General features: G+C 69.1%; 97 protein-coding genes and 15 pseudogenes (1 of these 112 running past the window's edge). 52 read left to right on the forward strand and 60 right to left on the reverse strand.

Annotated features, from left to right (window positions below; genetic code table 11):
- Positions 1-1,500: 1,500 nt before the first annotated feature.
- From LRS10_RS00005 to LRS10_RS00015, 3 genes are all read right to left on the reverse strand, one after another.
- On the reverse strand, positions 1,501-2,151 hold the full coding sequence (locus LRS10_RS00005; RefSeq protein ID WP_257835448.1) for a glutathione S-transferase family protein: 651 nt from the start codon (positions 2,149-2,151) through the stop codon (positions 1,501-1,503).
- Positions 2,152-2,200: 49 nt separating this feature from the next.
- Complete coding sequence (locus LRS10_RS00010; RefSeq protein WP_257835449.1) at positions 2,201-2,434, reverse strand: MarR family winged helix-turn-helix transcriptional regulator; 234 nt, start codon at positions 2,432-2,434, stop codon at positions 2,201-2,203.
- 216 nt (positions 2,435-2,650) lie between these two features.
- Entirely contained in the window at positions 2,651-4,762 is a 2,112-nt protein-coding gene (locus LRS10_RS00015; RefSeq protein ID WP_257835450.1) for a Gfo/Idh/MocA family oxidoreductase, read from the reverse strand.
- A 196-nt stretch (positions 4,763-4,958) separates the two neighbouring features.
- Between LRS10_RS00015 and LRS10_RS24710 the strand changes: the two are divergent.
- A pseudogene (locus LRS10_RS24710) lies at positions 4,959-5,093 on the forward strand (Rieske 2Fe-2S domain-containing protein); the annotation flags it as partial.
- An 82-nt stretch (positions 5,094-5,175) separates the two neighbouring features.
- On the forward strand, positions 5,176-6,252 hold the full coding sequence (locus LRS10_RS00025; protein ID WP_257835452.1) for a (2Fe-2S)-binding protein: 1,077 nt from the start codon (positions 5,176-5,178) through the stop codon (positions 6,250-6,252).
- On the opposite strand, the gene LRS10_RS00030 is transcribed toward LRS10_RS00025, so the two are convergent.
- Together LRS10_RS00030 and LRS10_RS00035 are read right to left on the reverse strand one after the other, a co-directional pair.
- On the reverse strand, positions 6,167-8,344 hold the full coding sequence (locus LRS10_RS00030; protein ID WP_257835453.1) for a TonB-dependent receptor: 2,178 nt from the start codon (positions 8,342-8,344) through the stop codon (positions 6,167-6,169). The two genes, LRS10_RS00025 and LRS10_RS00030, sit on opposite strands and share 86 nt — an antisense overlap.
- Before the next feature lie 100 nt (positions 8,345-8,444).
- Entirely contained in the window at positions 8,445-9,815 is a 1,371-nt protein-coding gene (locus LRS10_RS00035) for an MFS transporter (RefSeq protein WP_257835454.1), read from the reverse strand.
- A 140-nt stretch (positions 9,816-9,955) separates the two neighbouring features.
- Here LRS10_RS00035 and LRS10_RS00040 point away from each other — a divergent pair, with 140 nt between their 5' ends.
- Complete coding sequence (locus tag LRS10_RS00040; RefSeq protein WP_257835455.1) at positions 9,956-10,423, forward strand: MarR family winged helix-turn-helix transcriptional regulator; 468 nt, start codon at positions 9,956-9,958, stop codon at positions 10,421-10,423.
- Positions 10,424-10,552: 129 nt separating this feature from the next.
- Here the strand turns inward: LRS10_RS00040 and LRS10_RS00045 are convergent, their stop codons facing one another.
- Positions 10,553-11,254, reverse strand: a complete 702-nt coding sequence (locus tag LRS10_RS00045) for a class I SAM-dependent methyltransferase (protein ID WP_257835456.1) — start codon at positions 11,252-11,254, stop codon at positions 10,553-10,555.
- A 258-nt stretch (positions 11,255-11,512) separates the two neighbouring features.
- Here LRS10_RS00045 and LRS10_RS24715 point away from each other — a divergent pair, with 258 nt between their 5' ends.
- The 5 genes and pseudogenes from LRS10_RS24715 (at position 11,513) to LRS10_RS00060 (ending at position 15,171) form a co-directional block, all read left to right on the forward strand.
- Positions 11,513-11,728, forward strand: a complete 216-nt coding sequence (locus tag LRS10_RS24715; RefSeq protein ID WP_374570843.1) for a nuclear transport factor 2 family protein — start codon at positions 11,513-11,515, stop codon at positions 11,726-11,728.
- The gene (locus tag LRS10_RS00050) at positions 11,628-11,951 is read left to right on the forward strand and encodes a nuclear transport factor 2 family protein (RefSeq protein ID WP_257839043.1); all 324 of its coding nucleotides are present in this window, start codon (positions 11,628-11,630) and stop codon (positions 11,949-11,951) included. The genes LRS10_RS24715 and LRS10_RS00050 overlap by 101 nt, the downstream gene beginning before the upstream one ends.
- A 345-nt stretch (positions 11,952-12,296) precedes the next feature.
- Positions 12,297-12,506: pseudogene (locus tag LRS10_RS24720) on the forward strand (TonB-dependent receptor plug domain-containing protein); the annotation flags it as partial.
- 382 nt (positions 12,507-12,888) lie between these two features.
- Complete coding sequence (locus tag LRS10_RS00055) at positions 12,889-14,364, forward strand: TonB-dependent receptor (RefSeq protein WP_374570848.1); 1,476 nt, start codon at positions 12,889-12,891, stop codon at positions 14,362-14,364.
- Positions 14,365-14,442: 78 nt separating this feature from the next.
- Complete coding sequence (locus tag LRS10_RS00060) at positions 14,443-15,171, forward strand: glutathione S-transferase family protein (protein ID WP_257835458.1); 729 nt, start codon at positions 14,443-14,445, stop codon at positions 15,169-15,171.
- On the opposite strand, the gene LRS10_RS00065 is transcribed toward LRS10_RS00060, so the two are convergent.
- On the reverse strand, positions 15,168-15,923 hold the full coding sequence (locus LRS10_RS00065; RefSeq protein ID WP_257835459.1) for an SDR family oxidoreductase: 756 nt from the start codon (positions 15,921-15,923) through the stop codon (positions 15,168-15,170). The genes LRS10_RS00060 and LRS10_RS00065 overlap by 4 nt on opposite strands.
- 111 nt (positions 15,924-16,034) lie before the next feature.
- On the opposite strand from LRS10_RS00065, the pseudogene LRS10_RS00070 reads away from it, so the two are divergent.
- The 12 genes and pseudogenes from LRS10_RS00070 to LRS10_RS24725 all read left to right on the forward strand — a co-directional run.
- A pseudogene (locus LRS10_RS00070) lies at positions 16,035-16,427 on the forward strand (MFS transporter); the annotation flags it as partial.
- 74 nt (positions 16,428-16,501) lie between these two features.
- A complete protein-coding gene (locus LRS10_RS00075) occupies positions 16,502-17,341 on the forward strand; it encodes an MFS transporter (RefSeq protein WP_257839044.1) in 840 nt (279 codons plus the stop codon).
- A gap of 2 nt (positions 17,342-17,343) precedes the next feature.
- Positions 17,344-18,237: an SDR family oxidoreductase gene (locus LRS10_RS00080; protein WP_257835460.1), complete on the forward strand. Its 894-nt coding sequence runs from the start codon at positions 17,344-17,346 to the stop codon at positions 18,235-18,237.
- 282 nt (positions 18,238-18,519) lie between these two features.
- The gene (locus LRS10_RS00085; RefSeq protein ID WP_257835461.1) at positions 18,520-18,903 is read left to right on the forward strand and encodes a carboxymuconolactone decarboxylase family protein; all 384 of its coding nucleotides are present in this window, start codon (positions 18,520-18,522) and stop codon (positions 18,901-18,903) included.
- A gap of 165 nt (positions 18,904-19,068) precedes the next feature.
- On the forward strand, positions 19,069-19,677 hold the full coding sequence (locus LRS10_RS00090) for a VOC family protein (RefSeq protein WP_257835462.1): 609 nt from the start codon (positions 19,069-19,071) through the stop codon (positions 19,675-19,677).
- A 29-nt stretch (positions 19,678-19,706) separates the two neighbouring features.
- Positions 19,707-20,090: a nuclear transport factor 2 family protein gene (locus tag LRS10_RS00095; RefSeq protein ID WP_257835463.1), complete on the forward strand. Its 384-nt coding sequence runs from the start codon at positions 19,707-19,709 to the stop codon at positions 20,088-20,090.
- Positions 20,091-20,100: 10 nt separating this feature from the next.
- Positions 20,101-21,102, forward strand: coding sequence for a phosphotransferase family protein (locus tag LRS10_RS00100; protein ID WP_257835464.1), 1,002 nt, complete (start codon positions 20,101-20,103; stop codon positions 21,100-21,102).
- The gene (gene eno, locus LRS10_RS00105; protein WP_257835465.1) at positions 21,102-22,400 is read left to right on the forward strand and encodes a phosphopyruvate hydratase; all 1,299 of its coding nucleotides are present in this window, start codon (positions 21,102-21,104) and stop codon (positions 22,398-22,400) included. The genes LRS10_RS00100 and eno overlap by 1 nt, the downstream gene beginning before the upstream one ends.
- Complete coding sequence (locus tag LRS10_RS00110) at positions 22,397-23,332, forward strand: 2-hydroxyacid dehydrogenase (protein ID WP_257835466.1); 936 nt, start codon at positions 22,397-22,399, stop codon at positions 23,330-23,332. The genes eno and LRS10_RS00110 overlap by 4 nt, the downstream gene beginning before the upstream one ends.
- Before the next feature lie 12 nt (positions 23,333-23,344).
- Positions 23,345-24,037, forward strand: a complete 693-nt coding sequence (locus LRS10_RS00115) for an alpha/beta fold hydrolase (RefSeq protein WP_257835467.1) — start codon at positions 23,345-23,347, stop codon at positions 24,035-24,037.
- 48 nt (positions 24,038-24,085) lie between these two features.
- Positions 24,086-24,571, forward strand: a complete 486-nt coding sequence (locus LRS10_RS00120; protein ID WP_257835468.1) for a MarR family winged helix-turn-helix transcriptional regulator — start codon at positions 24,086-24,088, stop codon at positions 24,569-24,571.
- A 60-nt stretch (positions 24,572-24,631) separates the two neighbouring features.
- Positions 24,632-25,087 (forward strand): annotated as a pseudogene (locus LRS10_RS24725) (NADPH-dependent FMN reductase); the annotation flags it as partial.
- A gap of 114 nt (positions 25,088-25,201) precedes the next feature.
- Here the strand turns inward: LRS10_RS24725 and LRS10_RS00125 are convergent.
- On the reverse strand, positions 25,202-26,803 hold the full coding sequence (locus LRS10_RS00125) for a long-chain-fatty-acid--CoA ligase (protein WP_257835469.1): 1,602 nt from the start codon (positions 26,801-26,803) through the stop codon (positions 25,202-25,204).
- A 57-nt stretch (positions 26,804-26,860) separates the two neighbouring features.
- Here LRS10_RS00125 and LRS10_RS00130 point away from each other — a divergent pair, with 57 nt between their 5' ends.
- Complete coding sequence (locus LRS10_RS00130) at positions 26,861-27,994, forward strand: lysophospholipase (protein WP_257835470.1); 1,134 nt, start codon at positions 26,861-26,863, stop codon at positions 27,992-27,994.
- On the opposite strand, the gene LRS10_RS00135 is transcribed toward LRS10_RS00130, so the two are convergent.
- Genes LRS10_RS00135 through pcaH form a run of 6 tightly spaced genes read right to left on the reverse strand, consistent with a single transcriptional unit; the run spans position 27,991 to position 32,159 of the window.
- The gene (locus LRS10_RS00135; RefSeq protein WP_257835471.1) at positions 27,991-28,476 is read right to left on the reverse strand and encodes a DUF3237 domain-containing protein; all 486 of its coding nucleotides are present in this window, start codon (positions 28,474-28,476) and stop codon (positions 27,991-27,993) included. The two genes, LRS10_RS00130 and LRS10_RS00135, sit on opposite strands and share 4 nt — an antisense overlap.
- Before the next feature lie 10 nt (positions 28,477-28,486).
- Positions 28,487-28,864 (reverse strand): 4-carboxymuconolactone decarboxylase, encoded by a 378-nt coding sequence (gene pcaC / locus LRS10_RS00140; protein ID WP_257835472.1) that lies wholly within the window; start codon positions 28,862-28,864, stop codon positions 28,487-28,489.
- Positions 28,864-29,646 (reverse strand): alpha/beta fold hydrolase, encoded by a 783-nt coding sequence (locus LRS10_RS24730; RefSeq protein WP_374569263.1) that lies wholly within the window; start codon positions 29,644-29,646, stop codon positions 28,864-28,866. Before LRS10_RS24730 ends, pcaC begins: the two co-directional genes overlap by 1 nt.
- Complete coding sequence (locus LRS10_RS00150; RefSeq protein ID WP_257835474.1) at positions 29,597-30,775, reverse strand: lyase family protein; 1,179 nt, start codon at positions 30,773-30,775, stop codon at positions 29,597-29,599. Before LRS10_RS00150 ends, LRS10_RS24730 begins: the two co-directional genes overlap by 50 nt.
- Positions 30,776-30,777: 2 nt before the next feature.
- Positions 30,778-31,386: a protocatechuate 3,4-dioxygenase subunit alpha gene (pcaG, locus tag LRS10_RS00155; protein ID WP_257835475.1), complete on the reverse strand. Its 609-nt coding sequence runs from the start codon at positions 31,384-31,386 to the stop codon at positions 30,778-30,780.
- Positions 31,383-32,159, reverse strand: a complete 777-nt coding sequence (pcaH, locus tag LRS10_RS00160) for a protocatechuate 3,4-dioxygenase subunit beta (protein WP_257835476.1) — start codon at positions 32,157-32,159, stop codon at positions 31,383-31,385. The genes pcaG and pcaH overlap by 4 nt, the downstream gene beginning before the upstream one ends.
- Before the next feature lie 65 nt (positions 32,160-32,224).
- On the opposite strand from pcaH, the gene LRS10_RS00165 reads away from it, so the two are divergent.
- Positions 32,225-33,436: a CaiB/BaiF CoA-transferase family protein gene (locus LRS10_RS00165; protein ID WP_257835477.1), complete on the forward strand. Its 1,212-nt coding sequence runs from the start codon at positions 32,225-32,227 to the stop codon at positions 33,434-33,436.
- Here the strand turns inward: LRS10_RS00165 and LRS10_RS00170 are convergent.
- Complete coding sequence (locus LRS10_RS00170) at positions 33,433-33,795, reverse strand: cytochrome c (protein WP_257835478.1); 363 nt, start codon at positions 33,793-33,795, stop codon at positions 33,433-33,435. The two genes, LRS10_RS00165 and LRS10_RS00170, sit on opposite strands and share 4 nt — an antisense overlap.
- A 264-nt stretch (positions 33,796-34,059) precedes the next feature.
- On the opposite strand from LRS10_RS00170, the pseudogene LRS10_RS00175 reads away from it, so the two are divergent.
- The 6 genes and pseudogenes from LRS10_RS00175 to LRS10_RS00200 form a co-directional block, all read left to right on the forward strand.
- Positions 34,060-35,121, forward strand: a pseudogene (locus LRS10_RS00175) (acyltransferase family protein); the annotation flags it as partial.
- 124 nt (positions 35,122-35,245) lie between these two features.
- A complete protein-coding gene (locus LRS10_RS00180; RefSeq protein ID WP_257839045.1) occupies positions 35,246-35,893 on the forward strand; it encodes a DUF998 domain-containing protein in 648 nt (215 codons plus the stop codon).
- Positions 35,894-36,044: 151 nt separating this feature from the next.
- Positions 36,045-37,937: a glucans biosynthesis glucosyltransferase MdoH gene (gene mdoH / locus LRS10_RS00185; RefSeq protein ID WP_257835479.1), complete on the forward strand. Its 1,893-nt coding sequence runs from the start codon at positions 36,045-36,047 to the stop codon at positions 37,935-37,937.
- Between the two features lie 104 nt (positions 37,938-38,041).
- On the forward strand, positions 38,042-38,374 hold the full coding sequence (locus LRS10_RS00190; protein ID WP_257835480.1) for a response regulator: 333 nt from the start codon (positions 38,042-38,044) through the stop codon (positions 38,372-38,374).
- A gap of 83 nt (positions 38,375-38,457) precedes the next feature.
- Positions 38,458-38,850, forward strand: a complete 393-nt coding sequence (locus LRS10_RS00195) for a YbaN family protein (protein ID WP_257835481.1) — start codon at positions 38,458-38,460, stop codon at positions 38,848-38,850.
- 123 nt (positions 38,851-38,973) lie between these two features.
- Positions 38,974-40,338 (forward strand): dicarboxylate/amino acid:cation symporter, encoded by a 1,365-nt coding sequence (locus LRS10_RS00200; RefSeq protein WP_257835482.1) that lies wholly within the window; start codon positions 38,974-38,976, stop codon positions 40,336-40,338.
- A gap of 140 nt (positions 40,339-40,478) precedes the next feature.
- Here the strand turns inward: LRS10_RS00200 and LRS10_RS00205 are convergent, their stop codons facing one another.
- The 3 genes and pseudogenes from LRS10_RS00205 to LRS10_RS00215 all read right to left on the reverse strand — a co-directional run bounded on the left by LRS10_RS00205 (position 40,479) and on the right by LRS10_RS00215 (position 43,714).
- The gene (locus LRS10_RS00205) at positions 40,479-41,477 is read right to left on the reverse strand and encodes a LacI family DNA-binding transcriptional regulator (RefSeq protein WP_257835483.1); all 999 of its coding nucleotides are present in this window, start codon (positions 41,475-41,477) and stop codon (positions 40,479-40,481) included.
- 285 nt (positions 41,478-41,762) lie between these two features.
- Positions 41,763-42,846 (reverse strand): annotated as a pseudogene (locus LRS10_RS00210) (substrate-binding domain-containing protein).
- Positions 42,847-42,913: 67 nt separating this feature from the next.
- Positions 42,914-43,714, reverse strand: a complete 801-nt coding sequence (locus LRS10_RS00215; RefSeq protein WP_257835484.1) for a potassium channel family protein — start codon at positions 43,712-43,714, stop codon at positions 42,914-42,916.
- A gap of 96 nt (positions 43,715-43,810) precedes the next feature.
- Here LRS10_RS00215 and LRS10_RS00220 point away from each other — a divergent pair, with 96 nt between their 5' ends.
- The gene (locus tag LRS10_RS00220; protein WP_257835485.1) at positions 43,811-43,999 is read left to right on the forward strand and encodes a DUF3008 family protein; all 189 of its coding nucleotides are present in this window, start codon (positions 43,811-43,813) and stop codon (positions 43,997-43,999) included.
- 65 nt (positions 44,000-44,064) lie between these two features.
- Positions 44,065-45,549: an amidase gene (locus tag LRS10_RS00225; RefSeq protein ID WP_257835486.1), complete on the forward strand. Its 1,485-nt coding sequence runs from the start codon at positions 44,065-44,067 to the stop codon at positions 45,547-45,549.
- Here the strand turns inward: LRS10_RS00225 and LRS10_RS00230 are convergent.
- Together LRS10_RS00230 and LRS10_RS00235 are read right to left on the reverse strand one after the other, a co-directional pair.
- Positions 45,546-46,619, reverse strand: coding sequence for an acyl-CoA dehydrogenase family protein (locus tag LRS10_RS00230; RefSeq protein WP_257835487.1), 1,074 nt, complete (start codon positions 46,617-46,619; stop codon positions 45,546-45,548). The two genes, LRS10_RS00225 and LRS10_RS00230, sit on opposite strands and share 4 nt — an antisense overlap.
- Entirely contained in the window at positions 46,620-47,786 is a 1,167-nt protein-coding gene (locus tag LRS10_RS00235; RefSeq protein WP_257835488.1) for an acyl-CoA dehydrogenase family protein, read from the reverse strand. It lies immediately after the preceding gene.
- A gap of 92 nt (positions 47,787-47,878) precedes the next feature.
- On the opposite strand from LRS10_RS00235, the pseudogene LRS10_RS00240 reads away from it, so the two are divergent.
- Positions 47,879-49,232: pseudogene (locus LRS10_RS00240) on the forward strand (sorbosone dehydrogenase family protein).
- Between the two features lie 39 nt (positions 49,233-49,271).
- On the opposite strand, the gene LRS10_RS00245 reads toward LRS10_RS00240, so the two are convergent.
- The 5 genes and pseudogenes from LRS10_RS00245 to LRS10_RS00265 all read right to left on the reverse strand — a co-directional run bounded on the left by LRS10_RS00245 (position 49,272) and on the right by LRS10_RS00265 (position 54,372).
- Entirely contained in the window at positions 49,272-50,183 is a 912-nt protein-coding gene (locus LRS10_RS00245) for a TonB-dependent receptor (protein WP_257835489.1), read from the reverse strand.
- On the reverse strand, positions 50,086-51,825 hold the full coding sequence (locus tag LRS10_RS00250) for a TonB-dependent receptor (protein WP_257835490.1): 1,740 nt from the start codon (positions 51,823-51,825) through the stop codon (positions 50,086-50,088). The genes LRS10_RS00245 and LRS10_RS00250 overlap by 98 nt, the downstream gene beginning before the upstream one ends.
- Positions 51,826-51,910: 85 nt before the next feature.
- Complete coding sequence (locus LRS10_RS00255; protein ID WP_257835491.1) at positions 51,911-52,591, reverse strand: SDR family NAD(P)-dependent oxidoreductase; 681 nt, start codon at positions 52,589-52,591, stop codon at positions 51,911-51,913.
- Between the two features lie 22 nt (positions 52,592-52,613).
- Entirely contained in the window at positions 52,614-53,786 is a 1,173-nt protein-coding gene (locus LRS10_RS00260) for an acetyl-CoA C-acetyltransferase (RefSeq protein ID WP_257835492.1), read from the reverse strand.
- A gap of 84 nt (positions 53,787-53,870) precedes the next feature.
- A pseudogene (locus LRS10_RS00265) lies at positions 53,871-54,372 on the reverse strand (GAF domain-containing protein).
- 99 nt (positions 54,373-54,471) lie between these two features.
- Between LRS10_RS00265 and LRS10_RS00270 the strand changes: the two are divergent.
- From LRS10_RS00270 to LRS10_RS00280, 3 genes and pseudogenes are all read left to right on the forward strand, one after another.
- Positions 54,472-54,930, forward strand: a complete 459-nt coding sequence (locus LRS10_RS00270) for a hypothetical protein (RefSeq protein WP_257835493.1) — start codon at positions 54,472-54,474, stop codon at positions 54,928-54,930.
- Positions 54,923-56,509 carry a S9 family peptidase gene (locus LRS10_RS00275; RefSeq protein ID WP_257835494.1) on the forward strand — a complete coding sequence of 529 codons (1,587 nt, stop codon included), beginning with the start codon at positions 54,923-54,925 and terminating at the stop codon, positions 56,507-56,509. The genes LRS10_RS00270 and LRS10_RS00275 overlap by 8 nt, the downstream gene beginning before the upstream one ends.
- Positions 56,510-56,947: 438 nt before the next feature.
- Positions 56,948-57,273: pseudogene (locus tag LRS10_RS00280) on the forward strand (helix-turn-helix domain-containing protein).
- A 22-nt stretch (positions 57,274-57,295) separates the two neighbouring features.
- Here LRS10_RS00280 and LRS10_RS24735 read toward each other — a convergent pair.
- From LRS10_RS24735 to LRS10_RS00310, 6 genes and pseudogenes are all read right to left on the reverse strand, one after another.
- Positions 57,296-58,843 (reverse strand): annotated as a pseudogene (locus tag LRS10_RS24735) (class I adenylate-forming enzyme family protein).
- A gap of 10 nt (positions 58,844-58,853) precedes the next feature.
- Positions 58,854-60,314: an MFS transporter gene (locus LRS10_RS00290; protein WP_257835495.1), complete on the reverse strand. Its 1,461-nt coding sequence runs from the start codon at positions 60,312-60,314 to the stop codon at positions 58,854-58,856.
- Positions 60,315-60,384: 70 nt separating this feature from the next.
- Complete coding sequence (locus LRS10_RS00295; protein ID WP_257839046.1) at positions 60,385-60,912, reverse strand: TetR/AcrR family transcriptional regulator; 528 nt, start codon at positions 60,910-60,912, stop codon at positions 60,385-60,387.
- Positions 60,809-61,636: a TetR/AcrR family transcriptional regulator gene (locus LRS10_RS00300; RefSeq protein WP_257835496.1), complete on the reverse strand. Its 828-nt coding sequence runs from the start codon at positions 61,634-61,636 to the stop codon at positions 60,809-60,811. Before LRS10_RS00300 ends, LRS10_RS00295 begins: the two co-directional genes overlap by 104 nt.
- A gap of 33 nt (positions 61,637-61,669) precedes the next feature.
- Positions 61,670-63,505: a DUF885 family protein gene (locus tag LRS10_RS00305; protein WP_257835497.1), complete on the reverse strand. Its 1,836-nt coding sequence runs from the start codon at positions 63,503-63,505 to the stop codon at positions 61,670-61,672.
- A gap of 93 nt (positions 63,506-63,598) precedes the next feature.
- The gene (locus LRS10_RS00310) at positions 63,599-64,795 is read right to left on the reverse strand and encodes a Xaa-Pro peptidase family protein (RefSeq protein WP_257835498.1); all 1,197 of its coding nucleotides are present in this window, start codon (positions 64,793-64,795) and stop codon (positions 63,599-63,601) included.
- A 49-nt stretch (positions 64,796-64,844) separates the two neighbouring features.
- On the opposite strand from LRS10_RS00310, the gene LRS10_RS00315 reads away from it, so the two are divergent.
- Positions 64,845-65,756 carry an aminotransferase class IV gene (locus LRS10_RS00315; RefSeq protein WP_257835499.1) on the forward strand — a complete coding sequence of 304 codons (912 nt, stop codon included), beginning with the start codon at positions 64,845-64,847 and terminating at the stop codon, positions 65,754-65,756.
- A complete protein-coding gene (locus LRS10_RS00320) occupies positions 65,753-66,478 on the forward strand; it encodes a hypothetical protein (RefSeq protein WP_257835500.1) in 726 nt (241 codons plus the stop codon). Before LRS10_RS00315 ends, LRS10_RS00320 begins: the two co-directional genes overlap by 4 nt.
- Here LRS10_RS00320 and hutC read toward each other — a convergent pair.
- The 11 genes and pseudogenes from hutC to LRS10_RS00375 form a co-directional block, all read right to left on the reverse strand.
- The gene (gene hutC, locus LRS10_RS00325) at positions 66,475-67,242 is read right to left on the reverse strand and encodes a histidine utilization repressor (protein WP_257835501.1); all 768 of its coding nucleotides are present in this window, start codon (positions 67,240-67,242) and stop codon (positions 66,475-66,477) included. The two genes, LRS10_RS00320 and hutC, sit on opposite strands and share 4 nt — an antisense overlap.
- Positions 67,232-67,954 carry a PepSY domain-containing protein gene (locus LRS10_RS00330; protein ID WP_257835502.1) on the reverse strand — a complete coding sequence of 241 codons (723 nt, stop codon included), beginning with the start codon at positions 67,952-67,954 and terminating at the stop codon, positions 67,232-67,234. Before LRS10_RS00330 ends, hutC begins: the two co-directional genes overlap by 11 nt.
- A gap of 4 nt (positions 67,955-67,958) precedes the next feature.
- Entirely contained in the window at positions 67,959-68,690 is a 732-nt protein-coding gene (locus LRS10_RS00335; protein WP_257835503.1) for a PepSY domain-containing protein, read from the reverse strand.
- A 26-nt stretch (positions 68,691-68,716) separates the two neighbouring features.
- Entirely contained in the window at positions 68,717-69,727 is a 1,011-nt protein-coding gene (locus LRS10_RS00340) for an ImmA/IrrE family metallo-endopeptidase (protein ID WP_257835504.1), read from the reverse strand.
- A gap of 66 nt (positions 69,728-69,793) precedes the next feature.
- Positions 69,794-72,457, reverse strand: a complete 2,664-nt coding sequence (locus LRS10_RS00345) for a TonB-dependent siderophore receptor (protein ID WP_257835505.1) — start codon at positions 72,455-72,457, stop codon at positions 69,794-69,796.
- A gap of 596 nt (positions 72,458-73,053) precedes the next feature.
- On the reverse strand, positions 73,054-73,377 hold the full coding sequence (locus LRS10_RS00350) for a copper-binding protein (protein ID WP_257835506.1): 324 nt from the start codon (positions 73,375-73,377) through the stop codon (positions 73,054-73,056).
- 25 nt (positions 73,378-73,402) lie between these two features.
- A complete protein-coding gene (locus LRS10_RS00355; protein WP_257835507.1) occupies positions 73,403-74,557 on the reverse strand; it encodes a copper resistance protein B in 1,155 nt (384 codons plus the stop codon).
- A pseudogene (locus LRS10_RS00360) lies at positions 74,554-76,345 on the reverse strand (copper resistance system multicopper oxidase). Before LRS10_RS00360 ends, LRS10_RS00355 begins: the two are co-directional and overlap by 4 nt.
- 99 nt (positions 76,346-76,444) lie before the next feature.
- Entirely contained in the window at positions 76,445-77,017 is a 573-nt protein-coding gene (locus tag LRS10_RS00365; RefSeq protein WP_257835508.1) for an RNA polymerase sigma factor, read from the reverse strand.
- Entirely contained in the window at positions 77,014-77,454 is a 441-nt protein-coding gene (locus LRS10_RS00370; RefSeq protein WP_257835509.1) for a Spy/CpxP family protein refolding chaperone, read from the reverse strand. Before LRS10_RS00370 ends, LRS10_RS00365 begins: the two co-directional genes overlap by 4 nt.
- Positions 77,451-77,738, reverse strand: a complete 288-nt coding sequence (locus tag LRS10_RS00375) for a hypothetical protein (protein WP_257835510.1) — start codon at positions 77,736-77,738, stop codon at positions 77,451-77,453. Before LRS10_RS00375 ends, LRS10_RS00370 begins: the two co-directional genes overlap by 4 nt.
- A 118-nt stretch (positions 77,739-77,856) precedes the next feature.
- Here LRS10_RS00375 and LRS10_RS00380 point away from each other — a divergent pair, with 118 nt between their 5' ends.
- Together LRS10_RS00380 and LRS10_RS00385 are read left to right on the forward strand one after the other, a co-directional pair.
- Entirely contained in the window at positions 77,857-78,324 is a 468-nt protein-coding gene (locus LRS10_RS00380; protein WP_257835511.1) for a DUF411 domain-containing protein, read from the forward strand.
- A 19-nt stretch (positions 78,325-78,343) separates the two neighbouring features.
- On the forward strand, positions 78,344-78,955 hold the full coding sequence (locus tag LRS10_RS00385) for a molybdenum cofactor guanylyltransferase (RefSeq protein WP_257835512.1): 612 nt from the start codon (positions 78,344-78,346) through the stop codon (positions 78,953-78,955).
- Between the two features lie 10 nt (positions 78,956-78,965).
- On the opposite strand, the gene LRS10_RS00390 is transcribed toward LRS10_RS00385, so the two are convergent.
- Positions 78,966-79,904: an alpha/beta fold hydrolase gene (locus tag LRS10_RS00390; protein ID WP_257835513.1), complete on the reverse strand. Its 939-nt coding sequence runs from the start codon at positions 79,902-79,904 to the stop codon at positions 78,966-78,968.
- A 135-nt stretch (positions 79,905-80,039) separates the two neighbouring features.
- On the opposite strand from LRS10_RS00390, the gene LRS10_RS00395 reads away from it, so the two are divergent.
- Complete coding sequence (locus LRS10_RS00395; RefSeq protein WP_257835514.1) at positions 80,040-80,579, forward strand: HD domain-containing protein; 540 nt, start codon at positions 80,040-80,042, stop codon at positions 80,577-80,579.
- Positions 80,580-80,595: 16 nt separating this feature from the next.
- Here the strand turns inward: LRS10_RS00395 and LRS10_RS00400 are convergent, their stop codons facing one another.
- Positions 80,596-81,036 carry a GDSL-type esterase/lipase family protein gene (locus LRS10_RS00400; RefSeq protein ID WP_257835515.1) on the reverse strand — a complete coding sequence of 147 codons (441 nt, stop codon included), beginning with the start codon at positions 81,034-81,036 and terminating at the stop codon, positions 80,596-80,598.
- Positions 81,037-81,357: 321 nt separating this feature from the next.
- On the opposite strand from LRS10_RS00400, the gene LRS10_RS00405 reads away from it, so the two are divergent.
- The 3 genes from LRS10_RS00405 (at position 81,358) to LRS10_RS00415 (ending at position 84,557) form a co-directional block, all read left to right on the forward strand.
- Positions 81,358-82,044, forward strand: a complete 687-nt coding sequence (locus LRS10_RS00405) for an ABC transporter ATP-binding protein (RefSeq protein WP_257835516.1) — start codon at positions 81,358-81,360, stop codon at positions 82,042-82,044.
- Positions 82,044-84,065 (forward strand): ABC transporter permease, encoded by a 2,022-nt coding sequence (locus tag LRS10_RS00410; RefSeq protein WP_257835517.1) that lies wholly within the window; start codon positions 82,044-82,046, stop codon positions 84,063-84,065. The genes LRS10_RS00405 and LRS10_RS00410 overlap by 1 nt, the downstream gene beginning before the upstream one ends.
- 156 nt (positions 84,066-84,221) lie before the next feature.
- Positions 84,222-84,557: an FtsX-like permease family protein gene (locus LRS10_RS00415; protein ID WP_257835518.1), complete on the forward strand. Its 336-nt coding sequence runs from the start codon at positions 84,222-84,224 to the stop codon at positions 84,555-84,557.
- A 19-nt stretch (positions 84,558-84,576) separates the two neighbouring features.
- Here LRS10_RS00415 and LRS10_RS00420 read toward each other — a convergent pair whose 3' ends face one another.
- From LRS10_RS00420 to LRS10_RS00465, 9 genes and pseudogenes are all read right to left on the reverse strand, one after another.
- Positions 84,577-85,710, reverse strand: coding sequence for an aminotransferase class V-fold PLP-dependent enzyme (locus LRS10_RS00420; RefSeq protein ID WP_257835519.1), 1,134 nt, complete (start codon positions 85,708-85,710; stop codon positions 84,577-84,579).
- Positions 85,711-85,862: 152 nt separating this feature from the next.
- A complete protein-coding gene (locus LRS10_RS00425; RefSeq protein WP_257835520.1) occupies positions 85,863-86,705 on the reverse strand; it encodes a universal stress protein in 843 nt (280 codons plus the stop codon).
- A gap of 164 nt (positions 86,706-86,869) precedes the next feature.
- On the reverse strand, positions 86,870-87,262 hold the full coding sequence (locus LRS10_RS00430) for a Na+/H+ antiporter subunit G (RefSeq protein WP_257835521.1): 393 nt from the start codon (positions 87,260-87,262) through the stop codon (positions 86,870-86,872).
- Entirely contained in the window at positions 87,259-87,537 is a 279-nt protein-coding gene (locus LRS10_RS00435; protein ID WP_257835522.1) for a K+/H+ antiporter subunit F, read from the reverse strand. Before LRS10_RS00435 ends, LRS10_RS00430 begins: the two co-directional genes overlap by 4 nt.
- Positions 87,534-87,932, reverse strand: a complete 399-nt coding sequence (locus tag LRS10_RS00440; RefSeq protein ID WP_257835523.1) for a Na+/H+ antiporter subunit E — start codon at positions 87,930-87,932, stop codon at positions 87,534-87,536. The genes LRS10_RS00435 and LRS10_RS00440 overlap by 4 nt, the downstream gene beginning before the upstream one ends.
- A gap of 103 nt (positions 87,933-88,035) precedes the next feature.
- Complete coding sequence (locus tag LRS10_RS00445; protein ID WP_257835524.1) at positions 88,036-88,605, reverse strand: proton-conducting transporter membrane subunit; 570 nt, start codon at positions 88,603-88,605, stop codon at positions 88,036-88,038.
- Positions 88,569-89,555, reverse strand: a complete 987-nt coding sequence (locus tag LRS10_RS00450) for a proton-conducting transporter membrane subunit (protein WP_257835525.1) — start codon at positions 89,553-89,555, stop codon at positions 88,569-88,571. Before LRS10_RS00450 ends, LRS10_RS00445 begins: the two co-directional genes overlap by 37 nt.
- Positions 89,552-89,932 (reverse strand): Na+/H+ antiporter subunit C, encoded by a 381-nt coding sequence (locus tag LRS10_RS00455; protein WP_257835526.1) that lies wholly within the window; start codon positions 89,930-89,932, stop codon positions 89,552-89,554. Before LRS10_RS00455 ends, LRS10_RS00450 begins: the two co-directional genes overlap by 4 nt.
- Positions 89,929-92,906: pseudogene (locus LRS10_RS00465) on the reverse strand (monovalent cation/H+ antiporter subunit A). The gene LRS10_RS00455 and the pseudogene LRS10_RS00465 overlap by 4 nt, the downstream one beginning before the upstream one ends.
- A 171-nt stretch (positions 92,907-93,077) precedes the next feature.
- Between LRS10_RS00465 and LRS10_RS00470 the strand changes: the two are divergent.
- On the forward strand, positions 93,078-93,506 hold the full coding sequence (locus tag LRS10_RS00470; RefSeq protein ID WP_257835529.1) for a universal stress protein: 429 nt from the start codon (positions 93,078-93,080) through the stop codon (positions 93,504-93,506).
- A 141-nt stretch (positions 93,507-93,647) separates the two neighbouring features.
- Here LRS10_RS00470 and LRS10_RS00475 read toward each other — a convergent pair whose 3' ends face one another.
- The 5 genes and pseudogenes from LRS10_RS00475 to LRS10_RS00495 form a co-directional block, all read right to left on the reverse strand.
- Positions 93,648-95,015 carry an MBL fold metallo-hydrolase RNA specificity domain-containing protein gene (locus LRS10_RS00475; protein ID WP_257835530.1) on the reverse strand — a complete coding sequence of 456 codons (1,368 nt, stop codon included), beginning with the start codon at positions 95,013-95,015 and terminating at the stop codon, positions 93,648-93,650.
- Positions 95,016-95,046: 31 nt separating this feature from the next.
- Entirely contained in the window at positions 95,047-95,424 is a 378-nt protein-coding gene (locus tag LRS10_RS00480; RefSeq protein ID WP_257835531.1) for a hypothetical protein, read from the reverse strand.
- Between the two features lie 123 nt (positions 95,425-95,547).
- Entirely contained in the window at positions 95,548-97,902 is a 2,355-nt protein-coding gene (locus LRS10_RS00485) for a xylulose 5-phosphate 3-epimerase (RefSeq protein WP_257835532.1), read from the reverse strand.
- 12 nt (positions 97,903-97,914) lie between these two features.
- Entirely contained in the window at positions 97,915-98,301 is a 387-nt protein-coding gene (locus LRS10_RS00490; protein WP_257835533.1) for a sodium:calcium antiporter, read from the reverse strand.
- A gap of 172 nt (positions 98,302-98,473) precedes the next feature.
- A pseudogene (locus LRS10_RS00495) lies at positions 98,474-98,887 on the reverse strand (sodium:calcium antiporter); the annotation flags it as partial.
- Between the two features lie 149 nt (positions 98,888-99,036).
- On the opposite strand from LRS10_RS00495, the gene LRS10_RS00500 reads away from it, so the two are divergent.
- The 4 genes and pseudogenes from LRS10_RS00500 (at position 99,037) to LRS10_RS00515 (ending at position 104,920) form a co-directional block, all read left to right on the forward strand.
- The gene (locus LRS10_RS00500; protein ID WP_257835534.1) at positions 99,037-99,948 is read left to right on the forward strand and encodes a universal stress protein; all 912 of its coding nucleotides are present in this window, start codon (positions 99,037-99,039) and stop codon (positions 99,946-99,948) included.
- An 11-nt stretch (positions 99,949-99,959) separates the two neighbouring features.
- Positions 99,960-101,393, forward strand: a pseudogene (locus LRS10_RS24740) (cation-translocating P-type ATPase); the annotation flags it as partial.
- A 36-nt stretch (positions 101,394-101,429) separates the two neighbouring features.
- A complete protein-coding gene (locus LRS10_RS00510; protein WP_374570853.1) occupies positions 101,430-103,622 on the forward strand; it encodes an HAD-IC family P-type ATPase in 2,193 nt (730 codons plus the stop codon).
- Between the two features lie 158 nt (positions 103,623-103,780).
- On the forward strand, positions 103,781-104,920 hold the full coding sequence (locus LRS10_RS00515; protein ID WP_257835535.1) for an AI-2E family transporter: 1,140 nt from the start codon (positions 103,781-103,783) through the stop codon (positions 104,918-104,920).
- On the opposite strand, the gene LRS10_RS00520 is transcribed toward LRS10_RS00515, so the two are convergent.
- On the reverse strand, positions 104,917-107,325 hold the full coding sequence (locus tag LRS10_RS00520) for an FdhF/YdeP family oxidoreductase (protein WP_257835536.1): 2,409 nt from the start codon (positions 107,323-107,325) through the stop codon (positions 104,917-104,919). The genes LRS10_RS00515 and LRS10_RS00520 overlap by 4 nt on opposite strands.
- 112 nt (positions 107,326-107,437) lie before the next feature.
- Between LRS10_RS00520 and fdhD the strand changes: the two genes are divergently transcribed.
- Positions 107,438-108,241, forward strand: a complete 804-nt coding sequence (gene fdhD / locus LRS10_RS00525; protein ID WP_257835537.1) for a formate dehydrogenase accessory sulfurtransferase FdhD — start codon at positions 107,438-107,440, stop codon at positions 108,239-108,241.
- A 158-nt stretch (positions 108,242-108,399) separates the two neighbouring features.
- Here fdhD and LRS10_RS00530 read toward each other — a convergent pair whose 3' ends face one another.
- A complete protein-coding gene (locus LRS10_RS00530; protein ID WP_257835538.1) occupies positions 108,400-108,573 on the reverse strand; it encodes a cytochrome c family protein in 174 nt (57 codons plus the stop codon).
- A 358-nt stretch (positions 108,574-108,931) separates the two neighbouring features.
- On the opposite strand from LRS10_RS00530, the pseudogene LRS10_RS24745 reads away from it, so the two are divergent.
- The 4 genes and pseudogenes from LRS10_RS24745 to LRS10_RS00550 form a co-directional block, all read left to right on the forward strand.
- Positions 108,932-110,224, forward strand: a pseudogene (locus LRS10_RS24745) (DUF1592 domain-containing protein); the annotation flags it as partial.
- 100 nt (positions 110,225-110,324) lie between these two features.
- Positions 110,325-110,624 (forward strand): DUF1585 domain-containing protein, encoded by a 300-nt coding sequence (locus LRS10_RS00540; RefSeq protein WP_257835540.1) that lies wholly within the window; start codon positions 110,325-110,327, stop codon positions 110,622-110,624.
- 36 nt (positions 110,625-110,660) lie between these two features.
- Complete coding sequence (locus LRS10_RS00545) at positions 110,661-112,241, forward strand: DUF1552 domain-containing protein (protein WP_257835541.1); 1,581 nt, start codon at positions 110,661-110,663, stop codon at positions 112,239-112,241.
- Positions 112,174-112,673 carry the 5' portion of a hypothetical protein gene (locus LRS10_RS00550; protein ID WP_257835542.1) on the forward strand. Its footprint extends 583 nt past the window's final position, so 500 of the gene's 1,083 nt are visible here — the first part of the coding sequence; the start codon lies at positions 112,174-112,176; its stop codon lies off the right edge, out of view. Before LRS10_RS00545 ends, LRS10_RS00550 begins: the two co-directional genes overlap by 68 nt.

Consider the following 112,673-nt stretch of genomic DNA (forward strand, 5'->3'; position numbering starts at 1 on the left):
AGCCCCGCGCGTGCGCCCATTCGTGGACCCGCAGCGCCTTGCGACCTGCCTTGTCCGGCCAAGCCCTGGCGCTCGGCGGGACCACGAGGTCCAGAGCCGGGATGTAGCGGGCGTAGTACACGCCCTGCGACGGGACGCTCAGATGCTCGCTGCAGAAGCGCCGGACATCCTCGCGTCGATCAAACGGCTGCTCCGTCGTTCGCCCCGGTCACGCTAGGGCCGCTCAAATATACCGCAGGTGGTATGTCGTCGCCATTTATCAGCCCAAGTGGTGATTTGGCCCATACGGGTCCTGTGTATCGATAAAATCCGGCTTAACTAAAAGAGTATTATTACAACCGCTAGTCTTTGGACGTGTTTTGACATGCGGCGCCCAGCCGGGCGTCGCAGACAAAGTTCTATCTTGGTCATGTCATTCACACACTCTTGAGCCGGCGGTGGCTCAAGAACGCGACGGGCTAGAAGACGCGCTCCGCGACCCCGATCCTGTCGCCGGCGCTGACCGGCACACGGCGGCTTCACGCGCGGGGCGAAGCCGCGGCTCGCTCCGCGCAAGAGCTCCGCCGCACCACCGCCGCCAGAGCGCCGAGGCCTAGCCACCAGCCGAGCACCGGGCTCAGGCCCGCCCGCCAGCGGGTCGGGAAGGCGCCGAGGAAGGGCATCAGGGCGGTGAGCAGCGGGTAGACGCTGAGCGCAAAGCCCGCGGCCTGCGCGTCGGCCCCGCCATTCCCGCGCCAGGACGCCGGGCGCTGCAGCGGCCGCCGGGAGCGCCACCAGGGCGAACCCTGCCGCCGTCGGGGGGCAGCGGCGTAAGGCGAGCTGCAGGATCTGTTCGACTTCCGGGACCGGCTCCAACGGATCAGGGCGCAGCCGCGACGGCAGCCAGCGCCGCCGACAGGGCGGCGAAGGCGCGGCGCCTCCGGGCGCCTTCGCCGCGGCGCAGCGCCAGGGCGATCAACGCCGCAGCGAAAGCTGTCGCTTGCGAAGCGTCCGGCTGGAGGACCAGCGGTCCGAGGCCGCCAGGCCGCCAGCCAGAACCACAACCGCTGCCGCATGACCGCGACCGACACCAGCGCCGCCCGGCGCCAGCAGCATCGCCACGTTGACGGTCAGCGGCCCTAATCCCGACCCATCGATGGACGCCCAGCTGCCCCGCACTGGCGAACGTGACGACCAGGCCTGCCACCGAGGCGACAAGCACGCCTGCGAGAAGCGCGCGCGGCCCATCGCGCGATGGCCAAGGCGACGAGACCCGCCCCCAGCCAAGCCGCCAGGTTCCGTCCCCCAGACACTGGCTGGGACGTCATGCCGGGCGCAGATCCAGGCTCCCGCAGCCACGGCGGCCAGCGACATCAACCCGAACGCCAGCGACAGCCTCTGGGCCTCTCTCATCTCGCCTCGCCATCTGGGCAGGTACGGCCATCCGCCGACCTCGCATTGAGGCGGCCAAGGTGCTTACCCGGATCTTAACGAGCCGCTTCGCAGCCCGACGGATCGCCTCTAGCTGCGGGCGTACTGTCCGGTCGCCGAGAGGATCGAGCGCTGCTCTTCGAGAGACCGGAGAGGCCGCCCTCGATGGTCTCCCTTCCGCAGATCGAGCGCCCAACGTCCATGCCGCGCTGGACCGCCGGACGGGCGCCGATCTCCTTGGCCCAGCGGGCGAGGTTGGGCTCCGCGGGCCGCAGCTCGATCTGGCGCAACACATACGGATAGGTGGCGATGTCGGCGACGGTGTAGTCCTCGCCCCCAGGAACCGACTCTGCGCCAGCCACTCGTCCAGCACCCGAGCAGCCGCTTCGCCTCGTTGGCGTAGCGGTCGATCGAATAGGGGTGCTTGTCCTTGGCGTAGAAGCTGAAGTGCGCATTCTGGCCGAACATCGGGCCCACGCCCGGCATCTGGAACATCAGCCACTGGTGGCAGATCGCCCGCGCTCTGGGCTCCGCCGGCACGAAGCCGCCGCCGTGCTTCTCGCCGAGGTACCAGAGGATGGCGCCGGACTCGGCCAGCACGGGCTCGCCGCCCGGGCCGTCCGGGTCGACGATGACCGGCTGCTTGTTGTTGGGGTTCAGCTTCGGGAAGTCGGGCTTGAACTGGTCGCCGGCCAGGATGTCCACCAGGCGATACTCGTACTCGAGCCCCAGCTCCTCCAACAGGATGGCGACCTTCCGGCCGTTGGGCGTCGGACCCCGTAGAAGGTGATCATGCGGTTTCCTCGCTTGTGTCGCGTGACAGGTTCTCGCTCATCCGACGCAGAACGCTGAGGGTGATGCGAAGCTCTTCGGGATCGATGCCCTCGGCGGCCAGGGTGTTGATGCGGCCGGCGATCGGCAGAAGCTCCGCCTTAAGCCGCTCGCCTTCCGGGGTGAGATGGACGTTCTGCTTGCGGCGGTCCTCGGCGTTGCGCTGGCGACGGATAAGGCCGGCCTTCGTCATCCCCGTTCAGCGTTGTCACCGCAGTCGGCTCGGTGACGTTGTTGAGCTGCGACAGCCGCTTCTGGGTCGCTCCGTTCTCCTGCCACAGCGCCCGCAGGAAGCCCCAGAAACCCGCCGACACCTTGTGCTCGGCCAGGTGTTCGGTCAGCACCCGCTCGAAGGCGCGGTGACAGCGGCGGACCTGGAAGCCCAGGCTGTCTTCGGGCTTCACGTCCATCAGATCTTGAACGCTTCGAAGGTCTCGGGCGCAAACAGCTCTTCCACCGTCAACCGCCGCTTCGAGAGCCCCTGCTCGTGGTGGTAGCGCAGGAAGGTGTCGAGCACCGCGCGGTTGTCCGCGACGCCGTACGGCCACCAGTTCGACCCCAACACGGAGACCGCCTCCTCCACCGCCGCCACCTGCCACGGCAGCATGGAGATCATCGCCGAGGTCACCTTGAGGTTGTCGTAGGCGATCGCCTGAGCGGCCTCGAACGCCTTCAGCAGCGACCGGGCGATCCAGCGGTTCTGCTCATAGACGTCCCGCCGCAACGCGATGACGTGCATCGGCGGGAAGAAGCCGGTCCGCCTGAAGTAGTCCTTCTCGACCTCGACGAAGTTCGGGAACAGCCGCTTCACGTCGTCGGGCCGCGAATAAAACGTGGACGGCGTCCGGGCCGTGTGTAGGGCGTCGATCTCGCCGTCGGCCAACATCTGGGCCAGGGTCTTGTCCGGACCGATCGGCGTGACCCTGAATTGCGGCGGCAGGCTCAGCTTCAGCTTCTCGTCGCGGCCCGGCTCTTCCTCGCCGCCCGTGAAGTAGTCCACGCTGTCCGGCGCGACGCCGTACTCGTCGGACAGGATGCCCCGGATCCAGACCGGCGCGGTCATCTGGTACTCCGGCACGCCCACCCGCTTGCCGACCAGATCCTTCGCCTCGCGGATGCCGCTCTTCGCCGAGACGAAGATGCAGGAATGCCGGAAGAACCGCGACGGGAAGACCGGAATGGCGATGAACGCCGGATCCTCCTTGTGCAGCGAAACGCAGTAGGACGACAGGGACATCTCCGAGGCGTCGAACTCGCGCCCGCGCAGCATGCGGAAGAACGTTTCCTCCACGTCCAGCGGCAGGAGATTGAGATCGATGCCCTCGGGCTGCACGCGGCCGTCGGCCAGCGCCCGCGTCCGGTCATAGTCCCAGCAGGCGAGCGTCAGGCTCAGGCGACTCATCGGGTTCCTCCCAGGGCGACCTCCCGCCCCTCCTCGCTCGATTGGATGATGGCCAGGCAAGCGGCGAGGTTGGCCTCGCCCCAGGCCCCGCCGTGCCGCGGCGGCCGCCCGTCGACAACCGCCGTCCAGAACTCGTCGATCACCCCTGGCGCGGGACCGCCGTCGGCGGCACGGGGACGACTTCCCGCGTGTCGCCGTAGATCTCGACCGCGTGCGGCGTGGGGCGCAGGTCGGCCCGCTCGCAGCTCGCCAGGACGAAGCCGAAGTGCTCGTGGCCGACCCGCTGGAACTCCGCCGGAGGCCGCTGCCATAGGCCCGCCCCCGCTTCAGCGCGGCCTCGTCGCCTGCGGCCAGCCGGGCCCGCGCCGCCCCGTAGTCGGCCGCCGAGCGCGCCTGGCCCACCTCGCCCACCCAGTGCATCAGGGCGTCGGTATCGTACCGGCCGTGGCCCGAATAGGTGAGCTGGGCCGAAGCGCCGCCTTCGAAGGTCAGCATGGCCTGGTAGGCGCCCGCCGCCTCGCCCATCACCCGAGCCCGAACGCTGCGGACCTCGGCGCCGGCCAACCGCATGGCGATGTCGACCTGGTGCGCCGCCTGGCTCAGCACCACGCCCGCCGCCCGCTCCTCGGGTGTCCGCGGCCGGTCGAGGAAGTCGGTGAAGGTCATCAGCGTCAGCATCCGCAGCCGCCCATAGGCGCCGCCGGCGATCAGGTCCGCGGCTGCGGCGACCGGCGGGTCGTAGCCATGGCTCGGCCCCACCTGGAGGATCACGTCCGCGGCGGTGGCCGCGGCCCTCATCGCCCGCGCGTCGTCCCGGCTCAGCGCCATGGGCTTCTCGACCAGGATGTGCCTGCCGGCGTTCGCCGCCGCGATCGCCTGGGCGGCGTGCAGGCCGTGGGGCGAGGCGATGTAGACCGCCTCCACCGCCGGATCCGCCAGCAGCGCCTCGGCGTCGGGATAGGTCTGGCCGCCGAATTCCGCCTCGAACGCCCCGCGCGCCTCCGGCCGCGGATCCGCCGCCGCGACCAGCGCCACCCGCGGGTCGGCGAACATCGCCCGGCTCAGCACGAAGCCGCGCGACAGCCCGATGACCCCGAAGCGGATGATGCGGTCAGCCATGCCCTTCCCGTCGCCGCCCGCCGAAGCGCCTTCTGGACACTGCGGACCCCGGCTGATTAAATACTTCGAGTTCTAAGTTCTTTGCAACGACGGCCGTGACCCCGCCATGAGACCTGCCGACAACGACCTCCTCTGCCGCGTCGAAGGCGACGCCCCGATGGGCCGGATCATGCGCCAGCACTGGCTGCCCGTCTGCATGTCTGAAGAGCTGGTCTCCGACGGCGCGCCGGTGAAGAGCCGCCTGCTCGGCGTCGACCTGGTCGCCTTCCGCGACACCAAGGGCGTGGTCGGCGTCCTCGACGAACGCTGTCCGCACCGCGGCGCGTCGCTGGCGTTCGGCCGGAACGAGGACTGCGGCCTGCGCTGCCTGTACCATGGCTGGAAATTCGCCGCCGGACGGCGAGATCGTCGACATGGCGTCCGAGCCCGCCGACAGCCGCATGCGCAACCTGCGCGCCCGCGCCTACCCGGCCCACGAGGCCGGAGGGTTCGTCTGGGCCTGGCTGGGGGAGGCCGACGCCGTCCGGCCGTTCGAGACGCCAGCCTGGGCTCCGACGCCCGACACCAACATCGCCATCGTCAAGATGCATGCAGCCTGCAACTGGGCCCAGGTGCTGGAGGGCTCGATCGACAGCGCCCACTCCTCCAGCCTGCACTCGACCAACATGCCGACCGCCGAGGTCGAGGGCTCGACAGCGACCGACACCGCCTGGCTGCGGCCGTCCAACGACAAGGCCCCGCGCCTCGAAGCCGAGGTCACCGACTACGGCTTCCACTACGCCGCCCTGCGTCGCCCGATCCGCGATCCCGAGACCCACGTCTATGTCCGCAGCACGGTCTTCATCGCGCCCTTCACGGTGCTCATCCCGCCGAACGACAAGTACAACCTGGCCCAGATGCTGGTGCCGGTCGATGACGTGAACTGCATGTTCTACTGGATCGCCTGGCATCCGACGGGCGGCATCGGCCAGGACGCCTGGCGGAAGTTCTGCGCCGCCGTGCCCGGCGTCGACCTGAACGCCGACTGGACCAAGAAGCGCAACCTCCAGAACCATTTCCTGCAGGACCGCGCCGCCATGGCCGCCGGCGACTTCACCGGCATCGAGGGCATCCCGGCCCAGGACATGGCCATGTGGGAGAGCATGGGCCCGATCGCCGACCGCTCGGAGGACCACCTCGGCTCGTCCGACGTCGCCATCATCCAGTTCCGCCGCCAGATGGTCGCCGCCGCCAAGGCGGTGCAGAACGGGGAGCCCGCCATCGGCACGACCTCGGCCACGCGCCAGGTCGACCTCGCCTCCTTCGAGGGCGTCGTGCCCAGGACCGCGGATTGGCGGACCTTCACGACGCGGAACGCCCGGGGGCGCCGAAGCGGCCGAATAGGCCGCCTGGCGCGTCAGCCGGCTACATCCGCCAGGTCAGCGTCACGCCGTAGGTCCGCGGCGGCTGGTAGGGCACCAGCGTCTGCCGGAACAGGCCGAAGTAGGTGACGTAGGTGGCCACCAGCTCGTCCGACAGGTTCTTGCCCCAGACGGCGACTTCCCACCGGTCGTCGGGCGAACTGACCGCGATCCGGCCGTCCCAGTTGATGTAGCCTTCCTGCTTCTGCTGCGGGATGTTCGAGGCCTCGAAGTACATCTTCGACTGATTGGAATAGTCGACCCGGGCCAGCACGCCCCAGCCGCCGGCCAGCTCGGTCTCGTACTGCACGCCGATGTTGATCTTGTCCTCGGGCGAGCGCGGCAAGCGGTTGCCGCTGTAATTGGCGGTGGCGCCGGTGGCGAAGCTCTCGAACTTGGCGTTCAGCCAGGCGTAGCTGCCGTCGATCTGGAAGCCGTCGAACGGCCGGGCCACGAACTCCAGCTCGGCGCCCTCGATCTTCGCGGTCGCGGCGTTGCCGACCACCACGCAGCACAGCGGCACCAGCTGGCTGACCTGCAGGTCCTTGTAGTCGGTCCTGAACATCGCAAGGTTCAGCCGCAGCCGGTTGTCCAGCCACTGGGTCTTCGCGCCGGCCTCATAGCTCCAGGCGAACTCGGGATCGTAGGGCGTAGATTGGCTGGCGGCCGTCCCGGCGGTGCCCTGGAAGCCGCCGCTCTTGAAGCCGCGGGCGGCCGAGGCATAGAGCAGGATGTCGTCGGTCGGCTTCCAGTCCAGGGCGAACCTCGGCGTGAAGGCCTTCCAGCTCTCGTCGGCGGTGACGTCGTAGTCCTCGGCGCCCAGCGGCGGCGGCCGGCCGGGCCCGCTGATCTTGCGGCCGATGAAGTGGCCCTCCTTCTCCTCCCACGTCATCCGTGCGCCGACGGTGGCCGTGAGGCTCGGCAGGATGTCGTAGCTGAGCTGGCCGAACAGGGCCGTGCTCTTGGAGTCCACCGCCTGGGGATAGGTGGCGAGGCCCGTCTGGGCCGGCGCCGGGAACTGCTGCAACAGCCAGGCCGTGCGGTTGATGTCCTCGGTCAGGAAATAGGCGCCCACCTGGCCGCGCAGCCGCGCGTCCATGAGGTCGAAGGCCAGCCGCACCTCCTGGCTGAACTGCTGGTTCTTCTCGTAGCCGGTCTCGGTCGACTCGATCTGGGTCGGCGGGTTGACCGGATTGGCGAAGAACGGCGTGACGTAGTTCAGCTTCACGTCGCGCAGCCCGGTGATCGAGGTCAGCGTCCCGACGGGCGTCTTCCAGTTCACTTCGGCGCGGTAGGTCTTCAGCAGCCGGCGCATCACGCCGTCGGTGTAGGCGTTGGTGATCCGGGGGTCGGGGTTCACGCCCACGCAGTGGACGCCGTTGTTGAAGCTGGTCGGACAGATGTTGTCGCGCGGATTGCCCTTCTGGTCCTGGTCGGTGACGTCGAAGGCCAGCACCACGTCCAGGGCGTCGGTCGGCCGGAACCGCAGCGCCGCGTGGGCCGTCCTGAGGTCCTCGTTGTTGACGCGGTTGCCCGTGGTCTCGTTGAACTCGTAACCATCGCGCTTCTTGATCGATGCGCCGCCGGCAACCGCCAGCGTCTCGCTGATCGGCAGGTTGCCGCGGATGTTGAACGCCCGGCGGTCGTAGTTGCCGAGCTGGCCTTGAATGCGCAGCGCCGGCTCGTCGTCGGGCTTGCGGGTGACGAACTGCACCAGGCCGCCGATGGTGTTCTTGCCGAACAGGGTGCCCTGCGGACCGCGCAGCACTTCCACCCGCTCGAGGTCGAGGGCGTCGAGATCCGGCGCCCCGCCGCGGCCGGCGTAGATGCCGTCCACGAACAGCACCACCGAGGGGTCGCCGCCGGCGTTCTGGCTGATCCCCTGGGCCGAGCCGATGCCGCGGATGGCGAAGTTCTGCTGGATGGGATCGACCTTGCCCATGCTGAAGCCGGGCGTGCGGATGGCGATGTCGTCCAGGGTCTCCACGTTCGACCGCGCCAGGGCCGCGGCGCTGAAGGCCGTCACCGCCACCGGCGCGTCCTGGAGGTTCTCCTCCACCCGCTGGGCGGTGACGATGATCTCCTCGACCTGAGTTCCGGTCTGAGCCAGGGCTGGCCAGGCGGCGCCCAGAGCCGCCGCCATGGCGGCCACGGAAGCGCCATACGCGAGACGCGTGGTCATAGCATTCCTCCCCATGTGCGCCCCGTCGCGCGCTGGCGCGGGGCTTGTTGGAAAGGAAGCTACACCCAATTACATAGAATACTAAGCTTTTGTGCGTCGCTCAGAGCAGCTGCTCCATCTGCCGGCGCGCAGGCTTCATCGCGAGCGCGAGCAGCAGCACGCCGACCGAGAGCGAGACCACCGTCGTCACCGCCAGCGAGACGCCGACCATCTTCGGCCCGCCGAAGACGTGCTCGGTCATCCAGGCCGTCCAGGTGGGCGCCAGCCCCAGGCCGATCATGTTGGCGATGGTCAGGTACAGCGCCGCGACCTGGCCGCGCATCCGGTTAGGCGTCAGCGCCTGGATGGCCGCCGCCTGCAGACCGCCGTAGATGCTGCCGAAGAACAGCGCCACGATGAACAGCGCCGCCGCCGCCAGCGGCGCGGGCGCCAGATAGGCGCCGACGAACAGCGGCGCCTGGATCACCGCCGACCACATCGACACCCGGATCGGCGCGTCCAGGGCGCCCTTCGCCGCGAACCGGTCCGAGATCGCCCCGCCGCTCAGCACGCCCAGCGTTCCAAACAGCGCGAACCCGATGCCGTAGATCACGCCCACGCCCGCCGGCGTATAGCCGTGCACGCGCATGAAATAGGCCGGGCCCCAGACGTTGAAGGCGTAGCCGGCGATGACGATGGCCGAGAACCCGGCGAACAGCGGCGCATAGACCCGCTTGTTGCGCCAGAGGTAGCCGACCACCTCCGAGATCTTGGGAGCCACCGAGGCCGCCCCGCCCTTCTCCAGCCGCCGCGGCGGCTCGCGCACCGTCGTGAACACGACCAGCGCCACGATCAGGCCGGGCAGCCCGACCACCAGGAACGGCACCTTCCAGGCGGCCACCTGCCCCACCACCGGCAGCACCGGATTGGCCGTCGCCGCCCACTGCACCACCAGACCGCCCAGCAGCATCGCCAGCCCGCCGCCCAGGGTGACGCCGCAGGAATAGACCCCCATGGCGAAGCCCAACCGCTTCGGCGTGAAATAGTCGGGGATGATCGAATAGGCCGCCGGCGACAGGGTGGCCTCTCCGACCCCCACGGCCATGCGCGCGAAGAACAGCCGCCAGAAGCTGGTGGCCAGCCCGCAGAAGACCGTCGCCACGCTCCACAGCGCGATGCCTATGGCGATCAGGTTGCGCCGCCCTCGCGTGTCGACCCAGCGGCCGAACGGCAGGCCCAGCAGCGTGTAGAAGGCCGCGAAGGCGAAGCCGACCAGCAGGCTGATCTGGGTCTCCGACAGGCCCAGGTCCTTGCGGATGGGGTCGATCACCAGGCTCAGCAGCGTCCGGTCGATGAACGAGAACATGTAGGCGACCATCAGGACGCCAACGACATAGAAGCCATAGGCCTCGCTGGGGGCCCCCTCGCGGGACGGGCCGGCCGCCGGGGCCTCTGGGGTGTCGCCCGCGACCGTGCCTTCGGATGGGGTCATGTGCCGGATTCCTCGCCGCTTCTTTTCCTTAGAGATCGAAGTGATTTGCCGTCAGGCCCGGCCAGGGTGTCAACGGTTTTGACAATCCCAGTGAAGCGCTCCACTGAAATCGCTGGCTGATTTGGGAATGGGCGTACCCCGTGGCGGCGCAGGAAAACCTCAAGCCTCTGCTGCTGTCGCTGCTGCAGGCGTTCTACTGGTGCGACGAGAGCCTCCAGAACTACCTGCGTTCCCGCGGCTGGCCCGAAGTCACGCGGCCCCAGTCGATGGTCATGGCCAACATCGTGCTGGGCGTGAACCGGCCCTCCGACATCGCCCGCAACATGGGCGTCAGCCGCCAGGCCATCCACTCCACCATCAACCAGATGGTCGACACCGGCATCGTCGCCCTCGCCGACGACCCGGTGAACCGGCGGGTGAAGATCGTCACCCCGACCAAGCTCGGCGAGACCATGCGCGTCGACGCCCAGCAGGCGATGTTCATCCAGGCCGAGGAGCTGAGCGCCCGCCTCGGCGAAGACGACTTCCGCCAGCTCACCCGCATCCTCAGCCGCGCCTGGGGCCCCGCCCTCACCTTCGGGCCGGGGCTGGCGGGTTCGGACGCTTAGGCGAGCCTCCGCGCCGGCGATCCCCGGACTTGGCCAAGCTCCGCTCCGGGGACCGAGCCTCTCTGACCTCGCTGAGGCTGGAGCGCGCTCGCCGGACCCCGGCTCCGGCGCATGACGCTTGTGTGGCGCTTACGCCTTCACGGCGTGCCAGCCTCTGATCATGAAGGCCTGGAAGAACGGAACCGGTCGCGGGAAGCCAGCAGCTTTCCACAGGTCTTCCGTTTCCGTGGGGGTTAGGACGCCGAGCACGCCGCGCATCATGTCTTCCAGCCTCGCCAGCGACTCCGGTGTCGCGCCCATCAGGACCTGAACGCGCTTCCAGTCCTCCAACGCCTGGGGAAACTCCGCAGCGTCCAGGTCGCCGCTGATCTCGGCGGTGGCGAGCCGGCCGCCCGGTTTCAAACGATCATGAATGGCCGAATAGAACGCTGGCCGATCGGCTCGCTTGATGAAGTGCGCGACCAGCAAGCTGACAGCGGCGTCGAACGGGCCGATGGGGGCTTCGTGCACGTATCCTCTGAAGAGCTGGCAACGAGACAGCACGCCAGCCGCTTCGAGACGGCGCCGTCCAACGGCTAGCATCTCCTCGGAGGGATCGATCCCCACGAACGACCAGCCTGGGTACGCAGCGGCCAAGGACAAGATCTCAGCCCCCGTGCCGACGCCGACGCAAAGCACCCGCGCGTCGTCAGGCAGGTCCGCAAGAACGAGTCGCAGGAGAAAGTGCAAGCCGCCGGAGATGGGTGCGAGCGGGCTGTTCCGACGATCGTAGGCGTCGGCCGCCTCCTGGCTGAAGAAGGCGTGCGAGGCAGGCGCGTCAGTCTGAGTCATGTTATAATGTAACACTCAAACAGGGGCGCGGCCAGTCGCCGATCGCCGGGGCGCCCAACGCATCGGCTCGCATGCCCTTGTGGACCAGGCTCGACGTGCGCCTACCCCTTGCCGGCGTACACGGTGGGCAACGCTCGGACCTAGGCCGCCGCCCCGACCATGAGCGTCAATATTGTTGACGAACGCCGCTTCCCTCGTGACGCTCCCCTGATGCCGACCTCGCCCGCTGATCCGGCCATGCGCACGATCCTGGCCGACATGGTTGTCGCCTATGCGTCCGCACTCGACGACCGCGACTGGGCGCTGATGCGCAGCCTGCTCATGGATCCAGTAGAGATCGACTACAGCTCGATGGGCTCCATCCGGGGAGACGATCGCAGTCGACGCCTGGTTGAAGCGGTTGGACACCCTCAAGGGCTTCGACGCCACTCAGCACGTCGTCACCAACTTCCGGGTCGCGGCCCAGGCCGATGAGGCGACCTGCACATCCTACGTCAACGCCCTCCACTTCCTGACGGAGGACGGGCGGGAGCACGTCGCCCATGCCTGCGGCGCCTATGTCCACGGCTTCGTCCGCACCCCGGACGGTTGGCGGATCCGAAAGGCGACCTTCCGACTGATCGGTCACCAGAACGGCGCCCGGGCCTTCCAGGACGCGTTTGCCATCGCTCGTGCGCGGGCCGCTCGGCAACCCTGAGCGGAAGTCGCCAAAGCGCCTCGCCCGCACGTTGCGGACCCGACAGAAGACTGGACAAAACGGCTCACCTAGGGTCACAATTCTTCGACATCTAAGCGTCAAGTGAATTGACAGTTCGCAGAACGGCGCCACTCTCCCGCTCAAGTCCGGTCAACGGACAGGATCGAAACCACAAGGGGGAGGACGGCCATGACCGCCCGGGTTCTGCTTTGCACCACCATGCTTGTCAGCCTGGCCGCCGGCGCGGCCGCCGCTCAGACCGCTGAGGGCTCCGCCTCGACGCTCGGCGAGATCGTCGTCACCGCCCAGAAGCGCGAGCAAAACCTCCAGGATGTGCCCATCTCGATGGAGGTCGTCTCCGGCGACAAGATCGAGGACTTCAACACCAACGACTTCAAGCAGCTGGTCTCGTTCGCCCCGAACGTCGCGGTGCAGACCACCGCCGGCAACGACACCATCTACATCCGCGGCTTCGGCTCTCCGCCGTCGAACTTCTCGTTCGACCAGGCGGTCAGCCTCTACATGGACGGCGTCTACGCCGGCCGGAACCGCCAGGCCCAGTCGCCCTTCTTCGACCTGGCCCGCGTGGAGGTCCTTCGCGGCCCGCAGGGCGCCCCTCTTCGGCAAGAACACGCCGGCCGGCGCCGTCAGCATCGTCTCGGCGGGCCCGACCTCGACCTTCGAGGGCGAGGTCAACGGCCTCTACAACTTCAGTCTCCGCGGCTACGACGTCTGGGGCCACGTCTCGGGCCCGATCAGCGACACGCTGGGCGCGCGCCTGGCGGTCAAGGTCACCGACAACAAGGGCTTCCTGCGCAACCTCGCGCTCGACCGGCGCGAGCCGCAGAACGAACAGGCGCTGGCCCGACTGACGCTCGCCTGGAACCCCACCGATGCGATCGACTACACGCTGAAGGTCGAGTACGCGAACCGCGAGGTGGCCGGCGGCGTCAACGTCTCCAGCCCGGTGAACACCGCCCAGAACCCGGACAAGACCCGCTACAGCACGGTCAACCCGATCGGGCCGGAAGGCACCAAGGCGACCTCGTGGCTGGTGTCGGCCACCGGCAACTTCGACCTGGGCGACTTCACCCTGACGTCGATCACCGGCTACTCGTTCTTCCGGTCGAACATCGTCAACAACTTCGACCAGTCGATCCCCGGCGGCGGCTTCACGGCCAACAGCGTCTACAACAGCTATCCCGAGCACTTCCGCCAGTGGTCGCAGGAAGTGCGGCTGCTGTCCCCGACCGGTCAGCGCTTCGAGTACATCGTCGGCGCCTACTACGACCAGTCGCTGTACCAGCTGACCCAGCTGGGCGGCTTCAACATCGCGTCGCTGAACTACTTCGGCCTGCTCAACACCGAGTTCCGGCAGCGCGCCGAGAGCTTCTCGGTCTTCGGCCAAGGCACCTTCAATGTCACCGACGACCTGCGCCTGATCGGCAGCCTGCGCTACACCACGATCGACAAGCGCGGCGCCTTCTGGGGCCGCCTCCGCTACGGCCCGTTCGCGCTGCGTCCGGTCAACACGACGGCCAACGGCGAGATCAAGGGCGAGGACAACTTCGATCCCTCGATCACCGCCCAGTACGACGTCTCGGACCAGATCATGGTCTACGCCACCTATGGCCGCGGTTCGAAGTCGGGCGGCTTCGTGTCCAACACCTACGGGACGACGAACTCGACGTTCATCTACCGGCCCGAGAAGTCCGAGAACTACGAAGTGGGCGTCAAATCCACCTTCGCCGACGGCCGCGTGGTGCTGAACCTGTCGGCCTACGACACGAGCTTCAAGGACCTGCAGGTCTCGGTCTACAACCCCACCATCTCCACCTACCAGACGACGAACGCGGCGAGCGCCAGCTCGAAGGGCGTCGAGGGCTCGCTCTCGCTGTTCCCGATGCGCAACTTCGACATCACGCTGGCCGCCGCCTACCAGGACGCCAAGTACGACGACTATCCGGGCGCGGCCTGCCTGGCCTCGCAGCCGATCACTCAGTGCAACCCGGCGGTTCCGGCCAGCATCGCGGCGAACAACATCGCCGGAGCCCCGCTGCAGCACGCGTCGAAGTGGAGCGGCACCCTGCAGGTGCATCAGAAGATCGAACTCGACAACGACATGATGATCGACTGGCGGGCCGCCGCGTCGGGCCGTTCGAAGTTCTTCAACGCCGACAACCAGGCGCCGACCTTCGGCGTGCAGAAGGGCTACACCAAGATCGACCTGCGGGTTCAGTACGGCCCCGAAGACGAGCGCTGGCATGTGGCCTTCGTCGGCAAGAACCTGACCGACGAGCTGACCACCGGCTCCAGCTTCAACCTTCCCGCCCCGATCACGGCTGTGCCGCGGGCGATCCTGTACCTCGAGGAAGGCCGCACCCTCTCGCTTGAGGCGGGTCTGCGCTTCTAAGGGGCCAAGGGCGGCGCGCTACCTCTTCCCGGCGCGCCGCCCGCCAGCTTTCCCTGTCTGCGTTCTCCGGAGGCCGGCATGATCGACGTCCACTTCGTTCCCACGCCGAACGGGAACAAGGTCAGCATCATGCTGGAGGAGGTCGGCCTCCCCTATCGCCTGATCCCGTACGACATGCTGGCGGGCGACCACCTGAAGCCCGAGTTCCGGCGGATCAATCCGAACGGGCGGCTTCCCGCCATAGAGGACCACGAGCCGCTGGGCGGCGGCGGGCCCGGCTCCTTCTGCGTCTTCGAGTCAGGCGCCATCCTGCTCTACCTCTCGGAGAAGGCCGGCGGCGCGCTGATGCCCGCCGACCCCCGCGGGCGTTCCGTCGCGATGCAGTGGCTTATGTGGCAGATGGCCGGCTTCGGCCCGATGCAGGGCCAGGCGCACCACTTCGTCCGGTACGCCCCGGAAGGCCAGGACTATCCGGTCGGCCGCTACATGAACGAGACGCGGCGCATGCTGGCCGTGCTCGACCGGCGCCTGGCCGAGGCCGAGTACCTGGCCGGCGACGCCTATTCCGTGGCCGACGTCTCGACCTGGCCGTGGACGCGGGCGATCCGCGCCATCGGCCTCGATCCGGCCGACTGGCCGAACGTGAACCGCTGGTTCGAGGCCATCGCCGCCCGGCCGGCGGTGCAGCGTGGCACCGAGGTGAAGAACGCCGCCAACCTGTCCAGCGCGCGGCCGGTGCTGACGCCGGAGCAGTGGTCCAACCTCTTCGGCGAGAACATGCTCAAGAGCGCCGGGGTCGAGGTCTAGGCGGGCTCGTCGTGGCCCCACTGGCGCTCCACCCGGCCGCCGGACCGCCGGACCGCCACCCAGTCCCCGCCCGGCAGGCTGTCGTCCCGCACCAGGTCGATCACGGCGTCGGCGATGTCGCGCGGCGCGCACCGCTCGTTGTTCGCCAGGATCGGCGCCATCCAGTCGGCCGCGCCGTCGGCGCCGGTCTTGTGCAGGATCGGCGTGTCGGTGAGTCCGGGCAGCACGCCCGCCACCCGCACGTTCCAGTCGCCCTTCAGGCCGGCGCAGCAGCGGGTGAACATCATCACGCCCGACTTGGTGGCTGCGTACATGGCGTCGCTGAAGCCTTTGCCCAGGACGACCGTGGAGACCGTGTTGACGATCACGCCGCCGCGTCCCCGCATGGCCTGCGCCGCCGTCTGGGTCGCCACGACCACCGACGTCAGGTTCACGTCGACGATCCACTGCAGCTTCTCGAGCGGCGCTTCCGGGAAGGCCGGGGCGCCGGCCACGACGCCGGCGTTGTTGAACAGCACGTCGTAATCGCCCAACCCGTTCAGCCAGCCCGGGATCTTCGCGACTTCGGCCAGGTCGATCCGGTGGACGGTCGCCGCCTGGCCGATCCGTTCCGCCGTTTCGGCCAAGCCCGCCGCATGGACGTCGGCCAGGTGGATCCGCCCGGCGCCCAGCTCCGCGAACGCGAGCGCCGTCGCCTGGCCGATGCCGGCCGCCGCGCCGGTCACCACAATGGTGCGTCCCGCAATGTCCATCGCCTCGCGCCTCCCGTTTTCGTCACGGCTAAACCGTAAACTTTCTTGACATCTTGGGTAGCCCGCCGGACCCTCGGGATCAAGGCGCGACAGACGCCCGAGGGAGTGGAAATGGCCGAGGCCGCCATCGTGAATCCCGCCGCGCCAGCGGCGGCCCGGCCTGGGCGTCGCCTGGCCTTGGTGGTTCTGACGGCCATCGGGGCCATCAACTTCCTCGACCGCCAGATCCTCTCGGTGCTGGCCGAGCCTATCCGCCGGGAGCTGCACCTTTCCGACACCCAGCTGGGCCTGCTGACCGGCCTCAGCTTCGCCCTGTTCTACGCCGTGCTCGGCGTCCCCGCCGCCATGCTCGCCGACCGGGTCAACCGGGTGAAGCTGGTCGGCTGCGCCTGCGCCATCTGGAGCCTGTTCACCGGCGCCTGCGGCTTCGCGACCAGCTTCTGGCATCTGGCGGTCGCCCGCTGCGGCGTGGGCCTGGGCGAGTCCGGCGGCACCGCGCCCTCGCTCTCGATCCTGGCCGACTACTTCCCCCGGAGAAGCGGCCGGCGATCATCGGGATCTTCACCGTCAACGGGCCCATCGGGGTGTTCCTCGGGGCCACGGTCGGAGGCTGGGCGGCGATCCAGTTCGGCTGGCGCGGCGCGTTCTTCCTGGTCGCCGGCGTCGGGCTCGCCGCCGCCGCCCTGCTGGTCCTGCTCGTGCGCGAGCCGGTCCGCGGGGGTCTGGACCGCGGCTATGCCGCCAAACCCGCCGCCGCCATGAGTCTCCCGGCCTCGGCGCGGCTGTTCCTTTCGAAGCCCACCCTTCGCATCCTGTTGGTGGCGAGCGGGCTCGCCGCCTTCGTCAGCACCGGCATGCTGAACTGGATTCCGGCCTATCTCATGCGGGTCCAGCAGATGCCCCTGGCCGAGGTCGCCCGCTGGTTCGGCCCGGCGGCCGGCCTCTGCATGGGGGTCGGCATCTGGGGCGGCGGCGCCCTGGTGAACTGGGCCGGCCGCCGGAGTCCGAAAGCCTATGCCTGGATCCCCGGCCTCTCGATGCTGCTGACCGCGCCCACCCTGGCGCTGGCCTGTTTGGCTCCCTCCTGGCAGACCTCGCTCGCGCTGATGTGCGTGCCGATGATCTGCTGCACGATGTACGTCGCCCCCGCCCTGGCCCTGGTCCAGAACCTGTCGCCGGTCGCGGCGCGCGCCACCGCCACCTCTCTGCTGCTGCTGGCCTTCAACATCCTGGGACCCGGCGGCGGCCCGCTGGCCATCGGGATGATGAGCGACGGCTTCGCCGCGGCCGGGGCCGCCCAGCCGCTGAAGCTGGCGCTCATCGCCACCGCGCCGATCGCACTGGTCTCCGCCCTTCTCTACGCCCGGCTGGCGCGGGTGGTGGACGCCGACACCCGCAAGGTCCTCGAGGAAACCTGACGATGAAAGACATCAACGGCCAGACCGCGTTCATCACCGGAGGCGCCAGCGGCATCGGGCTGGCCACCGGCCGCGCGCTCGCCCGCCGCGGAGCGCGCCTGATCCTGGCCGACCTGGACGCCGAGCGGGTCGAGGCCGTGGCCAAGGACTTCCGCAACGAAGGCGTCGATGCGCTCGCCGTCCGGCTGAACGTCGCCGAGGAGGCCGAGTGGGCCGCCGCCGGCGAGGCGGCCGCGAACTTCGGGGACGTCCGCATCCTGTTCAGCAACGCCGGCGTCGGCGGCGGCTCGGGCAGCTTCGAAACCTACGACACCGACGTCTGGCGCTGGGCCTACGCCGTCAACGCCCACGCGCACCTCTACGCGTGCCGCACCTTCCTGGGCGCCATGAAGGCCAGCGGCAAGCCAGCCCACGTCGCCATCACCGCCTCCATGGTCGGCATCGTCCCGCCGCCCATTTCCGTGGCCTACATCTCCTCGAAGTTCGCCACCCTCGGCATCGCGCTGGGTCTGCGCAACGAGCTGGCGGATACGAATGTGGGCTTGTCGGTGCTGTGCCCGGGCATGTCCGCCACGCGCATCGTCGAGACCACCCAGAAGCTACGCCCCGGCGCCGCCGAAGGGGGCCAGGCGGCCCAGACGGCACAGAACATGGGCTCGGTCCTGGCCTCCGGCATGTCGCCCGACAAGATCGGCGAGCGGGTCGTCCGCGCCATCGAGGCGGACGAATTCTACATCTTCACACATCCCGAGTGGAAAGCTCTGGCCGAGGCTCAGTTCGCCGACCTGCTGGCCGGCTTCGGCGAGTCCGCCGACCCCGACTATCCCGGCGACGATCTGGAAGGCCTCGTCGCCGCCAACGGCGCGCGGCGGATGACCGCCGGCGTCGCGTCCTGATCACTCGAAGCCCAAGGATCGAACCATGCCCGTCCTCCGTCAGGTCCCGCGCTCGGAAGTCACTGCCGACGTCGTCAACGCCTACTATGATCGTCTCTTCGGACCTGGCCGCGACCCGGTCTCGGAACCCGGCACAGCCACCGGCACCCCTGGCGACTGGTGGACGGTCTATGCGCTGTGCCCTGACATCTTCCAGCACGCGGTCGACGGCTTCGCCGTCTATCGGCACCCCAGCCGCAAGATCGATCCAATCCTGCGCGAACTCGGCCAGACGCGCGCCGGTTGGGTGAAGGGCAGCCAGTTCGTCTTCTCGCAACACTGCAAGGCGATGCGGGCGCTGGGCGCCCCGAGGAGAAGATCGCCGCGATCCCGCACTGGACGGTGTCGGATGTCTATGACGAGAAGGAGCGCGCAGTGCTGGCCTACGCCGACTGCCTCACCCTCGGAGACGGGCGCACGCCGACCGAAGTGTTCGAGAAGCTCCGCACCTTCTGGGGCGACGAGGAGATCTTCGAGTTCACCTACATCACCACGCTCTACGCCATGCACGCCGTGATCACGCGTGCGCTGCGCATGGAGTTCGACAACCGCGAGGATCCGATCGTCGAGGTTGCGGCGCCCGAAGGCTTCAACGCCACAGACTTCCTCAGTGGCGCGCGCCGCTGAGGTCCCGAAAGCGTGATGGCCAAGAACATCAAGTAAGTTGACGTTTGAGCGTAAAACCTTAGATTCCTATCTACTGAAACCCATTTGCCGCTGTGCGAGGCGGCGCAGGCCGGTATCGTCTCTCAGAAACCGCGCCACGCCGCACAGACGGCGACGGAGGAAGCCATGGCGAAGCCGAACACCGAATTCGAGATCCGCGGCGTCAACCACCTCGCCCTCGTCTGCAAGGACATGGCCGAGACGGTGAAATTTTACCGCGACATCCTGGGCATGCCGCTGACCAAGACTATCGATCTGCCCCGCGACCTGGGCCAGCACTTCTTCTTCGATATCGGCAACGGCGACAGCCTGGCCTTCTTCTGGTTCAAGGACGCTCCTCCCGCTCAACCAGGCCATGCTTCCCCAAGCGCGTTGCCGACCCAAGGCTCCTTTGTCTCGGCGCATGGCTCGATGAACCACATCGCCTTCGACGTACCGGCCGAGAAGTTCGACGCCTACGTTCAGAAGCTGAAGGACAAGGGGATCGCGGTGTCGCAGATCCTCAACCACGACAACTCGGAGACCGGCTCCAGCGCCGAGGTCACCGACGACGTCTTCGTCCGTTCCGTCTACTTCTTCGACCCCGACGGCGTGTGCCTGGAGTTCGCCTCATGGGTGGGCAAGCCGTTCGACGACGATGACGTGGCGCATGCTCCGATGAAGGCCGACGGCGTCCGCGACGAGAGCGTGATCACCCCGCTCGCCAAGCGCCGGAAGCTGCAACCCGCCGAGTAGAGCGGGCCATCACAACCTGGAGGACTCCGATGGATGAGGCCGCGATCCGCGCCTTCGCCAAGCGCTTCTTCGACGCCATCGAACAGGGCGACGTCGACACGGTGCGCGACAGCTACACGCCCGACGTCGAGATCTGGCACAACTTCGACGACCTCATCCAGACCCGCGAGGAGAACGTCGAGACACTGAAGGGCATGGTCGGCCGCATCAGCGACCGCGTGTATGACAACCGACGCCTGGAAGTGTTCGCCGACGGCTTCGTGCAGCAGCATGTGCTGCGCGGCACCCGCAAGGACGGGAAGCGCGTGAGCCTGCCGGCCGCCCTGATCGTCAAGCTGAGGGACGGGAAGATCGCCCGCCTCGACGAATACATCGACAGCGCCCACGTGGCCGTCTTCCGACAGACGTTCTGACATCCCCGCAATGGGGGCGGCGTCCGACATCCTCGGCTGGCTGCGGGACGCGGGTCTCGCCGCGCCCGATGAAGCGCCGGCGATCGCGCCGCTGACCGGCGGCGTCTCGAGCGACGTGTTCCGCGTCGAACTGCGAAGCGGGCCTGTCTGCGTGAAGGCGGCGCTCGACAAGCTGCGGGTGGCCGCCGATTGGCGCGCCCCGGTCGAGCGCTCGGCCAACGAGGCTGCCTATCTGCGCGTCGTGGCGGGACTGGGCGGCCTGACCGTGCCGCAGGTGCTGGCTGCGGACGGGCGTCGAAACATCTTCGCCATGACGTGGTTCGAACCCGTCGATCATCCGGTGTGGAAAGCCGAACTCGCCGCTGGGCGCATCGATCCGGGCTTCGCCGCCACCGTCGGCGCAGGGCTGGCGCGCATCCATTCGGCGACGGCGCGCGAGCCGGAGATCGCCCGGGCCTTCGACACCACGGCGATGTTCGACGCCCTGCGGCTGGAGCCCTATCTCACGCACACTGCCGTGGCGCATCCAGGCCTCGCCGCCCGGATCGGCGCCATCGCCGAGGTCACGCGGACGACCCGGCTCGCCCTCGTCCACGGGGACGTCAGCCCCAAGAACATCCTCGTCGGCCCGCACGGCCCCGTGCTGTTGGACGCCGAGTGCGCCTGGTACGGCGATCCTGCGTTCGACGTCGCATTCTGCCTCAATCATCTGCTGCTCAAGGCCGTCTGGAACCCTTCCCACAAGGCCGCTTACGGCGAAGCGTTCGACGCGCTGGCCGCGGGCTATCTCGCCGGTGTCGAATGGGAGCCGCCCGCGGCGCTCCAGGGCCGCGCGGCGCCATTGCTCGCCACGCTTCTGCTGGCCAGGATCGACGGCAAGTCGCCCGTCGAATACCTGACGGCGGAGGCGGACAAGGCGCTGGTCCGCGAGACCGCCTGCGCGCTGCTGGCCGGAGAGATTGCGCGCTTCGCGGACGTGCGGCAGGCGCTGTTCGCAAGACTGGGACCCTGATGAAACACACAATCACCGCCGTCCGGGCCCGGCAGTTGTGGGACAGCCGAGGGCGCCCGACCGTCGAAGCCGAGATCGAACTCGCGGGTGGTTCGATCGGCCGCGCCATGGCCCCCGCCGGCGCCTCGCGCGGGGCCCACGAGGCGATCGATCTGCGCGACGGCGGCGAGGCGTTTGGCGGCTATGGCGTCGCGCGCGCCACGGCGGCGGTGAACGGCGCGATCGCCAAGGCCCTCGTCGGCCGCGACGTGCGCGACCAGGCCGGCCTCGACGCCGTCCTGGAACAGCTCGACGGCACGCCCGCCTTCGCGCGTCTGGGGGCCAACGCGGCCGTCTCCACCTCGCTCGCCGCCGTCCATGCCGCGGCGGCCGCGGAGGGAATGCCGCTCTGGCGCTATCTGGCGGACGGCCGCAAGGTCCGCGTCCCGCTGCCCGAGATCCAGATCTTCGGCGGCGGCGCTCATGCCGGGCGGCGGACCGATGTGCAGGACTTCATGGTGATGTGTCCGCGCGCGCCCACCGTGCGGCGCGCGTTCGAGATCACCGCGGACGTCTACCGGGCGGCGGGCGCGATCATGGAAGAGTCCGGGCGCCTGGCCGGCGTCGCCGATGAGGGCGGCTGGTGGCCGCTGTTCACCTCCAACGAGGAGGCTCTGGAGACCCTGGCCCACGCAATCGACCGCAGCGGCCATAAGGCCGGCCACGACGTCTTCATCTCGCTGGACGTTGCGGCGAACGAACTCTCCCACGACGGTGGCTACCGCCTGCCGCTGGACGGGGCCGAGCTCACCTCCGAGCAGATCGTCGACCGCGTCGCGGTCTGGACCGCCAAATACCCGATCCTGTCGATCGAGGACCCCGTCAGCCAGGACGACATGGCCGGCATGGCGCTGGCCACCGAACGTTTCGGCGGCACGGTCCAGCTCATCGGCGACGACTTTCTGGTGACCAACGCCGAGCGCGTCCGCCGCGCGGCGGAGAACCGCGCCTGCAACGCGGTGCTGGTGAAAGTGAACCAGGCCGGAACGGTCAGCCGCGCCAAGGCCGCGCTCGACGCGGCGCGCGAGCTCGGCTGGAGCGCCATCGTCTCGGCCCGCTCAGGCGAGACGGAGGACGTCAGCATTTCGCATCTGTCGGTGGGCTGGGACGCCGGCCAGCTGAAAGTCGGCTCGTTCACCCGCTCCGAGCGCATGGCGAAGTGGAACGAGCTGCTCCGCATCGAGGAGCAGATGGGATCGGACGCGGAGTATGCGGGCTTCGGGGCCCTTCCGGCGTCGGTTGCGGCGGCGCACGCATGAAGGCCGTCCTGCAGTACCGCGCGAGCCCTGGCTTCCTCGCCGAACTCGAACGACGCGCCGTCGTCGACGGGTTTGACTGGGCCTGCGTCGACGAGACGGACGAGGCGGCCTTTGCACACGAGATCGCCCAGGCGGAGGTGCTGCTGCACGTCCTCAAGCCGGTCAGCGCGGCCATGATGGATCAGGCTCCCGGCCTGAAGCTGATCCAGAAGCTGGGGGTCGGCGTGAACACGATCGACCTGGAGGCCGCCAAGGCGCGCGGGATCGCCGTCTCCAACATGCCCGGCACGAACAGCCAGGCGGTGGCCGAGATGACGCTGGCCCTGCTGTTCGCCGTGCTGCGGCGCATCCCCTACTTCGATCCGCTGGTCCGGGCCGGCGAGGGCTGGCGGCCGGACCCTGCCGTCATCGACGCGAGCGGCGAGGTGGCCGGACGGACCGTCGGCTTCCTCGGCTATGGCGGCGTGCCGGCCCGGCTAGCCCCGGTGTTCAAGGCGCTCGGCGCCGAGGTGATCTACAACGCCCGCACGCCGAAGCCCGACGTCCTTGGCCGCGCGGTCAGCTTCGACGAACTGATCGCGAGGGCCGACATCCTGTCGCTGCATGCGCCGCTCACGGAAGAGACCCGCGGCATTATCGACGCGGACGTGCTCGCCCGCATGAGTCCAGGCGCGATCCTCATCAACACCGCGCGCGGGGAACTGGTGGATCAGTCGGCGCTGCACGCCGCATTGGCCTCCGGCCACCTCCGCGGCGCGGGCCTGGATGTCTTCTCGCAGGAGCCGGTCGACCAGACCGATCCGCTCTTCGCGCTGCCAAACGTCGTGGTGGCGCCCCCACGTGGCCTGGCTCACCCCCGAGACGTTGTCGCGCAGCCTCGATGCTGCGTTCGAGAACTGTCGCCGGCTGCGCGACGGCCGGCCGCTCAATAACCAGGTGGTCTGATGGCCGTTGTCCTCGTCACCGGCCAGCTCCTGACCCACGAGGTCTGGGGTGAAAGCCTCCCGGCGCTCCAGGCGGGCCACGAGGTCATGCTCGCCGACCACACCCGCGACGACTCGATCGGCGGCATGGCCGAGCGGCTGCTGGCCGCCGCGCCCGCGCAGTTCGACCTGATCGGCCAGGCCATGGGCGGCTTCGTCGCCTTCGAGGTGTTGCGCCGGGCGCCCGAGCGGGTCCGCCGCCTCGCCCTTCTCACAACGCTCGCGCCTAACGACGGCCCGGCTCAGACCAAGCGGCGGATGGGCTACATTCGCCTGGTGGAGGATGGCCGGTACGCCGACGTGGTCGAGGAGCGGATCCCGATCCTGGTGCACCCTGCCCGTCGCGAGGACCGCCCGCTGCTCGGGATCGTCCGCCGCATGGCGGAGGACACCGGCGCGGAGACCTTCCTGATCCAGCAACGGGCGATCATGTCCCGCGCCGATAGCCGCCCCGGCCTCGGCCAGATCCGTTGCCCGACGCTGGTCGTCTGGGGGCGTCAGGACGGCATCACCACCGAGCAGCACGCGACGGAGATCGCCGCCGGCATACCCGGCGCGACGCTCGAGACGATCGAGGACTGTGGTCACCTGACGACGCTGGAAAAGCCGGCGACGACCGCCCGCCTGCTCGCGGAATGGTTCGGCGCGGCCTGAGCTCGCCCTCCCGTTGCAGACCTTGGGTTTGAATGCGAAGGAACGGCCATGAGCAAAGCCCGCCCGACGGACTTCTACGCCGATCCCAACAACAGCATCGGCTACCTCACGCGGATCGCCTTCCGCAGCTTCTCGCGCGCGCTGGAGAAGCGCACCCTGCCCCACGGCGTCACCGCCGGCCAATGGCGCTTCCTGCGGGTTCTCTGGCGCGAGGACGGCCTGACCCAACGCGAGCTTTCCCGCCGCGTCGGCATGCGCGAGCCCACCACCGTCACCGCCCTGAAGAGCCTTGAGCGCAGCGGCTTCGTCACACGCAGGCAGAGCGCCGAGGACCGGCGCAAGACCCACGTCTTCCTCACGCCCGAAGCCAAGGCGCTGCAGGCGACGCTCGCGCCCTGTGTCGCCGAAGTGAACGAGATCGCGCTTCAGGGCCTGAACGACGATGAGGTCGCGACCCTGCGCCGGCTGCTGCAGCACGTCGGCCGCAACCTCGGCCCGGAGGGCGACGACGCCCCGCTGGACGCACCTGTCTGAGCTTGGCTGCCCCTGCGGTAACGCATAGATAGCTAAGGAATAGACGAGCGGGAGGACACGATGCCGAGACTGCTGGCCGTCGCCGGAAGCACCCGGGCTGGGTCCTTCAATCAGCGCCTCCTGGACGTCGCCGTGGAGATCGCGCGGGCCGAGGGCGCGGAGGTGACGTCCATCAGCCTGCGTGACCTGCACCTGCCGCTCTACGACGGCGACCTTGAGGCCGAGGCTTTTCCCGCTGTCGCCGACGAGTTGCGGCAGCACTTCATCGACGCCGATGGCTTCCTGTTCGCGTCTCCAGAGTACAACGGTTCGGTCTCGGGCGTGCTGAAGAACGCCATCGACTGGGCCTCGCGGCCGCGCGAGGGCGAGAGCCTCGTCGCCCTGCCGGCCTTCCGCGGCAAGGTCGCGGGCCTGATGTCGGCGTCGATAAGCCCGTTCGGCGGCCTGCGTGGGCTCCTGGCCCTTCGTCAGATCCTCGCCACGATCCAGACGATCGTCGCCACCGAACAGGTGCTGGTCCCGTTCGCCGACAAGGCTTTCGGACGGCGCGGAGCTCACCGAGGCCATGCCAAAGCAACTCCTGCCGGTGATGGTGAAGCGGGTGATCTTCCTGGCGGAGCGCCTGAAGGCCTAACGAACGGGGTCGCCGAACGGCAGCTTGTAATCCGTCATCCGCTGGCGGATCAGTTTCTTGTCGATCTTTCCCGTCGCGCCGAGCGGGATCTCGTCGACGAAGAGCACGTCGTCGGGCATCCACCAACGCGCGATCTTCCCCTCCAGAAAGCGCAGCACGTCGTCCTTGGTGCAGGTCGCGCCGGGCTTCAGCTGCACAAGGAGGATCGGCCGCTCGTCCCATTTGGGATGGGAGACGCCGATAACCGCGCAGAGCTCGGCCGCCGGATGGCCGACGGCCACGTTCTCCACGTCGATCGAGCTGATCCACTCACCGCCCGACTTGATCACGTCCTTCGCCCGGTCGGTGATCTGCATGTAGCCGTCGGGGTCGATGGTCGACACGTCGCCGGTGTCGAAGAAACCCTCGTCGTCCAGCACCTGGCCGCCCTCGCCCTTGAAGTAGGCCGCCGCGATGGTCGGCCCCTTGATCATCAGCCGGCCGAACGTCTTGCCGTCGTGCGGCAGCGTGGCGCCCGCGTCGTCGCAGAGCTTCAGATCGAGGCCGCCCAGCAGCCGCCCCTGTTTCAGCTTGTAGGGCACCTGCTCGTCGAAGCCGAGTTCCGCAATCCGCGCGTCTGGCTGCGAGATGGTGGCCAGCGGCGAGGTCTCTGTCATGCCCCAGCCCTGGACCACGTCGACGCCATAGTCGTCGTGGAAGGTGCGGATCAGGCTCTCCGGCACCGCCGAGCCACCGATGGTCACCCGCTGCAGGGTCGAGAGCTTCCCGTCGGTCTCTTTCAGGTGGGTGAGCAGCATCTGCCAGACCGTCGGCACCGCAGCCGAGTAGGTCACCCCTTCGGTTTCGATGAGTTCGTGGATCGAGGCGCCGTCCATCCGCTGGCCCGGCATCACCAGCTTCGCGCCGACCATCGGGGCCGAGTAGATCACGCCCCACGCATTGGCATGATACATCGGCACCACGAGCAGCACCGTGTCCCTGGCCGACAGCGCCAGCGCGTCCGACTGGAGCGTCATCAGGCAGTGCAGGTAGTTGGAGCGGTGGCCGTAGAGCACGCCTTTCGGATTGCCCGTCGTGCCGGAGGTGTAGCAGAGCCCCGCCGCCGTCCGCTCATCGAAGCCGCCCCAGGCGCACTCCGCGGCATGCGGGGCGATCCAGGCGTCGAAGTCCTCGTCGAGGTAGATGACCTTCTCGATCGTCGCGCACTGCGGCAGCAACTGCTCCACCAGCGGGCGGCAGGCCGGATCGGCCAGCAGGATCCGGTCCTCGGCGTGGTTGGCGATGTAGGCGATCTGCTCGGGGAAGAGCCGCGGGTTCAGGGTGTGCAGCACCGCGCCGATGCCGATGGTCCCGTACCAGGCCTCGAAGTGGCGGTAGCCGTTCCACCCGAGCGTGCCGACCCGGTCGCCCGGCGCGATGCCTTCGGCCTTCAACGCGTTGGAGACCTGCTTGGCGCGAGCGTGGACTTCGGCGTAGGTGGTGCGGGAAATCTGGCCCTGGCCATCGCGGCTGACGATCTCGCGGCCGCCGTGCCAGCGGGCCGCATGATCGATGATCCGGTCCAGCGTGAGCGGAATGTCCTGCATGAGGCCTTGCATCAGGCCCTCCCACCATTATTGCTTAGATACCGAACTATAAGATGAGGGGACGCGTCGATGGAAGGCTTGAGCGAGTTGCTGGCGAAGGTGGACACGCAGTTCCTGGGCTTCGCCTCCCCGACCGCGCCGAGAATCCAGGCGGGCGGCCATCCGTGCCAGGGCATCTACTGGACACCGAAGGGCCAGAAGCCGAAGGCTGCGTTCATCGCCACCCACTACAACGTCGACTTCTCCGAGCATTACATCGCGCCCTATCTCGCCACCCGCGGGTTCGGCTTCCTCGGCTGGAACACGCGCTATCGTGGCTTCGAGGACCAGTTCCTGCTGGAGCACGCCATCCTCGACATCAGCGTCGGCATGAAGTGGCTGCGCGATGTGGCGGGTGTCGAGACCATCATCATCCTCGGCAATTCCGGCGGGGGCTCCCTGATGGGCGCCTACCAGGGCGAGGCCATCAAGCCGACGATGACCCACCTGCTCACCGGCGCCGCTGCAGAAGCCTATCAGAGCCTGCCCAGAGCTGACCTCTACGTGTCGCTGAACGCGCACCAGGGCCGGCCGGAAGTCCTCACCGACTGGATGGACGCTTCGGTCATCGACGAGACCGATCCCGTGGCCACGGATCCCGAGCTCGACCCGTTCAGCGAGGCCAACACGCCGCCCTACTCCCAGGAGTTCATCGCCAAGTACCGCGCCGCCCAGCGCGCTCGGAACCAGCGCATCACCGACTGGGCCAAGGCAGAGTTGAAGCGGCTGAACGAGGCCGGCATTCCCGATCGGGTTTTCCCGCTTTTCCGCTGCTGGGGCGATCTTCGCATGATGGACGGCACCATCGACCCGTCCGACCGCGCCACGCCGATGTGCTACCGCGGCCATCCCGCGGTGGCGAACAAGACGCCCTCGATCGGCCGCGCCAACAACATCAAGACCTGGCTGTCGATGTGGAGCCTTGAGACGTCGAACTGCCAGGGACGTCCGCACTTGCAGAAGTTCACCCAGCCCGCGCTGGTCGTGCAGGGCACCGCCGACACCGGCGTCTTCCCCCAGGACGCCCGCGACATCCACAGCTTCCTCGGCTCGAAGGACAAGACGCTGGAGCTGATCCCCGGCGCCCACTACTTCGAAGACAGCCCCGAAGTGCGCAACGCCGCCGCCTCTCTGGTCGCCGATTGGGCCCGCGCGCGGCTCTAGCGCAAGCCGTAGATCCGGTAGCGCACGCCCGCAGCGGTGCGGCGCCCGAAGCCCACGGCCACCGTTCGGTTCAGCCAGCCGTAGCGGGCGTCCGCCGTCTCGAAGAGTGGCTGGATGCGGAAGTAGTAGCGGTCGGTCGACAGCGCCTCCACGCGGGTCGAATCGCGGAAGTCCTCCAGCACGTCGGCAGGGATCACCAACCGACCCTGATAGGTGACGTGGATGAGGGCTCCGTCGTGTGTCCGCCACGCCGAGCGGACGTCCACAAGGGTGAGCGCGTCACCGGCGTCGTCGGCTCCGCCTTCGGACCAGTCGCCGCCGCCCGGTAGCACCTCGCCGGACAGACGCGGACCGGCGACGGCGCCGCCGGAAATCACGCTGAGCCTGCGGTTGCGCCAGGGCGAGCGGCCGAACACGAGGGGATGGCCGTCCTCCAGCCGGATGTCGACGTCACAGAGGTGTTCGGCGGGGAGGCTGTCCATGAATGCGTCCTCAGGCACGCTTGGCGAGGATTTCGGCGGCGGCGTGGAAGGCGGCATTGGCCGCTGGCACACCGCAGTAGATCGCGCTCTGCAGCAGCACTTCCTTTAGCGTTTCGGCCGGCACGCCGCCGTCGAGCGCCGCCTCGATGTGCAGGCGCAGTTCCTGCTCGCGGCCGAGCGCCACCATCATGCCGATGGTGATCAGCCTCCGCGTCTGCTGGTCGAGGCCCGGACGCGTCCAGATCTCGCCCCAGGCGTAGCGGGTCAGCAGGTCCTGGAACTCGGCCGTGAATGGCGTCGTCCGCGCCTGGGCGCGATCGACGTACGCCGCGCCCAGCACCTGCCGCCGGGTCTCCATGCCGCGACTATGACGTTCGGACTCATCCATCATGCGCCTCCAGATGGCTCAGCAGGGCGGCATTGAAGGGGCCCGGCTGCTCGAGGTTCGAAAGGTGGCCGGCGTCCAGCTCGACAAAGTACGAGTCGGGCAGCGTGGCGGCGAATTCCGCCATGGCTTCCGCGGTCGTGGAGACGTCGCGCGTGCCGGCGACGATGAGCGTCGGCAGGTCGAGGCGCGTGCGCCCCAGATCGGCGTCGCGAAGGGCGCCGCAGCAGCCCACGTAGCCCTCCGGGCTGGTGGCAAGCAGTGTCGTATGGGCCGCGGCCACGACGCCCGGGGCGCACACGCAGAAACCGGGCGAGAAGAACCGCGCCATCGCCAGGTCGGCGATCGCCGCGAGGCCCTGGGCGCGAACCAGTTCGGCGCGGGCCGTCCAGCCTTCCGCATCGCCGATCCTCGGCAGCGTATTGGCTAGTGTGAGGGAAGCGACGCGATGGGGGGGCGGCATGATCCAGCGCCTGGGCGATCACGCCGCCCAAAGACAAGCCGACGACGTGGGCCCGCGGCGCTTCGACGTGGTCGAGCAGTTCGAGCGCGTCCTGCACCAGGCGGTCCAGCGGATAGTCGCCCGACGGGGCGTCCGACCCGCCGTGGCCCCGGATGTCGGGCCGGATCACGCGCCGGCCGCCCGCCACGAGCGCCTGCGCCTGGGCGTCCCAGAGCCTGTGATCGCAGCCGAGGGAATGAAGCAGCAGCACAGGCCGCGCCTCGGCGGGGCCTTCAGCGTCGAAGGCCAGGCGGCAGCCGTCGGACGCCATGAAGCGGCTCATGGCGCGCCCGCCGCCAGCGCGCGCGCGACCAGCGCCTCCGCCTCTCCGGGATCGCCTTCGACCCCCCGCGGCCTCCAGGTTGCGCCGCATTGCGTCGGCGTCGACCTCGAGCCCCTCGAGCACCGTCGCCATCGCGGCAGCCGCGCCGCCGGTCAGCACGAACAGCTCCGCCAGGACCGGGCGCCTCGGCTTGCCAGGCTCCCAGCGCCCGCTCGTGCTCCCCCGCGACGCTCGCCAGCAGTGTCGCCGCCAGATGCGGCGCGCGAAGGCCCGCGGAACGGGCGACCTGGCAACCGGTCGGATTGCGCTTGTGCGCCATGGCCGAAGATCCGCCGCGACCGGGGACACGGGGCTCGAAGGCCTCGCGGACCTCCCCCTGGCTCATCAGCGCAACGTCCGTGGCGATCTTGGCGAGGCCCACCGTCGCGATGGCCAAGGCGGCGCCGAGACCCGCAATGGCGTCGCGCCGGCTGTGCCAGGGCGCAACCGAGACCCCCAGGCCCAGCTCCGCCGCCATGGCCACGGCGATCTCGACGCTGCGGCCGCCCTGATCCTTCAGCGTCCCCGCGGGCCCTCCCAGCTGCAGACGCAGAGCCGCGTTTCCCTCGCGCGAGAGGCGTCGGCGCGCGTCGGCGCCCAGCAGACGCCACTGCGCGGCCTTGAGGCCGAAGGTTGTGGGCAGGGCCGGCTGCAGCAGGGTGCGCGCCAGCATGGGCGTTCGCGCGTGCCTGCGCGCCAAGGCCTCGAGCGCCACGCCGATACGCCCGAAGTCGCGGTCGAGAGCTGCCAGACCCGCCTTGGCCTGCAGCATCAGGGCTGTGTCGGCCACGTCCTGGCTGGTGGCGCCCAGATGCGCCTTTGCCGCGCCTCGGGCCCTCAGTTCCGCGACCAGCGGGATGGCGAAGGTCCCGGCGTGCGCGCCCTCCGTGGCCAGGATGTCGATGTCGAACGGCTCCGCGCACGCGGTCACGACCGCCGCCGCGTCCTCGGCACACAGAAGACCGCCGCCGGCTTGCGCCCGGGCAAGCGCCGCCTCGAACTCCAGCGCGTGGCCGACCAGCGCCTCATCGCCGAAGATGTCCAGCATCTCGGCCGTCCCGGCGGCCAGGTCGCGGATCCGCGAGACCACCGTCAGAACTCGAAGAAGACGGTTTCGCCCTGGCCCTGCAGGACGATGTCGAACCGGAAACGGCCTGCGCCGTCTGCGCGGGCCATCAGGGTGTCGCGGCGCTCCGCGGGGACGAGCGTAAGGACCGGATCCTCATCATGGCCTTCGTCGCCTTCGAAGTAGGCGCGTGTCACGAGCCGCTTCAGCAGTCCGCGCCCGATAATCCCCACGGCGACGTGAGGCGCCTGCACGCTGTCGCCCGGGCCGCCGGCCCGGCCCGGCTTGATGAGACGGAGGCGGAAGGTTCCGTCCTCTCCCGTCGCGCAGCGGCCCAGGCCTTGAAAGCCCGGCGCGCCATAGCGGCCGTCGCAGTCCGCCTGCCAGGTTTCAATCAGGACGTCCGGCGTCGGGTCACCTGCGCCGTCCAGAACGCAGCCGACGAGTTCAATCACTTCTCCGGCCGGGCGGGCGCCCGACCCCGGCGCGAACAGCCGATGCCCGTCGGGAACAAGGTCAAGCCGGCAGCCGATCGGCTCCGAGCCGCCGCCCGCCACGTCGCCGCACCCCGGCCAGGGCAGAGCGTAGTGGAAGAACGGACCGACTGTCTGTGAAGGGGTCTGCGCGCGCTTCAAGCGGGGTCCTCCGTCGGCGTCGACGCCGGCCCGCGCAGGACGATGTCGAAGACGTATCCCAGGGCGAAGCTCGGCTCCGTCAGGCCAAGGTCGAAGCGCGCGATCAACCGCTCCCTCGCGCCCTCGGGAACCGACGCCGCGATGGGATCGAGCGCGATCAGCGGATCGCCTTCGAAGTAGCACTGCGTCACGAGACGGGACGCGAAGGCCGCCCCGAAGAGGGAGAGGTGGATGTGCGCAGGACGCCAGGCATTGTCGTGGTTGCCCCAAGGGTACGCGCCGGGCCTGATCGTCGTCAGACGATAACGGCCCTCGTCGTCGGTGACGAGGCGGCCCGCGCCGGTGAAGTTGGGGTCGAGCGGCGCATCCCACTGATCCTTGGCGTGAGCGTAGCGACCGGCCGCGTTGGCCTGCCAAACCTCGATCAGGGTGCGGGGAACCGGCCGGCCCGCTTCGTCGAGCACACGGCCCGCCATCACGATCCGCTGGCCGAGCGGCGCGCCGGCATGTTGCTTCGTCAGGTCGCTGCAGGCCGGACCGCCCAGGCTTTCCCAGGCGCTCGCAGGACCCGTGATCTCGGTGAGCGTCTGTGGAATCCGCACGGGCGGGCGCTTCGGCGCCCGGAGCACGGTGGATCGGTAAGGCGGGAAAAGGAGCGGCGGCTGCGCCTCTTCATCTTCCGCAACGTATCGGCTGGCGCTGATCATTTGAATTCTAAGCATGTCGCGCGGCGTGGCGGTATGCAATGAGAAGCACAGCTCCGGCGGCGACATAATGTCAGTTTACTTGACGCTTCGGCGCCGGCCGCTAGGTTTCGCCTGACGTTCAAGGAGTGCTCATGACCCAGCCGTCCGCCTTCACCGGTCAGATCGGCCCGCTCGAGGGGCTCGTCGTCGTGGAAGCCGGCCAGCTCATCGCCGGCCCGTTCTGCGGGCAGCTGCTGGGCGACATGGGGGCCACGGTGATCAAGCTCGAACCGCCGGGCGCGGGCGATCCCATGCGCCAATGGGGACAGGGCGCGCCGGTCTGGTGGGAGGTCATCGCGCGCAACAAGAAGTCGGTGTCCCTGAACCTCCGCAAGCCTGAGGGCCAGGAGATCGCCCGCAAGCTCATCGCCGGCGCCGACGTCTTCATCGAGAACTTCCGGCCCGGCACGGTCGAGGGCTGGGGCCTGGGCCCCGAGCGCCTGCAGGAAACGAACCCCGGCCTCGTCGTCGTGCGGATGTCGGGCTATGGCCAGAACGGGCCCTACGCGCAGCGTGCCGGCTTTGGAGGCATCGGCGAGGCCATGGGCGGCTGGCGCGCTATCGTAGGCGAGCCCGACCGCCCCCCGTCGCGCATGGGGGTGTCGATCGGCGATTCGCTGTGCGCCACCTATGGGGCGATGGGCGCGCTCGCCGCGCTCCGCGCGCGCGATCTGAACGGCAAAGGCCAGGTGGTGGACTGCGCGCTGTACGAGGCCGTGCTCCAGGTGATGGAGGGTCTGATCCCCGAGTACGTCGCCACGGGCCACAGCCGCAAGCGAAGCGGCGCCATTCTGCCCGGCATCGCCCCGTCGAACGTCTATCCCTGCAGCGACGGCGAGTACCTGATCGGGGCCAACGGCGACGGCGTGTTCCGGCGGCTGTGCGAGGCCATGGGTCGGCCTGGCCTGGCGGACGATCCCCGCTACGCCACTCACACCGCCCGAGGCGAGCGCCAGGCGGAACTCGACGGCCTGATCTCGGACTGGACGCGCACCTTGACCGTGGAGCAGCTCGAGGCGCTGATGCTGGAGCACGGAGTGCCTGCCGGACGGATCTACGGTCCCGCCGACATGCTGCACGACCCACACTTCGCGGCGCGCGAGGCGATCATCGAGATGCCCGATCATCCCCGCTGGCCGGGGCTCAAGATGCAGGGGGCCTTTCCCAAGTTCTCCGCGACGCCTGGCGGCGTTCGCGGACTGGCCCCGCAGACGGTGGGCGAACACAACGCCGAAGTGCTTGGCGGCCGACTTGGCCTGGACGCTGCGTCCCTGGAGAAACTCGCCGCCGCCGGGGTGATCTAGCGCCCGAGCGTCGCGAAGTAGGCGACGAGATCCTCCGCTTCCGAGCGTGTGATCTCGATCGGCGGCATCTCGCCCGAACCGTGCTGCGAGATCTCGGCGAAGCGCTTCTGCAGCGACAGGGCGTTGTAGCGGCGTTGCAGTTGCCAGAACGGGGGACCGTTGGCCGCCGGGCTGCCGTCGAGGCCCACCGCGTGGCAGCCGCTGCACCGACGCACCGCGAAAGCTTCGCCCCGCGCCGCCGCCGGATCGACGCCCGGGCCAGAGGACGGGCCAGAGGACGGGCCAGAGGACGGGCCGGCCGACGCGCAGGCCGACAGCAGGGCGGCGCCGGCGACCAGCAAGGAAAGCGTCCGCAGCATGATCTTGGTCTCCCAGTAGCTGGCTGAGCATGACGGGAAAGGCGCAGCTTGGCGCTTCCGTACGGCTACTTAGTCCCGAGCGAAGCGGCGCCTCCTGGATTCCGGCGGCCGGGAGAGCGCCGAATGCTCGCCCCGTCCCACGACGCGGCGACGACTTGATCACCCAAACCCGGCTCGCCACCAGACCGGCGTCACGGCCAAGATTCGGTTTCTCGTTGCACACGAACGCGTGATGAGGTTCCTGCCGCAGGGTCGGGAGTAGCCATGAGTCTGACAGCTACAGCGCCGGTTCAAGTCCGCGTCGCCCTGCAGGAGCGTGAGGGCGTCCGCGCGCCTGCACGCGAACGGCGGGCCGATCTGGACTGGATCCGGGTCGGAGCCTTCGGTCTGCTGATCCTGTTCCACGTGGCGCTCGTCTACGCGCCCTACGATTGGCACATCCGCAGCACGCATCGGTTCGAGTGGATGCGGGAGGCGATCCTCCTGACAGGGCCTTGGCGTCTGACGCTCCTGTTCCTGGTGGCCGGCTCCGCCTTGCGGCTGATGGCCCAGCGCCGCACGACGTCCGAGGTGGCCTCCAGCCGTATCGCACGGCTGCTCCCGCCGTTGCTGTTCGGCATCGTCGCCCTCGTCCCACTGCAGTCCTGGATCGAGGCGGTCGACAAGGGGTACTGGCAGGACGGGCTGTTGCCCTGGATGGGCCGTGAGTTCAGCTTCAGCGGCCTCGCCAACGGCGTCCCCGTCAACCACCTATGGTTCCTGGTCTTCCTTACGGCCTACACGGTGGCGATCCTGCCGCTGATGGCGCGCCCCGGAGCCATGGAGCGGCTGGGCGATGCGCTGGAGCGGGCGCTGTCAGGCTGGCGCGTCCTCTGGGTCCCCGCCGCCTACCTGATCGTCATCCGGCTGACGCTGTTCCCCGTCTTCGGCATCACCAACCGGCTTTCGCTGGACTGGTACAACCACGCGCTTTCCTTCGGCGCCTTCACGTTCGGCTTCCTCGTCGTGAATCGCGAGACGATCTGGCGCGAGCTGGAAGACCGCCGCTGGACGTTTCTTGGGCTGTCCGCGCTGAGCCTTTCCCTGGTGATGATCCAGGCCTGGCATCCGGGCGGCGGCGCGTTCTTCGACATCCCGCGCAACACCGTCTTCGGCATCGCCCAGTGGGTCACCATCGCCGCCATTCTGGCCTTCGGCAGCCGGCACTTGCGCCGCGCGAATTCACCCGTCCTGCGCTACCTGAACGACGGCATCTTCCCCTGCTATCTCGCCCACCAGACCATCCTCGTCGCGGCGGTCTTCCTGCTGAAGCCGGCGGGCATTCCGGCCGCACCCGAGGCGCTGATCCTGACAAGCGTGACGTTCGGGGGCAGTCTGCTCGTCTATGAGATCGTCCGCCGCATCCCCGTCATGCGCCCGCTTTGGGGGTTGAAACCGCTCGACGCCGTCCCTGACGCGCCCCGTCACTCCCGGGGTCGGGCCCTGCTCAGACTGGGCGTGGCGGCCCCCCGTCTTCGCCGCGGCCGCGGTCGCGGCGGCCACCCTCGCCTATCCAGATTTCAACCACGCCCGGCAGTACCTCAGCGAGCTCGGCGGAGCGACCGCGCCTCAGCCCATGATCTTCAACCTTGGAGTCCTGACGGCTGGTCTCATGGCGGGGCTGGCGGGGATCGGCTTCGGCCTGGCCATTCAGCGGCTGACCGGAGCCCGGATCGCCGGCGCCCTGGTGGCCATCGTCTTCATCCTCGCCGGCTACGGCCTCGTGGCGGCCGCCATCTTCCCTTGGCCTGACCCGCGGCACCTGGCCATCAACCTCGCGCTCGGCATCCAACTCGCGCCGTTGCTGCTCCTGTGGTCGCTGCGCTCGACTCGCGACATGGCCGGCCTGAAGTGGTTCCTCGCCGCCGCCTTCCTGGCGATGGGGGTGCTCACCGTGATCACCAAGCATCTGGTGATGCCGGGCCTTGTGAACGACGCCAACGTCGGGTGGTGGGAGCGCAGCTACGCCGTGATCCTGGTCGGATGGGTCGCCGTGGCCGCATGGCTCCTCGACCGCAAGCTCAAAGGGCCGGCGGCGGCCCAGGCGTACGGCGCCTGAGGCAAATTGCGCCTAAAGAGCGATCACGCTCTCGTTAGACTGGCTTTAATCACGAGTCCGTGATTGAAGGGTGACGAATCTAGCCGAGGCTAGGTCGGCGCAGCTCCGCGAGGGTCGCGCCGCCGGGTGCAGTTTCGGGGGCGAGCGGTAAATGAACAGCGTTGCGAGTCTCTTCCAGCCCGTCGCGCCGTGGCGAGCCGAGGAAGTTCCCGGCGCGCCCTGGATGCCGGACGAGGCGCCGCTCGCCATGCCCCGCCAGCCGCTGGGCCGCGGCGAGCCGGCGGAACTCGCGCCGGCCCCCGCCACGTCCCCGCGCCACGTCAACCGCCGCCGGGCGGCGCTGTTCGGCGGCTCGCTGATCCTGACCGCCCTGCTGCTTTGGGGCCCCTTCGTCCTCTATGCCCGGAAGGGGTGGCAACCGCTCGAGGCGGCCGGCTTCGCCGTGTTCGTGCTGCTGGGCGCAGCCATGTGCCTCTGGTTCTGCAACGCCGTCGCCGGCCTCTATGTGCTGGCCACCGGCCGGGAGCAGGACGACCTCGCCTTCTCGCCGCATCCCAGCGCCCCCACGACGCGGACGGCGTTGCTGATGCCGCTCTATCACGAGGACGCCCATGCGGCGCTCGCGCGTCTGAGCGCTCTGGACGGCGCCCTCGGACGTCTCGGCGTGGCGGACGCATTCGACATCTTCGTCCTGAGCGACTCCCGTCGGGAAGACATCGCCGCCGAAGAACGCTCGGCTTATGTCGCACTGCGCAGCCACGCGCATTGCAACGTCTACATGCGGCGCCGGACCGAGAACATCGAGCGCAAGGCCGGCAACGTCGCCGACTGGGTTCGCCGCTACGGCGCGGCCTACGAGTGCATGATCGTGCTCGACGCGGACAGCACCATGGCCGGTGAGACTGTGCTGCGGCTGGTCGACGCCATGGAGCGCAACCCGCGCATCGGACTGATCCAGACGGCCCCGACCATCGTCGGAGCCCAGACGCTCTTCGCCCGTCTGTCGCAGTTCGGCGTCCAGATGTACGGCCGTGTCGCCGCCGCCGGGCTCGCCTGGTGGACGGGCGCGGAGTCCAGCTACTGGGGCCACAACGCAATCGTGCGCGTGCGCGCCTTCGCGGAAAGCTCCGGCCTGCCGATCCTGCCCGGCGCCAAGCCGTTCGGGGGTCACATCCTCAGCCATGACGTCGTCGAAGGCGCCCTGCTCCGGCGCAACGGCTGGGCCGTCCACCTGACCGCCGCCCTGGACGGCAGCTGCGAACAGACGCCGCCGACCATCTTCGACTTCATGCGTCGGGACCAGCGCTGGTGCCAGGGCAACCTGCAGCACCTCAACCTGCTGGATGCGAAGGGCCTGCATCCGGTGAGCCGCCTGCAGCTGTTCTTCGGATGCCTCGCCTACCTCGCCTCGCCGCTCTGGTTCGCGGCCCTGGTGATCGGCCTGGCCATGCAGCTGCAGTACCCGGTGGACTGGAACTCCTTCCTATACGTGCTGAACCCCGAGTTCACGCCGTTCATGCTGACGACCGTGCTCTCGGCCATCCTGCTCGTCAGCCCCAAGATCATGGGCGCGCTCCTGGTGCTGAGCCGTCCGCGCGAGCGCCGCGCGTTCGGCGGGACCCGCACGGTCCTGAAGAGCGTGGGTCTCGAGATACTGCTGGCAGCCATCCTGGCTCCCATACAGATGGTGGCGAACACCCACTCGGTGATGCAGACCTTCCGCGGCCACGACGCCGGCTGGTTGCCGCAGCAACGCGAAGCCGACGAGCTGCCGTGGAACGTCGCCTTCAAGGCCATGCAATGGCAGATGGTTACGGGGGTGGTGTTCCTGGCCGGGCTCTGCTTCCGCCCGGATCTGTCGCTGTGCTTCGCCCCGGTCGTGTTGCCGCTGCTGTTCGCCGCCCCGCTGGCGGTCTGGACTTCTCGTCGGGCCGCTCGCCGGCGGGCCCGCCAGGCGCTGTTCGCCACGCCTGAGGAGCAGCTGGTCAGCGCGACCCTCGCCCTCCTGGCGGCCTCGCCGCGCAAGGCCGCAACGTCGGCCTAGCGCGCCGCCCCGGATGCCCGTAGCAATACGGGCATGCCCGCGTCGGGGAGGCTCCAGGAACCTTCACCGTGCGCGCGACATTCCACCAGAAGTTGGAGTCCGGCATGCATGCACTGATCATCGAAGACGAGATGCTGATTGCGCTCGAAATCGAGCAGCTGCTGCGCGACCTGGGCTATGAGTCATTCGACTGGGCCGACAGTCCCCCCAGCGCCTTGGCATGCGCTCGAGGCCAGCGCCCGGACCTGATCACCGCCGACCTGCGCATCATCGGCGGCACCGGCATCGAGGCGGTGAGCGCCATCACCGAGGAGTTGGGTCCGCTCCCAGTCGTCTATGTGACGGCGAACGCCGACCTGCTGCGCGGCGAACCTGGTGCCAAGGTCGTCTCCAAACCGATCCAGCCGCGGCGCCTGGCCGAGGCCTGCGCCTTCTGACGCCGGTCGCAAGGCGGTTGCCACGCGGCGGGTTTGCATCGATCACTGCTTGCGATGCAGTCCGCGCGGCCGAGCCTGACCCGATGACGACGCCGCCACCGCCGGGCAATCCGCCTCGCCGACGGACGATGATCTACCGGGGCATCGGCCTGATCGCCCTTGGTTTGGCCGCCATCGGGGTCGTCCTGCCCGTGATGCCGACGACGATCTTCCTGCTCATCGCGCTCTGGGCCTTTGCGCGCGGGTCACCCGAATGGGCAGAGCGCCTGCGCCAGAACCCCACCTTCGGGCCGTACATCCGCGACTGGGAAGAGCGCGGCGCCATCCCCCGGCGGGCCAAGCTCCTGGCCGTGACGATGATGACCTTGAGCTGGGTGATCGTCGCCGTGACCACCCATAACGGCTGGATCGCCGCCGGCGTGGGCGTGGTGCTCGCTTGCGTTGCGGCCTACGTGGTGAGCCGCCCCGCCGCCTGACCCGCCGCCTGACCCGCCGCCGCGCGCAGCCCCAGCCGTTCTGATGTCCACGATAGAAATTCCGCCGCGCGGCATTCCCTACTCGCGGGCTAGAGATAGGGCGGGCAGAGCTCGAGGGTTATCATGGCGACGGCTGCGCGCTCCACTGGCGGGCCCTCGGGCGGCGACCGCTTCATCAGCGGCTTCGGACTGCAGGTGCTGGCCGGCATGGCGCTGGGCCTGCTGCTCGGGCTCCTGGCGCGCAGCCTCGGCGCCGGCGAGGGCGAGGCCGGCCACGGCTTGGCCGAGGCGCTGCGGATCACCGGATCTACGTTCATCCAGCTCCTGCGGGCGCTCGTGCCGCCGCTGGTGTTCACCGCCATCGTCGCCAGCATCGCCCGCCTGGGCGAGCTTCAGAACGCCGCCGCCCTCGCGTGGCGCACCCTCCTGTGGTTTGCGGTCACGGCGTTGATCGCGGTTGTCATCGGCATCGGGCTCGGTCTGGCGCTCGAGCCGGGCCTCCACACCGCCGTCGCGGCGGAAGCGGCCCACGCGCCGGCCACCAGGGGCACGTGGCTCGACTTCCTCGTCGGTCTGGCGCCTTCGAACTTCCTCGGGCTCGCCGCCTCGACCAAGCTGGCGGACGGTGGGGCCACGACCACGCTCAACTTCAACGTCCTGCAGATCCTGGTCATCGCCCTCGTGATCGGCGCGGCGGCTCTGAAGACCGGCGAGGCCGCTCGGCCGTTCCTCGCGTTCAACGCCGCCGCCCTTGCGGTGGTGCGGAAGGTGCTCTGGTGGGTGATCCGGCTGACCCCGATCGGCACCGTCGGGCTCCTGGGCAACGCCGTCGCCAAGTACGGCTGGGATGCTCTGGGCCAGCTCGGGCAGTTCACGGCCGCCGTCTACCTCGGCCTGGCGATCGTGCTGCTGGTCGTCTACCCGGCCTTGCTGGCCGCCCACGGTCTCAGCCCATCGCGGTTCTTCCGCGCGGTGTGGCCGGCCGTGCAACTCGGCTTCGTCTCGCGATCGTCCATCGGCACGCTGCCCGTGACGGAAAGCGTGACCATCCACCGACTGGGCGTGCCGCAAGCCTACGCCGCCTTCGCCGTGCCGTTGGGCGCCACCACGAAGATGGATGGCTGCGCTGCGATCTACCCGGCCATCTCCGCGATCTTCGTCGCACAGTTCTTCGGCGTCCCGCTGCAGATCACCGACTATCTGCTGATCGTCTTCGTGTCTGTGATCGGATCGGCGGCCACCGCCGGCCTGACGGGCGCCACGGTCATGCTGACGCTGACCCTTTCGACGCTGGGCCTTCCGCTGGAAGGCGCGGGACTGCTGCTCGCCATCGACCCGATCCTCGACATGGGGCGGACGGCCGTGAACGTCGCCGGTCAGGCGCTGGTCCCCACCCTCGTCGCAAAGGAAGAGGGCCTTCTGGACCGCGAAGCCTATGACGGCGCCTGGACGGCGGAGGCGCCGTCGGCGAGCCTCGCCGGCGGTTGACGGCTCTCGCATTGGCTGCGCGCTGCAGGCGTGCTGGCATCCTCGGAGCTCATGGCCTGCGGCCGGCCGCCGCTCATGGCCTGCGGCCGACCGCCTCCGTGACACGAGGCCGGGGGGCCGGAGGATTCGACCAGGTCTGCCTAGGGCGGCTTGGGCGGACCGTCCGACCCTCGACGGATCAGGGCAAAGGCCTGCAGCGCATGGCGAGGGTGAGCCTCATCACCCGAGCGGCGGGCGCGGATCTCGTTGGCCAGCAGTGTCACCGCCTCTCGCGACATGTCGCCGATCGGCTGCCGGATGGTGGTGAGTTCGGGCCAGGTGGCGGTCGCAAGTGTGCTGTCGCCATAGCCCACGACGGTCACGTCCCGCGGCACGTCCAGGCCGCGGCGCTGAGCGGCGGCGACCGCTGCAGCGGCCATGTCGTCGTTGCTCGCGAAGATCGCAGTCGGCGGCTCAGCCAGGGCCAGCAGTCGCGCGGCCGCGTCGAGGCCCGAACGATAGGTGGAGTCCCCCTGCTGGATCAGGCTCTGCTCGGCCGCAACGCCAACCTCCGAGAGGCCGGCAAGGTAGCCATCGAGGCGCTGACCGCTGGCCGTCTGGTCAGGGTGGCCCTTGATGAAGCCGATGCGCCGATGGCCTAGGCCCACCAGATGGCGCGTCATCTCGTGAGCGGCCTGGACGTCGTCAATGCGAACAGCCGAGACGTCGGCCGGCGGACGGCCGGCGGCGACGACCACGACGGGGATCTGGCTCGCGGCCAGGGCGCGGGTGACTTCAGGCGCGTCGCAAAGCGGCGGCGGGAGGATGACGCCGTCGATGGCTGAGTTTGCGAGCTGCGCGGCCACGGCCTCGGCGTGCGCCGCGTCGCATTGCTCGACGATCAGCTGGATATTGCTGCGGCTGCACTGGTCGAGGCAGCCTATGAGCAACTCGCCGAGGTGGACGGACCGCGCGTTCGAATGCAGCAGACCGATGCGGATCAGGCCCGCCCCCGCCAGACTCCGCGCCGCGGGGTTTGGCTGGTAGTTGAGGTCGCGGATCGCGGCGTTCACCGCCTCGCGCGTCGCGTCGCGGACGTTCTTCTCGCCGTTGATCACACGCGACACCGTCATCGGCGAGACGCCGGCGTGGCGGGCCACATCATGAATTGTGAGCGCGCTTTTCTGGCGTCCCGCGGACCTTGGCATTCATCCTCCGGACGGCGAACGACGCCTTGTCTGGCGCACTGGACCGTCGATAACCCAACGGCCGGGGAGGGTTTGACGCCTCCGCCCGCCCGGGCGTCTTAACGGCCAAGGCGGGCGCCTCGGCCTGACCCCTATACAGCGGTCATCCGAGTCCTAGCAGAGAATGCTAGCGCTCTCATTGCAGGCGCGAAAAAGCCCCGCCTTTGCAGGCGGGGCTGATCGGAACGCCAGGCGGGCCTACTTCGCGGGCGCGCTCATCGTCGTACCCGCCTTCACCGCGGCGCGTTGGGCGGCCAGCTGGTCCGCCGGCAGCGGGATCAGGCCGCGCTGCAGCAGGTAGCCGCCGCGGCCGACGGCAGCCTCCGACACGAAGGCGTCCATGAACTCCCGCAAGCCCGGCGTGACGCCGAGGTTGCCCTTCTTGACGTAGACGTAGAGCGAGCGCGACAGCGGGTAATCACCGCTCGAGATCGTCTCGAGCGTCGGCGAGACCCCTTCGACCTTGGCCGCCTTCACCTTGTCGAGGTTGTTCTCCAGGAACGAGTAGCCGAACACGCCAACGGCGCCTGGCGTCTTTTTCCAGGGTCTGGACGATGACGTTGTCATTCTCGCCGGCGTCGATCCACGCGCCGTCCTTGCGCAAGGTGTGAGCGCGGGCCTTGAAGCCGTCTTCGTCGGACTTCTTGAGGGCCGCCATGGCGGGCGCCTTCTCGGCGCCCTTCTCCATGGCGAGTTCCACGAAGGCGTCACGGGTGCCGGACGTCGGCGGGGGACCATAGGCCACGATGCGCTCGGCCGGCAGGGTGGCGGCGACATTGTTCCAGGCAGCGGCGGTGTTCGTCGCGAAGCCCGAGCCCTGCGGCGTCTCGGCGGCGAGCGCCCTGTAGATCTGCTCGCGGGTGATGTCGAAAGCCGGCGCGGCCTTGGCGTTGGCGATGACGATCCCGTCGTAACCGATCTTGATCTCGATGATGTCCGTGACGCCATTGGCCTGGCAGGCGTCCCACTCCGATTTCTTCATGGCGCGCGAGGCGTTGGCCACGTCGGGGAAGTTCTTCCCGGCGCCGCCGCAGAACAGCTTGAAGCCGCCGCCGGTGCCGAGGCTCTCGACCTTGGCCGGCGCGCCGCCGGTGGTGCGCGCCACGGTCTCGGCGACGCGGGTGGCGAACGGGAAGACGGTGGAGGAGCCGGCGGCCCACACCTGGCCCTGGGCCGCACTCTTTGGCGCCGGCGTGGAGGCCTGCTCGGTTCGTCCGCAGGCGGATAGTGCGACCGCGGCGGTCGTGAGGACGGCTACGGCGGTAAGGGTCTGGAATCGCATGACATGCTCCCGGTCTGCGGCGAGACGGGCGCTAACACCGCTCTGTGACAATTGTGCGAAGCTTCGATTACGCCTCGTCGTTGGGGATGTTCAACAGCACGCCGCAGGCCTTGCAATGAACGGCGTCCGGATCGTGTCGCATGAGCCCGCAGGACGGGCATGTGAAGTGGACCTTGTACGGACGGATCAGAGTCTGGGCGAGGCGTACGAACAGGGTGATGCCGCTGACCATAATCACGATGGTGAGCAGCTTGCCCCAGGCGCCGGGCAGGATGATGTCGCCGAAGCCCGTCGTCGTCAGCGCCGTCATGGTGAAGTAGAGCGCGTCCAGATAGCCCTGGATGCCGGGGTGCTCCCGCGCGAAGCTCGCGTAGACGAACCCCGTGGCCACGAACACGAAGGTCACCAGCGTGGCGACTGTCTTGAACACGTCCTCCCATCGCGTGTCGTCGTAGCGACGCCCGACCGTCTCCCAGAAGAAGTCGGAGTGGAACAGCGACCAGAGCCGGAGCACCCGCAGGAAGGCGAGGTTGAACAGCCACAGCGGGAACAGCAGGGTCAGGAGGACGAACAGGTCGACCCACACGGCCGGCCGCTTGATCCAGTCCTTGAGGCTGGCGTGGGACAGCGCTCGGGCCAGCAGATCGAGCGCCAGGACGAAGGCCACAAGGTAGTCGATCGCCAGATACACGGGGTACTCCCGCAAGAACGGCGAGGCCACGAAGAAGGCGATCAGCACGAAGTCGAGCGCGATCACGCTCAGCCGGAAACGCACGGCCCGTGGGGAGGAGCCGTGGTAGAGCTCGCGCAGCCGCACCCGCAACCGAGGCAGTCGCCGTCGCGCCGTTTCCAGGGCTGGATCCGCCAAGCCGTCTCTCCCGTCGATCGTCATGAACCCCGCGCCGCGCCGCGGGTTCATCGGATGGCCGCGCACGCTGGCGCGGCGAAGCCCGCGAGACAAGCCATGCCCGCCAAATCAGCAGCCCAGCAGAAGGCCGCCGGCGCCGCCCTGTCGGCCAAGCGCGGCGACACGCCGAAGAGCAAGCTGAAGGGTCCCTCGAAGGAGATGGCCGAGTCGATGAGCGAGAAGGAGCTCGAGAGGATGGCCTCCACCAAACGGAAGGGTAAGCCGGAACACGCCGCCCGCGGCTGAGGCTATCTTCCCGGCGGCGCTGGCTTGCGCCAAGCTCCTTCCAAACGTTCCTTCAGGGGGAGCCGATGCTTGAGATCACCCGCCGTGCTCTTGTCGGAGCGCCGCTGGCCGTAGCAGCCTGCGCCAGCGTGCCCGCTGCACCTGCGTCAGGTTCGGCCTGGCCGGACGCGACGGAGACCGCCGCACGCATCCGGGCGGGCGCGCTCACGCCGCACCATGCGGTATCCACCGCGATCGATCGTGCGCTCCGACTGCAGCCGCAGCTGAACTTCCTGGTCCAGTCGGATTTCGAGCGCGCCCTGGCCAAGGCCGCCCAGGACCCGACGTCGGGTCCCTTCCCCGGCGTGCCGTTCCTGATCAAGGACCTCGACGACTACGCCGGGCTGCCGACCCGATCCGGCTCGCGGTCCCAGCTCGCGCTCCCGGCCGCCAGCCGTCAGGGTGCGTTGGTGGACGCATTCGTGCAGCGCGCGGGCGTGGTGGTCGTCGGCAAGTCGTCGACGCCGGAATACGGCTTCCTGCCCACCACCGAGCCGGCGGCCTTCGGCCCGACCCGTAACCCCTGGGACCCGAGCCGTTCCAGCGGCGGCTCCTCGGGCGGTGCGGCGGCGGCGGTCGCGGCCGGGGTCGTGCCCTTCGCTCACGCCAGCGACGGCGACGGATCGATCCGCATCCCCGCTTCGTGCTGCGGCCTGTTCGGTCTCAAGCCGTCGCGCGGACGGATGATCGGCTCGCGCGGCGACACGCGGATCAGCGATCTGTCCGTCGACCATGTGCTGACCCGCAGCGTCCGGGACTCGGCGGCCATGTTCGCCTCGCTCGAGGACAACGGCGAAGGCGCGCAGCATCCGGCCGTCGGCTTCGTCTCGACGCCGATCCGCCGCAAGCTGAGGATCGGCCTGGTGATGCAGGGCATGGCGGGACACGCGCCCTCGCCCGAGGTTCGCACCGCCACCCTGGCCACCGTCGCCTTGCTGGAGACGATCGGCCACACCGTCGTCGAGACGCGCTGGCCCACGGGGCCGGAGTTTATCGACGACTTCCTGCTCCTATGGGCGTCCGGCGCGGCCCAGCTGGCGGACGCGGTTGGCAAGGCGGCCGGTCGGCGTCCGGATGCGACGATGCTGGAGCCGTTCAGCCTGGGCATGGCCGAGATGTTCCGGAAGGCGCCGCCGGGCGCGCTGGATGCGGCCCTTCAGCGGCTGCATGCCGCCGCCATGGCCTACGATCCCTGGTTCGTCAGCAACCAGTTCGACGTCATCCTGTCGCCCGTTCTGGCGGCTCCGCCGCCGCCGCTGGGCTTCCTCGGACCCGACGTCGCGTTCGACGCCCTGGTGGCGCGGCTGACGGAATACGTGGGCTACACGACCTACCACAACGTCGTGGGGGCGCCGGCGATGAGCGTGCCGCTCAACTGGACACCCTCCGGCCTGCCCGTGGGCAGCCAATTCGCGGCCCGGGTCGGCCACGAAGCTCTGCTCTTCCAGCTCGCCTACCAGCTCGAGGCGGCCCGGCCCTGGGCGGGCCGCACGCCACCGGTGCACGCCTAGGCCGCCAGCCCCTGAAGTTGGGCGGCGATCGCGCGGACGCGTTCGGGTCCGCCGAGCAACTGGCGGTTCAGCCCGATGCGCTTGAACCAGTAGTGCAGGCCCAGGAGATCGGTGATGCCGATGCCGCCGTGCACCTCGGTCGCGGTTCGCGCCACGAAGCGTCCGATCTCGCTGGTGTGGGCCTTTGCGTGAGCGGCCATCAGCGACGCCTCGTCCGGTGCGTGATCGAAGGCGTAGGCGGCGTACCAGACCAGCGCGCGGGTCGGCTCGATCTCAGCCGCCATCTCCGCGCAAAGGTGCTTCACGGCCTGGAACGAGCCGATCACCCGCCCGAACTGCCGCCTTTCCCTGGCGTAGGCCACGGCCTTCTCGAGCATCGCCTCGCAGGCTCCGAGCGTGTCGGCGGCGATCATCGTCCAGGCCGCGTCGCGCAGGCGCTCCAGCGCCCGGTTCGAAGCGAGCGGCTCGGCGGGCGTGTCGCGGAAGATGATCTCGGTCACGCGGCGTGTCGCATCGATCGTGGACATCGGCTCCACCGCCTCGGCCTGCTGCGCCAGGTGCAATCCGCCCGCCCGGTCGGCGACGATCAGCAAGTCGGCGCCGGCGGCGCCGATCGCGAACAGGGTCCGGCCGTTCAGCCGGCCGCCCTCGGCGGCGACGCCTGCGCCGTCGCGGGCGCCGGCCACGGGCTCGTGGATGGCGACGCCGGCCGTCACCGCGCCCGCCGCCAGCCGCGGCAGCCAGCGCGCCTGCTGCTCGCGCGACCCCGCCGCCATCAAGGCGAGCGGCGCCAGCACGGCGGAGCCGAGGAACGGCGTCGGCGCCACGGCGCGCCCCAGCGCCTGGGCCGCCAAGGCCGCCTCGACGAGCCCAAGACCCAGCCCCCCATGCTCTTCGGGGATCAGCAGTCCCGGCAGGCCGAGCTCGATCAGGCCGGCCCAGATGTCCGGCGCCGAGCGCTCGCCCTCATCGGCGAAGCGGCGCACCCGATCCAGCGGCGCCAGTTCCGCCAAGGCCTTCGTCAGGCTGTCCTGCAGCAGGACCTGGTCCTCCGAGAGTGCGAACCGCATTCAGCCCTCCACCGTCTTCGGCTCGCGCGGCAGGCCCAGGCCCCGCTCGGCGATGATGTTCTTTTGGATCTGCGCGGTGCCGCCGCCGATGATCAGCCCGAGGTCGAACATGTAGTTCCACTGCCAGCGGCCGCCGGCGCGCAGGTGCGGGCCGTCGTGGTAGAGCACGCCGAGCTCCCCCAGGGCGTCGATGGCCAGGGCTGCGATCTGGTGGTTCAGTTCGCAGCCCTGCAGCTTGACGATCAGCCGCGCGAGCCCGGCCGTCTCGTCGGTCATCACGCGCAGGCCGTTGAACTTCATGGACAGCACGCGGGCCTGAAGCTGCATCAGACGATCCCGCAAGGCCGGATCATCGATGAGCCGCTGGCCGTCGACGGTCTCGGTCCTCATCAGCTCGATCAGTGCGGCCAGCCGCGCCTCGGTGGCGTTGGGGTCCCCCAACATGCCGCGTTCATGCTTCAGCGTCGTGTTGGCCACGATCCAGCCGCGGCCACGCCCGCCGACCACATTCGCCTGCGGCACCCGCACGTCGGTGAAGAACACCTCGTTGAACTCTGCCCCGCCGGTCATGGTCTTCAGCGGCCGGACCTCGATGCCCGGCGTATCCATCGGGATCAGGACATAGGAAATGCCCTCGTGCTTGGGCTTCTCAGGCTCGGTGCGGACCAGGCAGAACATCATGTCCGCGAGGTGCGCCGTGGACGTCCAGATCTTGCTGCCCGTGATGACGAAGTCGGCGCCGTCCTCGACCGCCCGGGTCTGCAGCGCCGCGAGGTCCGAGCCCGCCCCCGGTTCGGAATAGCCCTGGCACCAGACCACCTCGCCCCGCAGGGTCGGGCCGATCCAGCGGGTCTTCTGCTCCTCGGAGCCAACCTCCAGCAGCGTCGGCGCCAGCATGGAGACGCCCTGGTTGGCGATCCCCGGGGGGGCGCCCGCGGCGATGAACGCCTCGGCGATGATCCGGGTCTTCAGCACGTCCGGCTCCGCGCCGTAGCCCCCGTAGGCCTTGGGAATGGTGCGGGCCGCGTAACCGTTCTCGATCAGCAACCTCTGCCAGGCCCGAGCGTCCTTCGGCTGACCGGCCTCATACTCGGAGCGATGCGCCTCGAGGAACGCCCTCACCTCGTCCCGGAACGCTTCCAGTTCCGGCGTCAGCGTCAGGTCCATGGTCTCCTCCGTGGCCCGATCGGAGCCCCATTCTCGACCGCGCGCAACGGCGCCGCGACGTAAGCTATACTCGCGAAAAGTGGAGGACGCCCATGACCCGCCCCTGGCTCGCACTCGCGCTGGTCGCTTCGCTCGGCGGCGCCGTGGTCGCCTGTTCCACCAGCTCCGGCTCGACGGACCCGTGGGCGGGCTTCGGCCCGACGCCCGATCTGCCGGCGCCGCAGAAGAGCCTGCTCCCGACGGTGAAGATCGCCGAGGTGAAGGGTTGGGCCGCGGGCGAGACGCCGACGGCGCCGCCCGGCTTCGTGGTGACCCGCTTCGCCGACGGCTTCGACCACCCCCGCTGGTTCCTGGTGCTGCCGAACGGCGATGTGCTCGTCGCCGAGTCCTCGTCCGAGGCCAAGCCGCCCAAGGGCGTGCGCGGCTTCTTCCAGAACCTGCTGATGAAGAAGTCGGGCGGCGCCCAGACGAAGAGCCCGGATCGGGTGATGCTGCTGCGGGATGCGGACGGCGACGGCGTGGCCGAGCTGAAGACGGTCTTCGCCCCCAGCATCCGGCGGCCCTTCGGCATGGCCCTGGTGGGGAGCACCCTCTACATCGCCCGCGACGACGGCGTCGTGCGCTTCGCCTATGCGCCAGGCCAGACCCGCGTGGATGGACCCGGCGAGCGCGTGTTCGACCTGCCGGCCGGCCGCAATCACCACTGGACCAAGAGCCTGATCGCCAGCCCCGACGGCGCGAAGCTCTACGCCACCGTCGGCTCCAATTCGAACGTCGGCGAGAATGGGATGGACGAGGAGGTCGGGCGTGCGGCGATCCACGAATACGACATCGCGACGGGCAAGCTGCGCCTGTTCGCCAGCGGGCTGCGCAATCCCAACGGCCTGGCGTGGGAGCCGGTGACCGGCGCGCTCTGGACCACGGTCAACGAGCGGGACGAGATCGGCAACGACCTGGTCCCCGACTACATGACCGTCGTCCGGGACGGCGGCTTCTACGGCTGGCCCTACAGCTACTACGGCGGCCGGGTGGACGAACGGGTCAAGCCGCAGCGGCCGGACCTGGTGGCGACGGCGATCGCCCCGGACTACGCCCTTGGGCCGCATACCGCCTCGCTCGGGCTGGCCTTCTACACGGCGGCCGCGTTCCCTGCGCCGTACCGGGGCGGCGCCTTCATCGGCCAGCACGGCTCGTGGAACCGCAAGCCGCTGAACGGCTATCAGGTCGTGTTCGTCCCCTTCGCCGGGGGGACGGCCGCAGATGCCGCCTCAGGCGTTCCTGACCGGTTTCCTCGACGCCGACGGCAAGGTGCGCGGGCGTCCGGCGGGCGTGGCCGTGGACGCCCGCGGCGGCCTGCTGGTGGCTGACGACGTGGGCGAGATCGTCTGGCGGGTCGCCCCGGGCGGACCCCCCGGACCGCCGGCTGCGCCGGTCAGCCCATCTTGAGACCGGCGGCAGGCCCGAGAACCCGCCGCCGAGCCCAGGTCAGCGGTAGCGCCAGGAGACGCCGACGCCGACCATCCGGGGCGCGCCCGCGATGAAGGTGGGCAGGCCCAGATTGTCGCCGGTGTTGCCGGCGTCGATGATGTAGGCCTCGTCGGTAAGGTTGGTGGCGAAGGCCTCCACCGTCACCGGCGCGCGGTTCGACGTCCACGCCAGACGCAGGTTCAGCAGGCCGTAGGCCTTCTGGAACTCGTCCCGAACGTTGTCGGCCACGAAGGCGTTCGGCGGCTGCTGGAAGATCGCCCGGTCGTTGCTGTTGTCGAAGAACACCTTCGACTGCCAGGTGTAGCTCGGCCGGATCTCGAACTCGCCGTCGCCCAGCGGGAAGCGGTACGAGGCCGCCAGCGAGAACGAGTGGTCGGGCGACAGGCGGAAGCGGTTGCCGTCATAGGCCCCCGTTTCGAACCGCGCATGGCTGTAGGCGTAGGTGGCCAGCAGGTCGAAGTCAGACGTGACTGCAAGGTCGGCCTGGGCCTCCACGCCGTAGGCCTTGGCCTTGCCGGCGTTGGTGGTGACGAACAGCGTGCCCCGCTGCTCGACGGTCTGGAAGTTGTCGTAGTCGTAGCGGTACGCCGAGGCGTCGAGCCGGAGGCGACGGTTCATGAGCGCCGCCTTGGCTCCGAGCTCATAGCTGTCGACCGTCTCGGCCTCGACCGCGGCGAAGCGGCCGGCGGTTCCCGGCTGGGCCGGCCCCGACGCCGCCAGAACCTCGGGCCGGCGGCCACGGGCGTAGGACGCGTAGAGGTTGGCGTCGTCCGACAGCGCGTAGCGACCGACCAGGCGCCAGGTGACGCCGTCATCCTCCAGGTCCTGCTCGGAAATCTCGCCGTTGTTGGTCGTCGGCTGGAAGGTCAGGCCGAAAAGCGGCAGCTGGCCCGCGGGGATTTGCTGCACGAGCGGGGACTGCAGGGGCGCCGATGATGGCCTGCGCCTGGGAGAGCCCCTGGGGCGTCCCGCTCGCAGCCAGCTGCGCCGCGCCGATCGCCCCGCCCAGCACGCTGCGCCCGCCGACGACGCTGGAGCCGAAGCCGGTGGTCTTCTCATCCCGGGTGAAGCGGATTCCCGCCGACACCTCGAGGCGCTCGGTCACGTCGAAGCTGACGTCGGCGAAGACGTCGAAGGCGTCGAGGTCCGACGTCGCCAGCGTCTGCTCCACGTGGTTGGCGCGCAGATTGGCGGCGATCGCCGTGGCCTGGGCCGGCGTGAGGATCAGCCGGTTGCCGCTCTGGGCCGCCACGAGGCCGCGCAGCAGCGCGCCGGTGAAGGCGGTGTTGCCGAACACCGCCGCAGGAGCCGGCGTCGTCGCCGGCAGGCCGGAGCCGGCCGCGCCCGCGTTCAGCTGCCCCGTGACGGTCGCCAGCGCAATGCGCTCGTCGAACTGGATCGGAGTGCGCTGAGTGTCGTCGGACTTGAACAGGCCCGCGCCGATGAAGCCGCGCACGCGGCCGCCGGCGTCGTAGTTCAGGCGCAGCTCCTGGCTCAGCTGTTCGCCGTCGCCGTCATTCAGGCCGGAGAGGATGGGCAGCGAAATCCCGTCGGGGTCGAACACCTCCTCGCTGTGGTACTCGCGGTAGGCGGTGATGGAATTCAGCGTCAGGCTGTCGGTGAGCTCGAAGCTGGCCAGGCCGGCGACGCCCCAGACCTTGCGGTCGATACCCAGGCTCTTGCCGCCCTGGAAGCCGGCCGGAGCGGCCAGCGCCGCGGCGGACTGGGGGCGGCGGTCGCTCAGCACGGCGCCGGTCTGCGGGTTCGTCGGCGCGAAGCCGTTCGACTTGAAGGCCGTTCCGGTCGGCTCGTCCTTCTGGAAGTTCGCGATCACGTCGAGGCTGACGCGCTCGGTGGGCTCCAGCTTCACGCTGGCCCGCACGGCCTTGGTGTCCACGGACTGGAAGGCGTCGCCGCCCAGCGCGTTGTCGACGTAGCCGTCGCGATAGCGCATCCGGCCCGCGAGGCGGACGGCTGCCTGCTCGCCGAGCGGCACGTTCACCGCCGCCTCGCCCAGCCGGTAGCTGTAGTCGCCGCCCTCGACCTTGGCGTAGCCGTCGAAGCCGCGAGTCGAGGCCTTGGCCTGGATCAGATTCACCGCGCCGATCAGCGCGCCGCGGCCGAAGAGCGTCGACTGCGGGCCCTTGGCCACCTCCACCCGCTCGAGGTCGAACAGTTCGACGTAGGAGCCCTGCGCCTTGGAGATCGAGACGCCATCCTGGAACACCGAGACGCGGGCCTCGGCGAAGGCGTCGGTGGAATCCGAGGTGATGCCGCGCATCACGAAACCCGGGTTGTTCGGCGATTGGTCCTGGACCTCGAAGCCAGGCGTGAACAGCGACAGGTCGGCGAAGTCCTGGACGCCAAGCGCCTCCAGGCGCTCGGCGCCGTAGGCCGTCAGTGCGATCGGCACGTCGATGGCCTGTTGCTGGGTCTTCTGGGCGGTGACCACGATCTCTTCGACCGCGGCCTCCTGCCCTTGGGCGGCGCCGGCGATCGACAGCACGGCGACGCTCGCGGCGGCCATCAGCCGCGCACGTGACATGAACATGAAAACTATCCCCTACGCTTCATGCGTAAGCGGGGCCGTAAGCCGGATTTGATAAGGAGTCATGACAGCCGCGCGCGGCGCGGCGTCACACGCGTCCTGTGACGGGCAGGAGGGCCCCCGTCACCGCGCCCGCCGCCTCCGACGCCAGGAACAGGATCACGGCCGCCAGATCCTTCGGCGCCACCCAGGCCGAGACGTCGGCGTCGGGCATGTCTGCGCGGTTGGCCGGCGTGTCGATGATCGAGGGCAGCACGGCGTTGACGGTGACCCCTTCGGCCTTCAGCTCCTCCGCGAGCGACTGCGTCAGCGCATGCACCCCGGCCTTCGAGGCCGCGTAGGGCCCCATGCCGAACCCGGCCTTCAGCGCCGCGGCCGAGCCGACGTTGACGATCCGACCCGCGGCGCTGCGCTTCAGGTGCGGTATCGCCGCGCGGCTGGCGTTGGCGGCCGTCAGCACGTTCAGCCGGTAGAGGTCCGGCCAGGTGTCGTCGGATCCGCCCTCTATCGTCTCCCAGCGGAAACCGCCGGCGATGTTGAGCAGCACGTCGAGGCCGCCCAGTCGGTCGGCCACGGCGTCCACGGCGGCCCCGGCCTGCGCTGCGTCCGTGAGATCCACGCTGCTCTGCACGAACGCTCCGGACGGACCGGCGAAGTCGGCGGCATAGTCGATGAGCGCGAGCTGATACGGAAGCTCCGCCGCAGCGTGCGCTACGGCGGAGCCCGGGACGCCGGCGGCGCCCGTAATTGCGATGATGCGGTCGGCCATGATGGTCGCCGCTATAGCGCGGTCAGAGCGCCTCGACGATGGTGACGTTGGCCATGCCGCCGCCTTCGCACATCGTCTGCAGGCCCCACTTCTTGTTGCGGGCCTTCAGCGCATAGACGAGCGTGGTCATCAGCTTGGTGCCCGAGGCGCCGAGCGGGTGGCCCAGCGCGATGGCGCCGCCGTTGACGTTCAGGCGGTCGGGGTCGGCGCCCAGCTTCTGCAGGAAGGCCACCGGCACCGAGGCGAACGCCTCGTTGACCTCGAACAGATCGATGTCGTCGATCGACATGCCCGCCTTCTTCAGCGCGCGCTCCGTCGCCGGGATGGGCGCCTCCAGCATGATCACCGGGTCGTGGCCCAGCAGCGACAGGTGGTGGATGCGGGCCAGCGGCGTCAGGTTGTGCTCCTTCAGCGCCTTCTCGGAAACGACCATCACGCCCGATGCGCCGTCGCAGATCTGGCTGGACGTCGCCGCGGTGATCCGGCCGCCCTCGCGCAGCAGCTTCACGCCCTTCATGCCCTCGAGGCTGACGTCGAAGCGGATACCCTCGTCCGAGTCGTGACGCACCGAGTTGCCCTCGGCGTCCAGTCCGTCGATGGCCAGGATCTCGTCCTTGAAGGCCCCACCCTGGGTCGCCGCGATGGCGCGCTGATGGGACAGGTAGCCGTACTCGTCCAGCTGGTCCTTCGTCAGGCCGTACTTCTCGGCGACCATTTCGGCGCCCATGAACTGGCTGAACTGGATGTTGGGGTAGCGTTCTTCCTGGCGAGGGCTCTTCGGGTGGCCGAAGCCTTCCTTGAAGGGCAGAGACACCGACAGGCCCATCGGCACGCGGGTCATGCTCTCGACGCCGGAGGCGATCACGATGTCCTGGGTGCCGCTCATCACGGCCTGGGCGGCGAAGTGCAGGGCCTGCTGGGACGAACCGCACTGGCGGTCGACCGACGTGCCCGGCACGCTTTCCGGCAGCTTCGACGCCAGGACCGCGTTACGGGCGATGTTGGTGGACTGCTCGCCCACCTGCATCACGCAACCCATCACCACGTCCTCGACGGCGTCGGGCGCCACGCCCGACCGGTCGATCAGCTCGTTCAGGACCACCGCGCCCAGGTCCGCCGGGTGCCAGCCGCGCACGCGGCCGCCCTTGCGCCCGCCGGCGGTCCGCGTTGCGGCAACGATATAGGCCTCGCCCATCTCAACAGCTCCGTTCGTTCAGGTGCGCCTTCGACAAACTGGCGCGTCGAAACAGATGTATGAGGGCGACGCAGCGTAAGACAATCACCCCCGCGCGAACGTCTCGCGAAGTATCCTCTCGAGCCACTCCCGATCGGTCTCGTCGAAGGCGGCCGGCCGCTCGGAATCGACATCGAACACGGCGAGCAGCGCGCCCCCTGGCGTCGAACACCGGGACCACGATTTCGCTGGCCGAGCGGCTGTCGCAGGCGATGTGGCCCGGAAACGCGTGTACGTCGGGCACCAGTTGGGTCTCGCCCGTCGCCGCAGCGGTTCCGCAGACGCCGCGCCCGAAGGCGATGCGCAGGCAGCCCAGCGTGCCCTGGTAGGGCCCCACCACCAGTTCGTCGCCCTTGGCCGGATCCACCACGTAGAAGCCGGTCCAGAAGTAGTCGTCGAAGCTGTTGGCCAGCATCGAGGCCACGGTGGCCATGCGGGCGGTCAGGTTCGGCTCTCCGTCCAGGACCGAGGCGATCTCCTCGGCGGCGGCGGCGTAGCGCGCGGCCTTGGCGGCCGGCAGCGCGAGGTCGTTGAAGGCTTCGGCCATGGCCCCGCATGTAGCGATGCCCGGCCGCTGGACAAAGCCCCTGCGGCGGCTTTCTCTGCGCCCCTTGTTCAGCTCCGGCTTCCTTGGGGGACTTCCTACATGCGTGCAGCGGTTCTGGCGTCAATCCTGGCGCTCGCGGCGACGACGGTCTCGGCGCAGGTTGCGGAAGGGCCCTCGCGCACCTTCTCCGCCCGCGACCTGTTCGGACTGCAGCAGGTCTCGGACCCGCAGGTGCGGCCCGATGGCGGCGCGGTGGCCTATGTCCGCGCGCGCAACGACATCATGACGGACCGGGCCCAGCGGTCGATCTGGCTTGCCGACCTGTCCACCGGCGTGCAGTCCCCGCTGGTCGTCGAGGAGGGCGCCAGCTTCGCGCCGCGCTGGTCACCGGACGGCACGCGCCTCGCCTACGTCGCCGCCCAGCCCGGCCAGGGCGCCGCAGCTTTTCGTCCGCTGGGTCGCGACGGGCCGGTCGGCGAAGGTCGCCACCCTGGAGCAGGCGCCCGACGACATCGCGTGGTCGCCCGACGGCAAGACCCTGGCCTTCACCATGATTGAGCTGGACGAGGGCAAGACGCTGGGCGCGCCCCTGAAGAAGCCGGAGGGCGCGACCTGGGCGGCGCCGCTGAAGGTGATCGACCGCGTCACCTACCGGTTCGACGGTCAGGGCTTTCTGAAGCCGGGCTTCCGGCAGATCTTCGTGGTCTCAGCCGACGGCGGCCAGCCGCGGCAGGTGACCTTCGGCAAGTTCGACAGCGGCGGCCCGATCAACTTCACCGCCGACAGCCGCGGCATCCTGTTCAGTTCCAACCGAAACCCAACCTGGGAGCGCGAACCGAACGAGTCCGAGATCTGGCGCGTAGGGATCGTGGACGGACAGATGACCCGGCTGACCACGCGCAAGGGCCAGGACGGCGCGCCGGTCCCCTCGCCCGACGGCTCGAAGATCGCATTCGTCGCCAGCGACGACGTGGGCCGCAGCTATGAGGGCAACGACCTCTACGTCATGGACGCCGACGGCCGGAACGTCCGCCGCCTCGCCGCCAACCTCGACCGCAGCGTCGGGGTCCCGCAATGGTCCGCCGACGGCCGCAGCATCTACTTCGACTACGTCGACAAGGGCGTCACCAAGGTGGGCCGGGCGAGCCTCGACGGCCGCGTCGAGACGGTGGTTTCGGGCCTCGCAGGCGGTGGCCTCGACCGGCCCTATGCCGGCGGCGAATTCTCGGTCGGCCGGGGCGGCGTCATCGCCTACACCATGGGGACACCCGAGCACCCCGCCGACCTGGCCGTGCAGCGCGGCGGCAGGACGACCCGCCTGACGCGGCTCAACGACGGCCTCTTCGCCGGCAAGACCCTGGCTCGGGTCGAACACCTGCCGGTGACCTCGTCCTACGACCAGAAGCCGATCGACGCCTGGATCGCGACGCCGCCGAACTTCGATCCTTCGAAGAAGTACCCGCTGATCCTCGAGATCCACGGTGGGCCGCACCAGGCCTACGGGCCAGCCTTCTCCACGGACGTGCAGCTCTACGCCCAGGCGGGCTATGTGGTCCTCTACACGAACCCGCGCGGCTCGACGTCCTACGGCGAGGCCTTCGCCAACGAGATCGACAAGAAGTACCCCGGCAACGATTACGACGACCTGATAAGCTCCGTGGACGCCGCCATCGCCAAGGGCTTCGTCGACCCTAACCGCCTGTATGTGACCGGGGGCTCCGGTGGCGGCGTCCTCACATCGTGGATCGTCGGCAAGACGAACCGCTTCAAGGCCGCCGCGACCCAGAAGCCGGTCATCAACTGGACGAGCCAGATGCTGACGGCCGACGGCTACGTGGGCATGACACAGAACTGGTTCGGCAAGATGCCCTGGGAGGATCCGGAGGGTTACTGGGCGCGGTCGCCGCTTTCGCTCGTCGGAAACGTGACCACGCCGACGCTGGTCGTGGTGGGCGAGGAGGATCTCCGCACACCGGTGTCCGAGGCCGAGCAGTACTATCAGGCGCTCCAGCTGAAGGGCGTGCCGACCGCCCTCGTCCGGGTGCCCGGCGCCGGCCACGGCGGCCTGGCGGCGCGGCCGTCCCAATCCGCCGCCAAGGCGTCAGCGATCCTGGCCTGGTTCGACCGCTACAAGTAACGCTGCGCTCGGCCCGGCGGCGCCGGGCCGAGCCCCTATCCGCGGTTGCACCGGCGGCAACCGCGGGAATCGCCTCCGGCGCGCGAGACAATCGGACGCACCTTCCGGGGCCGAAGCTGCGCCTTGAAGGCGCTCCCGAGGCGGTCCCCCCCGAGACACGATCGAGATCGGCGTTATCCGCGCGATCAAAACGGGAACTCGCCTACACCCCAAAATGAGTAGGGTTGAGCTTTCGCAGCGCAGCATCTTCTCGCAACCTCAGGACGTACCTTGGGGGAGGTGGCGGCGATCCGTTCACGGAGACCCGCGGGAGATGTCGGAATGAACAAGCCGTTGCAGAGAGATGTCGTGGGGGCGTTGGTGGCCGTGGACGAAGCTTTGGACACCCGGGACGATGGTCCCCATCCGGTGGACCGCCATGTCGGCCTCCGCATTCGCATGCGCCGCAAGGAGATCGGCGTCAGCCAGGAGCGCCTCGCCGAGGCGCTGGGCATCACGTTCCAGCAGGTCCAGAAGTATGAGCGCGGCGCAAACCGCGTGAGCGCGTCCAAGCTCTGGGAGATCGCGCGGGCGCTGAAGACCTCCGTGACCTACTTCTACGAGGGCCTTTCGGGGAAGACGCCGCGCCGGCCGGCCAGGACGCGCAGGACTTCATGCTCACCAGCGAGGGCCTGGAGCTGATGGCCGCCTTCCCGCGGATCAACCAGCCCGCGCTGCGGCGCAAGCTGCTCGAGCTCGTCCGCACGGTCTCGGAAGAGGCGTAGACCGCCGACACGCCGCGGCCGCTCAGGCGTTGGCCGGGGCCTTGTAGGCGTCGCGCAGTTCCCGCTTCAGCACCTTGCCGATATGGCTGCGCGGCAGGCTGTCGACGATCTGGAGGTCCGCCAGCCGCTGCGTCTTCCCGAGCCGGCCGTTGACCCAGGCTTTCAGTTCGTCGGCGGCGATCCCCTGGCCCGGCTTCAGCGCGATGAAGGCCACCGGCGTTTCGCCCCACTGCTCGGACGGGACGCCGACCACCGCCGCCTCCAGCACCGCCGGATGCTGCACGATCTCGGCCTCCAGGTCGCTCGGGTAGATGTTGAACCCGCCCGAGATGATCATGTCCTTCTTGCGGTCCATGAGGGTGAGGAAGCCGTCCTCGTCGAAGCGGCCGACATCGCCGGTGCGGATGTAGCGCAGGCCTTCCGGGCTCCACCACTCGGCCTCCGAGGTCTTGCCGGGCTGGTTGTGGTAGCCGACCATCATCGCGCCCGAGCGTCCCACGACCTCGCCGATCTCGCCCTGTGGCACTTCCTGGCCGTCTTCGCCGATGAGCCGGATGTCGTGCCCTGGCAGCGGCTTGCCCACCGTGTGCAGCTTGTCGGGGAACTCGTGGCACTGCAGGCCGCACGAGCCGCCGCCCTCGGTCATCCCGTAGTACTCCACCAGGCCGCCCGGCCAGCGCCGCAGCACCTCCGCCTTCAGCTCCGCTAGAAAGGCGCCGAAGTGGAAAACTTCATCTGGAAGGCCGACAGGTCGTACTTGTCGAAATCCGGATGCGACATCAGCCGGCGGTACTGCACCGGCACCAGCATGGCGTGCGTGACGCGGTGCTTCTCGGAGAGCTTCAGGAACTGCTCCACGTCGAACTTCGGCAGCAGCACGACGGTCCCGCCGTTCGAGATCGTCGGGAGGAACGAGACCAGGGTGGTGTTCGAATAGAGTGGCGTCGAGACGAGGCTCACCGCATCCGGCGGATGAACTCCGCGGCGGATCTGGCCCCAGCGCATCCGATGCGGCTGGACGATGCCTTTCGGCGCACCTGTCGTGCCGGACGAATAGATGATGTTGAAGCCCTGGTCGGGCTCGACCTCATGCAGAACGGGCTTGCCGCCTTCCGGAGCCAGCCACTGCTCGAACGGCGTGCCGACGTCGGAGCCGTCGAGCGACACACGCTTCGCCGTCACGTCGCCCATGACGCCGGCCATGGCGTCGGCCACGCCCTTGTCGAGGAAGAACACCTTGGCCCCGCTGTCCCTCAACTGCAGCGCCAGGCTCTCCGGCGTCGAGGACGGCGCCAGGGGGCGCTACGATCGCGCCGGCCCGCAGGATGCCGAAGAACGTCGCCCCGTACTCCGCCGAGGTCGTCGCGCAGATCGCCGCCACCTCCGCCTTGCCCACGCCGTCCCGCTGCAGGGCCGCCGCAATGCGGTCCATCAAGCTGTCGAGCTCCGCATAGGAGATCGTGCGGACGGCGTCGATGATCGCCGGCTTGTCCCCCAGCGCCTGCGCCTGGGCGCGGATCACGTCGGCGATGGTCCCGAAATCCTGCGACAGCAGCTCCTCGACGGTCACGGTCTACTCCCTACCCGTTCAGCGGCCCCTCGCGGATCGCCTCCGCGCGGGCGGCGAGCTGGCGCAAGGTCTCGGCATGGCTCGCCCGGCTGATCCCGTACCCCAGCAACAGGAGGGTGGCGAGCCCATAGAGCAGGATCTGCACCGGCACATACACAAGGCCCAGATTGCGCAGGATGTCCGGGTCCACCGCGCCCGGCGCCGCCCCCTGGGGGAACTTCACCAGGCCCACGATCATCGCCGCGCCGAAGATGCCCAGGCCTGAGACGGCCTTGTTCACGAACGCCGCGGCCGCGAAGAACAGGCCCTCCTGGCGCCGGCCGGTCTTGAGCTCGGCGTCCTCCACCACGTCGGCGATCATGGACGTGAAGACGATGGCCGCCGTCGTCGCGGTCGAGGCCGAAATGACGTTGGCGACGAAGACGGTCCCGTAGAGGGCGATCGTACCGTTCTCCGGCATCAGGCCGAAGAGGCGCAGCGTGACCGGCGCGATCGTGAAGAGCAGGGCGGCGGGCACGAGGGCGACAGCCGCCGGCTTCTTGTCGAAGCGCCGGGCCACCGGCGGCGCCGCCGCGAAGCCGATCACCGCGGCGATCAGGCTGGAGATGGTGAAGCCCGCGATCTGCCCCGAGCTGAACGCCCAGAAGTAGGTCGCAAAATAGAGGCTGATCGCGAAGCCCAGGCCCACCGCCATGGCGAGGCAGAATGCAGAACCCAGGATCATCAGGAACGAGCGGTTGGCCAGCGTGCCGGCCATCTCGCGCCAGAACCGGCTCATGCTGATCTTCTCGTGCGGAGCCTCGCGCAGGCGCTTGATCTCGCTGTGCGTCCCGAGCGCCGACACGACGATGGCGACGAACATCACCGCCGCGGCGAAGATCCCATAGTTGGAGTAGCCGGCGGCGTTGAGTTGGCCGACCGGCTGTTCGGGCGTCGGCTTCAGGAAGATCGCCAACGCCGCCGCGTAGGTCGCAAGCCCGCCCACCCAGGCGAACAGGAAGCGGTACGCCAGGAGCTGGGTGCGCTCGTCATAGTCGGTGGTGAGCTCGGCGGCGAGCGCGGCCGAGGGGATCTCGTAGGTGCTGATGAAGGTGCGGATGAAGATGGCCGTCACGATCAGATAGGCGATCAGTGCGTTCTCGCTCCAGCCCTGCGGCGGGTTCCACAGCAGCAGGTAGGAGAGCGCCACCGGTACGGCCGCGGCGTACATGAACGGATGCCGCCGGCCCCAGCGGGAGCGTGTGTTGTCCGAGATCTGCCCGAGGACGGGGTCGATGAAGGCGTCGATGATCAGGGCCGCGGCGATCGCCAGCCCGACCTTGGCCGCCGGCAGCCCCACCACCTGTGAATAGAAGAAGGCCAGGAAGTACGAGAAGCCGTTGTCCTTGGCGCCGAACGCGACCGATCCAAAACCGTAGAACAGCCGGATGGGAAAGCTGAGGCGCGGCGCCGCCGTAGGCGGCCGCTGCAACGACGGACCGGGGGGGATGCAGAGCTTCCTTGTTCAACGCGTCCTCCCGGATGTCCTTTTCTGCACCGCCCTATGCGGCCGGTGAAACGAGCCCCTCGAACAGAGACCGCACGTAGAGCTCGGCCACCGCCTCCGGCGCGATGCCGGGGGCCCAGGAGCGGAGTTCGGCCGCAGCGTTGATCGCCGCCGTCAGCGTCTGAGCCGCGATGTTGACGTCGAGCGGCCGGACCGAGCCGTCGGCGATCCCGTCGCAGATGATCGACGCGAACCGATAGGAGAGCCGATCGAAAGCCTCGAGGAAGCCCGCCCTCAGAGCCTCGGGAACCGTCGTCAGCGCCGAGCTGCGCAGCAGCGGCGCACCGCCCACCTGCCGCTCGATCAGCGCCGTCGTCAGGCCGGCCAGCACCTCGAGGCCCGAGCCGCGCTCGGACTCGGCTGCGCGGATCGCTCGCCACATGATGTCGAAGGTGCGCTGGAAGCAGGCGGCCACCAGATCATCCTTCGTGGCGATGTGGTGATAGAAGGCGCCCTTGCTCAGGTTCAGCCGCGCCGAGATCCGCTCGACGGAGGCGCCGTGGTAGCCCTCTTCGTTGATCAGCTCGGTCGCCGCTCGCAGGAAGAGCTCGGTGGAGGCCTGGGCGTCGGGATCGTCGGCACGCTCCAGGTTCAGCGGCCGCACCGTGGGCCAGGCCACGCCCCCCCGCCAGGAAGCCGTTCGCCAGGATGTCGATCATCCGGCCCGCGGTGCGCCCGTAGTCAGCGGGCTCCACCTGCCCGAGCCAGGCGGGCGCCCAGAGCATCTGGGACAGCAGCAGGTGGGCGCGGGCGTTGGCATGCGGCCTGGGCAGAGAGCCCTCCGACGCCAGCAGGTCCCGGACGCGCCGAAAGAGCTGGACAAAAGCCGCGTCGACCTGCGGGCAGTTCAGGGCGCGGATGTCGTTGAAGACCGGGATGTCGTCGGCCTCGCCCGCAGCGAGGCGAAGGCGGTGGTCGAACCATGCGCGCACAAAGGCCGCCAGAGCCTCCGAAGCGCTCGCCGCGCCCTCTCCGGCCCCCACCAGCGCCTCGAAGGCGTCCAGCCCCCGCAGCAGCGCCGCCTGAGCCAGTTCCTCCTTGTTCTTGAAGTAGTAGATGACGCCGGTGGGCACGAGGTTCAGCCGGGCGGCCACCTCGCCCAGGGTCATGCCCCGCACGCCCTTGCGGTTCATCTCGGCGACGGCCGAACGGATGATCGCACTGCGCCGGGCCTCGAAGCGACGGGTCGGCGCGCGCCGCGGCGACGCGACGCCCTGAACCTCGATGTCGTTCGCGCGCTCGACCATCGAACCTGCTTAACGACCCGCCGCCACGGAAACCTAGGCCCGCGCCGGGAAGGTCTCCTGCACCACCTGTTCCAGCACCACTAGCGGCATGGCCCCTCGCCGCAGCACGTCATGGAAAGTCTTCAGGTCGAACCGCGAACCCGCTCGCGCCTTGGCCTCGTCGCGTAGGCGGACCCACTCGGTGTGACCGATCTTGTAGCTGCAGGCTTGTCCCGGCCAGATCGCGTAGCGGTCGATCTCGCGCTGGGCGCGCGTGCGCACGAAGCCGGTCTTGGCGACCATGTAGTCGGTGGCCTGCGCGCGGCTCCAGCGCTTGGCGTGCATGCCGGTGTCGACCACCACGCGGACGGCCCGGAACTGCAGCGACTGCAGGAAGCCCAGCTTGCCCAGCGGATCGCCCTCGTAGGCGCCGAGCTCGTCGGCCAGCTGTTCGGCGTAGAGGCCCCACCCCTCGCCATACGCCGCGAAGCCGAGCGACACCTGGCGCAGACGCGGGATCTCGGTGGAGGCCAGGGAGATCGAACCCTCCCATTGATGCCCCGGCAACGCCTCGTGATAGGTCAGCGTCGGCAGGGTGAACTTCGGCCACTCGGCCGTGTCTTTCAGATTGATGTAGAAGCGGCCGGCGCGGGAGCCGTCCAGCGCCGGCGGCGTGGCGTAGCCGTTGGGCGCGCCGTCCTGGATCTCGGGCGGCACCCTGACAATCTCCACAGGCGCCTTCGGCAGCGTGCGGAACGCCAGCGGCATCTTCGCCCGCATCGCCTCGGTCTGTTCGTTCAGGGCCTTCAGAAGCTCGGCTCGGCCGGCGTCGGTATTGGGATAGAGCTGATCGGGGCGCTTGGAGAGCTGGGTCATCCGCTCGCCCACCGTGCCCGCGATCAGGCCTTCGGCCCGCAGCAGGGCGTCCATCTGGGCCTCGAGCTCAGCCACCTGTCTGAGGCCCAGCTCGTGAGCCTGATCGGGGGTCAGCTTGGTGGTGGTCTGGAACGCCAGGGCTCCAGCGTAGAACGCCTCGCCGTCCGGCAGCTTCCAGACTCCCGGATCGGGCTTCGCCTGCGGCCGCGCTGCGGTGACGGCCGCGATCTGCCGGTCCAGCGCCGGGTAGACCTTTCCGGAGACGAGAGCCGCGGCGCGCGCCTTCCAGTCGCCGGCGATCTTGGCCTCGGCCGCTCGGCGCGAGAGCGACGTGGTCAGGCCGTGCGCCTCCGCCGCGGGCTCGCGCAACTTCTTCAGCTGAGCCAGCGTGGCGTCGAGCGCGAAGTCTGGCGCCAACACGCCGCGGGCGGCGTCACGCTGGAAGTCCCCGGTGTTGGCGTCCAGCACGCCGGCGAAGGCGTTCAGCCGCGCCAGATACGCCTCGGCGTCAGAGGCGTTCTTGACCGGATGGACGGAGTCCAGGAAGTCCGGGATCGACTGATAGGCGCCCGACAGCTGGCTCAGCACATAGGGCGAGTACGGCGCATAGGAGAAGCCGGCTGCGCCTTCGCCATACGGGAACCGCTCGCCGCCTTCGACGATCGTCCGGTAGGCGTAGGTCACCACATCGAGATCGGTTCGGCTGGCGGCCGACAGCTTGGCGGCGTCGATGCGGCTGAGCTGCGCCAGGCGCGCCTTCCGCGCTGCGACCCAGCGCGTCCGGCCAGCGAAGGAGAGATCGCCCAACTGGCTGCGCTGGCCTGCGCGCTTACCGACATCCAGCCCGAAGATCGTGGCCGACTCCGGCGACTCGTCGAGGTCGGCCTCGAAGAACGCGTCCAGCAGCGCGCGCAGGCGCGCATCTTCCGGCGTCGCCGCCTGGGCGCGGAGCGGCGCGACAGCGCCCGTGACGGCGAGCGCGGCGGCGCTCCCGAGGAAAACACGACGATCCATGAACATCCTTCCCCTGCTGCGAGGGCAGCATCATTGCCGCCCACGCTATTCGGGGACGGGAGGCCGAAACAAGGCGAAGCTTGCTCGGCGAGGTCAGACTGGCCGGTCGATCGCCGGCTGCGGCTCGGTGAACCAGGCGGCGCCGTCTTCCGTCACGCGGAAGTGGTCCTCGAGCCGGATGCCGAAGAGGCCGGGCACGACGATCATCGGCTCGTTGGAGAAGCACATGCCGGGCGCCAGCGGCGTCCTGTCGCCGCGCACCAGATACGGCGCCTCGTGGATCGAGAGGCCGATGCCGTGGCCCGTGCGGTGCGGCAGGCCCGGCAGCCGGTAATCCGGCCCGAAGCCCTCGGCCTCCAGAACGCCGCGCGCCACGGCGTCGATCTCTTCGCAGGGCACACCCGGCTTCACCGCGGCGAAGGCGGCCGCCTGGGCCTTCTTCTCCACCTCCCAGATGCGGATCATCTCCCGCGTCGGCTCGCCGAACACGTAGGTGCGGGTGATGTCGGAGTTGTAGCCCTGCACGCGGCATCCGGTGTCGATCAGCACGAGGTCGCCCCGAGCCAGCTGCTGCTCGCCCGGCACACCGTGCGGATAGGACGAGGCCTCGCCGAACTGCACCGCGCAGAACGAACTGCCGTCGTCCGCGCCCAGCGCCCGGTGCGCCTGGTCGATGAAGCGGCGGACCTCGCCCGTGGTGATCCCCTCACGCAGGATGCGGGCCGCACGCCGATGGACCTCCAGCGTCATGGCCTTGGCCTGCGCCATCAGCGCCAGTTCCGCCGGCGACTTGCACATCCGGCAGCCGTCGATCACCGCCGCGGCGTTTGTCATCTCCACATCCGGCGCCGCGATCTGCAGGCCGTCGAACATGAAGAAGGCCAGCGCCGGGTCGATCGCCAGGCTCCTCGCGCCCATCTCCCGCAGCACCTGGGCAGTCAGGTCATAGGGGCTCTCGTGCTCCTCCCAGAGCGCCAGCGACGCTTCGATGCCAAGTGAGGCCGTCAGCGAGCCGTCCTCGAAGCGCGGGCAAATCATCACAGGCTCGCCCGAGCGCGGCAGCACCATGGCCACCAGCCGCTCGGTGGCGTTCCACGCGACGCCCGCGAAGTAGCGCAGCGAGGCGCCCGCGCCGACGATCATCGCGTCCGCGCCGATCGAGGCCATCAGCCCCTGCGCCTTCGCCAGGCGGGCTTCGCGCTCTTCGCGGGCGATGGGCGGCGCAGGGTCCGGCCACGGCTCGAGCTCGGCCAGCTCCCGTTCCGCGGTCGATCCGCCGATGAAGCTCATATGCGCAACTCCTCTTGGCCGCACTCTAGCGCTGCCTCTAGGGTGCGCCATGCCCGGAAGCCAGGATTTCGCCGCCGACCCGCGCAACGCGGACCTGAAGATCTATGTGAACGGCGCCCTCGTCCCGCGGGCGGAAGCGAGGGTTTCGATCTTCGACGCGGGCTTCGTCCTCGGCGACGGAGTCTGGGAAGGCCTGCGGCTGCACAAAGGCCGGCTGCTGTTCCTGGAGACGCACCTCGAGCGGCTTTACCGGGGCCTGCAGGACATCGCCCTCGACATTGGGCTTTCGCCCGCCGAGCTCACCGCCGAGATCGAGCGCACGCTCGCCGCCAACGGCATGCAGGACGGCGCGCACCTGCGCCTCATGGTCACCCGCGGCGAGAAGGCGGCGGTGAACCAGGACCCGCGGAACTGGCTGGGAAAGCCCACCATCGTCATCACCGCCGAGTACAAGCAGCCCTCACCGCAGATCGTCACCCGCGGCCTGTCGCTGGTCACCTCCTCGATCCTCTGCACGCCGGCCGAGATGTTCGACATGCGGCTGAACTCACACAGCCGGCTGAACCTGATCCGGGCGCTGATCGACGTGATGGACAAGGGCGGCGACGAGGCCCTGATGCTGGACCCGCACGGCTTCGTGTCCAGCTGCAACGCCACCAACTTCTTCTGGGTCAGGGACGGCGAGGTGCGAACGTCGAAGGGCGACTACTGCTTCAACGGCGTGACCCGGGCGAATGTCATCGCGCTCTGCGAGGAGGAGGGCCTGCCGCTGGTGCTGGACAACTTCCCCGTGGAGGACGCCCGCGGGGCCGACGAGGCCTTCGTCACCGGCACCTTCGGCGGTCTGACGCCGGTGCGCGAGATCGACGGCCAAACGCTGCCGGCGACCCTCCCCGGCCCGATCACCACGCGGCTCCGGGCCGCTTACGAGCGCCTCAAGGACCGGGACGCCGCGCCGTGACCGTCCGGATCGCCATGTGGTCGGGGCCGCGCAACATCTCGACGGCGATGATGCGCAGCTTCGAGAACCGGCCGGACTGCGTCGTCGTCGACGAGCCGTTCTACGCCGCCTACCTCGCTGAGACGGGCCTGCAACATCCCATGCGCGACGAGGTGCTCGCGTCCCAGCCGACCGACTGGCGAGAGGTTGTGGCGGAGCTCGATCGGCTCTCGGGACCCGTCGTCTACGAGAAGCAGATGGCGCGTCACATGCTTGACGGCATGGCGCTCAACTGGACGCGGGATCGCACGAACGCCTTCCTGATCCGCGACCCCGCGGAGGTCCTGGCGTCGTACGTCCAGAAGCGGGGCACGGTGACGCTGGCCGACATCGGCGTCGTGCGCCAGCGCGAGATCTTCGAGCGCGAGGCCGACCGCCTGGGCCACGCGCCGCCGGTGGTTCGCGGCGCCGATGTGCTGGCCAGCCCGCAGGGCGTGCTCGCGCGGCTCTGCGAACGCCTGGAAATCCCGTTCGAGGCCGCCATGCTCCGTTGGCCCGCGGGTCCCCGCGACAGCGACGGGGTCTGGGCGCCGGCCTGGTACGACAGCGTCGAGCGCTCGACCGGCTTCGAACCCCCGACACGCGACGCCTATCCGCCGCTGCCCGATGAGTTGCGCCGAACCGCCGACGCGGCCCGCCCCCATTACGAGGCGATGGCGGCCCATCGAATCGAGGCGCCCTAGCCCGCCCGGGCCCGTGCGTTCGGCGTGAAGCGGGCGGTCAGGTCGTAGAGCTGGCCGGGGAAGGTGAGGCGCACCTGGGTGATGCTGTCGGCGTTTCGCCACGTGCGGCGCTCCAGCACGAGGCAGGCGGCGCCGGCGTCGATCTGCAGGCTGGCCGCCGCCGTGCGCTGCGCATTCGCGGCGCTGATGCGGTGCTCTGCCTCCGTCCAGGGCACGTGGCCCAGCAGCCAGGTCCCTGGAGAGACCGTCGCGAAATCGACGTCCGCCGCTTCCCCGAGGGCGCGCAGGTTGATCAGCCGTTCCTCGAGCGCGAAAGGCTGGCCGCCGGCCCAATGCAGGCACCTGAGCGCCAGGACCTCGACCACGCCTTTGACGTCGAGGGCGACGAGGTCCTGCGCGTCCGCCTTGCGCACCTGCCGGCTCAGCAGTTCATAGCCGTAGGTCTCGCCGCGCGACCGCACCTCCACGGCGATGTCCGGGATGTCGAGGACCACGGAGTGGATCTTCGGGAAGGCGACGAACGATCCCGCCTTTCGCCGCCGGACGATCAGTCCGCTCTCGGCCAACGGCGCCAGCGCCTTGTTCACCGTCGCGCGCGAGCAGCCGTAGGCCTCCATCAGCTCGTGCTCGACGGGCAGCCGCCGCCCGGGCGGCCACTCGCCGGAGCGGATGCGGTCGACGATCGCGTCCCGGATCCGCAGGTGGAGCGCCGGCTCCTGGAGCTCGCCGGCGCGCGGCGGCGGCTCGCGGCCGCTACCGTCCACGGCGCCTCAGGGCCTCGGCGCCGTCCAGCAGCCACGCCACGTCCGAGCGGCGGAAACTCCGGAAGAGCAGGATCAGGCCGCTCAGCGCGAGCCACGCCGAGGCGGTGCCCAGGGTGATGATCAGCGGATGGTTGAAGCTCTGGCGGTCGTCGTAGTCCATGATGTGGAGCATCCAGGCGATGTCCCACAGCCGCCAGGTGTCGTTCTTCGCCGCCAGCACCTCGCCCGTCGAGGCCGAGACCAGCAGGGCATGGCGCTCCTCGTCGGCGAACTCGACCCGCCAGATCGGCAGCGGCAGGTCGCGGGTCTCCAGGGTGTGCTGGTCGATGTATTCAACGGATCGCGGCGGCGCCGAGCCGCTCCAGCGGGCGACGGCCAGTTCGCGCGCCTTGCCGGCGTCGATCGCGACCGGCTGTCCGGTGACCGCATTGACGATCTTCACGCCGGCCGGCGTCGTCGCCTCGTAGACGTAGGTGTCGTACAGCGGCTTGAGCTGCAGCTTCTGGATCGGCTGTCCCACCGCCTGCGCCACCCGCGCCAGCGGCAGCAGCTCGGCCGGCGCCTGCAGGCCGGCGACCGGCAGAAGGGCGTGCTCGCCCGAGACCTTGTGATGGTCCAGCAGCGCCATGACCGCGCCGCTCAGCGCCCAAAGCAGGAACTGCAGGCCGAGCACCAGGCCGAACCATTTATGCAGGGTGCGGATCAGGAACATCGGCTCAGGCTCCGGCCTTGGCCGCGACCTTGGCGGCGGGTTTGCGGACGCGACGCTTGCGGCGGAAGCTGTAGAGCAGCAGCCAGCCTCCCGTCGCGGCGGTGGCGACGCCCATCCAGGTGAAGATCCGGATCAGGATGTTGTTCACGTCCTGGCGGTCGTCGTAGTCCATGATGTGCAGCATCCAGACGAAGTCGAAGGTGCGCCAAAGGTCGCTGCGCTTGGAGACCAGCTCGCCCGTGCGCGGCGATATGTAGAGCGTCGGATGCCAGGCGCCCTCGAACTCCACCCGCCAGATCGGGACCGGCCGGGTCTGGATCTCCAGCGGAGCCTTGGTGAGCAGCTCGCTCTTCACGATCGCGCCGGCCTCGGCGAACAGGGCCCTGGCGCGCGCGCGGGCCGCGTCCTCATCCAGCGGCGAGAGCTTCGCGCCGGAGCGGGCGTCGAACAGCTCTGGGCCGTCGGTGGTCTGGACCACGTAGACCGGCTGCCCCAGCTGGTGGTCGAGCTTTGCGCTCCGAAACCCGGCCGTCGTCTGCGCCAGTTGCGCGGGCTCGATCAGGCCATCCATCGCCACGAGCTGCGGCGTGGCGGCCTTCACCAGCCGGTCGCCGTGGATGATGTCGATGTGGACGGCGGTCATGTAGACGCCGCTGAGCGTCCAGAAGACAGCCTGGATCGCCACGATCAGGGCGAGCCATTTGTGGGTCGTCCGGGCCAGAAACGGGAGACGCATCGGAGGCACCTTGTCAGATCTTCAGACTACCAGTTCGGGTCCATGGCCGAGCGGCCCGGAAAGCGGACGACCTTGTCGCCGTAGAGGGGGTCGTAATAGTGCCCGCCCTCCTTGTAGTCGGGGTTCCAGGCCTTTGAGCCGTCGGCGCGCAGGCGATACACGAACGGCGAAAGGAGCAGCCGCTCGCGGTGCCAGCGCCCGTCGGCGCCCGCCGGGATGTCCTCGCCGGCGCCGTACAGCATCAGCCCGCCCTCGGCGAAGACCTCGTGCGCGGGGTCAACGTCTCTGTACTCGTGGCTGACGTTCATGACCTTGTGGCCGATCTCGTGGGCCACGGTCCGCCGCTGGCGGCTGGGCGACGAAAGGTTGGTGATGGTGATCACCCCGCGCAGCCGCGGCGGCAGCGTCCGGTAGTAGGAGTAGGCCGGGAACGACAGGCCTCCGGTGCGAACCATCTTGATCGTCCAGTTCCGCCCTTCAGCCGGCTCGACGAACGGGAAGATCACGTCCTGTAGCGCGATCAGATAGAGCGTCCTGGCATTGTCGGCGTCGGGCTCGACGATGCTCTCGAAGGCGCCGAGCGCCATTTGCGTCGGCACGGTCGGGTGGCGCCGGCTGGCTTCATAGGTGTTGACGTACTCGGTGTCCGGCACGCCGGGGATTTCGTTGGACTGGATCGCCAGAAGCCGTGGATCGACAGCGCCGGTCTTGACCCACAGCAGGTGGATCTGCACCCCCGCCCGCCCATAGATCTGCTTCGCGGCGCGCACCGCTTCGAGCATCCGCGGCAAGCTGACCTTATCGAAGCCGGGATCGAAGTTGGACGGCAGATAGACCGCGACGTCGATCGTGGGACGGCCTGCCACCAGATCGCGGTTCATCGCGTCCACGTCAGCGGACGCGATCTCCCTCCAGGCCACCGGCGCGACCCGCTCGCGCGTCGGATGCGCCGCCGCCGCCCCATGCAGGGTCGCCCCCGCGAGCAGGGCCAGCGCGGATGCGCGGGCTCGGGTCTTCAGCGTGGCGGCGAGGCTCACGGTCCTGTCCTCATATCGGGAGAAGGAAGGGCCGGCGGGCGCGTGGGGTCGCCCGCCGGCCGCCGGCTAGAACGAGTACGACAGCCGGACGTAGCCCCTGCGACCCAGCAGGTCGTAGGTCATGGTGTCGGTGTTCCCGTCCGTGTAGCTGGCGATGTACGGGACGTCGGGCTCGAAGATGTTGTCGACGCCGATCGCCACGCGGGCCTGGTCGCTCACCCGGTACTGGAACTGAGCATTGTTGTAGAAGACATCGCTGGTCTTGCCGCCGACGGCCGTGGGCGCCGCGTTGAAGTCGCGGGCCTTGCCGATCCATTGCACGGACCAGGTGGCGCTCCACTTCGGATCGTCCAGCGAGAAGGTCGCCAGGCCGCGCCACTTCGGGTAACCGCCGTTCCCGCCGCCGATGAAGCCGCGGTAGATGATCGGCGCCCCGCCCGGATACGGAATGATGGTGTAGTCCTTCAGGTAGGTCACGCCGGCGTCGATCGAAGCCCGAACGCCCCGCACGTCCCAGCCATAGCGGACGGCAGCATCGATACCCTTCACGGTCTCGGCGCCGACGTTCACCTGCTGCGAGGACAGGAAGCTCACCTCGCCCGTCAGGCTGTTGCGGGTGAAGTTCTCAGGCCCGCAGAACGGGTGCGCGAGGTTCGGGGTGTTGTAGCAGACCGACAGCTTCGTCGAGCCCGGGATCGAGCGGATGGCGTTGTCGATCTCGATGGTCCAGTAGTCCAGCGTCAGGGCCAGGCCCGGCGCGAACTCCGGCTCCCAGACCGCGCCGATCGTCAGGGTCTCGGCCGTCTCCGGCCTCAGGTTCTCGTTGCCGCCGGTGGTCGTCAGGATGGTGTTGTTCGGCTGGATGTAGTTGGCCGGAACACCCGCGGCCTGGCAGTTGGCCCGCAGCGTCGCGTTCGTGCTCGTGCTGTAGCGGCTGCAAGGATCGGTGGTCGTCAGGTTGCCCTGGGTCAGCCCGCTGAACAGCTCGGCCACGTTCGGCACCCGGAACGCGGTGCCCCAGGTGGCGCGGGCGCGCAGGCCCCAGCCCAGCGTCCAGTCCAGGCCAAGCTTGTAGTTCGTGTCGCTGCCGAACTTCTTGTAGTCCGAGTAACGGATCGCCCCGTCGAGACGGACCATCTCCATCAGCGGCAGGTCGCGGACGACCGGAACGCTGACTTCCGCATAGGCTTCCTTGGCCTTGATCGAGCCGTCGATTGGGCTCTGCTGGTTGGAGTTGGCGATGCCGGCGACGATCAGCGGGTCCGGATCGCGCCAGCCCTTGTCCTCGCGGTACATGAGGCCGGCGGCGACCTGCAGCGGCCCGGCCGGCAGCTCGAACAGGCTGCCGGTCACGTCGCCGGTGACATTCATGGTCTCGTTGCCGCCGTGGTCGACGGTCGTGGTCAGGATGTAGTTGACCACCTGCGGCGTCACGTCGCCCGCGCCCAGGTAGTCGGCGCAGGGAATGGCCGCGCCGGCGGCGAAGCTGCAGACGGCGGTGTTGATGGTGTTGGCCACCCGCTGCCGGTTGGCGATGTTGGTGAAGCCGTCGATGCCTTCGTTGCGGCCCCAGTTGGCGGCCACTTCCCAGGTCCAGTCGCCGGCGAACTTGCCGCGGGCGCCGCCGGTCACCTGATAGGTGTCGGTCTCCTGGAAGGCCATCCGCGGACCGCCTTCGACCAGGCGGCGTTGGATGACGTTGATGTTCTGGCCCGTCGGATTGGTCGGGTTCGAGGCGGCGATCGCCAGGTTGGTCAGCGTGCCCGGGGCCGAGAGCTGCTCGGTCTCGCGCCAGGTATAGAGGGCCTCGGCGAACACCTCGACGCTGTCGGTCAGGTCATACTTGCCGAAGGCGCCGGTCGTGACCCGGTGGATCGGGTTCACCGCATTGATGTACGGGTTGCCGTTGTAGCCGTGCAGGGCCGCCGAATAGGGCGCGTAGCTGTTGCCGCCCGTGAAGTTGATCACCTGGCCGTTCGGCAGCGAGGCGCGGCCGCCGGCCGTCGACCCGCTGCCCGAGCAGAGCAGCTGGCCGCTGGCGCCGCTCAGCCCGCAAGGGGCGCGGGTCGCCATGTTGACGGCATCCGTCTTCTGCCAGGTCGCCGCCACGGCGAAACTGCCGCGTTCACCCTGCCAGCCGTAGGACGCGTCCACCGTCCGATCGTCGCCGTCCCATTCGTCGGTGATCGCGTACCGGGCGGAGATGTCGAAGCCGTCGTAGTTGTCGCGGGTGATGATGTTGACCACGCCCGCCACGGCGTCGGTGCCGTAGACCGCCGAGGCGCCGTCCTTCAGCACTTCGATCCGACCGATGATGGCCGTCGGGATGGTGTTGAGGTCGGGCGCGCTGTTGGCGCCGGTGCCGCCGTTCACCAGACGCCGTCCGTTGAGCAGGACGAGGGTGCGGTTGATGCCCAGGCCGCGCAGGTTGATCGTGGCCGTGCCCCAGCCGCGCGAGCTCCAGTAGGCGTTCGTCTGGTTGCCGCCGAAGCCGGCGGCGGCCGGCAGCCGCTGCAGCAGGTTCTCGACGTTGGCGATGCCGGTGGCGGCGATTTCCTTCTGGCCGACAACGGTCACCGGGCCCACGCCCTCGATGTCGGCGCGCTTGATGCGGCTGCCCGTGACGATGACCTCGTCGACCGCGCCCTGTTCCTGCGCCTGCGCGGCGCCGCCCAGACCGACCGCGGCGCAAGCGCTCGCGAACAGAAGGCCTTTGGAGAACCTGTTCATGACTACCCCCTTCTTGTCCCGGCTCCGCAGGGCGTCGGGATACGACGCAGACGGAACGGTCGGCCGGAAACTCGGGGCGGAGGCCGCGCCCTGTCAATAATGTCTACACATAACCGCCGGAATTTCAGGGGCATGAAATTTCGCAGTCCGGTGCAAATGGGTCGAAACGCGCCCGATTAGGACCTGATACTCCCACCGAATTCCTTCCGCGCGAGCAAACGAGGGAATCCGTTGGTTATTTTTTGTCGTCAGATAGCAATCGGTTCTGGGTGCGCGATGACGTCGGGTTAATCACGAGATGTACTATGTGTAAGCGAACTCCGGCCTAGCTCACGACCGTCTTTGCCCAGCCGACACTGCGATCAGCACTTCGCGCCTACACAACCTGACGGCGAATGGTTTCAGGCGTTACTTCATCGCGCCTGCGCTGGCGCGAACAAATACCTGATGCCGCCAGGCGAAATCGCAGACTGGCGGCACGAAGGACGGGCGAGGCGCCGCGACGATCGGGTGCTATAGACCGATACGCGCCCGTACCACGCAGCCCTCACAAAAAATGGCGCGCCGCGGCTCTGTCTCCTCGACGCGCCGCAACGCTACTGCTTGCGGATCGCGACGATCTGCTGGCCCTTGAGGGTGAAGCTCACCTTGTCGCCGGCGGAGAGGCCCTTCAGCGCGGCCGGATCGGCCTTGAACGCCATGGTCATGGCGCCCCAGTTCAGCGCCTTGATCGGCTCGTGGGCGATGGTCACCGACCCGGCCCGGACGTCGATCGCCTTCACGACGCCCTGCCCCTGGGCATTGGCCGCGGCCGGCGCAGCATGACCCGAATGAGCGCCGTGATCGTGCGACTGCGCCATGGCCGGGGCCTGGGTGGCGGCGAGGGCGAGGCCGCCCACGAGGGCGATTGCGAACTTCATAAGCGTACTCCTGAACAAGGGAATCTCAGAACCAGGCGCGCAGCCCGAGGACGACTCGGGTGTCCTCGATGTCGTCGCCGTGGGCGCGGGCGAAGTCGGCCGTGTCGCCGAACTTCCGCTCATAGTGGAGGCCAACATAGGGGGCGAACTCCTGGCGGATCGCGTAGCGGAGCCGAAGCCCCAGTTCCACGTCCTGCAGCCCGGAGCCCAGTTCCAGCGCCCGGTCGGCGCTGGCCGCCAGGTTGGCTTCCACGCGCGGCTCAAGGATCAGCTTCTGGGTGAGCCGAAGATCGTACGAGCCCTCCAGCCGCGCCGAGAGGTCTCCCTTTTCCGACAGGAACAGGGCGCCGCCCACCTCGAACCAGTAGGGCGCCACGCCCTCTAGGCCGATGGTGGCATAGGTCCGCTGCGGCCCAGGCTCGAAGTCATGGCGCACGCCCGCCTGCAGGTTGAAATAGGGCCCGATGGCGCGGCGATACAGCGCCTGAACCTCGGCGCTCTCGAGCTCGCCGTCGTGGCTTTCGCCCTCCGTCTTCAAGGCGAAGCGATTGATGTCGCCGCCGTAGGAGGCCTCGCCTTCCCAGGCCCAGACGTCTCCGCCGGCGCCGGGGCGCACCTCGGCCGTCTCGAGCATGACCTTGGACCACCGCATGTCGCCATGTTCGCGCCGCAACAGCGCGCGGGCGCGGGCCATGTCGCCGGGCGCGAAGATCCGGTCCGCGGCGTAGTCGGTCGGCGCCTCGGGCGGTGGCGCATTGCCCGCCGGCAGCGTCTGCATCACGTGGTCGGCGCCATGGCTCGATCCATGCCCTGCATGCGGATCGGCGGCGCCGTGGCCGGCATGGGGATCGGCTGACGCCCCGTGCGCCGCGTGCGGGTCCGACGGGGCATGAGCCCCATGTCCGGCGTGCGGATCAGCCGGCATGGCGTGGCCCGCGTGGGGATCATTGGCCGCCGGCGCAGCATGACCGGCGTGCGGGTCCGTTGGCGCTGGCTGACGGGGCATGGCGTGACCGGCGTGCGGATCGGCCGGAGCCCGATGACCGGCATGGGGATCCGCTGCGGCAGGCGCAGGCTGCGCCGAGGGGCCATGCTGATGATGGGCGTGCGGGTCCTGCGCCCAGGCGGCGGAGGCGGCGAGCGCCAGCGGCGCCGTGGCGGCGATCAGCAGGCGCTTCATTGCGCGCCTCCCTCGAGGGGACGGACGGTCACGACCCGGAACATCCCCGCGTGCATGTGCAGCAGCATGTGACAATGGAAGGCCCAATCCCCCGGCTCGTTGGCGGTGAGGTCGAAGGACACCTTGCCGCCGGGGAGGACGTTGACGGTGTGCTTTCGCGGCTGGTGCGTCCCGTGACCGTTGACGATCTCGAAGAAGTGGCCGTGCAGGTGGATCGGGTGGGCCATCATGGTGTCGTTCACCAGCGTCACCCGCACGCGCTCGTTGAACCGGAACGGGAATCGGCTTGGTGTTCTCCGAATACTTCTCCCCGTCGAAGCCCCAGATGAACCGCTCCATGTTTCCCGTCAGGTGCAGCTCCAGCTCGCGCGACGGCGCACGGGGATCGACGTTCGGCGTCAGGGACATGAGGTCGGTGTAGGTGAGCACCTTGTGCGGGACGTTCTCCAGGCCCGTGCCGCGGTCCCCGACCCGGTCGACCGGCATCGGCGAGATCATCTGCACGCCCGGGGTCAGCTTGACCTGGGGCGCATTCTTCGGATCGCGCATCGCCATGGCCGAATGATCCATGGCCGATGCCTCGCCGGCCGCCGACGCGCCGCCGTGGCCGGCATGGGCGTCATGGCCGCCGCCTTGCGTCGCCCCATGGGCCGAATGATCCATGCCGCCCATGCCCATGTCCTTCATGGTCAGGATCGGCCGTTCGCGCAGCGGCGGGACCTCGGCCGTCATGCCGGCCCGCGGCGCCAGAGTCGCCCGCGCCATGCCCGATCGGTCGGAGCCTTCCGCGACGATGGTGAAGGCCCGATCCTCGGTGGGCGTGACGATGACGTCATAGGTCTCGGCGTTGGCGATCTGGAACTCGTCCACGGTCACCGGGCGCACGTCCTGGCCGTCGGCCTGCACCACCGTCATAGGCAGACCCGGGATCCGCACGTTGAAGATGGTCATGGCGGCGGCGTTGACGAACCTGAGCCGCACCCGCTCGCCCGGCTTGAACAAAGCCGTCCAGTTGGACGCCGGCCCGTGTCCGTTGACGAGGTAGGTATAGGTCGAGCCGGTGACGTCGGCGATGTCGGTGGGGTCCATCAGCATCCGGGCCCACTCGACGCGGTCCTTCAGCGGCTGATCCTTGCCCGCAAGCAGGCCCGCAACCGTCTGCTTCTGGCGGTTGAAGAAGCCTGGCTGCTGCTTCAGCCGCGCCATGATCGTGTGCGGATGCATGAAGCTGTAGTCCGAGAGCACGATCACATGCTCCCGGTCGTAGGGCGCTGGCTCAGCGCCCGCCGGATCGATCACCATCGGCGCATAGTGGCCGATCAGCTCCTGCAGGCCGGAATGCGAGTGGTACCAGTAGGTGCCTGCGTGGCGGACCTTGAACTCGTAGTTGAAGGTCTCGCCTGGCCGGATGCCGGGGAAGCTGACGCCCGGCACGCCGTCCATCTGGAACGGCACCAGCAGGCCATGCCAGTGGATCGAGGTATCCTCGTCCGTCAGGTTGTTCGTAACCGCGATGCGGACGTCCTGGCCCTCTTTGAGGCGGATGAGCGGGCCGGGCACCGTGCCGTTGATGGCGATCGCATGGCCCTTCCGGCCGTCCACCTGGAAAGGGGCATGGCCGATGTTCAACCGGATCTCGCCGCCCTCCAGCGCCGTGGGCCGCGGGCTCAGGCCCGGCGTCTGGCTCCGCGCCCAACTGGGCAGCAGCAGGCCGGCTCCGCCGAGGGCGCCCGCCGCGGCGGTCCGGCGCAGCACGTCGCGTCGGGATAGGTCATGTGGTCGATGCATCTGCGGAGATCGGCCCTGGTCGAGAGGTCTTGGGGAGGGTCTCGGTCGCCGACACCCTGGCCGGCGCTTCCTAGGTTACGCAGCCGGGGGCGCGAACCCTCATTCGACGCGGGCGTCCTTCAAGATTTCCGCCAGCCTCTGCCGGGCGCGGTAGGCGCGGGTCTCGATGGTCTTGACGCTGACGCCGAGGAGATCCGCCGCCTCCTGCTGGCTCATTTCGGCGAAGTAGGTGAGCAGCAGGGGCTCCTTCAGCTTGGCCGGCAGCCGCGCGATGGCCTGGTCGAGCCTGCGCCGCAGTTCCACCTCGGCAAGGGCCGCCTCGGGTGTGGCGCCGGGGTCCGGCGCGCGCATCGCTTCGGGACTGTCGGCGGAACGCTCGCCCAGTACGATCCGGCGCACGGCGAGCCTGCGCGCCCGGTCCCGGCACTTGTTCAGGGCGATGGCTCGCAGCCAGGTCGCGAACGGCCGACGCGCGTCGAAGCGGTCGAGCGCCCGCCACGCGGCGATGAAGGCCTCCTGGGTGAGCTCATAGGCGGTGTCGGCGTCGCCGATGTAGCGGCGCACGAAGCGGTACAGCGGCTCCTTGTGCCGCCGCATCAGGGCGGTGAAGGCGCGCTCCTCGCCGGCCACGGCGCGCTGGGCCAACGCCAGGTCGTCGTCGCCTTCCGTCACGGCGCGGGCTGGGTGAGCGCCTCCGCGACGCGCGCGTCGAACTTGCGAGCCTGCTCGGGCGTCAGCACCTGCCGCATCGCCAGCACATGGACGATGGTCTCCTTCTGCAGTTCGCCCATCGCGTGGTGGAACCGCTCGACCGAGGCCTGCACCTCGGGCGAATACTCGTGCCTCGCCTGAATGGCGGCGGCGAGTTCGGCGTTGGCGGCCCGCAGTTCGGCCTCCCGCACCTTCCGGCGCACGGCGAAGTCCTGCTCCAGCCGCGCCAGCTGCGTCTCCTGGTCGTCCGTCAGCCGGATCTCCTTGTGCACGAACTCGTGCAGGGACGCCGGCGTACGCTTCGACTGCAGATAATGCACGGTGCAGAGCGCCCCCAGGGCGCCGGCCAGAGTCGTCAGCAGCAGCGTCAGCAGCAGTCCGCGGCTGACGCCTTTCATCCGCGGCCCTCGAGGAGGGTCGACGGGGCAAGCTGGGGCCCAACCGAGAAGACCGAGATCTCATCGGCATGTGGCCGGGCCGACGCCGCCGCCAGGCCGCCGGTGGCCACGCCGAGGAACAGCGCGCCGACCACCGCCGCCGTCCGGAACGCAAAGACCGCTCCGCCACGCGTCTCGCCGTCGCGGTCCAGGCGCGCCCACACCGCCGGCTCGAGCTGGTCGAGGCGACGATCCGCGGGCTGGTGCTTCAGCGCCGCCAGCAGGTTATCTAGGCGATCCGCCAAGGGTGGCTCCCGCAGTCTGTTCGCTGGAGTATACGCGCAACACCCTCGGGTCCCTCATTTCAGGGGCGATGACAAGCCGGCGCGTATTTTGGGAAGCGTCGTCCAAGGAGAGGTGCGCATGACCGATACGACCTGCCTGCTCAGCCGTCGTCGTCTGTGCCTGGCCGGAGCCGCCCTGCTCGCCGCCGGACCGGCCGTCGCCGCCCCCCGCGAGATCACGGTCTACAAGACGCCCTGGTGCGGCTGCTGCAAGGGCTGGATCACGCACCTGACGCGCGCGGGCTTCCGCGCGAAGACCGTCGAGGTCGAGGATCTGGCGCCGATCCGCCAGAAGCACGGAATCCCCTTCCGCCTCTCGTCCTGCCACACAGGCGAAATTGCCGGCTATTTCGTCGAGGGCCATGTCCCGATCGCCGACGTCCAGCGGCTGCTGCGGGAGAGGCCGAAGGCGCTGGGCCTCACGGTTCCCGGCATGCCGCTCGGATCGCCCGGCATGGAAAGCCGGGACGGCGCCCGGGAGGCCTACGAGACGCTGCTGGTGCTCGACCGCAAAGGCACGACCCGCGTCTTCGCACGCCATGGCTAGACGCTGAGGAGCGGTCGTCATGCCCGCGCCTGTCTTCGATGACCACATCCGCGATCTCGCGATCGTGGTGCTCGCCGGCGGCGAAGGCCGGCGGATGGGCGGCGGCAAGCCCCTTCGCGCCTTCGGCGGAACCAGCCTGATCGCTCACGCGGTCCACCTTGCCCGCCGCTGGTCGGGGCCGGTCGCAATCGCCGTGCGAGACGCCGCACAGCTGCCGGACGCGCCCGCGCCCGTCATCCTCGACGCAGAGGGCGTGGACGGCCCGGCGGCCGGCCTGCAGGCCGCCCTCGCCTTCGGCGTCGCTCAGCGCGCAGGGGCGGTGCTCACGATCCCCTGTGATACGCCGCACCTGCCCATCGATCTTGCTCCGCGCCTCAAAGCCGCGCTCACCCCGGCCTTCGGCTGCAGTCTTGCGGTCAGCGGCGGCCAGGCCCATCCGACCTGCGGCCTGTGGCGGACCGGCGCCGCAGGCCGGCTGGACGATTATCTTGCGGGCGGGCGGCGCTCATTGCGGGGTTTCGCCGCTGAACTCGGCGCCGCCTTCGTCGAATGGCCCCTGGTGGACGGCGCCGACCCGTTCGCCAACGCCAACACTCCCGAGGAGCTCGCGGCCCTCCAGCCGCGCGGGTGAGCCCGGACGGTCACGGGGCGAGACCCTCGAGAAAGATCGCCAGGTCGGTGGCGGTTCGGTCCGGCAGCTGCTCCATCGGCACATGACCGCCTTCGGGGTAGACGATCAATCGGGCGCCGGGGATCGCGCTGGCGAATCCCCGCTGGTTCTCCACCGGTATGATCTCATCCTTTGCACCGGCGAGGATGAGGGTCGGCGCGCGTATGGCGGCGAAGGTGGCCGGCGTGACCTGACGCTCGTCTGCGCGACGCGCGGTCAGGATGTCGCGGTGGCCGGGGGCGCGAGCGAGATCCACATAGCGGTCGACCAGTTCGTCGGTGACGAGCGCGGGCGCGCCATAGGCCTTCTCCAGCCCGTTTCGGGCCATCAGCGCAGGATCGACGTTCCGCAGCACAGCACGGCCCAGCGGGTTTCCGAGCAGTTGGAAGACGAGCGGCGGCGGGCCGCCGCTGCTCCGCGCGGGCCAGCCTGCGGCGTTCAATAGGACGAGGCCGCGCACGCGGTCGGGGTGGGCCAGGGCATAGGCCCAGGCGACACCGCCGCCCATGGAGTTTCCCCCCACCACGAACCGGCCCACGCCCAGCCGGGCGGTCAGCTGATCGACGATCTCGACGCTCGCAGCGGTCGACGGGACGTAGGCCTGCGGAGCCCGCGTGAGCCCATGGCCGGGCAGATCTAAGGTGATGACGCGGTAGCGATCGGCCAGCCGACCTCGCCAGCGCTCCCAGGCATGGAGCGAGGCCGCGAAGCCGTGGATCAGCACGATCGCCGGCGCGTCGCGTGGCCCTTCGTCCCGGTAATGCAGGCGCACGCCATCGCTGAGGTCGACATACTGCGAACTGACCGAGGCGTACTTCGCTTCCAGCGCAGCGTAGGGGATATCGCGGGCGAGGCACCCCGAAAGCGCCGCCGCGGCGAGGCAAACCCATACGATCGCAATACGACGCATTGGCGCCTCCCTCTTCACCTCCAGCAGGTCGCCGCGCCCAGCCACTGTCAAGGCGGCGGCGCAGGCGGCGCCAATCCACGCCTTGAGCTTCGGCGCAGCCGACGTAAGCTCGCCGGACAGATGCAGGAGAGTTCGATGTTCGTCGACATGCGCCAGGGAACCCAGGAGCACTGGAAGGTGATCGGCGACGAACACCGACGGCATCAGCAATCCACTGCGCCCATGCAGATCATGGACACCCTTCGACGGCTGGAGCCCCTGCAGCTGGGTTTCGCGGCCAACCAGCTGACCCACAGCCTCATGGCCGGCACGTTGGCTCGTCGCGACGGCGCCACCGACGAGGAGGTTGTCGCCGCGCTCTGCCACGACATCGGCAAGGTGCTGTCGATCCCCAATCACGGGCCGATCGCCGCCGAAATGCTGAAGCCCTACGTCCGGGAAGACATCTACCAGGCCATCTACTGGCACCAGGATTTCCAGGGCGCCTACTACTACGAATTCATGGGCAAGCCCGGCGACCTTCGGGAGAACTTCCGCAAGGAGGGTTGGTTCGAGTTCGCCGAGAAGCTGGTCGACCGGTGGGATGCCCCGGCGTTCGACCCGAGTTTCGAGGTCGATCCGCTGGAGTCGTTCGAGGATCAGGTGGTGAGGGTCTTTTCCCGTCCCAAGCGGTGACGGCCGACGGCCACGCCTAAGGCGCGGCTTTCCGCGCCTCAAGCGCCGCCGCCACCGCCGGAGCTAGCCCACTGGCGATCCGGCGCACGCCCGCGGCGTTCGGGTGGATCCCATCGGCCTGGTTGAGGTTGTCCTCCAAGGCCACGCCTTCGAGCAGGAACGGATAAAGCGGCGTCCGGAACGTTCTCGCTAGCTCGGGGAATATGCGATCGAACTCGGCGGCATAGACGCCGTAACGCGGCGGCGCGCGCATGCCCGCCAACAGCACGCCGATGTCCCGCGCCTGCAGCCGCTTGATGATGCCGGCAAGGTTGTCGCGTACTTGTCGCGGCGGCACTCCCTGGAGGAGGTCGTTGCCGCCGAGCGCCACGACGCAGAGGTCGGTGTCGTCCTGGACGCTGAAGTCGACGCGGTCGAGGCCGCCGGCGCTGGTGTCCCCCGGAGACGCCCGCTCCACGCACCCGAGCGGGCACGCCAGCCGCGCGCAAGGCCTGCTCCAGCTGCCGCGGCAGCGCGGCTTCGCTGGGCAGGCCAAGGCCCGCGGTGATGGAATCGCCCAGGATCGTGACGATCGGCCCTTCGGCGGCGGCGGCGGCCGGCTCAGGCGCAGGCGTGGCCGGCGACGGCGCCGCCTTCTCAGGCTCGCGGGGCGCGCAGCCGACCGCCGCTACGCCAAGGCCGCCGAGAAGGATGGTCCGACGAGAGAGGAACAGATTGCGCCTGGGCATGGCGTTCAGACTACATAGCTGGGCGTGACTTCCAAGGCGGCCTCCTCCCCATGACCCCTCCCCTGCTCGTCCTCGAGGACGTGGCCCTGACCCTGCCTTCCGCCGCGGGACCCGTGGAGATCCTGCGCGGCGTGTCGCTCAGCGCTGCAGCTGGCGAGACGCTGGCGGTCGTCGGTCCATCCGGTTCGGGCAAATCGTCGCTGATCGCCCTTGCCTCCGGCCTTGAGCGCCCCACTCGCGGACGCGTGTCGCTCTTCGGGCAGGATCTGGCCGCGCTGGATGAGGATGGCCGTGCGCGGCTGCGCCGTGGCCAGGTAGCCTTGGTGTTCCAGAGCTTCCACCTGCTGCCCAACATGACCGCCGAGGAGAACGTGGCGGCCCCGCTCGAGATCGGCGGGACGCGCGACGCCGTCACGACGGCGCGCGCCTGGCTGGAGCGCATGGGCCTGTCGGCCCGCGGCAGTCATTATCCGCACCAGCTGTCCGGAGGCGAACAGCAACGGGTCGCGCTGGCCCGGGCGCTGGCGGTCCGCCCCGCCCTGCTCTTCGCCGACGAGCCCACGGGGAACCTCGACGCGGCGAACGGCGCCCGGGTGAGCGACCTGATGTTCGACCTGGTGCGCGAGCTTGGGACGACCCTGGTCCTCGTCACCCACGACCCGGCCCTGGCCGCCCGCGCCGAGCGGCTGGTGCGGATGCAGGACGGCCGGATCGTCGCGGCCGAGACGGCGGCCTGATGCCTCTGTCGCTAAGGTTCGCCCTGCGCGAGCTCCGGTCCGGCGTCGCCGGGTTTCGGATCTTCCTGGCCTGTCTGGCGCTCGGTGTCGCCGCGCTGGCCGCTGCGGGGTCCACGGCGGAAGCCTTCCGACGCGGTCTCGCCGCTGAGTCCCGGGCGATCCTCGGCGGCGACGCCGTGTTCAGCGTCTCGCAGCGACGCTTCTCGGCCGCCGAGCGGAGGACGATAGAGGCGCTAGGGCCGACCAGCACGGCGGTGCGGGGCGCGGTCATGGCCCAGGCGCCATCCGGCGCGCGGCGCCTGGCGGACCTCCGTGGCGTCGATCCTGGCTACCCCCTCGTGGGCAAGGTCGAACTGGCGGGCGGCTCCGGGCTCGAGGACGCCCTGCGGCCGGAGGCCGGCGTCTGGGGCGCGGCGGTGGAGCAGCCGCTGCTCGACCGGCTGGGCCTGAAGATCGGTGACGGGTTCGAGGCCGGCGGTGCGCGTTTCGTGGTCCGCGCCGTCCTGGTCTCCGAGCCCGACCGCATGGGCCGCGGCTTCGCCCTGGCCCCGCGCGTGCTGGCTCGCACGGATGCGGTCCAGGCGGCCGGCGTACTCGCCCCCGGCGGCCTGTTCGGCGAGTCTATCCGCGTCCTCTTGCCCGCCGGCGCCGATCCCGTCGCCGCGATCAACCGGGTCCGGGCGGCGCATCCCGATCCCGGCTTTGACGCCCGCGACCGCACGCGGGCTGCCGCCGGCGCCGACCGGTTGATCGGCCAGCTGGAATACTACCTCGGCTTCATCGGCCTGGCGTCGCTTGTCGCCGGCGGCCTCGGAGTCGGCGGAGCCGTTTCCGCCTACCTGGAGGGGCGCAAGCCCTCCATCGCCACGCTCAAGGCGCTGGGCGCCACAGGCGCCCTGGTCCGCAACGTGTACCTCATCCAGGTGGCGGCGCTGGCCCTGCTGGGCGTCGGCGTCGGCCTCGCGGTCGGCGCCAGCGCTCCGCTCGTAATGGGCGCTCTCGTGGCCGACCGACTTCCCATCCCGGCGCTTTTCGCCGTCTACCCGGCGCCTCTCCTGCGCGCCGCCCTCTTCGGGATACTTGCCGCGGCGGCGTTCGCCCTGGCGCCTCTCGCCCGGGCCCGGAGGACCCCGCCGGTGGCCCTCTTCCGGCAGGCCGCCGCAGCCCGGCCGGGTCTTGGGCCGGAGGCGCTCGGCGCGACGGCCGCGGCGGTCGGTCTCGTGCTCGTGGCCATCGTCACCGCGCCCAGCCGAGGCGCTGCGGCCGGGCTCATCCTCGGAACGGCGGCGGCCTTCGGCCTGCTCTGGGGCCTGGGACAAGGCGGCGCTCGCCTGGCGGCGCGGCTCCGTCATGGCGCCCGCGGGACCTTGCGCCTGGGCCTGGCCAACCTCGCCGGGCCCCGCTCGGCGGCCCGCACGGCCACCCCCGCGATCGGGCTGGGCGTGGCGCTGCTGACGGCGGTGATGCTCATCCAGTCCAGTCTGCTCGCTCAGATCCGCGACGTGGCGCCTCGCACCGCGCCCTCCACGGTCTTCACCGAGATCCCGGCCGACAGCGTCCCGGCCTTCGAGCAGATCATGGACGAGCCCCTCGGCAGACCGGGGGGCCGACCGCCTGCTCATCGCGCCGGTGACCAGCGGACGGATCGTCCGCCTGAACGGTCGGCCGGTCGACTTGAAGCGGATATCCCCCGCCGAGCGATGGGCCTACGACGAAGACCTGATGGTTTCGGCCTTCGACGGCGGCGCCGAAACGGGGATCATCGCGGGCCGCTGGTGGCCGCGCGGCTACGCAGGTCCGCCGCTCGCGGCCATGGAGGTGGAGGCCGCGCGCGGGGCCGGCCTGAAGGTGGGCGACACCATCACCGTGGAGGTGCTCGGCCGGGAGGTCGACGCCCGCATCGCGGTGCTGCGGCGCGTGGACTGGAGCGGCTTCGGCCTCAACTTCGCCCTGGTGCTCAACAACGGGGCCATCGAGGGCGCCAAGCCTCGCCGCGTCGCCATCGCCCGCGCCACCCCTGAACAGGAGGCGGCGGCCATCCGCCGGCTCGGCGACGCCCTTCAGGGCGTCAACGTCATCAGCGTTCGCGAGCAACTCGAGCAGGCGGCCTCGATCTTCGACCAGCTCACCCTGGCCGTCCGGGGGAGCCGCCGCCGTCGCCGGCCTCGCCGGCCTCCTTGTGCTGGCCGGCGCCGTCGCAGCCGGCGCGCGGGGGACGCGCGCGGGAGGGCGCTGTCCTCAAGGTGCTGGGGGCGACCCGCGGCCAGATCCTGCTCGCCTATGTCGCGGAGTTCGGCCTCGTGGGCCTCGCCGCCGGCGCAACGGGCGTCGCGCTGGGGGCGGCGGCGGCCTGGCCGGTCGTCACCCTGGTGTTCGAGACGGTGTGGCGGTTCGACTGGGCGGCGGTGGCGGCGCTGTTGGCCGGGACCGCGACCCTGGGCATGCTGGCGGGCGCGCTCGCCACCGCCCACGCGCTCTCCAAGCGGCCCGCGGCCACCCTGCGGGAGGCTTGAGCCGAGACCGCCGGAGGGATCAACGGGCGGCGGACATGACCTTGTCCAGCGCCAGTCGCAGCCGCTCGACGCTGGCGGGGACGTCTTTCAGCTTGTCCAGACCAAACAAGCCCAGGCGGAAGCTGCGGAAATCCGCTCCCTCGTCGACCATCAGCGGCACTCCCGCGGCGATCTGCAGGCCTTCGGCGGCGAAGCGGGCGGGGATTGCGGGATCGTCGGTATAGGCCACCACGACGCCGGGCGCGCCGAAGCCTTCCGCCGCGACCGAGGCGATCTGCCGGTCCGCAAGCATCGCCCGGACCTTGCGGCCCTGCTCCCACTGCGCGGCGCGAAGCGTCTCGAAGCCGATGGCCTTGGCCTCCAGCATCGCGTCGCGCAGCGTGCGCAGAGCGTCGGTGGGCATGGTCGCGTGATAGGCGTGACCGCCCTCGAGATAGGCCTCGCTGATCGCCAGCCACCTGCCGAGATCGATGGCGAAGCTGGTGGAGCGGGTGGCGCGGGAGGCCTCCAGCGCCGCCTCCCGCAGCATCACCAGGCCGGCCGAGGGCGGCGCCGACCAGCCCTTCTGCGGCGCCGAGACCAGCACGTCGACGCCCAGAGCCGCCATGTCGACCCAGATGCAGCCGGACGCGACGCCGTCCAGGACGAAGAGGCCCCCGGCCGCGTGGGTCGCGTCGGCCACCGCCTTCACATACTCGTCGGGCAGGATGATCCCCGACGCCGTCTCCACGTGCGGCGCGAACACCACCTGCGGAGCCTCCCGGCGGATGGTGTCCGTCACCGCCTCGATCGGCGGCGGGGCGAAGGGCGCGGCCGGCCCCTCGCCCTGGCGATGCGCCTTGAGGACGATCTCCTCCGCGGGAATGGCGCCCGCTTCGAAGATCTGCGTCCATCGGTAAGAGAAGAGTCCGTTGCGCACCACCAGCACCTTGCGACCGGTGGCGAACTGACGGGCGACAGCCTCCATCCCGTAGGTGCCGCCCCCCGGCACGATCACGGCGCGTTCGGCCTTGTGGACCCCGCAGAGCGTGGCCTGGATGTCGCGCATGACGCCCTGGAACGCCGCGCTCATGTGGTTCAGCGACCGGTCGGTGAACACCACGGAGAATTCCAGCAGGCCTTCCGGGTCGATGTCTGGGCGAAGGGCCGGCATGGTCATCTCCGAAGCTTGACGCCCGGGTACGCTCCGGACGCTCCGGGATCAGCAGGAATACGCCCGCGCCGCAAGGCTTCCGCGCCTCAAGCGGAGGGAAGCGCGCGGACGTCGGACAACGGGTCCACGCGCAACCAAGCCTCCGGACAAGCCTAGTGGGACAGAAGCAGCGGCGTCTTGGGATCGTCCAGCATGTACTCGGTGGCGCCGCCGAGGATGAATTCCCGGACGCGGGATCTGCCGAACGCGCCCATGACGAACAGGTCGGCGCCGTGCTGCGCTGCGTACTCGGCGAACACCTGCCCGGTCTTCCGACGTGCGCCATCCACTTCGTCGGCCACGGCGTCGATCCCATGAACCTTGAGGTGACGCACCGCGTCATTCCCAATCCCTGGGCGGGCGTCCGGCTTGTCGTTCGTCACCGTGAGCACTCGCACCTGGCGCGCCTTCAACAGCACGGGGATCGCATCGGCCATGGCCCGGGCCGCTGAGCGGCTGCCGTCCCAGGCCAGCACTGCCGTGTTCAGTTCCGCGTCGGGCCAATCCCCGTGGGCGGTCGGATACAGCAGCACGGGCCGCCCAGATCCGAACACCACGGCTTCGGCGATCGCACGCTGACCGTCCAGGCGGTTCCTCGTCGGCACGAGGCACAGATCACGCGTCCGCGCCTGGAGGGCGACGTGATCCCCTACCAGATAGAAGTCCGCCTTCATCACGCGGCCCTCCCCGGTCACCTGGTGCTTGGCCAGGGAGCTCTCGAACGTGGCGAGCGCGACCCTGCAGGCGGCAAGGCTCTTGGCTTCCTGTTCTGCGCAAAGGCCGCTGAGGTTGATGAGGCGGTCCGCCAACCAGTTGCTGGGCGCTTGCAGATCGACCTGGACCGCCAGGGCGGTCAGTCTGCCACCGACCACGGCCGCAAAGCGGACCGCCTGATCGATCGCCTCGTCGGGCGTCGGCTCTGGATAGCTGTCGATGTGGAGGAGAATGTCTTTCACGGCAGCTTCGAACCTCCGGGTCTTTTTGAGGAGATTCCTTGTGCCTCGCAGGGGAACGACGCGGCATTGACCGAAGTCATGCCACGACCGCGGGCGGCGAGGGCCGCTTCGCGGCGCCTTCCGAGGTTGAGTGCGAGCCTATTCCGCTCGCCGACCGACGCGCCCTAACGGGCGCCGTCGAACGTGGCCCACCCGCCCTGCGCTGGCGGCGGGACCTCGTCCGGGATGTCGTCGGCGCGTTCACCGTCGAGCCCGCGCCGTTGGCGATGCAGGTGCGCCTTGGCGACCATGTGGGCCGCCACGGGCGCGGTGATGAACAGGAACAGCGTGATCAGGAGTTCGTGGGCCGAGTAGGTGTCCGCGAACACGGGGAAATAGATCATCGAGGCGATGAGGCAGGAGCCGACCCCGAGTGTGGTGGCCTTCGTCGAGCCATGCAGGCGGGTCATCAGGGACGGGAGCTTGGCCAGCCCCCACGACCCGACGAGAGCGAAGGCGCCGCCGAGGACCAGCAAGGCGGCGATCAGATATTCGGCGACGAGCTGCATCACGCTCATTCCACGATGTCCCCGCGGAGGAGGAATTTGCAGTACGCGACCGTCCCCAGGAAGCCGACCATGGCCAGCAGCAGAGCCGCCTCGAAGTAGGCGGCGGTCGCATAGGCGATGCCGAAGAGGACGATGACGGCGATGGCGTTGATGACCAGGGTGTCCAGGGCCAGGATCCGGTCCGCTGCGGTCGGACCGCGGAAGAGGCGAAACAGGTTGAGCAGGATCGCCAGGGAAAGGCACCCGGTCGCGAAGACGACGGCGGCGCTAAGCAAGGGGGTCATGGGAATATCCTCAACAACCGCGATTCATAGCGGGCCTTGATCCGTGCGACCTCCGCGACCGGGTCTTGGACGTCCAGGGCGTGGACCAGCAGAGCGCGGCCGTCGTCCGAAACATCCGACGACACGGTGCCCGGCGTCAGGCTGATGGTCCCGGCCAGGGCGGTAATGGCCTCCGGCGAGCGGACGTCGAGCGGGATCACGAGCCAATGGGTGCGCAAGTCACGGTTACGGCGCGCCAGGATGACAAAGGCGACGTGGAAGTTGGCCACCACGATGTCCCGGAGAACGATGGCCAGGTAGCCCAGAAGGGCGGGGCCGACGCGCAGGCGGGGTCGGTCCGGCCAGAAGCGTCGCGTGAAGATCGGCACGAGCACGCCGAACAGCAGGCCCAGCACGAGCCCCCCGCGGTCAGGCTGTTGAGCAGCAGCATCCACACGGCGACCAGGGTGATCGACAACAGGGGATGCGGCAGTAGGCGCTCGGCCAGTCCGCGACGCGTCATGGCGCGCCTCCAAGTACGGCGCGCATGTAGACCTCCGGCCTGAAGAGCTGATTGGAAGCGGCCTGAAGATAGTCGGTCAGCGGACCTGCGGCGACCACTGCGGCCACCAGGAGACCGAGCAGGCCGACGGCAGGCGCGAGAGCCGCCCGCCCGCCGGGCTGCGCCTGCGCCCGACACTCGTCCACAGCGGCGGCGCTCTTCCAGAACAGCAAGCTGCCGGCCCGAGCGAAGCCCAGCAAGGCGATCAACGACGTTCCGAGGATGACCGCCCAGATCCAGGCGCCGCCAACTGCGCCCTGCACGCCCTGGAGGATGAGGAGCTTGCCGATGAACCCGGAAAGCGGCGGCAGGCCGACGACAGCAATGGCGACCGCGAAGAACAGGCCCGACAGCGCCTCGGAGTCGGCGAAACGGGGGCCGCCCACCAGAGCGTCGCCGTACTCTCCCCTTCGGGCCGCGACCAGGTCGGTGATCAGGAACAGGGCGGCGCCGGCTAGTGTGGAGTGGACCAGATAGTAGAGCGCCCCGGTCATCGCTGCCGGCTGGAACACCGCGACGCCCGCCAACAGGACCCCCATGGAACCGACGACGGAGAAGGCCGACAGGTCCCGGAGCCCCCCTCGCCCCCCAGAACGCCCGCAAATCCCAGCGCCATCGTGAGGAGCGCGGCCCCGAGGATCCACGGCGCCGGCGCCCAGGCCGAGGCCTGAGCCGTCGCCCCGAAGACCAGCGTGACCATGCGGATGATCGCATAGGCGCCAACCTTGGTCATGATGGCGAACAGAGCCGCCATGGCGCCGGAGGTCGAGGCATAGGTGCGTGGCAGCCAGAAATGCAGCGGCACAAGGGCCGCCTTCAGGCCGAACACCACGATGAGGAGAAGTCCGCCGGCCTTGATCAGCGCCTGATCGCCCGGCGACGCGGCGGCGACACGGACCGCCATGTCGGCCATGTTGAGCGTGCCCGTGGCGCCGTACAGGAGACCGACGGCGACCAGGAACAGGGTCGATCCGACGAGGTTCACCACGACATACTGCAGGCCGGCCTTGAGGCGCGCTGCGCCCTGCCCGTGCAGCATCAGGCCGTATGAGGCGATCAGCAGAACCTCGAAGAAGACGAACAGGTTGAAGAGGTCGCCCGTCAGGAAGGCGCCATTCAGGCCCAACAGCTGGAACTGGAACAGCGGATGGAAATGCCAGCCCCTGCGGTCGAGATCGGTGACGATCGCGTGGACCAGCACGGGCAGCGCCAGGAGCGACGTCAGGGCGAGCATAAGGGCCGACAACCGATCGAGGACGAGCACGATGCCGTAAGGCGCCACCCAGCTCCCAACGGCGTAGACCTCGATGGCCCCGGTGCTCGCATGGCCCAACAGCACGATGGAGAGCACCGCCAGCAGGCCCGTGGCGACGATCGAGACCGTGCGAGAGAGCGCAAGCCGATGCCGCAGGCTCAGGAGCGTCAGCGCGGCCACGAGGGCGGGCAGCGCGACGGGCACGATGATCCAGGCGGTCATGCCGCCCCACCCTGCGAGGGTTCGCCGGTCCGGCGCTGGCCCGCCGCGTCGGAGCGGCCATCGACATGGTCGACTCCGCTTTCCAGATAGGTTCGCAAGGCCAGGATCACGACGAACGCAGTCATGCCGAAGGCGATGACGATCGCGGTGAGCACCAGCGCCTGGGGCAAGGGATCGGCATAGGCTTCCGCCGCCTTGTCGAACAGCGGCGGACGGTTGATCACCAGCCGTCCGCAGGCGAACAGGAAGAGGTTGATGGCATAGGACAGGAACGTCAGGCCAAGCACCACCGGGAATGTCCGGGCGCGCAGGACGAGATAGACGCCGCAGGCGGTGAGCAGGCCGATCGCCGATGAGACGAGGAACTCGAGGCTCATGCGGCGCCCTCCGGCGCAGGACGATTTTCGGCGGAGGGATCGATGTCCATGGGGCGGATGGCGGTCTCGAGCTTCTCGGCCCGCTGGCCGACGCGGGCGAGCTGGGCCAGAGCCAGCATCACGGCGCCGACGACGGTGAACGCTACGCCGATGTCGAACAGCATGGCGGTGGCCAGCTCGAATTCACCGATCACCGGCAGGCGGAAGTAGTCGAATGCGCTGGTCAGGAAGGGCGCTCCGAAGAGGATCGAGCCCATGCCCGTCAGCCCCGCGACGAGGACTCCCAGACCGATGAGGGCGTGATGGTCAGCCCGCATGCGCTCGTGAGCCCAGTGCCAGCCGGAGGCCATGTACTGCATCAGTAGCGCGATGGAGAAGATCAGCCCGGCGATGAACCCCCGCCCGGCTCGTTGTGGCCGCGCAGGAAGATGTACAAGCCCACGAGAAGGGTGAGCGGCAGCAGCAGGCGGGTGGCCACCACCAGCATCATCGGGTGTCGCTCGGGCGACTGCACGACATCGGCGGTCCAGAGCGCCAGCCGACGCCCCGCCGCCCCGCGGTCGGAGGTGTCGAGAAGTGCGAAGACGCCAAGGGCGGCGACGCCGAGCACGATGATCTCACCGAAGGTGTCGAAGCCGCGGAAGTCCACGAGAATGACGTTCACGACGTTGGTGCCGCCCCCGCCGGAATAGGCGTTCGCCCAGTGGAAAGTCGAAATGGAGGCGCCGTCCCGCGTCATGACGGCCCACGCGCCGGCGCCCACGGCCACCCCAGCCACCGCCGCCAGGCTCGCGTCCCGAAGACGACGCACAAGCCCGCTTTCGATCGGCGTCTGCTTGGGCATGAGGTTCAGCGCCAGCAGCAGGAGCAGGATGGTCACCACTTCGACGGAAATCTGGGTGAGCGCCAGATCCGGCGCGGAGAGGTGGACGAAGGCCAGGGAGACGATCAGTCCGACCACGCTGATCAGGATGAGCGAGATGTAGCGCTCCCGGTGGCCGATCACCACCGCAACGCTCGCAGCGACGAGCGCCAGCCAGGCGACCACCGCCATCGGCGACGCGGGGAGTCTCTCCCGCGCGCCTTCGACGTAGTCCGCTCCGAAGAAACCGCCGAGGCCGACGAGGATCGCGGCCCCGATCAGAAACGCCAGGTAACGCTGCAACGAACCGTTGTGCAGGCGGTAGGTCAGACGGCGGCAGGCTGCCGTAATCCGCTCCGTCAGGCTTTCGAAGATGGCCTTGGCTTCAGGGAGGCGCAGCCGCAGCCACGCCGCTTCGGCCTGGCGGAACCGCCAGAGGATCACCGCGCCCGCGGCGAGTGCGATCGCGCTCATGGCCAGGGCGGGGGTCAGGCCGTGCCACAGCGCGAGGTAGGCATCGGGCGCGTTGCCGCCTGTCACAGCGCCGGCGACAGCGGCGACCAGCGGGCCGGCCGTCAGGGCGGGCGCGAGGCCGATCGCCACGACAAGCGCAGTCAGCACCGCCGGGGGCCCCCATAGGCCGACCGGCGGATCGTGCGGCGTCTTGGGGTAGTCGGTGCGACGCGCGCCGAAATAGACATGGACGATGTAACGCAGCGAATAGGCGACCGAGAGCGTCGCGCCCAAGGTGGCGAGGATCGGAAACACCCACGATTGGCCGAGCCAGGCCGTATGCGCGGCTTCCTCGAGCATCATCTCCTTCGAGATGAACCCGTTGAGCGGCGGAACGCCGGCCATCGACAGTCCGGCGATGACCGCGAGCGTCCCGGCGATCGGCATCAGCCCGAAGAGTCCGCCTAGACGCTTGAGGTCGCGCGTCCCCGCCTCGTGGTCAACGATCCCGGCGTTCATGAACAGGGCGGCCTTGAAGGTGGCGTGGTTGATGATGTGGAACACGCCCACCATCGCAGCCATCGGCGTCCCCAGGCCGAACAGCATGGTCAGGAAGCCGAGATGGCTCACCGTGGAGTAGGCCAGCAGGCTCTTCAGGTCGTCCCGGAAGAGCCCGATGGCTGCGGCGGCCACCATGGTGACGAGACCCGTCGTGGCGACGATCAGGAACCAGGCCTCGGTGCCGGCAAGCACGGGCCACAGGCGGGCCAGCATGAAGACGCCGGCTTTCACCATGGTCGCGGAGTGCAGATAGGCGCTGACCGGCGTCGGGGCGGCCATGGCCTGCGGCAGCCAGAAGTGGAAAGGGAACTGCGCCGACTTTGTGAAGCAGCCCCCTAGGATCAGCAGGAGAGCCGGCAGGTAGAGCGGCGACGCCTGAATCGCCTCGCGGTTCTGCAGGATGACGCTCAGGTCGTAAGAGCCCACGACCCCGCCCAGCAGCATCAGACCGCCGATCAACGACAGCCCCCCGGCGCCGGTGACGGCTAGCGCCATGCGCGCGCCCTGGCGGCCCTCCGGCAGGTGTCGCCAATAACCGATCAGCAGGAATGACGAGAGGCTGGTGAGCTCCCAGAATATCAGCAGAAGCAGCACATTGTCGGAGAGGACGATGCCAAGCATCGCGCCCTGGAATAGCAGCAGATAGGTGAAGAACCGGCCCATGGGATCCGCTTCGGAGAGGTAGAAGCGGGCATAGATGATGATCAGCAGGCCGATCCCCAGGATCATGCCGGCGAAGAGAAGACCAAGGGGGTCGAGGAAGAAGTTGGCGTTGAGCCCGAGCGCCGGAATCCAGTCGATCCTGGACTGCACGACCTGGCCTGCCATCACCTCGGGGGCCATCGTGCTCAGCAGCACAAGCGCGCCGAGGGTGACGAGACCCGCCGACAGGGCGCACGCATCGCGCCCCCAGCGGATTGCCAATGCTGGAAGGAGCGCCCCGACCAGCGGAAGTATTGCCAAAATGCCGAGCAAGGTATCTCCGCTGACTAATGGCTCAAGTTGCGCTCGCCGCAGACCCGAAACGGCAGCGGATCGGAACAGGGCATTCCATTCGGTCGCCTCTGACGGATCCCCGAGCGGTCGTGGCTGGTCCATCGCGGCGGATAGATGACTACCTCAGCCGAGCCCTATGAGTGAAGGCTTCCCGGTTGCGTGAGATCAAGGACAGATCGCGCAACCCGGTCAGAATACCGTCGAGGGCGCGTTGAGCAGACATCGAACTGAGCACGCCCCCGACAGCGGAAGGAGAAGATAATGTTCCGGCACATGCTGATCGCCACCGACGGTTCCGATCTGGCGACGGAGGCCGTCCGCCAGGGAGCGGCGCTTGCCAAGAGCCTCGGGTCCAAGGTGACGCTGCTGACGGTCACTGAAGGCATCCCGATCTACATGGGGCTGGATGGCGGCGTCAGCGCCGTCATGTACGACGACTTCTCGGCTGCGACGAGGCAGTACGCGAAAAAGGCCCTGGCCGACGCGGCGGCGGCTGTGGCCCCGACGGGAGTCGCCGTGGAGACGGCGATCATCGAGAACGCATCGCCCGCAGAGGCGATCGTGGAAGCGGCGAAGGCGCGCGCCTGCGATCTCATCGTGTTGTCGTCGCATGGCCGGCGCGGCTTGAGCCGGCTCATCCTGGGCAGCGTCACGGCAGAGGTGCTCGCCAAGAGCACCGTGTCCGTCCTGGTGGTCCGATGACGCCGATCGGCGGCTGAACCCCTCAGCGCTTCCGCGCGGGGCGCATGGCCCGGCCCGGCGTCCTCAAGGCTGGACGATGGCGGCGCGCCGCCGCTGCAGGCGCAGCCCGCGCGCCCGGGATGGTCGGCGACATCGAAGCCGTCACCGCAGCACGTGCTCCTCACCCTCCTGCGGCACGACGCAGGCCCAACCCAGTTCGTCCTCGATCCGGCGCTTCAGGGCCTCGGGCGCATTCCCCTCGCCATGCACGATGAAGGCCTGTTGGGGCGGACGTTCAAAACCGCGGAGCCAGCGCAGGATTTCGTCGGCGTCCGCGTGAGCCGACAGCATCTGCAGATTTTCGATTTCCGCGCGGATCGGCAGCCACGCGCCGTGGATCTTCACCTCGCGCGCACCATTGACGAGGGCTTCGCCACGGGTGCCCGCCGCCTGATAGCCCGCGAAAAGCAGGGTGTTCCTGGGGTCGCCGCCGAACGCTTTCATGTGGTGCAGGACACGCCCGCCCGTCGCCATGCCGCTCGCCGAAATGATGACCTTGGGCATTGTGTTGTGGCTGAGCGCCTTAGACTGCTCCACGTCGGCGACATAGGTGGCGACCGACATCGCCTGAGCGCAGACTTCGGCCGATAGACGATGGTCGTCGAGGTGGTGCTGAAACAGTTCCGTGGCGTTCACCGCCATGGGGCTGTCGAGGTAGATCGGCGTCAACGGCAAACGCCCTTCCTGTTTCAGCTTCCAGCAGAGGTAGAGCAGTTCCTGAGCGCGCCCGACGGCGAACGCAGGGATGACGACTGTCCCACCGCGGCGGCTGGTCCGCTCGATCACATCCAGCAGCGCATCGGCAGGGGCGACCTTGGGGTGCGCCCGGTCGCCGTAGGTCGACTCGACCACGAGGTAATCCGTGGCTCGAACCGGCTCTGGGTCCGGCATCAACGGATCGCCATAACGCCCCAGATCGCCGGAGAACGTGACGGTGCGTCCGCCCCAGCGAACCTCGGCGGTGGCCGCGCCCAGGATATGCCCGGCTCGCCGAAAGCGCAGGGTCGCACCATGTCCCAGATCGTGAGAACGATTGAACGCCCGTGGCTCGAGGAGGCGGAGCGCCCTGAGCGCGTCTCTTTTTCCATAGAGCGGAAGGGCTGGGTGATGCTTCGAGAAGCCGTGGCGGTTGGCGAATTCCGCGTCGCTCTCCTGGATCTTGGCGCTGTCCATGAGCAGGAGCTCACAGAGGTCGGCCGTGGCCCGCGTGCAGTAAATCGATCCGTCGAACCCCTCCCGAACCAGCTTTGGCAAGTAGCCGGAATGATCGAGGTGAGCATGGGTTAGGACCACGCCGTCGATCTTTGCCGGCTCCACGGGAAAGCTTGCCCAGTTCTTCAGCCGCAGGGCTTTCAGGCCCTGGAAGAGCCCGCAGTCGACGAGAAGCTTGCGCCCGCCCAGGGACAGAAGATGGCGCGACCCGGTGACCGTGCCGGCGCCGCCGAGGAACTTGAGGCGGGGTGATGACATCCAACGGCTCCGAAGATGGCGGTGTTCGTCGCTACCGCCAGGCCTTGCCGGCGGCGACGATGTCTGGTCGCTGCGCGCGCCGGGCGATCGAGACTCCATCGAGACGACAGATGGCCCGGACCTCGCCGCGTGCCGGACGAAGCACAGTACAGGTGACGTTCTCCGCGAAGGCCGCCGCCATCAGAGCTCCGCGCCCCTGCCGCGCCCAGGACTCCCCTCGAGGCAGGTCCGCGAGGCGCACCTCGATCCAGTCTGCGGGATCAGCCCCGGTCGCGACGCACACCCTGGTGGCGTCGGCGACGTGCAGGACAGGGCCCCGCACCTCGCCGCCCGACGCGGGAGCAACGCCGGTGCAGACGGACGCCTCCGCCACCGCGGCGGCGCTCAGGACGCTGGCCGCGGCCACCATGGCCGAAAGAGCTCTCGTGCAGGCAACCATCGGATCATTCGTACCGGGCCCGTATGGCGCGGAACACTCGGGGCGCGCACCTAAGTACTCGTCCGGAGGCCCGGACGACGTCGTCGGGAGCCGCTAGCGGAGCGCGACTGGATCGCCTCGGCCAAGCACGGCTTCTCGCTCTTCGGCGACCAGGAACTCCTCAAGCGGCACGGCCAACAACTCCGCCGCAGAGCCGACGAGGTGCGCCCACGTGCACCGGTTGGCGAAGAGCATCCCGGCGGCGTCGAGGGTCCCGCCCCGGCTGATGTAGCCGTGCGCCCGCAGCCGGGATGGCCCGCCGTCGATGCGGCGTAGCACGCCAAGCAGCGGCTCCGGTCGGGTATGGCTGACGAGCACCCGCGGGAGGTCTCGAGGGAATAGCGACATCACCTCAGGGTCCGCCATCACGACGCTCGCTTCGTAGTCGTCTCGTGGCGCGCGGAGGCGGCCCGGCTCGAGAATGCACGCGACGTTGGTCCGCAGGCCCCTCGCCCTCAGCCGCGCGGCGGCGCGACGCGCCTCCACGAGCTGGTACGCGCCGACGGCGACAAGCTGCAGCTCGGGGTCGCGGTCTGCCTCCACCTCGGCCGCCCCGCAATCCATGGCCGCGCGGGCCGTTTCAGGCTGAAACACGCACGGCGTGGGCCGCTTCGACGCCACGATGCAGGCGACAACCCCGCGGTCGGCGTAGATCGTTCGGAGCGCCTCGACGGCCGTCGCGGCGTCCACGGGGAACAGCACCCGGGAGACGTCTGACATCTCGCCGAGCAAGGCTTCACCGATCGTGGGGTCCTGATGGGATTGCTGGTTCTTGCCGTTTTCCCAGGTGTGGGAGGTCACCACGAGCGGCATGCCGATCCATTGCGGCGGCCCGCCGGCCTCGACCTGCTGCCGCGCGAAGATGATGTCCTGGCGCAGCGCGCCCAGCATCTTCACAGCGAACGCCTCGTAGGAGACGGCGAGGTTCAGACCGCCCTTGTTGCCGAGCGCAGCCCCGATCACGGCCTCCTCGTTCAACGCGGTGATGACTGCCCCGGTGACCGCCTCCGGCGAGCCGGGTTCCGGACGGTTCACGCGATGCTTGAGGAGCTCGAGCGTTCGTCCCATCTGATTGCTGCTGAGCTCGTCCGGGTTGCCCACCCGGAAGCGGTGATTGGGATTGGCGTGCACGAAATCCACGAACCACGCGTCCATCGCCGCCATGGCCGAGGCCGCTCCATCCGACGGCGCCCGTGAGGCCGGGAGGGCTGGCGGCGGCGGGTTCCGATGCGCCAGGGGGTGGTCGCGCTCCTTCGGACGACCGGACTCCGCGTGCCGGGTGAACGCCTCGCGCGCCTCGGCGAGCAGTCGAGGGGGAACATGCAACACGGCGGCCGCAGCGTTGAAAGCCGCCCGCGCGGACTCGTCGGTGCTGGGGAGCGCGCCGAGCGGGAGGTTGTGAGCGGCGTTCGTACCCGCGCCCGGGAAGCCATAGCCCTTTACGGTCGAGGCGATGACAAAGGGAAGTCGGACGGGATAGTGAGCGCGACCCGCGACGCGTTCTGCACCGGCGAGGCTGAGGCGCGACTCCGCTTCAAGGATGGCCCAGGCGTAGGCAGCAGGATCCCGACCATCGATCGTGATCGGGTCGAAGCCGTTGATTTCCAGATGCCGGCTGAGCCACGCGGCGCCGCCGTCCTGAGCGACTTCTGTGCGTTGCTCGATGCGACGTCCGTTCAGCACCATCATCGGAGCGACCAGCCCGCAGTCTTCGGCGCGCCACCACCGTTCCGACCAGTCGCTCCCCCGCTGCTCCTCGAAGGCGCCATCGCTCAGGATGGCGACGAGCCGCTCGCCCGGCAGCGGCATATGGACGTACTGTACCTCCGCGAACCCGAGATAGCCGCCCTCGGATATGCCGCCAGCGGTATGGGGGTTCACGTGACTGCCCAGGGGCGCGCTCGGCCGCCCGTGGCGGTCGATCGCGTAGCTGTAGAAGTCGGCGCAAAGCCGGCTGAGGCCCTCTTCATCCGGGCCATACCGGCCTTGCTGCGCCGGCGAGAGATTGTCGATCAGCGCGTTGGCGGCCTCAATCGCGGCGACGCAATGGCCCTGGCCTAGGATCCAGCCGCGGGTCGTCGACGTAAGGACGTTCGCCGCAAGGTAACCCACATAGGCGGGCGCGACGTTCAAGGCGCCTCCCGTGTGGCCCTCCGGGACCGCCTTGAAGGCTTGGGCGGGCAGCGGCGCCCCTGAAAGGTCGACGCGTTGGGCGTACGTCATGTGGGCGACAGTCCACATGACGGCGCTGGTCAGACGGTCCGCCGCCGCGAGCGCGGCGAAGACCTCGTGTTCGCCGGCCGCCAGTCCCGCCGACACCAGGCTCTGCGCGAGGCTCAGCACGCGCGCCTGCGTTTCCGGTGCATGGCGGATGACGCCGTATCCCTTGGCCCAATCCTCGAACGTCATGACGGCTTCCTCTCAGGTGCGGCTTGCAATCAGGTAGCTCAGGAATGCGACGTAGCCGGCGACGAGGACGCAACCCTCGAACCGGTCGAGACGACGGCCTGACATGAACAGCGGTGCGCAGGCGAGCACCGCAAGCGCCATGACCGGCAGGTCGAAGCCGAGGAACTCAGGCGGGATCAGGATACCGCCGTTGGCGGCCAAGGCCCCCGCGCCTACGACCAGGAGGACGTTGTAGGTGCAACTGCCAAGCAGGTTCCCCAAGCCGATGTCCCGCTGCTTCTTCGCGACGGAGATGATGGTTGTCGCCAGCTCGGGCGAGGTGGTGCCGAGGGCCACGATCGTAACGCCGATGAAGGCCTCGGAGACCCCCCCAGAGGCGCGCGAGTCCGACTGCGCCATTCACGAACCACTCCGCCCCCACCAGGATGATGGCGATGCCGGCGGCGAGGAGCGCGAGCTCCCAGGCGGCTCCCCGCAGCGCATCGCGGCCTCTTTCGACAGGCGGCGTGAACTCTGCCGTGAACGCAAGCTTGGCGGCGCGGCTTTCCCCGAGCGCGAGCCAGACGACGAGCACCGTGTAGGCGACGGCGCCGGCAAGAAGCAGCCCGCCCTCCATCCGGGTCAGGCGGCCGTCGACCGCCAGTCCGACGAGGATGAGCGTGGCGAAGACGGCGACCGGCAATTCCACTCGGATCGTCTGCAGGCGAAGCGGGATCGGCAGCAGGATCGCGCTCAGTCCCAACACCAGCAGCAGGTTGATGATGTTGGCGCCTGCGACGTTGCCGATGGCCAGTGCGCCGTCGCCTTGCGCCGACGCCTGGATCGCAACGGCGAGCTCAGGCGTGCTGGTGCCGATGGCGGCCACCGTCAGGCCCACCACAATCGGCGGCAACCCGAGCCGGGCCGCCAGCCCCGCGCCGCCGCGCGTGATGAGATCGGCGCCGAGGATCAGGGTCGCCAACCCTGCGAAGCACAGCGCCAACACGGACGGCAATGGAGGCAAACCTTCGGTCTACGGGGTGACCATCCGATCTTGGCCGTTCGGCCGGGCCTGTTTCATTGTGACATATCAAGGCGGGAGATCCGTCGCCTTGCTTCGCTGGGATTCACGAGACCAGTCGAGGAGCCAGTAGGTTGACAACTCCCGCATGGGCCGGCGGCCCGCCGAGAACCATCCTGCTGGCGACGGACCTGAGCGCCCGCTGCGACAGGGCCACTGATCGCGCGGTGCAACTGGCCAAAGCCTGGCAGGCGCGGCTGGTGGTCCTGACCGCGATAGAGCCCGATGTGCAAGAGGCCTTGCGCCGCGAGCCCTACGAGGCGCCGAGCTGGCGGCGGGACGCGGGGCCGGAAGCCCTGGCCGTCGCGCGCATTCGGCGGGAGTTCGGTCGTATCGTCCAGGACGCGGATGTGCGGGTCGTGGAAGGCGAGCCGGCGTCCGCCATCGATGCGATCGCAGAAGAGGTGGGCGCGGAACTGATCGTGACCGGTGTCGCCAGGGACGAGACGTTTGGACGCTACTTCCTTGGCTCGACCGTTGAACGGCTCGCACGGCTGACGCCCGTTCCGCTCCTCGTGGTGAAGGCGCGCGTCGAGCACTACGGGGAAATCCTGGTCGCGGCCGACTTTTCCGAGCCCTCCCAGAACGCGCTGACGGCTGCGGACCGGTTCTTTCCCAATGCGCCTGTCACCGTTCTCCATGCCTGCGAAGCGCCGTTCGCTGGCCTCCTCGACAAGAGCGACTTCCGGGATCAATGGCGTGCGCAGGAGCAACGGGCCTGCGAAGCGTTCATGGAGCGCTCCCAGCTGACGTGGGAAGCGCGAGCGCGCGTTAAGGTTCTCGTCGACCACGGGTCCCCCGAGGCTCTGGTACGCCGCTACATGCTCGACAGGGGCGTGGACCTCGTGGTGGTGGGAACGCACGGATACGGCGGCGTTTTCGGCAGGCGGCTGGGCGGCACGGCGAAGCGCATCCTCGCGTTCGCACCGGGAGATGTGCTGCTCATTCGCGAGCCGCGGGCCGTGCAGCGCCGACAGACGACGTGAGCGCGTCACCCATGGGACCGACCGCCCGTGACGAAACGCCGACCTCGAGCCCCTCTGCCTGGCATTCGATAGAAGCCGCGACGGCGCTGGAGCGGCTCGAGAGCCGCGCTGAAGGTCTTACCGCGGCCGAAGTCGCCGCGCGGCTGAGAATCCACGGCCGAAACGAACTGCCCACCGCAAGGGAACGGTCAGCGACGAGGCGCTTCCTCGCGCAGTTCCACCATCTGCTGATCTACGTGTTGCTAGGCTCCGCAGTCGTCACCGCCGCCCTGGGCCATCTGATCGACACGGGCGTGATCCTCGCGGTTGTCCTCGCCAATGCGATCATCGGCTTCGTCCAGGAGGGACGGGCGGAAAAGGCCATGGATGCCATCCGCCAGATGCTGGCGCCGAAGTGCGCCGTCATCCGCGAGGCCCAGCGCGTAAGCATCGACAGCGCGCTGGTCGTACCGGGCGATATCGTCCTGCTCGAGGCAGGCGAGAAGGTTCCGGCCGATCTGCGCCTTCTCGCTGCGAACGGCCTGCGGGTCGAGGAAGCGGTCCTCACGGGCGAGTCGGCCCCTGTCGACAAGGCTGTCCGTCCCGTCGTCTCCGACGCGGCGATCGGCGACCGGTCCAGCATGGCGTTCAGCGGAACGCTGGTGACCGCGGGAACAGCGCGCGGCGTCGCCGTGGCGACCGGTGGAAGCACCGAGATCGGCCGCATCAGCCGTTTGCTCGCGCAGGTCGAGACCCTGACCACGCCGCTCGTCCGACAGATGGATCGGTTCGCGCGCTGGCTGACGGTCCTGATCCTGCTGATGGCCGGCAGCCTGCTCGTCTATGGCTACTTCGTCGGCCATGAGGACTTCGCCGAGCTCTTCATGATTGTCGTCGGGCTCTCTGTCGCGGCCATCCCAGAGGGTCTCCCGGCTGTCCTCACCATAACCTTGGCCGTCGGGGTCAAGGCGATGGCGCGCCGCAACGCCATCGTCCGCCGCCTGCCGGCCATAGAAACCCTCGGTTCCGTCTCGGTGATCTGCACGGACAAGACCGGCACGCTCACCCGGAACGAGATGATGGTGGCGACGCTGGCGAGCGGCTGCCGCACCTATTCCGTATCCGGCCAAGGATACGCGCCGAACGGCGACATTCGCCTCAGGGAGGCGGAGCCCGGCGAGGTGGATCTCGAACGGCTGGAGATCGCGGCCCGCGTCGCCGCCCTTTGCAATGACGCGGCCCTGCGGAATTCAGGCGGCGAATGGCTCGTGGAAGGCGACCCCATGGAGGGCGCCCTGAAGGCGCTGGCGGGGAAGATCGGTGGTCAGACATCGAGCGCATGTGGCGCGTGGCGCCGCTTGGACGTCATCCCGTTCGACGCCGCGCACCGTTACATGGCCACCCTCGATCGCGACCCGCACGGAGGCGTCCAGATCCACGCCAAGGGCGCGCCGGAGCGGATCCTGGCCATGTGCTCCGCTCAGCAGAGGTCGGACGGGGGGGTGGAGCCGCTCGACACCCTCTATTGGACGGCGAAGATCGACGAGATCGCGGCCGAAGGGCAGCGGGTCATCGGCCTTGCGTACGGAGCTGCTCCTGAGGGCTGCACGGAGCTCCGCCCGCACGACTTCGATGGCCGGATGACGTTCGTCGGCCTGGTCGGTCTCATCGATCCGCCGCGATCCGAAGCGGTGGCGGCCGTGACGGAATGCCATGCCGCCGGCATTCGCGTGAAGATGATCACTGGCGATCATGCCGGCACCGCAGCCGCGATCGCGCGCCAGATCGGCCTGCAGAACCCGGGCAGGGTTCTCACGGGAGCCGACCTGGACAAGCTGGACGATGTGGCGCTTGCCGCCGCTGCCATCGACGTCGATGTGTTCGCCCGCACCAGTCCCGAACACAAGTTGCGGCTGGTGGCGGCGCTGCAATCTCGCGGGCTGATCGTCGCCATGACGGGCGACGGCGTTAACGACGCCCCTGCCCTGAAGCGAGCGGATGCCGGCGTCGCGATGGGCCAGAAGGGCAGTGAGGCGGCCAAGGAAGCCGCCGAGATCGTTCTCGCTGATGACAATTTCGCTTCTATCGTCGCTGCGGTGCGCGAGGGCCGGACCGTCTACGACAACCTCAAGAAGGTAATCAGCTGGACCCTGCCCACGAACGCCGGGGAGGCGCTGACGATCATCGTCGCGCTGTTGGCGGGCCTTTCCCTGCCAATCACGGCCATCCAGATCTTGTGGGTCAATCTCGTAACCGCCGTGACCCTTGGGCTGGCGCTCGCCTTCGAGCCGACCGAAGCGAACACAATGAAGCGATCGCCGCGTCCGCGCAGCGAGCCGCTGCTGACCAGCGGTCTCCTCTGGCATGTGGTCCTCGTCTCCAGCCTGTTCCTCGCGGCGGTCTTCGGCATCTATTCGTATGCGGTGGACAAGGGCTATGCGCCCGAGCTCGCCCGCACCATGGCCGTGAATACGCTCGTGGTGCTCGAGATCTTCCATCTGTTCTTCATCCGCAACATCCACGGCGCATCTCTGACTTGGAAGGCGGCGAAGGGCACGCCGGTCGTCTGGGCATGCGTCGTCGCGGTCACTTCGGCGCAGTTCCTTGTGACCTACCTTCCGCCGCTTCAGCAGGTGTTCGGCACGCGCGCGGTGCCGCTGCTTGATGGTGTCATCATCGTCACTGTCGGCGTCGTCTTCTTCGCAGTGATCGAAGCCGAGAAGCAGATACGCCCGGCCTTGCGCGCCACCGGCGCTTCGCCTCAGCTGGCGCGGGCGACGGCGAACAAGGACGACCAGGGGGTGCGAGGAGGCTTCGGCTTGAAGCGGATTCTCGTGGCTTACGACTTCTCGCCGGGAGCTGACCGGGCCCTCCGGAGAGCCACGCTGCTCGCGAAGACGTCAGGCGCGGGGATCTTGCTCGCCCACGCCGCCGACGAGGCCGCCACGGCCGAGGCCGGCCGCGAGACCGAGGCTTCGCTGACGGCGCTCGCCAAGACGATCAGATCCGTGGACGGGGTGGCCTGTGAGATACGCATCATCGCCGGTCGCGCTCCGGAAACCATCGCCCACCTCGGCGCCAACGTGGGAGCCGATCTGATCGTCAGCGGGCCGCCGCGCGCGAACGCCGTGCGTAATCTGTTCCTCGGCACGACGGCGGGACGATCGGCCAAGGGCGGCCGGGCGCCTGTTCTGGTGGCGGCGGGCGTTCCGAGCGGCGTCTACCGTCGAGCACTGTTCGCGACCGACCTGTCGCAGGGCTCCGCCGACGCAGCGGCGGCGGCGCGCGGGCTCGGCCTCCTGGACCGCAGCCGCCTTGCGGCGCTCTACGCCTTCCCGGCGCCCGCCGTGGGCCTGATGCGGCGGACGCCGACGCCTCGCGCGGATTTCGCCGCTTACATGGCCGAAGAAGCAAGCCGTTCTCGCGAGGCGCTGCGCGCCTTCCTCGACCGGCATGGCATCTCCGCGGACCAGCAACTCGTCGAACCTATCGACGTCAACGCTGCGGTGGTGGTCCGGGCGATCGCGCGGCGCGTTCGCGCAGACCTCATCGTCATCGGCGCGGGCGGTCGCAGTGACCTGGAAACGGTTCTGCTCGGCAGCGTCGCCACGAGTATCCTCGCGGCGGCGGATCGCGACGTCTTTCTCGCTCCCTCGTCGGGAGTTCCGCCTGCTCGGGCCGTGCCTGCGCCCTGAGCCAACGCCCGACCGAGAGGCGGGTGTGGGGCAAAGACGTGTCGGGGCTCGGGGGCGCGGCCTCCCGGGAGGCCGCGGACGTCCCGCAACGGCGTGGCCGTGAGTTGCGAAACCGAACCGCCGCCTGCGCCTTCTCGCCAAGAGGCAGGAGGCGATGCTTGGAACGGTGGACGAACGGCAGGCTGTTCATGGCGGCGGTGATGCTCGTGGGCGTGTACCTGCTCGCCCAGGGCCTGCTGCGCCTTTCAAGCCTCTGGATGCTGGTGTTCGGTTCGGTCGTGGTGGCGGTCGTCATCCGCGCGCTGGCGGATCCGCTCGTCCGTCGGGCAAGGCTGAGGAACGGCCTGGCGGTGGCCGCATCCGTGCTGATCATCATCGCCCTCCTCACGCTGATCGGCTTCCTCTTCGGTCGCGAGATCGAGATCCAGATCCAGCAGTTGGCGGAAAGGCTGCCGGCGGCTTGGGACGCCTTCCAGACGCGGTTGGCCTCCTCGCCCGCGTCCGGCTGGCTGGTGGAGCAGGCGCAGAGCCTCGCCTCGAGCGCCGGTCGGGCGCTTGCGATCGCGCCCCGCATCGCCATGGAGGCGGCCTCTGCGCTCACGACGCTCGTGCTGGTTCTGGTCGCGGGGGTGTTCCTCGCTACGCAGCCCCAGAAGGCGCGCGAGGGCGTACTCGCGCTCGCGCCGCTCTCCGCCCGCCCGCGCCTTCGGGAGGTGATGGACGCAAGCGGACGCGCGCTGAAGGGCTGGCTGCGCGCACAGCTCATCTCGATGGTGCTGGTCGGGACCGTGACGACGATCGGGCTCGCCCTGATCGGGGTTCCGGCGCCGCTGGCGCTGGGGCTCTTCACCGGCCTGGCCCAGTTCGTGCCGATCGTCGGCCCCATCGCCTCTGCGGTTCCGGCCTTGCTGGTGGCGGCGACCGGCGGCTCGCAGATGCTCTGGCTGACGGTGCTGTTGTACGTCGGCGTCTCTCAGCTTGAGGCGAACCTGATCCACACCCCTCGTCCAGAGAAACGTGGCCGCCCTGCCGGTGGTGCTGGGCATCTTCGCCGTCGTCGGGCTCGGAACCCTGTTCGGCCCCCTTGGCGTGCTGTTCGCCACACCGCTGACGCTGGTGCTCTACACGGCCGTGACCATGCTCTACCGCCAGGACGTGCTTCACGATCCGGCCGCCGTGGCGCCGGGCGAGCTCCCTCCTCCAGCCGACGGCGCTCCTTGATTCCTCCCGACCAGGCGGCGTCGGCCATGCGAGAGGCGCGCTTATCTCCGCCCCGGGTCACCTGGCGCCGGGTCTAGGACGCGGCGTGCGCCGCGCCCGACCGCGTCACCCGCACCGGCGTGGCCTTGTAGGCCGGCGTATGCGCCTTCTTGTCGTGGTGCTGAAGGGGAATGAGCGGGTTCGCCTCGGGGAAGTAGGCGCCCAGGCAGCCCTCCGGGATGTCGTAGGGCACCACACGGTATCCGCGGATCACTCGCGTCACGCCATCCTCGATGGCGGTGCTGAGATCCACGAGATCGTCGGCTCCGAGCCCGTGCCGCGTCATGTCAGCGGGGTTCATGAACACGACGGTCCGGGTCCCCCGCACGCCGCGGAACCGGTCCACGTCGCTATAGACCGTGGTGTTGAACTGTCCGTTGCTGCGGAAGGTGACGAGCTGCAGCACGTCCGGGCGCCCGAAGCTCGCGACGTCGCCCGCGAACATCTGTGTGGGCGTGATGAAGTTCGCCTTGCCGCTCCGTGTCGCCCACTTGCGCTCGCGGGCGCCGAGAGGCCGCGGGAGACCGCCCGGGTCGAACATCCTGGCGTTCAAGCCCTTGAAGGTCGCAGGCCAGGTCGCCTCGATCCGCGCTCGGATCTTCGAATAGTCCGCGATCCACGCGTCCCATGTGACCTTTGGGTTCGGCGGGAGCGTCGCCTTCGCGAGGCCGGCGATGATCGCCGGCTCCGACCTGAGGTGGGGACTGGCCGGCTTCACCTGGCCTCGCGAGCCGTGGAAGTGAGCCAGGCTGCTTTCCATGGACACGGCCTGGGGCCCGCCAGCCTGTTCGTCGATCTCTATCCGGCCAAGGCACGGCAACAGATAGGCCACCTGGCCGTGGATGACATGGCTCCGGTTAAGCTTGGTGGCGATCCCCACGGTCAGGCGGAGCCGGCGCCAGGCCGCCTCCACACGCGTATGATCCGGCGCCGCGCGAGGGAAGTTGCCGCCCAGGGCGATGAACGCCTTCACCTCGCCGGTGATCATCTTCTCGCAGGCCGTCACCGTCGTCAGGCCCTCGTGTCGCGGCGGCTCGAAGCCATACTGCGCCTTGAGCTGGTCGAGAGGCGCGAGCTCCGGCTTCTCCGTGATCCCGACCGTGCGCTGCCCCTGCACGTTCGAGTGGCCGCGCACGGCGCAGATGCCGGCCCCGGGCTTGCCGACATTGCCTCGCAGCAGGAGCAGATTGACCAGCATCTGCACGTTCTCCACGCCGGCGACGTGCTGCGTGAGGCCCATGCCGTAGATGGCCATCACCGCCTCGGCTTCGGAGTAGAGCTTGGCCAGGTCCTCGATGGCTGGCCGTTCCAGGCCAGAGACGCGCTCGATTTCGGGCCAGCTGGCGTTGCGGCAATAGGCGGCGAAAGCCTCGAAGCCCTGGGTGTGGGCCGCGATGAAGTCGTGATCCAGCATCCGTCGGCTGCGCGCGGCGGCCGCCGCCGCCTTCACCGAGTACCCGGCGTCGCTGTCGGTCGCCACGAGCAGGGCGTCCCGATCGGTCGCACCCGCTTCACCCTGCGCCGCCAGCGCATCGTCCCACGCGATGAGCGCCTTGCAGACGCCGGTCAGCAGGGCGATGTCGCCGCCGTTGCGGACCTGCAGGATCTCGTCGGCGATCTCGGTTTCGCGCCAGGTCAGCATCTGGCCGGGCCGCTGCGGATTCTTGAACCGTTCGAGGCCCCGCTCCCGGAGCGGATTGACGCCGATGATCCGCGCGCCCCGCTCGGCGGCCGCCTGCAGCTGGTGAAGGATCCGGGGCGAGGACGTGCCCGGATTGTGCCCGATGTACAGCAGCAGGTCCGCCTGCTCGAAGTCCTGTAGCGACACCGTGCCGACCGAAACGCCGAGGCTCTCAGGCAGGGCGACGGACGTGCTCTCGTGGCACATGTTGGAACTGTCCGGCAGATTGTTGGTGCCGTACAGGCGGGCGAAGAGCTGCCAGAGGTATGAGGCCTCGAGACTGGCGCGTCCGCTCGCGTAGAAGACGGCCTGGTCCGGCTCGTCGGCAAGCGCCTGCAGCTCGCGCCCGATCTCGGCGAACGCCGCCTCCCACTCCACCGGGACGTAGCGGTCGGTTTCGGCGTCCCAGCGCATCGGTTGGGTCAGGCGGCCCGCTGCCTCGAGGTCGTGATCGGGCCACGCTTCGAGTTCGGTGAGCGTATGTTGGCGGAAGAAGTCCTGGTCGGCGCGATGGCGGGTGACCTCCCACGCTGTGGCCTTGACCCCGTTCTCGCAGACCTCGAGCGGATGCGCCGCGGCCGGCTTGCCCCAGGCGCAGCTCACGCACATGAAGCCGTCAGCCTTGTTCTGCTTCAGCAGAAGCGGTGGCCCGTCCACCTGGAGACCTTCGCGGACCAGGATGTCCTCGACCGAGAAGGCCGATCCGTAGCCGCCGGCCGGGCCCTTGTAGGGCTTGATCCGCCCCTTCCGGGATTTCGCCATTCGCATTCCTCGAGGCTGCCCCCTTTCGGAACGCGCCGCCGTGCGCTGCGATGCATCGGAGCGCACGGCTTGAGCGTTAGATGGGATCGCTGTCGGCCGGGGGCCTCACCTCATGACGCTCACCGCTTCGACCCCTCTGCCCCGCTGGGGCTGGCGCCTCGGCCAGGCCGAAGAGGGGGTCCGCGAAACGGCCGAGGAGACGCCGATCGCCATCTCGCACGACGGCTCGACCGCGGCGGTGATGATGGCCACGCCCACCGACCTTGAAGACTTCGCGGTCGGCTTCAGCCTGACAGAAGGCGCGATCGCCTCCCTCTCAGAGATCCGGGCCATGGATGTCGTCGAACAGCCTTCCGGCGTCGAGGTGCGGCTCTGGCTGACGTCGCGCCGCTCCGCGGAGCTCGCGGCCCGGCGGCGACGCCTCGTGGGTCCCACCGGATGCGGCCTCTGCGGTCTGGAGAGCCTGTCGGAGGCGGTCAAGGCTCCGCCGACCGTCTCGACGGACGTCCGGGTTTCCGCCGAGCAGATCGTCAGGGCCATGGGGGCCCTTGCCGCGCAACAGCCTTTGGGAGCGGCCACGCGCGCCGTTCATGCCGCCGCCCTTTGGGCCGAGGGGAACATCGTCCTCGCACGAGAGGATGTCGGCCGCCACAATGCGCTCGACAAGCTCGTGGGCGCAGCGGTCCGGGCTGGCGAACCGCGGCGGCAGCTCCTGCTCCTGACCAGCCGGATCTCGGTGGAGCTGGTCCAGAAGGCCGCGGTCCTTGGAACCCCCGTCATCTGCGCCGTGTCTGCGCCCACCGCGCTCGCCGTGCGCCTTGCGGACGAGGCGGGCATCACCCTCGTCGGCATCGTGCGCGAAGACGGGCTGGAGGTCTTCACCCATCCGCGTCGCGTGAGCTTTGCACAAGGCTGATCCGAGCTCGCTCGCAGGCTGGGCGGCCGCCGTAAGGTCGAGGCAGCGCTGCGCCCGCAGGCTTTCTCCCGCGCCAAGCGGACATGAGGGCGTCAGCTTCGAGGACGCTCGGATGGATTTGGACGTCCGTGCTTGGACGGACTGCTAGGCTTGCGGCGTCAACGCGCTTCACGCGCCGGGGGCAGCGTTCGGATATAGGCGATCAGGTCCGCCCGGGCTTGTGGATCCGGAACCGCCATCACCATGCGCGTGCCCGGCGCAAACGTCGTCGGCGCCGCGAGGAAGGCCTCGAGGTTCTCTACCGTCCAGGCCTCGCTCGACTTGGCCTTCAAGCCTTCGCTGTAGCCGCCAAATCCCGAGACGCTCGCGATGGGTCGATCGGCCACGCCCCGCAGAGTGGGGGGCGATCGAGACGGTGTGGCATCCCCGGCACTGCGCGGCATAGAGTTCAGCCCCTGCTTCCTCGTCGCCGGCCCGTTGGGGTTCGGCCCAGGCGGCCCGCTCGCTCCCGCCGACCGCCGCCGCCACCCCGCCCAGGATCGCGATCACCGCCATCCGCCGCCGTCGCACGCACTTCATTATTCACCTCCGCCTGGGTAGCGAACCTTAGCGGAATTGTTTATTGGTGCAATTATCGATTAAGTGACGGGAAGGCCGCAGAGCCGACGTCAGCCGGTTGGGAGGGTGTCCATGTCCAGGTTCAGAGCCGTCACGGGCTCCGCCCTCGCCATTGGGCTGTTGACGGGGGTCAGCGGTTTCGCCGCCCATACGGCCTGGGCGCAGGCGGGCCGGTCCAGCGACGCCGCCGCCACTGCGATCGTCGCCGTCCGCCGCCTGACGGAAAGCCAGTACCGCCATGCGATAGCTGACGCTTTTGGTGCGGACGTTGGGATTGAAGGTCGCTTTGAGCCCGAACGTCGCGAGGGCGGCCTGCTGGCCGTGGGCGGCGGCCAGCTGTCGATCACCTCGTCCGGGTTCGAACAGTACTTCCGCCTTGCGGACGACATCGCCGCCCAGGCTGTGGCGCCAGAGCGCCGCGCACGGCTGGCCGACTGCAGGCCGGTGTCCGACAAGGCGCCGGACGAGGCGTGCGCCCGGCAGATCATCGCCCATGTCGGCGAGCAGCTCTTCCGCCGCCCCCTGACGGAGGCCGAGCTCGCCCCTCGGGTCCGAACGGCGACGCTCGGCGCCGAGCGCACCGCCGACTTCTACGGCGGAGTCGCCCTCGCCCTGAAGAGCCTGCTGGTTGCGCCCGAGTTCCTGTTCCGCATGGAGCGCGCCGAAACGGATCCGGCCAACGACGGTCAGCCGCGCCTCGACGGCTACAGCAAGGCCTCTCGTCTCTCCTTCCTGTTCTGGGACGCTCCGCCTGACGCAGAGCTGCGCCGCGCCGCCGCGTCCGGCGAACTGCACACCGTCGACGGCTTGAATCGGCAAGTCACCCGTCTGGCCGCATCGCCGCGCCTGCACGACGGCGCCCGCGCGTTCTTCGCCGACATGCTGCAGCTGGACCATTTCGACGGTCTGACGAAGGACGCGAAAGCCTATCCGAAGTTCAGCCAGGCGCTCGCCGACAGCGCCCGCGAACAGACCCTGCGGACGACGGTCGAACTGCTGATCAGGCAGAAGCGCGACTATCGCGAGCTCTTCACAACCAATTCCACCTACATCAACCGCCACCTTGCGGCGGTCTACCAGGTGCCCTTCACCTCGACGGCGGACTGGACGCCCTTCACCTTCCCGAAGGAAGCGGAACGGTCCGGCATCCTCACCGAGGTGACATTCCTGTCGCTGTTCGCGCACCCCGCGGCCTCGTCGCCGACGCGGCGCGGCGTCAAGCTGCACGAGATCTTCATGTGCGAGCCGACGCCGGATCCCCCGGCCGACGTGGACTTCTCGAAGGTTCAGGCGCTGGAGAACGGTACGGTCCGGACCCGCCTGCTCGCCCACATGGAGAACGAAGGCTGCGCCGCCTGCCATCGCGTCAGCGACCCGGTCGGCCTGGCCCTCGAGCACTTCGACGGCATCGGGCAGAGGCGCACGCTCGAGAACGGGCAGCCCATCGACGTCAGCGCCGACCTCAATGGGTTCCGCTTCACCGGCCCAAGGCGTCGGCGCTTACCTCAAGCAGGAGCGGAAGATCCCGGCCTGCCTGGTGCGCAACGTCTACGCCTACGGCGTGGGCAAGGCGCCCGACGAACGCGACGAGGACTATCTGGCCGACCAGACCGAGGCCTTCGCCAAAGACGGGTACCGCGTGCCCGAGATGATGGTGCGCGTCGCCGCCAGCCCCGAGTTCTTCAAGGTGAAATTGCCGGCGCGGGCGCGGCCCGCCGCAAGGGTGGCTGCGGCCCTGACCGGCGCGACGGGAGGAAATCCATGAGCCAGCGCTTCAACCGGCGCTCCCTCGCTGCGCGGCATGCTTGGCGGCGGTGCGGTCACCCTCGGGCTTCCGGCCCTCGACATCTTCCTGGACGGCCACGGCCAGGCCTGGGCCGACGGCGCTCGCCTGCCCGTGCGCTTCGGAACGTACTTCTGGGGCTTGGGGCTCACCGACACGCCCGCCGGCGGAACGCGCTGGGTGCCCAAGACCATCGGCGGCGGCTACGAGATCACACCGGAACTGGAGGCGCTGCGGCCGGTCAAGGACAAGGTGTCGGTTCTGTCCGGCTTCCGCGTCATCGGGGACGGCCGACCCAACATCGTCCACTGGACGGGGCACGCCGCCATCCTGTCGGGCCTCGCCCCCTCCGTGACCAACCGGATGGACGCCCCCTCCTTCGACACACGGATCGCCGACGCCATCGGCGGCGGTGTGCGCTTCCGGGTCCTCGACGCCTCGGCCTCCGGCAAGGTCGTGAGCTATTCGACGCGGACGGGCTCGGCGTTCGCGACCCCCGACACGACGCCACTCGAACTCTACACTCGCCTGTTCGGCCCCGGCTTCCAGGATCCGAACCGGTCGGACTGGAAGCCCGATCCGTCGATCCTGCTGCAGCAGAGCGTACTGTCCTCCGTAACCGAACAGCGCCAGGCCCTCCTGGCCGACGCGGGCCGGGCCGACCAGGTCAAGCTCGACCAGTACTTCACCTCGGTGCGCGAGATGGAACAGCAGCTCGCCCTCGGCCTCGAGCGGCCCGAGAAATGCGAGTCCTGCGTCGTGCCCGACGCCCCGAAGGCGCCGGTGAAGGGCGCGTCCATCGATGTCGTCAACGCCAACACCAAGACCATGGCCAAGCTGCTGGCGATGGCGCTCGCGTGCAATCAGTCGAAGGTCTTCAACTTCGTCCACACGCCGGGCGCGTCGGAGACCTATGTGCCTGGCGAGACGAAGATCTATCACCAGATCACCCACGACGAGCCCACCGACACCCGGCTGGGCTACCAGGTGGAGACCAGCAAGCTCGCCGGACTGGTCATGCAGGGCCTCGGCGACTTCCTGGCCGAACTGGACGCCATCCGCGAAGGCGACGGAACCCTGCTCGACCGCAGCCTGGTGATGGCCTTCAGCGACACCGGCTACGCCAAGATCCATTCCATCGAGAACATCCCGATCTTCCTCGCCGGCGGCGCCCGGCGGGCGTCACAAGGCCGGCCAGCACATCGCCGGAAAGGGCGAGGCCGTCACGCGGGTGTCGCTCACCGCCCAGCAGCTTGCCGGCGTGGCGGTCGGGGAGTTCGGGGTCGGCGGCATGCGCACAGCCCGGCCGATCACGGAGCTGATGGCATGAGCCGCGCCCGCACGCTCCGCCTGACCCTTCTGGCCGGCCTTGTTCTCGCAGCGCCGACGTCGGCCCTGGCCGGCTGGAGCCGGACCTTCGTCGTCGAATGGTACGAGCCCGCCATGTACTACGGGGGGCAAAAGCGGCACGACCGAACCGGGAACCGACTGTCCCGCCGGGACCAATCCGGAGCCGGATTGGATCAAGGTGATGACCGACGCCGGCTACACTCGCGAGCAGGCGCTCTGGCTGCGCGATCCGGCCAACCCCACGCGTAGTCCCATCCATGGCCAGAACCAGATGGCGTTCCGCGGCGAGGGCCGCGCCAATGTCTACATCAACCCCACGTCCACACCCGACGGGGGACTCGTAGGCGTCAGCGGCGACGTGGCCGAGGGTCTGGATCTCGACGGCGACTCCCGGACAGGTTTCGTCAGCCCCACCGGCGCCCGCGGCGTCGACAACATGTTCTACAAGGCGCTCGGCTGCTGGAAGACCTTCCGCGGCCCCCCGCGGCTCTCGAGCGGTGCGCTGTCCAACAACGACGCCATGCGCGACGGCGCCTGGACCGTGGTGGTCGTCGTCGAAGGTCGCGGAAAGGATCCGCGGAACGACAGCGACGTCACCGTCGGCTTCTATCCGAGCGCGGACAAGCTGGTGAAAGATGCGATGGGCGACGTCGCGGCGGACTATACCTTCCGCATCCGACC

The sequence above is a fragment of the Phenylobacterium sp. J426 genome (genome assembly GCF_024699945.1).
Lineage (GTDB): Bacteria > Pseudomonadota > Alphaproteobacteria > Caulobacterales > Caulobacteraceae > Phenylobacterium.

What these genes read in the sequence shown, in the direction of transcription:
- LRS10_RS00470 (WP_257835529.1), top strand. Translation starts at nt 93,078, where the DNA reads ATGCTGATCGCCACCGACGGTTCCGATCTGGCGACGGAGGCCGTCCGC.
- LRS10_RS00135 (WP_257835471.1), bottom strand. Translation starts at nt 28,476, where the DNA reads ATGGACAGCCTCCCCGCCGAACACCTCTGTGACGTCGACATCCGGCTG.
- LRS10_RS24715 (WP_374570843.1), top strand. Translation starts at nt 11,513, where the DNA reads ATGGTTGTCGCCTATGCGTCCGCACTCGACGACCGCGACTGGGCGCTG.
- LRS10_RS00385 (WP_257835512.1), top strand. Translation starts at nt 78,344, where the DNA reads ATGCCCGCGCCTGTCTTCGATGACCACATCCGCGATCTCGCGATCGTG.
- LRS10_RS00190 (WP_257835480.1), top strand. Translation starts at nt 38,042, where the DNA reads ATGCATGCACTGATCATCGAAGACGAGATGCTGATTGCGCTCGAAATC.
- pcaH (WP_257835476.1), bottom strand. Translation starts at nt 32,159, where the DNA reads ATGTCGCCGCCGGAGCTGTGCTTCTCATTGCATACCGCCACGCCGCGC.
- LRS10_RS00065 (WP_257835459.1), bottom strand. Translation starts at nt 15,923, where the DNA reads ATGGACATTGCGGGACGCACCATTGTGGTGACCGGCGCGGCGGCCGGC.
- LRS10_RS00100 (WP_257835464.1), top strand. Translation starts at nt 20,101, where the DNA reads ATGGGGGCGGCGTCCGACATCCTCGGCTGGCTGCGGGACGCGGGTCTC.
- LRS10_RS24730 (WP_374569263.1), bottom strand. Translation starts at nt 29,646, where the DNA reads ATGAGCCGCTTCATGGCGTCCGACGGCTGCCGCCTGGCCTTCGACGCT.
- LRS10_RS00255 (WP_257835491.1), bottom strand. Translation starts at nt 52,591, where the DNA reads ATGGCCGACCGCATCATCGCAATTACGGGCGCCGCCGGCGTCCCGGGC.
- LRS10_RS00355 (WP_257835507.1), bottom strand. Translation starts at nt 74,557, where the DNA reads ATGAAGCGCCTGCTGATCGCCGCCACGGCGCCGCTGGCGCTCGCCGCC.
- LRS10_RS00315 (WP_257835499.1), top strand. Translation starts at nt 64,845, where the DNA reads ATGCCCGGAAGCCAGGATTTCGCCGCCGACCCGCGCAACGCGGACCTG.
- LRS10_RS00115 (WP_257835467.1), top strand. Translation starts at nt 23,345, where the DNA reads ATGGCCGTTGTCCTCGTCACCGGCCAGCTCCTGACCCACGAGGTCTGG.
- LRS10_RS00475 (WP_257835530.1), bottom strand. Translation starts at nt 95,015, where the DNA reads ATGTCATCACCCCGCCTCAAGTTCCTCGGCGGCGCCGGCACGGTCACC.
- LRS10_RS00410 (WP_257835517.1), top strand. Translation starts at nt 82,044, where the DNA reads ATGCCTCTGTCGCTAAGGTTCGCCCTGCGCGAGCTCCGGTCCGGCGTC.
- eno (WP_257835465.1), top strand. Translation starts at nt 21,102, where the DNA reads ATGAAACACACAATCACCGCCGTCCGGGCCCGGCAGTTGTGGGACAGC.
- LRS10_RS00420 (WP_257835519.1), bottom strand. Translation starts at nt 85,710, where the DNA reads ATGCCGGCCCTTCGCCCAGACATCGACCCGGAAGGCCTGCTGGAATTC.
- LRS10_RS00060 (WP_257835458.1), top strand. Translation starts at nt 14,443, where the DNA reads ATGATCGACGTCCACTTCGTTCCCACGCCGAACGGGAACAAGGTCAGC.
- LRS10_RS00125 (WP_257835469.1), bottom strand. Translation starts at nt 26,803, where the DNA reads ATGCAAGGCCTCATGCAGGACATTCCGCTCACGCTGGACCGGATCATC.
- LRS10_RS00220 (WP_257835485.1), top strand. Translation starts at nt 43,811, where the DNA reads ATGCCCGCCAAATCAGCAGCCCAGCAGAAGGCCGCCGGCGCCGCCCTG.
- mdoH (WP_257835479.1), top strand. Translation starts at nt 36,045, where the DNA reads ATGAACAGCGTTGCGAGTCTCTTCCAGCCCGTCGCGCCGTGGCGAGCC.
- LRS10_RS00405 (WP_257835516.1), top strand. Translation starts at nt 81,358, where the DNA reads ATGACCCCTCCCCTGCTCGTCCTCGAGGACGTGGCCCTGACCCTGCCT.
- LRS10_RS00225 (WP_257835486.1), top strand. Translation starts at nt 44,065, where the DNA reads ATGCTTGAGATCACCCGCCGTGCTCTTGTCGGAGCGCCGCTGGCCGTA.
- LRS10_RS00485 (WP_257835532.1), bottom strand. Translation starts at nt 97,902, where the DNA reads ATGACGTTCGAGGATTGGGCCAAGGGATACGGCGTCATCCGCCATGCA.
- LRS10_RS00045 (WP_257835456.1), bottom strand. Translation starts at nt 11,254, where the DNA reads ATGACTCAGACTGACGCGCCTGCCTCGCACGCCTTCTTCAGCCAGGAG.
- LRS10_RS00275 (WP_257835494.1), top strand. Translation starts at nt 54,923, where the DNA reads ATGATTGAGCTGGACGAGGGCAAGACGCTGGGCGCGCCCCTGAAGAAG.
- LRS10_RS00165 (WP_257835477.1), top strand. Translation starts at nt 32,225, where the DNA reads ATGACCCAGCCGTCCGCCTTCACCGGTCAGATCGGCCCGCTCGAGGGG.
- LRS10_RS00395 (WP_257835514.1), top strand. Translation starts at nt 80,040, where the DNA reads ATGTTCGTCGACATGCGCCAGGGAACCCAGGAGCACTGGAAGGTGATC.
- LRS10_RS00120 (WP_257835468.1), top strand. Translation starts at nt 24,086, where the DNA reads ATGAGCAAAGCCCGCCCGACGGACTTCTACGCCGATCCCAACAACAGC.
- LRS10_RS00540 (WP_257835540.1), top strand. Translation starts at nt 110,325, where the DNA reads ATGGGTTCCGCTTCACCGGCCCAAGGCGTCGGCGCTTACCTCAAGCAG.
- LRS10_RS00195 (WP_257835481.1), top strand. Translation starts at nt 38,458, where the DNA reads ATGACGACGCCGCCACCGCCGGGCAATCCGCCTCGCCGACGGACGATG.
- LRS10_RS00095 (WP_257835463.1), top strand. Translation starts at nt 19,707, where the DNA reads ATGGATGAGGCCGCGATCCGCGCCTTCGCCAAGCGCTTCTTCGACGCC.
- LRS10_RS00480 (WP_257835531.1), bottom strand. Translation starts at nt 95,424, where the DNA reads ATGGTGGCCGCGGCCAGCGTCCTGAGCGCCGCCGCGGTGGCGGAGGCG.
- LRS10_RS00350 (WP_257835506.1), bottom strand. Translation starts at nt 73,377, where the DNA reads ATGAAGTTCGCAATCGCCCTCGTGGGCGGCCTCGCCCTCGCCGCCACC.
- LRS10_RS00380 (WP_257835511.1), top strand. Translation starts at nt 77,857, where the DNA reads ATGACCGATACGACCTGCCTGCTCAGCCGTCGTCGTCTGTGCCTGGCC.
- LRS10_RS00520 (WP_257835536.1), bottom strand. Translation starts at nt 107,325, where the DNA reads ATGGCGAAATCCCGGAAGGGGCGGATCAAGCCCTACAAGGGCCCGGCC.
- LRS10_RS00235 (WP_257835488.1), bottom strand. Translation starts at nt 47,786, where the DNA reads ATGGACCTGACGCTGACGCCGGAACTGGAAGCGTTCCGGGACGAGGTG.
- LRS10_RS00455 (WP_257835526.1), bottom strand. Translation starts at nt 89,932, where the DNA reads ATGAGCCTCGAGTTCCTCGTCTCATCGGCGATCGGCCTGCTCACCGCC.
- LRS10_RS00200 (WP_257835482.1), top strand. Translation starts at nt 38,974, where the DNA reads ATGGCGACGGCTGCGCGCTCCACTGGCGGGCCCTCGGGCGGCGACCGC.
- LRS10_RS00035 (WP_257835454.1), bottom strand. Translation starts at nt 9,815, where the DNA reads ATGACCCCATCCGAAGGCACGGTCGCGGGCGACACCCCAGAGGCCCCG.
- LRS10_RS00310 (WP_257835498.1), bottom strand. Translation starts at nt 64,795, where the DNA reads ATGAGCTTCATCGGCGGATCGACCGCGGAACGGGAGCTGGCCGAGCTC.
- LRS10_RS00305 (WP_257835497.1), bottom strand. Translation starts at nt 63,505, where the DNA reads ATGGATCGTCGTGTTTTCCTCGGGAGCGCCGCCGCGCTCGCCGTCACG.
- LRS10_RS00270 (WP_257835493.1), top strand. Translation starts at nt 54,472, where the DNA reads ATGCGTGCAGCGGTTCTGGCGTCAATCCTGGCGCTCGCGGCGACGACG.
- LRS10_RS00545 (WP_257835541.1), top strand. Translation starts at nt 110,661, where the DNA reads ATGCTTGGCGGCGGTGCGGTCACCCTCGGGCTTCCGGCCCTCGACATC.
- LRS10_RS00435 (WP_257835522.1), bottom strand. Translation starts at nt 87,537, where the DNA reads ATGACCCCCTTGCTTAGCGCCGCCGTCGTCTTCGCGACCGGGTGCCTT.
- LRS10_RS00250 (WP_257835490.1), bottom strand. Translation starts at nt 51,825, where the DNA reads ATGTTCATGTCACGTGCGCGGCTGATGGCCGCCGCGAGCGTCGCCGTG.
- LRS10_RS00080 (WP_257835460.1), top strand. Translation starts at nt 17,344, where the DNA reads ATGAAAGACATCAACGGCCAGACCGCGTTCATCACCGGAGGCGCCAGC.
- LRS10_RS00345 (WP_257835505.1), bottom strand. Translation starts at nt 72,457, where the DNA reads ATGAACAGGTTCTCCAAAGGCCTTCTGTTCGCGAGCGCTTGCGCCGCG.
- pcaC (WP_257835472.1), bottom strand. Translation starts at nt 28,864, where the DNA reads ATGGATGAGTCCGAACGTCATAGTCGCGGCATGGAGACCCGGCGGCAG.
- LRS10_RS00370 (WP_257835509.1), bottom strand. Translation starts at nt 77,454, where the DNA reads ATGAAAGGCGTCAGCCGCGGACTGCTGCTGACGCTGCTGCTGACGACT.
- LRS10_RS00450 (WP_257835525.1), bottom strand. Translation starts at nt 89,555, where the DNA reads ATGACCGCCTGGATCATCGTGCCCGTCGCGCTGCCCGCCCTCGTGGCC.
- LRS10_RS00130 (WP_257835470.1), top strand. Translation starts at nt 26,861, where the DNA reads ATGGAAGGCTTGAGCGAGTTGCTGGCGAAGGTGGACACGCAGTTCCTG.
- LRS10_RS00490 (WP_257835533.1), bottom strand. Translation starts at nt 98,301, where the DNA reads ATGGCGCAGTCGGACTCGCGCGCCTCTGGGGGGGTCTCCGAGGCCTTC.
- LRS10_RS00330 (WP_257835502.1), bottom strand. Translation starts at nt 67,954, where the DNA reads ATGTTCCTGATCCGCACCCTGCATAAATGGTTCGGCCTGGTGCTCGGC.
- LRS10_RS00025 (WP_257835452.1), top strand. Translation starts at nt 5,176, where the DNA reads ATGGCGTCCGAGCCCGCCGACAGCCGCATGCGCAACCTGCGCGCCCGC.
- LRS10_RS00390 (WP_257835513.1), bottom strand. Translation starts at nt 79,904, where the DNA reads ATGCGTCGTATTGCGATCGTATGGGTTTGCCTCGCCGCGGCGGCGCTT.
- LRS10_RS00430 (WP_257835521.1), bottom strand. Translation starts at nt 87,262, where the DNA reads ATGAGCGTGATGCAGCTCGTCGCCGAATATCTGATCGCCGCCTTGCTG.
- LRS10_RS00230 (WP_257835487.1), bottom strand. Translation starts at nt 46,619, where the DNA reads ATGCGGTTCGCACTCTCGGAGGACCAGGTCCTGCTGCAGGACAGCCTG.
- LRS10_RS00015 (WP_257835450.1), bottom strand. Translation starts at nt 4,762, where the DNA reads ATGGCTGACCGCATCATCCGCTTCGGGGTCATCGGGCTGTCGCGCGGC.
- LRS10_RS00110 (WP_257835466.1), top strand. Translation starts at nt 22,397, where the DNA reads ATGAAGGCCGTCCTGCAGTACCGCGCGAGCCCTGGCTTCCTCGCCGAA.
- LRS10_RS00260 (WP_257835492.1), bottom strand. Translation starts at nt 53,786, where the DNA reads ATGGGCGAGGCCTATATCGTTGCCGCAACGCGGACCGCCGGCGGGCGC.
- fdhD (WP_257835537.1), top strand. Translation starts at nt 107,438, where the DNA reads ATGACGCTCACCGCTTCGACCCCTCTGCCCCGCTGGGGCTGGCGCCTC.
- LRS10_RS00090 (WP_257835462.1), top strand. Translation starts at nt 19,069, where the DNA reads ATGGCGAAGCCGAACACCGAATTCGAGATCCGCGGCGTCAACCACCTC.
- LRS10_RS00030 (WP_257835453.1), bottom strand. Translation starts at nt 8,344, where the DNA reads ATGACCACGCGTCTCGCGTATGGCGCTTCCGTGGCCGCCATGGCGGCG.
- LRS10_RS00335 (WP_257835503.1), bottom strand. Translation starts at nt 68,690, where the DNA reads ATGCGTCTCCCGTTTCTGGCCCGGACGACCCACAAATGGCTCGCCCTG.
- LRS10_RS00010 (WP_257835449.1), bottom strand. Translation starts at nt 2,434, where the DNA reads ATGACGAAGGCCGGCCTTATCCGTCGCCAGCGCAACGCCGAGGACCGC.
- LRS10_RS00170 (WP_257835478.1), bottom strand. Translation starts at nt 33,795, where the DNA reads ATGCTGCGGACGCTTTCCTTGCTGGTCGCCGGCGCCGCCCTGCTGTCG.
- LRS10_RS00300 (WP_257835496.1), bottom strand. Translation starts at nt 61,636, where the DNA reads ATGGTCGAGCGCGCGAACGACATCGAGGTTCAGGGCGTCGCGTCGCCG.